The sequence below is a fragment of the Bartonella sp. SL317 genome, assembly GCF_059687655.1.
On sequence record NZ_CM185144.1, the window covers coordinates 894,043 to 1,009,385 of the forward strand.

Sequence of the window (115,343 nt, forward strand, 5' to 3'; positions counted from 1 at the left end):
GATGATACTGTTTGTGTCATAATCTTTATAGATATTAATACAATGAATTTTCTGTACACTCTTTATGAGTGTTATTACGAAATATGATGAAAATTACATTGATATGTAATAATATATCGATTTACAATAATATATTATTTTATATCTCATAAAGTATAATAAGAGTGCCAAAAAAGGCAGTAATATTTTCTCATTTCAGTGGCTCTTATCATGGAAATAATTAAAACTACACAAATAGAACTTATGTGAGGATAAAAACATTTAAGAAATAAAATTTATAAATTTTCTTCAGTACAAGAGCTTTCGTAAAATTGAAGGGTGGCAAATGAGCGTTCCAGCTTGTATTTTATAAGCTTGAGAGATAGTGGTGTAAAAGATTCTATTCTTTATGAAGGAGATTCTATTCTTTATGAAGGATAGGGTAAGATGTTTTTTAAAAAGAAACATCTCTCAACGTGCGTCACACCCATTTCACAACAGCGCCTGTGAATGGGATAAGGATAAAGCTTCTGTGAATACTATAAATTATAGGGCACTTTTTTACGCTTAGCAAAAGACTACGCGGGCACCATCATACACTTATTCTCAAATGTTGCGATAGTTTTTGAGACATTTCACTATAGGCTGTTTTAGTTTTTTCTTAAACGTTTTGTATTCATACAGTTGTGCTCGTTCATATCGTGAAAGAAAATGGTTTTGATTACTACAATATAGAAAGGATTTTAAATAAGAGAACCTTACGATATTTAGGATTCCCATTAAAGTTGAATAATTATAGATTACCATTATAAATTAATGTGTTAGCTAGTCTAATAAAGATTGATAGACATTTTCGTGTATTCAAAAGTTCAGTTCTTATTTTATGAAATGTTTTAGCGTTTTAAAATTTATTATTTGAAATGGGATTTCTTTTCTTCATGAAGAGTAAGCATCTGGGGGGCAAAAAATGATACAATCATGTTTGCTAACTTTTGTGCTATGTTATTTTTACTCATAAGAGGCCATTTTTCGACTTTTTCTTTACTTATGAGATAAATTTGATTTGTATCAGCACCCATGACACTTGTGCCATCTGGTTGAAGAGAAATATCATTAGCCAAAATAAAATCAGCACCTTTTTCGCTATATTTTTTTTGCGCATTCGTAATGATATCACAAGTTTCAGCAGCAAAACCAATGACCAATGGGGGGCGGTTTGGAGCATGCCCAATTGTTGCCAAAATATCAGGATTTTCGACCATATGAAGGGGTGGTGGTGTTTTATGAGCATTCTTTTTAATTTTTTGTGAAGATTGCGTCTGACTGCGCCAGTCACAAACAGCGGCAACAAAGATAGCACCATCCGCAGGCAATGCTTCTTGAACGGCTTGTAGCATCTGTTGTGCTGTTTCAACATGAATGGTTTTTACTTCTTGTGGATCTGCAAGATTAACAGGTCCACAGACAAGTGTTACTTTTGCCCCCAAATGCGCAAGAGCGGTTGCAATGGCATGACCTTGTTTACCGGAAGATCGATTAGCAATATAGCGCACGGGATCAATAGGTTCATGAGTAGGTCCAGAGGTAACGATGAAATGGCGGCCAGAGAGAGGTTTTTCATGCACATTCAAAAGAGCCTCTATGGCAGCGACAATGGTTAAGGGTTCACTCATTCGTCCATAGCCTGTCTCGTCACGTTCAGCCATATTTCCGCTTTCTGGTCCGATAATATGAACGCCATCTGCACGTAATTGTGCAACATTGCGAACAGTGGCTGGATGTGCCCACATGGCTGGATTCATAGCGGGAGCAATTAAGAGTGGACAGCGTGCTGCTAAAAGGATGCAATCGGTGAGATCATCTCCTATGCCATGGGCTATTTTCGCGATGCGATTGGCTGTAGCAGGGGCTAAAATAATGAGATCTGCATCACGGGCTAGTCGGATATGTCCGATATCATGTTCTTCTTCGCGTGAAAATAAATCAGTATATACCCTACCACTGTTGAGAGCTTCAGCGGCTAAAGGCGTAATAAATTTTTGTGCTGCTTTTGTCATGACGACGTTTAAGTGTGCTCCACGTTCTTTTAAACGACGAATGAGATCAAGCGCTTTATAGGCCGCAATACTACCCCCAATAATAAGAAGGAGTGATTTTGATTGCAATGATTGCAATTCAATGCCACTTGCTTGAGAAGAGAGTATCGTTGGAGTGATAGGATTGCTGAGAAGGCGGCGCGCTTCTTCTTCCATAGAAACACTATTTTGCGCGGCACGTATACGCAAAGCTTCCTTAACTTCAGGCGAGAGATTACGAATAGTAAGACTAGCCATAAAATACCTCTAAGAAATAAAATGATTGCAATGATTTCATTACTGATATTTTTAGCACATTAAGAAGATGAGAAAAGATAAAAAAAGTAAAAAGTGAAAAAAACGCAACAAAGCGCAATGATGAAAATGCTATAACGACTATAACGGTTTTGACGACTTTGTTCGATAGCTAGTTGTTTGAGGGTCGCAGGAGAAAGATTAACCCCTGTTTTTCTTATTTGATTACAATCTTCTTCTATACGTTGAAAATTTTGTATCAATTGTGGTGTTTTGCGTGCCAGAGCAAGAATAGCTTGCGCTCCTTCACTAAAGTCTTTTGCAATACCTATGGGGCCTAAATTTTTATTAATCCATTCTCTGACAACGGGTTCAGAAGCTTTCCACATATTAAAATTGGGGTCTAATGTACGGGAAACACCTTCCACAACAACCATTGTTTTTTGCAATAATAAAAGTTCAGGTCGTGTTTGCATGTCAAACAATTCTGTTACTTCAAACAACAAGGTGAGCAACTTAGCCATGGAAATACTCTGTGCTGATTGACCGTGAATTGGTTCACCAATTGCGCGATTGGCTTGCGCAAAGCTTTCAATATTATGGTGTGAAGGGACATAACCTGCTTCAAAGTGAGCGCGTGCTACCCGATGGTAATCGCGGGTAATAAAGCCGTAAAGAATTTCAGCAAGGAAATGCTTTTCTTTTTTTCCAAGCCTTCCGGTAATGCCTAGATCAACAGCAACAATACATCCATCTGAATCTACAAATAAATTACCAGGATGCATATCGGCATGAAAAAAACCATCACGCAATGTGTGACGTAGAAAAGATTGAATAAGTGTAATGGCAAGTGCCTGTAGATCAAATCCTGCTTCTTTGAGTTTGGAAATTTCGGATATTCTTATACCATCAATCCATTCCATGGTGAGAACATTACGTCCTGTTCTTTCCCAATCAATTTTTGGCACCCGAAAGCCTGTATCCTGTTGAATATTTTCAGCCATTTCAGATATAGCTGCTGCTTCTAAGCGTAGATCCATTTCAAGACGTGTTGTTTGTGCTAAAGTATCGACCACACGAACAGGGCGCAACCTTCGAGAGGCAGGGATGTAGCGTTCTTGTAAATGCGCAATGAGATAGAAACCTCTAAGATCTTTAGAAAAACGTGCTCTGATATTGGGACGAATGACTTTTACGGCACACTTTTTCTTATGACCGGTTTCATCACTATATTCAGCTGGATGAACTTGAGCGATAGAAGCAGCGGCAATGGGGGGATAAAAATTGACGAATAAATCATCAATAGAGCGACCAAGAGAACTTTCAATTTGAGCAATAGCAGCGGGGCAAGAAAATGTTTGGACGCGATCTTGTAGTTGGGATAAATCGTCTGCAACATCTCGTCCGACAATATCAGGTCTTGTGGCAAGAAATTGACCAAGTTTTATGTAAGAGGGTCCAAGCTTATTGATGGCATGCGAAATATTTTCAGATCGCTTTTTCTTTTTCGTTTTGCGTCGCGCTAATGCACCCGCTATACGATGACATAATGCAGGAAATCCTCGCAACTCATGATGGGGGAGAGCACTTAAAACACCTTCACGCGCTAAAACCCATCCTGCACGCATCAATTGAAAGTAGGGAGAAATTTGCACCATTTTTAAATTTTCCAACCTGAATGCAGCGCTGCAATTGCACCAGTGAGATTGCGGTACGATACGCGCGAAAATCCCGCCTGCTTGATCATATGGGCAAAATCATCTTGTTTGGGAAATTTGCGAATAGATTCAACCAAATAACGATAGGCATCGCCATCATTTGCAATAAATTGACCCAGCTTAGGGATAGCATGGAAAGACCAAAGATCATAAATTTTATCAAGCAAAGGCATCTCGACATTTGAAAATTCTAAACATAAAAAACGTCCACCGGGTTTTAAAACACGAAAAGCTTCTCTAAGGGCTTGATCAATATGAGGAACATTGCGAATTCCAAAAGCAATCGTGTAAGCGTCAAAGCTCTGATCTTCAAAGGGAAGATGCTCTGCATTGGCTTCAACAAAATCAATCAGAGGGGAAAGACCATTTTTTTGTGCACGCTTTTTTCCAATACTGAGCATTGAGCCATTAATATCAAGCACTGTCGCATGGGCTTTTTGGCGTGAAGCATTAAGGATACGGAAAGCGATATCACCTGTACCGCCAGCGACATCAAGAACTTTCCAATGAGAAAGCGCTGGTGGAGCAAGCCATGCAATCATGGAATTTTTCCACACACGGTGCAGCCCTAAGGATAAGATATCATTCATCTTGTCATAATTTTCAGCAACAGAATGAAACACACCATCAACCATGGATTGTTTTTGTGTTTCATCAACTTTTTTAAAACCAAAAGAGTGTTCCATGCCACCTTCGATTCCTACACGTTCTGTTTCAGCTGCCATGTATATGACCTTCCTTATTTTTCTTTTATCGTAAATGAAAGAGAGAGAGAATGTTCAAATACGAAAAAAACAACGTATAAAACTGCAACAGTTATAGAGCCAAAGTAGAAGAGTACCTTTAGATATCAAGATTGGCAACGCTTAAGGCATTGTCTTGAATAAAAATGCGTCTAGGTTCAACTTCATCCCCCATGAGACGAGAAAAGAGTGAATCTGCATCGGTTGCATCATTAATTTTTACTTGTAAAAGAGAACGCGCATTGGGATCAAGGGTTGTTTCCCAAAGCTGTTCAGCATTCATTTCTCCAAGACCTTTATAACGTTGAAGAGTAATACCCTTTTTACCGTTTGTAAAAATGCTCTCTAAGAGGCTCATAGGGCCAAAAATCTGCTCCGTTTTCTCTTTGCGGCGTAACAGAACAGGGGGATGATATATGTCGATAAAACTTTGGGAGATGCGATCAATTTGACGGGCATCTGTTGAGTTTATAAGTCCCACATCAAGTGTGATAACATCTTTAACGCCACGCAAAGTACGCTCAAAACACAAACTTCCATCTTCTGTATATTGTCCACTCCATCCTTGTTCCATATCATCAGCAATCAGATTAAGACGGTGCGCGACTGCATCTGCTATTTTTTGCGCTTTTTCTTGTGTTGCAAAGGCTTCAAGGTTAAAAGCGCCAACAATGGCAGCTTGTTCAACAATATTGCGATCATAACGAGTATGAAGACCATTTAAAAGTTGACGTAAAACACGAGCATCTTTAGCAAGTTGATACAAATCTGCCCCTGCACGAACTTCTCCCGTTGCAAGCTCAAGTGTTGTTTCTTCTAGTCCCGTATCGAGCAAGAATTCTTCAAAAGCTACTTCATTTTTAATATATTGAGAAGATTTTCCACGCGATACTTTATAAAGAGGTGGTTGAGCAATATAAAGATGTCCACGTTCAATCAATTCAGGCATTTGTCTAAAAAAGAAAGTGAGCAGCAGAGTGCGGATATGGGCTCCATCAACGTCCGCATCCGTCATGATAATAATCTTATGATATCGTAATTTATCGGGTGAAAATTCATCTTTACCAATAGACGTTCCAAGAGCAGTAATCAGTGTTCCGATCATATCAGATGAGAGCATACGGTCGAAGCGTGCTCGCTCAACATTGAGAATTTTACCGCGGAGAGGTAAAATTGCTTGATTTTGACGTGAGCGTCCACTTTTTGCTGAACCGCCCGCCGAATCTCCCTCAACAATAAAGATTTCTGATTTTGCAGGATCACGTTCTTGGCAATCGGCAAGCTTTCCTGGCAGAGAGGTGATATCAAGCGCTCCTTTTCGCCTTGTAAGCTCACGTGCTTTGCGTGCGGCTTCACGTGCTGTTGCAGCTTCCACCACTTTACTAATGAGCAGCTTTGCTTCATTAGGATGTTCTTCCAGCCATATTGAAAGACCTTCATTGACCAAATTTTCAACGACAGGGCGCACTTCAGAAGAAACCAATTTGTCTTTTGTTTGTGAAGAAAATTTGGGATCCGGAACCTTTACAGAAAGAATAGCTGTTAATCCTTCACGGCAGTCATCACCAGTTAAATTCACTTTTTCTTTTTTGGCAATTCCTGAAGATTCAGCATAACCATTAATTTGACGCGTAAGAGCGCTTCGAAAACCAATCAAATGTGTCCCACCATCACGCTGAGGAATATTATTGGTAAAACATAAAACTTTTTCATGGTAGGAATCATTCCACCATAGGGCAACATCAACGCTCATGCCATCTTTTTCACTTGCAATGTAGATAGGAGTATCAAGCAGCGGTTTTTTTGATTGATCAATATATTTGACAAATTCTATTAATCCACCTTCATAATGCAATGCAACGGATTGAATATCAGCATGACGCTCATCAACAAGAAGGATATGAACCCCAGAATTGAGAAAGGCCAATTCCCGTAAACGGCGTTCTAAAGTTTCAAAATCAAACTCAACCATCGTAAAGGTTTCAGAACTTGGTAAAAATCTGATTTCTGTTCCACTCTCTTGATCACAATCGCCAATAATTTTCAAGGGAGCATCAGCCACCCCATGGGTAAATGATATTTCATGAATTTTACCATTTCGCTTTATTTTCAATTTAAGCCAAACGGAGAGTGCATTTACAACAGAGACACCAACACCGTGCAATCCACCTGAAACTTTATAAGAATTTTGATCAAATTTTCCACCAGCATGAAGTTGTGTCATAATAACTTCAGCGGCAGAAATGCCTTCTGTTGGATGAATATCTGTTGGAATTCCACGTCCATTATCACGAACAGAACAAGAACCATCAGCATGGAGTGTAACATTTACAAGAGTAGCATGACCAGCTAAAGCTTCATCGATAGCATTGTCGACAACTTCATAGACCATATGGTGTAACCCCGATCCATCATCAGTATCACCGATATACATACCAGGACGTTTGCGTACAGCATCAAGACCTTTGAGAACTTTAATGGAAGCGGCACCATAGTCATTATTTTGTTCCGGTGAGGTTATTTCATCACTCATAAAGTTAGTCCATTTCTGTGTTCAATTTACAATATTCTATCTGCATTGTTTAAAGCACAATGTTCTGATTAGTTATTTATGGAATAACCACATTAAACATTTACCGTATATCAGCTCTAGATTCAATATCTGTCGATATACAATGGAGCGAATGATGAAATGATATACACTATTCTACAGTTCTTTCTTTAAAACATCGTCATTTAGGACGGTAATATAAGATCAGTAAGCGCCTCTTTGATATATTTAAGTATTTTTACAGTGCGTGGTGAATATTCAGAGTGGGGCTTGAGCGCCTTTCATGAAGTGAATCGCATGAATGGGAAAACTAAAGAAATTAAACACGTAATTTATCAAGATAACCGGACTGTTTATAAGCCAACGTTGTTACAAATCCTTTTCCTTTAAGATTTGGGGACGAGGTCAGTTAAGCGTTATATAAACTTTAAGTGCAAATTTTAAAATTGTGTCAAGAGTGATATTATTGCTCATTTTTGCACATGCGTAATATTTCAAAACGAATTGTGTATCTTTGTGTTATACGAACAAAGCTTTTACTTTTTTACCTATAAATCAATCTTCAGGCCTAATAGTTATATATTTAAAACAAAGATAACGCGTTTTCTAAGCCGCTCCTGTTTTTTGTATGTTAGATTAAGGCGAGAATATTGTGTATATTTGTTTGCATTATTCCTATCATGGAGTTTAGATTTCTCATTCAAAATAAAACGTTATCATATTGTTTATTCAAGCACTTTATTAATATATGCAGATTTATTTTGCGACGACATTTAAAGAGTATAAAGTCAAATACTTTGTGGATGTTATAAGGTTCATTTCTTTTAAATTATTTTTATAGACTTGTTTGGGATCATTTAAGACCAAAAGTCTAACTCTTAAAACGTATTTCAAAACAAGAAGATTGTGAAAATTTTTAACAGTTTTAGAAAATATCAAGAGTTTTATTTATTAAGCGGCAGATATTCTGGTGAAGTGCGTTAGGTAATAACTAAGCAGAATTGCATTTTAACTTTGAAAAATAGGGGGGAGAGATTTTGAAAATAAGAAAATCTATACATGTAAAACATCTTCAATGGCATTTGGGGGACTTTTTACGCAATAATCTATACACTATTTTTGTTCGTATTTTATTGGTAGCAGGGGGATTTCTATTTTCCTCTGAATTAGAAGCTGAAATAGTTGGAAGGTTGCCTTCTTTTTTTGATTCGCATGAACATTTGGTACAACCTGATACAACGGATATCACTCGTTTGCGTTTTGTTACAACTTTTGATTTTCCTCCTTTTAATTTTCTTGATAAAACGGGGCATCTTGCAGGTTATAATGTCGATTTATTGCGGGCTATTTGCTCAAAATTAAAGTTAGAGAAATTTTGTGAAGTAGAAGTGGTTCCTTGGAAAGAGCTTGTAGAGCATGTCAAAAATGGTGGTGCAGAAGTCATTATTGCAGGTTTAAAAGAAACAAGTAAAACCGAGAAAGATCTTATTTTTACAAAGTCATATTTGCGCTTTCCAGCGCGATTTGTTGCTTCTCGACTTTTAAATCTCGATGAACCAATAAGCGATCAATTGGTCCATTTAACCAGTGGTGTTTTATCGAAAAGTGTTCACGAAAAGCTCTTTAATGATTATTTTCCTAAAGCAAAATGGCAAGGATTTAAAGAGAGAGAAGAGCTCTATAAAGCTTTACAAGATCATAAAATTGATCTTATTTTTGATGATGGATTTGCTTTATCGTTTTGGTTCAAAAATCAAAAATTTATTGATTGCTGCCATTTTGTTGGGGGAGCTTATATGGCCCCACAGTTATTGGGGCAGGGAATGCAGCTTGCTGTTGCAAAAAAGAACGACAAATTGATTGATATCCTTAATTATGCACTAAAGTCTCTAGAAGAGGATGGTAAACTTACAGAGCTTTATTTGCGTTATTTTCCAATAAGTTTTTACGAATGAATAGGCTTTTAGTTAAGAGTTGTTAATCTTTCTGTACCGAGTCGATAGGAGATGGCTTCTGCGAGATGATGGCGTGAAAGATTATCGGATCCATCAAGATCAGCAATTGTGCGTGCAACTTTGAGAATGCGATGATAAGCACGTGCAGAAAGGTGCATTTTTTCACTAACATCTCGTAAGAGTATGGCGGCATTTTTATCAGGAATGGCAATTTGTTCTATAATTTTGGCTGGGCAATCGCCATTGGTTTGAATCTGGTCAAGCCCTAGTGTTGCAAAACGTTTGGCTTGAATGGTACGACACCGTGCGACGCGTTTTGCAACATCACAGCTTTTTTCTGATTGCTCTGGTTGCATAAGGTCCATCGCTGTCAAAGCAGGGACATCAATTCGTAAATCAATTCGATCGAGAAGCGGGCCAGAAATACGGGATTGATAGTCGATTTGACAGCGTATACCTTTAGCACAAACATGGCCTTTTTCACCTGCCATACCACAGCGGCAAGGATTCATTGCGGCAATGAGTTGGAAGCGGGCAGGATAGCTGATATGGTGATTAGCTCTAGCGATAACCGATTCTCCACTTTCTAAAGGTTGACGAAGAGAATCAAGAACTTGCGGAGAAAATTCAGGCAATTCATCAAGAAATAATACACCATTATGAGCAAGGGAGACTTCTCCTGGTCGTCCTTTAAGTCCTCCACCAATCATTGCAGCCATGGAAGCAGAATGATGTGGGGAACGAAAGGGGCAATGAAGTGAAATGGTATGATGAACTGCTTCTCCTGTAATAGAAGCAATCAGAGAGACATCTAAAAGCTCACGACTATCAAGAGGGGGTAAAATAGAAGGTAAGCGTTGTGCCAACATAGATTTTCCAGCACCAGGAGGCCCTACAAACAAAAGGTTGTGGCGTCCAGCAGCACAAACTTCTAAGGCTCGTTTAGCAGTTTTTTGTCCTTTGATTTCGCAAAGATCTGGAAATTCAGTTTCAATAGTATATTGACGCGGTTGTGGACGTTTTTGAATTTGGATTCCTTTAAAATGATTGACGATCGTAAGAAGAGTTTCTGGAGCAAGAATATTTATTTCTGCATTTGCCCATGCTGCTTCAGGTCCACATTGAAAGGGACAAATTAGTCCTTTATCAAGAGATACAGCTGTCATGGCTGCTGGTAAAACACCATTGACAGCGGTCAGTGAACCATCCAGTGATAATTCGCCTAAAATGATATAGTCTTGCGCTACTTCAGGAGGGAGGATACCCATAGCAACCATTAAACCTACAGCAATTGGCAAATCATAATGTGATCCCTCTTTAGGCAAATCAGCTGGTGCAAGATTAATCGTAATTCGTTTGGTCGGCATAGAAAGACCACAAGCGTGGAGAGCTGCTTGTACGCGTTCACGGCTTTCTGCAACTGCTTTATCGGCTAATCCAACAATAGCCATTCCTATTTTACCGGATGAAATCATAACCTGTACATCGACAGGAACTGCCTCTAGACCGCGAAAAGCAACAGTTGTAATACGTGCGATCATTTATCTCCCCCTTTAGATGTGGGAGAGACAATCATATCTATGCATAAAAATCAAGAAGCATTTCTATGGTTTTTTTAATGGAGCGATCTATATATATGCGCAGGTTTTTGTAGCGTTCTTATGGCAAGTTATTTGTACAAATTTAACCATGATAATATAGAGCGCAATAAAATATTTATAATAAGCTAAATGAATATGTTAAGAAAAACGAATGAGGCTGTTTATGTGATACAACAGAGCAGAATTTTGTGAAAATATGAAGGAGAGAGCGACGTTATGTATCGCGGAGTTTTATTTGATGTGATAAAACGTATAAGATATACGAAGTCATTATATTCAATTTCTTATATTATTTTAAAGTAAAGTGTAGTCAATGCAAAGTATATTAAAGGTATCTGATTTATGGTATACCAAGCAAAATTTTTGTTAAAATCAGAGACTGTGCGCTGTGTATTGATAGGCTTGTGTTTTTCTTTTTCTTTTCCACAGCCACTTGCTGCGTTTGATTTTTTCGGAATCTCTCTTTTTGGTAAAAAGAAAACAAATTCTTCTTTAAGTTCCGTCAAAAGTACAGAGAGATCTTATAAAGTTGATGTTGTTACACCGCCAGGGGCGCCATTAGAGGGTATAAAAATAGTTAAATCTGTCTCTTCTCTTGTTGCAGATAAAGAGAAAGCATCTGCCAGTTCTTCTGGTTTATTAGCCAAAGCACGTTCAGATTATCGGGCTATTCTTTCTGCTCTTTATGCTGATGGACGCTATGGTGGTGTTATTAGTATCAAAATTAATGGTTTAGAAGCTGCTGATTTAAGTCCGGTAACGCAACTTCCAGCGCAGTCTAATATCGTTATTACGGTTAATGCCGGTCCACAATATGTTTTTAGTATTGCCAATATTGATAAAGTAGCGCCTCTTGAAAAACGTAAAGTGCATAAAATGCCCACAATTGAAGAATTGGGCTATAAAGTTGGGGCTATTGCTAAATCTGAAACCATTTTAAAAGCAGAAAAATGGGCAGTAGAAAGATGGCGTCAACAAGGTTATGCTAAAGCTGAAATTATGAAGAGTGAGGTCGTGGCTGACCATGCTGCGTTACATGTTGAAGGACGGATTGTTGTCAATCCTGGACAAAAGGCCTATTATGGTCCTATAAGTGTTCGTAATATAAGTAAGAAACCACGTGTCGATTCAGCTTATATTGCATGGATGACTGGATTAAAGCCAGGTCAGAAATACGATTCCGATGAGTTAGCTAAGGCCAATGAACGTCTTGCGCGCCTTGGTATTTTTCGTGCTATCAATATACGTGAGGCTGATACCATTAACAAAGATGGCAGTTTACCGCTTATGCTTGTTGTACAAGAACGTAAACCGCGTCGTTTTGGTATAGGGGGGGGCTATTCAACATTAGATGGTGCTGGTTTAGAAGCTTATTGGATGCATAACAATCTTTTTGGTCATGCAGAGGTTCTTAAAATTGAGACAAAAATAAATGGTGTTGGCAAAAACAAAAAAAAATCATATAATTTTAAAAATTTTGATTATCTTTTCGGAGGCACTTTTATAAAGCCCGGTGTGCTCACACCTGATACAGATCTCAGATCAGAATTAAAAATACAACAAGATATACTAGAAAATTATACAACAAAAGCCATCAAAGGGAAGTTAGGCATTACACATATTTTCAATGGTAATCTATCCGGTCAGGCTGCTGTAGAAGTTTCGAATGGCTATTCTCGTGATATCTATTTTGGGAAACGTAATTTTACAACAATTGGTTTTCCTACTGGCTTGGTTTACGATAGCCGTAATAATAAGTTTAATGCGACAAAAGGTTTGTATGGTGAGGTAATTGTTGAACCTTTTTATGAAATGCGTTTTAGCAACTTTGTTGCAAAAGTAACGGCAGAGGGTCGTTCTTATTGGGCATTAGATGAAGGGGGGCGTTTTGTTTTGGCAACACGGGCAAAGCTTGGTACAATTCTTGGGAATGATACAGCACACGTTCCTGCAGATACGCTCTTTTTTGCTGGTGGTGGGGGCTCTGTTCGTGGCTATGCTTATCGTAATATTGGTATCAAAACAGAAAATGATGCAGTTGTTGGTGGACGGGCGCTTATTGAGGGATCGGCAGAATTGCGTTTTTCTCTCAATGATAAAATAGGATTTGTCAGTTTTCTTGATGGAGGTCTCGTAGGAAAAAAAGCGAATTTTGATTTTTCTCAGAAAATTAAATGGGGAGCCGGTATAGGAGGTCGCTATATGACGGGTCTTGGTCCTTTACGCGTTGATCTAGGCTTTCCTTTAAAGAGAGAGCAGGGTGATCCTCGTATTGGTTTTTATGTGGGTATAGGACAAGCATTTTAATGAAAAAAAGTGTATGTTTATCGGCTTTCTTCTTGGGATTTTTATTTTTTTTGGTGGGTGGTTTTGTTTTTGCACAAAGAGAAGGTATTCTTCCTTCTAGTGAAATGAAAACAGATGATCGTTCATGGGTTGTTTCTTTAATTGAACGCAAGCTTTCTACGCCTAATCGTCAAGTTCGTTTGCATAATATGCAAGGAGCACTGTCTTCTCAAACATCAATTGATGTTATTACTGTCAGTGATAAAAAGGGAGTTTGGCTTAAAATTACCAATGCTAAAATGGATTGGAATCGTCTAGCGTTGCTAAGAGGACGCATGGATATTAATCAGCTTTCGGCAGAACAAATTACGTTTTTACGCAAACCGCAAGGCAACTCTTCTCTTGTTTCTTCCTTTGAGAGGGGTAAGTTTTCTTTACCAAAACTGCCGCTTGCTCTTTCAATCAATACGCTTACAGCTCAACATGTGATGTTTGAACAGAATTTTTTTGGCTTTTCTGCTGATATGTCCTTAAAAGGCAATTTTACTTTGGCAAGTAGTGATTTTGATGTTGATATAGTGGCGCATCGCTTAGATGCACCAGGTTCTTTTTCTGTTCTTACCAAGATATCTGAGAGCAATCGTACAGCTCAAATTGATATTTCTTCTAATGAACCAGAAAATGGTATTTTAGCGAATGTTTTTAACATTGAAAGGCGTCCAGCGTTAAATTTCGCTATTAAAGGTGATGGTACTTTTGATGATTTGGTTGTCAAACTTTCTTTAGAAGCCGATCATCATACTATTTTAGATGGTCATGCTACTCTTGCAAGTGTTTCAGAAGGATACAGTTTTTCTACGAAATTAGAGGGGACACTGAGTCCTTTAATACCTTCTCAATATCGTCGTCTCTTTGAATCTAATATAACATTAAAAGCAGAGGCAAGAAGAACAAGAGAGGGAGTGACACACCTTGATCAGATAGTTCTTCAAAGCCAAGCAATGAATGTTATGGCTAATGCTGAAATAACTGCCGATGGATTTTTACGGCGGCTTTTTGTTGATGGTAAAATGGCCCTTGATAACGAACTGGATCATGAAAAGGATTCTGTTCATTTACCTCTATCAGAGTTGTCAAAACCTGCGAATAATATTGCTTTGAACATTGACTATGGTCGCGAAGGGCAGCAGTCTTGGAATGGTCGGCTTGTTGTTCATCATTTTAGCAATAAAAAAATTTATATTCATGATGCTGTTTTTGATATGGGGGGGGTAAGCGAAAATCTTGATAATGCGGCTTCTCGTCATGTTGGTGTTCAGGTTAATGGAACCCTTCAAGGGATTAAAAAGATTAAAGGAGAATTGGTAGAAGATTTAAGCCAAGCGGTTCATGTACATTTAGATACGGATATTGTTTCGAATAAACCAATTTTGATTCATGATTTTAGTGTTACGGCTCAGGGTTTTTCTTCTTGGTTAAAAGGGACAATGGAGCATTTTGTTTTCAAAGGCGATCTTGGTTTAAAAGCCCAAACATTAGCGCCTTTGGAACTATTCAGTAAACAACCACTCTCTGGTAATGCAGATATTAAAGCCAAAGGCACTATTGGTTTATTAAGTGGTGTTTTTGATCTGAGATTATCAGGAATGACTGACAATATGAAAACAGGTGTGCAGCCTTTTGATCGTTTATTCAAAGGAAATATTGTTCTTTCAGGGGGGATGGCTCGAAATACGAAGGGCTTCATTTTACGTCATTTAAATTTGAAAAATCAATATACAAACATAAAGGCTAATGGTTATTTTTCGGATAAAAGCGCTAAAATGGATTTATCTGCTCAAATATCTGATCTAGCTAAATTAGGTCCGAAGATAAGCGGCGCGCTTACAATTCAAGGGACAGCAAGAGGACGCAATGGCCATATAAAACTAAATACAAGTGCTCATATTGCTAAAGCATTAGTTGTGGGGAAAAAACTTCAAAACACAACATTTAACATAAAGGCACTTGTAGATAATACAGCACCCGTTACTTCTTTAACGGGGTCTATAAAAGGTGAAGGGATTTTTGCTAAAAAACCTTTGCATATATCTGCTTTTTTTAAAAATTCTCATAAAATTCGAAAACTTGAAAATATCGATATTAAAGGGGGTAATGCAAAAATAACGGGTGATCTTTCTCAACAACTTGGTGGTTTTTTAAAAGGATTTCTGCATATTGATGCCGATGATATTTCAGTACTTTCAGCGTTATTTTTGCAGGACGGTAGTGGAAAAATAAAAGGAGATTTTATTTTTGATGAACAAAATGGTAGACAAAAAGCCCATGTGAAGGCGCATGTTAACCATTTGAACTTTGCCAAGAATAAAATAAAAAAACTTGCAATAGATGCCGACATATTCGATCTTTTTGGTACGACACAGTTTGAAGGCGTTATCAATGCAGAGCATATCCAAACTCCTCTTATAATGGTCAATCGTTTAAATGCTCACGCCAATAGAAATAATGAACAAACGGTTTTTACTGTCCAAGCGATGTTGCATAATTCTCTTAATGCTCAGTTTTCTGGTCGTCTAAAGGGTATAGAACTTCCAAGAGGCATAAAACGCGAAATGCAAATCGAGGCCATAGATTTAAAACAACACCATTTTCATGCAACATTGCCGAAACCGTCGATAATTGTTTTTGATAAAGATGGAATAACAATCAATGAATTAGGAATTGCAATAAATGGCGGTAAAATTACTCTTGCAGGGAATATTCAAGATACTCTAAATTTGCACCTTAGCGTGGATGCCCTTCCTGCTGCTTTAGCCAATCTGTGGAAATCTGATCTTGGAGCAGCAGGAAGTGTGACAGGACAGGTTATGATTCGTGGTCATTTTAAAAAACCTGATATAACCTACGATATAAAAGGAGAAGGACTGACAACAGTTTCTCTTCAAGATAAACAAATTATGCCTTTTTCGCTTTCTGCTACGGGGAAAACCTCAGATAAAAACCTTACTTTGAATGCAAATTTCACAGGAGAAGGTATACAAGCCAAAGCTCAGGGGCTTGTCTCTCTAGAGAAAGACAAACTTGATCTTCATATTAATTTACAAAGTTTATCGGCACGTTTGGCGAATAGTTTTATTGCAGGACAAGCACTTGATGGGACGGTGATAGGTAAAGTTGATATTGGTGGAACAATGAAGGATCCTTCTGCTCATTTTGAGCTTTCTAGTCAAAGTTTAACCGCTATGACGCAGAAAGGACCGATGTCAATCAATATAAATACGCGTGGTTCTTATAAAAAGTCGATATTTCATATTGAAAATATGATAGCGACAGGAGATAAAGGATTAGATCTTTCCATCCACGGGCCGGTTGCTCTTAATGGTTCAGAGACAAAATTAAACGTTAAAGGAATAATGCCTCTTGATTTTGTTAATCTCTTATTAGCTAAGCGGGGTGCCCATATAACGGGTACAACAAGAATTGATACAGTTCTTAATGGTGCGTTATCAAAGCCACAATTTATTGGAAATATTTCTATCAGCGATGGTAGCTTTTTTGATTCAAAAACCAATGTAGGATTGAATAATATAACGCTTGAAGGCAAATTCAATGGCGATCATATCCTTATAGAGAAAGCTTCAGCTTTTTCATCTGAAGGAGGGAAAATTTCTGCTTCAGGTCGTATCTTTAATGATTTAGAGACTGATTTAACTTTTTATCTTGATAATGCCAATTATAATGATGGTTTTATGATTCTTGCAACATTGTCAGGTAAGATGACAATGAAAGGTCATTTTTTGAATAATCTTGCTATTGGCGGTGATATCATCGTCGAAAAAGCTGAAGTTTTGGTTCCTGATCATTTTAAAGGTGCTAAATTCCTTGATGTCAAAAATAAGAATTTAACCAAACCAATTCAAAGAACTCTTGAACGTGCTGATATAAAAAACACGAATAAAAGCCGTAATATTACAGAAGAATCTTCATCTGTTGTACTCTCAAATATGCGTGTGACAGCACATAATCAATTTTTTGTACGGGGAAAAGGGTTAGATGCTGAACTAGGAGGAAGCATCAATTTAGCAGGCCCATTGAATGATGTACATCCAGTGGGTGAATTTAGAATGATTCGTGGACGTTTTGATATTCTTTCCCAGCGTCTTAATTTTGATCAAGGGCAAGCAAGCTTTAGCGGTAATCTTAATCCTACCGTTTATTTTGTAACCAATAATAATAGTGGTGACATTCACGTTACTGTAACTGTAAGTGGAACGATTGATAACCTTGATATTAATTTTTCTTCACAACCAAATTTACCACAGGATGAGATTTTGGCGCGTTTGATTTTTAATCGTTCTCTGAGTGAACTATCACCATTTCAGATTGCTCAACTTGCGGCAGCAGCAGCGGATCTTGCGGGTGCTTCTAATACATCTTTGTTGAACACTTTACGAACTAAAATTGGGCTTGATGATCTTGATGTTATTGTTAATGAAAAGGGCAATACAGGTTTACGCATTGGACGCTATATACACAATAACGTTTATTTAGGCTTTGAAGCAGGGTCTGATGGAACGACAAAGGGGACAATTAATCTGGATATTTCGCGTCATCTCAAAGCGAAAGGTGCGATAGGGAATGAACAAAATTCGAGTATTGGTCTCTTTTATGAAAGAGATTATTAAAAATTAAACAAAATAATTTCTTTATTTTTTGTCTCTCATTTCTAAGCTTTTAGGAAGGAAGCTTCAACGAGGAATATACTCAAAGGGGGAGTGTGTTATTGCGGTGTGAAAAGAACGATCTAAAATATTTGATTTTTTATTTATGCTATACTCTAAAAAGACCTAATCTTTACGAAAAAGAGTATGTTATTGTGCTTATCTATACTTATTTTAGAAAAATATTTAAACCTTATTCTCAATCCCATTTCATACTGTTTTCTAAAGAGTCATAATATATGCAATATATTGATTTTACAAATATAATTTATCATTATTCAACTGAAACCATAACGTTGAATGCTGTAAGTTTCTCTCATTCATTGCAAACCTTTTTCATTGTAGTTTGACAGTAGGTTTTGTTCTTTAGTGGGATTAGATAAGAATACGTAATAATTTATTGTTTTTATGAGTTTTTTTTACCATTAAATGTGCGTTTTATCAAAATGGATTTTGACACTTAATATTGCAAAAAAGTGTAAAAAAGAGCAAAAATCGAAATTGGGGGATAAAAATAAAAAAAGGCTTTGAAGCTCCTTTGAACCCCCCCTTAAAAATCATTCGAAATAAAATAAATTGGTGCAAAATTTAAGTCAAAATATCCCAAAACTACTGACAAGCTAGATTCATGTTGAATGAATCAAAATCATTCGCTTACTGATTACAAGTGGGAAACTCTGCGTAGATAAAAAACGATTAAGAAATGACTAAAAATACCTCTTATGAACCACTGAGAGCCAAGGGCTTGCACTATATTGGGACAGAAAAATAGTGTGAATGGTGCCGGTTTGTTATTCTATAAACGGTAAAGATGGAAGCTCAATGGATTTATCGTTATACAATTCACGGGTGCTGTTGCGCAATGGATGTGACGAGCATTGAGAGATGTTTCTTTAAAACAAGACCGTAAATTTTCAATACAATGGTATTCTTTTCTCCGTGAGGGGCGTGATTCCATTAAAGAACGTAATAAAACAAAAGGATTCCGTAGGCATAAAATTTGTAGGGTACAGATTTTATTTTAAAAGAATTTAAAGCAATATTTTTTATCATAAAATTGTTTTTCGTTTATTGTGTTTTTTAATGAGATTTCTTTTTTACAACACTCCCAAATATCTCTCCAAAACAAGAACGCTCCAAAATAGAATACATTCATGTTGCATATTTATGTTTTTGTTTTAAAGAAATATTTCTCAGTGTGTACTTACAGTCTATTTTATTAAGACTGCTTGTGAAAGGGGTAACGCATCCCGTATGAATGGTATAAAATCCATAGGATCGTTATTAATAAAGGTATAAATATTTAATAAAGATATCAGTTGGTATTAACATGTTATTTTCAGCTTCTCATGTTGCCAACAGTCTTTGTACTCGAAAGCATATAGGTATTTTTATTACTTATCTTAAGCGTTTTTATGGACACGCCAATGTTTTTTATTATGTACAATAAGTGATTTTGATTGTTTCATCATAGATATAAAAAAGAAATACGCAAACAACATTGTATCTTTTATTTGAGATAAAACAATAAGTTAATATATAAAAAGATATTTTTTGTAAAAATATTAATCAGAACTATATCACATTTTTTATTTAAGCCGCTAGACAGAAGAGGAATGTTATTTTGCTTTTCATCTGTTCTTTTAGCCTAGTGAAGTCATAGTTTGATATCTGCAGTAACGTTGTGTAGGTATAAATTCTTCAAGAAGTTAAGATATGTGAGGAATATCATTTTAGTTTCTAAGGATGAGGACAAAAAAGTAAAGCTTGCTCTAAAGAAACCTACAACAGTAAAAAATTTTGGAATAAATCCTTTCTTATTTTTTCAGTCTGTTTTCTTACACTAAGTATCTCTATAATTTGCAGCACATTTTTTTATAATTGGCAGCTTGTTTTGTTGTGCCATAGAACACTGTCATTTGATGTGTGGTGATAGTAAGGCCGTGTAGATTCTTTGACCAAGTGTTTTGAAAGCATGTGATAAATATTTAGGGGTGGTCTTGTTCGTTTAGTCTTGTATAAGTGAACCACATAAGTCAGTATCGGATGGAACGAAAACAATAGGAATCTGTATTGTTTACCAATTAGATTGAGTAGGGATCTTTATCCTTTTAAGATGTGAAGAATAAAAAATTATCAGCTTAAGGATAAAGATGGCATCAATTTAGATTCTATTTCCTTCGTGAAAACTTTTTCAAAACTTGATAGTATCCCTACTTTTATGGTTCATAAAATTTACGAATGTTTCATTACTTTCTTAAAAAGAGAAGAGGTTTTTTGTTTTCAAGTTGCATGATTAAAAATCAAAGGCATTCAACAAAATAAAAGTCTTTCATCTAAATCCACGAAGTTTACTCTCAATAAACCATAAATTTTTTGCCAATTCTTAATTAAAATAATATTCTTCCTTAGTAATTCTGTTTTTACAAGTGGGGCGTTAGTTTCTGTTTATTTTTTTAATTTAAATTTTATATAAGGATTTAGAAATTAGGACGTATTTTTTTTGAACTGAATATTATGAAGTTTTTTATAAAATCCATGTTCTTTTGCGAGTAATTCTTTCTGAGTTCCTTGTTCAATCAGTTGTCCATTTTCTATGACCACAATTTTATGAGCACGAGCAATTGTTGAAAGGCGATGAGCAATAATGATCGTTGTGCGTCCTTTGGTAAGGTGATGAATAGCTTCATTAATTTGTGCTTCGGTGTGTGAATCGAGCGCGCTTGTTGCTTCATCAAGAATCAGAATCTCACTATCATGAATCATCGCTCTAGCAATAGCGAGTCGTTGTTTTTGTCCCCCTGAAAGGTTACAGCCATTATCACCTATTTGTGTATCATAACCATTTGGCAATCCCATAATAAAGTTATGCGCATTTGCAGCTTTTGCAGCTTCGATGATTTCGTCATCACATGCTCCTTCTTTTCCAAGCCCAATATTATATTTAACAGTTCCTTGGAAAAGAAAAGTATCTTGTCCCACATAGGCCATCAAGTTTCTTAGAGAGCGAAATGTTGTGTAGCGGATATCTTGATTATTAATCAATATACGTCCTTTTGTGGGGTCATAGAGGCGCATAATAAGATTGATAAGGGTTGACTTTCCTGAACCGGATGGCCCTACCAATGCTGTCATTTTTCCAGCTTCTATTTCTAAATTAATGTCTTTCAATACTATTTTGTTATCAGTATAGGCAAAAGAAACATGCTCGAAGCGAATAGCTCCTGACGTTTTATTCAGATCTTTCGCTTCTTTATGTTCTATAACTGTAAGGGGATGATCGAGTATTTCAAACATCGTACGAATATTGACCAAGCCAGATTCAATTTTGACACGGACATTTGCTAATCTTTTTGCGGGTTCATAAGCCAAAAGTAAAGCAACAATAAAGGACATAAATTCACCTTGAACACCTGCGCGTTGGGTTGCAAGGTAACCGGAAAAACAGATAATACCTGCAATGGCGACACCCGTGAGTGTTTCCATAATTGGATTGGTAATGGCTTCAAGTGTTGCAATATTATTGGTTTGTTTTTCAACGTCACAAATGGCTTTGTCCATCCGTTTTTTCATGATTTCTTCTAGTGAAAAAGCCTTGATGACTCGAATACCAACAGCCGTTTCCTGGACGATTTTTATAATTTCACCAAGTGAAAGGAGTTCTTTTTCCATCAGGCGGCGAACGCGCTTTAAAGCCATTCGAATACCTAAAAAAGCGAGTGGTCCTACGATTAAAGTAATGGAAATTAACACAAAGTTTTGAATGAACATAACAAGCAGCAGACCGCAAACGGAAAGCAAGTCACGTACAAAAGTTGTAATAATAGTATCAATGATATTACGCACAGCTGTCGCATTATGGGTTACGCGAACAAGAAGATCAGATGATGTATTATTATGATAAAAAGAAACACCTTGTTCCATAAGGCGCGCATAAATTTTGCGCTGTTGTTCAGCAATGATACTGTTGCCAGCTTTGCTTAAAAAGTAAGTTTGGGCAAAAGTTGCAATTCCTTTAAGAATAAAGATAAAAGCAATGAAGCTAGAAATCAAAACGATCATATGAAAATTTTGCGCATCAACAATCTGATTAACAACGTCACGCATAATCCATGCACTGGTTGCGGTTGTGCAGGAAATAATGATCATTGAGATAATAGCTGCACTATACCAACGCGCATGTTTACGAAAATTTTCTCGCAAAAGGCGAATAATAAGATGTTTATCAAAAGAAGAAATTTGTTTTATTGCCATGAAGTGCTTGTATATTTTCTCGTTGCTTTATGCAAGATTGAAGACTCTTAATGAAAATCTCTTAACTTTTTACAAAAAGAGCCTTCTTTATTTCACTGTGCGTTACACGTTTTCGTGCTACGGCGCTTTATATAACGCAAAATCCTTCATAAATGGTGTGTGCACCACTTCTTCACTGCTACAATATATAAGCAGGTATCATTATTCTATTGATACTTCCATATCACAAAAGCTCTTGGCACTTTACATAATGCCATATGAAGGAGAATTTAGAGAAAAAGCCTACAATATTCGCTTCTCTTATTCAAGGAGAAAAAATATAAATTATCATTATTAATTAATATGTTATTCCATTTCATATAAAATACCGTACAAGGAATTTTTCATGCTTTAAGCATTTATAAAATATATAATTTTCTTCTTATAACGTTGTGTCTTGATTTTATTCTATTATCTTTAGAAGGTTATGTTGAAGCCAATGGAATAAAAAATTTTAAAGACTTTGGTCGTGAACCAATAAAATGATCCATCTTGAAAATGGGTTATGGTTGAAGATGCTAACAATAGAGTTGGTGATGAGGGAGAGCTTGTAATAAAGAGATGATATCCTATTTGAAAAAACAGATCATGATCGTCTAGTGGTTTTTTTAATGCTGTTTGGTAAAATTTTGTTATTGTAAATAACAGACGAGGGTGATCATGTTAATAGGCACCGTTATTTTAACATTTATGCTATTTTCTTGACATTTATGAAAGTGAAAGTCAACGCTATCATTTTTTTACCTGTTGCCATATTTTGATAGCCTTTGGCATTTGAAGTGGTTTACGCTCATGTGTGCTCCTTCATAAGCGTAAAGATTAGGGACTCAATGAAATTTATCATTATAGATTCACGTGAAACATTGCGAAATCAATGTGACGAGCGTTGAGAAATGTTTCTTTAAAACAAGAATGCGAATACGCAATGTTATGGCGTTCTGTTTTGCGCAAGACTCGTAACTGCATGACAGAACAACCATATTACAGAACATTAGAAGTAACAACAAAAAGTGATGTGTAATCTCTATAGTTTAAAGGGTATTACTTTAATATCGCAATCCGTGAAGTTGAATAAAAAAATAATGGTAAAGATGAGAACTGCTTTCTGTCCTTAAAACTTTATCTTTTACCAAAATTAGGCTGTTTGTCTGTTTCAGACATTATACAAACAAAGATACGCTCCTCCTTGCTTACGTCTGGCATATAAAAGCTTAAACGGGTCGTACAGTACTGATATAACTTAATTTATCTAAAACACATGACCGTATAGGGATTGGATATTGATTTACAGTCAATAATGCACAATAACGAATTTTCTTATAAATCGAGAAAATATTATTCAATTCTTAAAAAGGATTTATACAGATTTATAAAAAAACCTAGAAGCACCACAAAAAACTTTATGTAGTGCTTCTAAATAATAGCCATCCGTTTATTTTGACGGTTTGCACACAAATATTATTCCAATAAGAAATTATTTAGGTGCTATCACCATCATCATTTGTCGGCCTTCAAGCTTTGGCTCTAATTCGATTTTGGCAATTTCACTTGTATCTTCTTTCACACGCTGAAGAAGCTTTAATCCAAGATCTTGGTGAGCCATCTCACGACCACGAAAACGCAAAGTAATCTTTACTTTGTCACCATGATCAATAAAGCGATGAACAGCCTTGAGTTTGACTCCATAATCATGGACATCAACATTTGGGCGCATCTTAATCTCTTTGATTTCAATGACTTTTTGCTTTTTACGTGTTTCAGCAGCTTTTTTTTGGGTTTGATATTTTAATTTGCCCAAATCCACGATTTTACACACGGGCGGCTCCGCATTTGGTACAATTTCAACCAAATCAAGCCCTGCGTCCGCGGCCATAGCAAGAGCTTCTTGTATAGCAACAACTCCCTGATGTTGTCCTTCATCATTGATAAGCTGAACATGAGGTACCCGAATATCCTGATTTGAACGTGGTCCGTCTTTTTGGGTAGGTGTCATTTTAAACGGTCTACGAATGGTTTACGCTCCTTAATTTTGATTCAACTACAGTTAGTCTAATATACAATTATGCACATAAAAACAACTATAATTCGTGCCTTTTTCATTATTTGATTTGTTACTTTTTTTAGTGATTTAGATTATAAAAGTTTTTTCTTAAATTTAAGAAAATTGTTTTATGGAGGATAAGAATCATGAATCAAAATATTCCTTGTCAGTTTTTTTCGTTTGAGGACACCGCTCTTGCAGTACGCTATCGCAAGGGATGCTCCTCTCCAGGTTTGGTTTGGCTTCATGGCTATCAATCCGATATGTTAGGAAGTAAGGCAACTTTGATTGATCAGTTTGCTCAAAAGAATGATTTATCTTGTTTACGTTTTGATTACTCTGGCCATGGAGAATCTGAAGGTGATTTTTTTCAAGGAACAATTTCACGTTGGGTAAGCGAAAGTTTAGCGATTTTTGAAACTTATTGTGAAGGACCACAAGTTTTAATTGGGTCCTCTATGGGCGGATGGATTGCTCTAAAGCTTGCTATGATGTTAGCGCAGAAAAGCAAGAAGCTTGCGGGTATGGTATTGATTGCTCCAGCACCCGATTTTACACAAACATTGGTAGAACCAGAATTAGGTCCAGAAGAATGGAAAATTTTAGAAGAAAAAGGCTATATTGAACGTCCTGCTGTTGGTGATGAAGAGCCAATGCCCTTTACAAAAAAATTGATTGAAGATGGACGCGAAAATTGTGTCATGAAAGGATGTATTGATATTGGTTGTCCGATCCATATACTGCAAGGGATGGAAGATAAAGATATCCCCTATCAACATACATTGACCTTACTTGATCATTTACCGCTCCATGACGTAACATTGACGCTTGTTCGTGATGCAGATCATCGTTTTTCTCGTCCGCAAGATTTAGATTTGCTTGAAACAGTCTTAAGATCTTTGATTAATCAGATTAATACAAAATAATGGGGATATTTATGATGATGAAGATAAATATATGAGCATTTCTGAAAAGCATTTCATTTTTTCTGATCGCGCTATCCCCTTGCGCGTGCGGGAAAATAAACAGGCGCGTCGTATTACATTACGTGTTGATGCTAGGTATCAGGAGATTTGTGTAACAACACCACCAGCAATAAATTTCTGTGTGATTGAAAATTTTATTGAAAAACATCGGACTTGGATTGAGGCACGTCTTGCTCGTGTACAAATCTCTCATGAAGATGCTTATCTCAAAGTGGGGTCAACAATTTCCTTATTGGGGGTTTCTCATACCATCAAGCATGAGCAAGGACGTGGGGTAACAAAAATTGTTACAGCGGATGCGGAGCAAGGACCTAAAATTATTGTTTACGGTCAATTAGAATATCTTCCAAGACGTATTGCTGACGTTTTAAAAAAACAAGCAGCACTTTTTATAACACCTTTAGTGGCACATTATGCTCATCAGGTAGAGCGTAAAGTCAAGTCCATTTGTTATAAAGATACGAGAAGTCGTTGGGGGTCTTGTTCCATCGATAAGCGTCTTTCTTTTTCTTGGCGCCTTATTATGGCTCCAAAGGAAGTTGTTGAATATGTTGTCGCTCATGAAGTTGCTCATCTTGTTGAAATGAATCACGGACCAAGATTTTGGGCTCTTTGTGAAGAACTATATCCTGATAGTAAAATGTATCGTGCTTGGTTGAAAGAAAATGCGCATAGACTACACGCCATTAACTTTGATTCCTATAAATTAGAGGCGTAAAAAACTTTCAAATAAAAGAAATATTTAACGGAACTTTTTGTTGAGTGTTTCGTTGTGTGTGTGCTTCGTTATGCATGATGAGGAAGCCATTGAAGCTCTCAGCACGATTGTCCTCCCCTACTTGGTCTGCTGAGTGTCTTCAATGTTTTTTCTTTATCTTTTTTGTTATTCAGCGTAATAACCTTAAGTCTAGATGATTTATGACAAATGGGAAGGGGTTTTTATGTCTGTTCTTACAGATCCACTTCAGCTATTACAGGCTCTTATTCGTTGTCCTTCTGTTACGCCTCATGAAGCAGGGGCTTTATCAACTTTGGAACAATTTTTGAAAAAAATGGGATTTCATGTCGAGCGCCCTATTTTTACGGATAAAAATACAGATAATGTTGAAAATCTTTATGCAAAAATGGGAAGCGAAGGCCCTCATCTTATGTTTGCAGGGCATACGGATGTTGTACCGACAGGGGCATTGGAAGATTGGACTTATCCACCTTTTGAAGCTGTTATAAATCAGGGGAAATTATATGGGCGGGGTGCTGTGGATATGAAAGGCGGTATCGCTTGTTTTATTGCAGCTCTAGCGCGCGTTCTTAAAAAACAATCCATTAAAGGAACGATAAGCCTTTTGATTACCGGTGATGAAGAGGGCCCTGCCATTAACGGTACGATAAAACTTCTCCAATGGGCAGAAAAAAAAGGAGAAAAATGGACTGCAGCTCTTGTGGGAGAACCAACAAGCGTAAAGACTGTTGGTGATGTTATAAAAATTGGACGCCGCGGATCGATTTCTGGGATCATTACTGTGAAAGGTCGCCAAGGTCATGTTGCTTTTCCAGAACGGGCTGCCAATCCTTTGCCTTTGGCAAGTAAACTTATTCAAGCATTGACACAAACGGCCTTAGATCAAGGGACAGAGAATTTTCAACCCAGTAATTTAGAACTAACAACTATCGATACTGGTAATGTGGCGGTTAATGTTATTCCAGCGCAGACAACAATTCGCTTTAATATACGCTATAACGATCTTTGGACAAAAGAAACGCTGATGGAAGAAATTGAAAAGCGTCTTGCTCTGGTGCAATCAAAAAATAACAGTGATCAATATCCCTCTTATCAACTCGAATGGATTCCAAGTTTGGGGGATGTTTTTTTAACCAAAAATGATAAACTTATTCAAATTTTATCCAATGCTATTAAAAGTGTAACAGGGCATATGCCAGAATGTTCCACGTCTGGTGGAACTTCAGATGCACGATTTATTAAGGATTATTGTCCCGTGGTTGAATTTGGTTTACCAGGGCAAACGATGCATATGATAGATGAATGTGTCGCCCTTGATGCAGTGGAAATGCTCACGGTTATTTATGAGCGTTTTATTGTTGATTTTTTTGCATAGAGAAATAATTGTTTGGTTCAACAATATCTTTATCTTGTTTTTCCATAAGACCCTTTTGTTGCCTCAAAACATTGCCATTTGAGATGTGGCAATATAAGGTGAGACTTACTGTATTAACGGATTTTAGCGTATGTGATGAGCATTCTAAAGCTGGAATTTTATTCATAAAGTCTTCAGTTTCGTGGAGCATATGAGTGGAAAACCAAGAGAAACTTGTTTTAAGAAATAGCGTCGTTTACAGATCTAATTGCGTTAAGAATAGTTGTTCTTAATTTGTTATAGCCAATGGTGCTTATGAAAATAGTGTAATAAAATCTATAGGATATCACTCTTTTTATGCTTTTTTATAGCTTTTATCCAAATATTTCCTCACTTTTAAGCAGTCAGTGAATGGTTGTAATTAATGTACTATGAACAGTTTTGAAATAAAAAAACCTTACGATATTTTGGTCTAATTTTTGCTGTTAAAAATAATAATTATGATTAAAATCAATATGTTGTTATAAAAAGCTTTAGTTTGCAAGTTGACTGATAATGTGATCAAGAACAATACGTCCTTTGGCTGTTGCTTTTAAGCGTTGGTTGTCCACCATTTCTACCAGTTCTTGGTGTTGTAAATCGATAAGTTTTTCCATTGGGATGCGTTTTGGGCTTAAGGTTTCATAGCGTGTAAGTTCTAAGCCTTCACAAAGTCGCAACCCCATAAGGAGCATTTCATTTGCCTGTTGCTCTATGGTTAATCGTTCTGTTTCAATACAGCCATGTCCTGTTTTTTCGACCAATTCAAGCCACTGTTCAGGATGCTTTTCATTGATTGTAACATAACGTTCATGGGTTTCAAGGTGTGATAAAGGTGTTTTTGAAAAAGCGGAAGAAGGGTTTGGTCCGTTCTCAATGAAACGCCCGTGTGCTCCTGGACCAAAGCCTGCATATTGATGATAGCGCCAATAAAGAAGGTTGTGTGCTGATTCAGCACCAGGCACGGCATGGTTTGAAATTTCATAGGCAGGAAGTCCATACAGAGCTGTTATTTCTTGGGTAAGGTGATACATATCTGCTGCGAGTTCCGATGGAGGAAGGCTAAGCCTCCCTGCGTCATGAAGTCGTTTAAAGGCGGTTCCTTCTTCGATCGTCAATTGATAAAGGGAAAGATGGTCTGCTGCCAAATCAATGGCTTGTACAAGTTCAGATTTCCATTGTTCAAGGGTTTGTTCGGGGCGAGCATAAATGAGATCAAAGGATAAACGTGGAAAAATTTTTCGTGCTAAAGCAATGGCACAAAGAGCTTGTTCCACATTATGGAGTCGGCCAAGTTTGCGTAATGCTTTATCATTGAGCGCTTGTATCCCTAAAGATAAGCGATTAACACCCGCAGCACGGTATCCATGAAAGCGCTCTGCTTCCACACTGGATGGATTAGCTTCTAATGTAATTTCAACTTTATCATCAAGTATCCATTTCCTTGCAAGTGCCTGCAAGAGGGCATCAACAGTTTGTGGCTCCATAAGAGAGGGGGTTCCCCCACCAATAAAAATACTGGTAATATGACGGGGGCCTATTTTATGGTATTGCGTTTCTATTTCGCGCTCAAAGGCGGTGACAAAACGTGGTTGATCAACACCATGGATGCGAACATGTGAATTAAAGTCACAATAGGGACATTTAGCCGCACAAAAGGGCCAATGAATGTAAATGCCAAAAGGTTCATTCATGAGAATGCCAGAAGGTTTTCTGCCAAAAGTTTAAAAGCTCGTGCGCGATGTGAAAGAGGGGGAATGTCATTGTTTTGCCAGCCGTGCTTTTGCTCTGTTGACATTTCTCCAAAGGTATTTTCATATCCATCTGGTAAAAAAATAGGATCAAAGCCAAAACCTTTGTCTCCTCGTGGAGGCCAAATGAATGTTCCTTCAACGCATCCACGGAAATAATCTGCATGTTTATCAGGCCATGCAATGCAAATGACGGATATAAAACGGCATTTTCGTTGATTTTTTCCTCTCGCTCCGACTTTTTGGAGTTCATCTTCTATTTTTTGCATTGCTTTTGGAAAATTACGTGTACCATCGGCTTGAATTGCCCAATCGGCTGTATAAACGCCTGGTGCCCCATCCAATGCATCCACCTCTAAGCCTGAATCATCAGAAAGAGCAGGCAGTCCTGTCTTTTTTGCTGCTGAAAAAGCTTTAATATAAGCATTTTCTTCAAATGTTGTTCCTGTTTCTTTTGGTTCTGGCAAGTCAAGCTCTTTTGCTGATTGTATTATTAAACCGAAAGGCGCAACCAAATTAGTGATTTCATGTAATTTACCAGCGTTATGTGTAGCAATGACAAGTTTTTTATCTTCTATGCTTCTCATATAGATTTCTCCAAAAGTGAAAAGGGAACTACTGTTATACTAAAAATCAGCTTAAAAATTCTTATGACATACATTCTTATCGATTTTACATGATGAGATTTTTTACATGCTTTATGATATTTTATTCAAATAAAATTTTACTTTGTGAAGACAACGATTGAAAAGACACGAGAGAGGCTCTTTTTTATGAAAACCTTTATTTTTATGAGAGCCTTTTTATGGGAGAAGTCCAATTTTCTATTCCCAGTAGTTTGTAAACAATTCAGATTCCCTTAGCAAGTCCTTAAAAAAGATCAATTCCTATCTTAAATACCCAATCACATATTCTAAAAAACACCTCGCGCACAATTTATATATTTATATGCCTTATATCAACATTCTAAAAGATGGTGTTTTACGGCTCAATAAAATAATATATTTTTATACTTATACTACTTTAGACTATTTGACCAAAGCTTGGCAAAAATTATATAAGAGAAGAGTGTTTTTAAAAGTAGTGAAACAATTGTGATGAAGCACAAACCTATTGATAATGAATTTAAATATCTTGATGAACGTTCGCGTGATATTTTTCGCCATATTGTTGAAGCCTATCTTAATGATGGTGAACCTGTAGGGTCACGCAATCTTTCGCGACTTTTGCAACAAACACTGTCCCCTGCAACGATTCGCAATGTGATGAGTGATCTTGAACATCTTGGTTTGATTTATGCACCGCATGTTTCTGCGGGGCGGATGCCTACACAATCGGGTTTACGCTTTTTTGTTGATGCATTTATGGAGGCGGGTGATTTGCCAAACGAGGAGCGGGAAAATATTGAAATGCAAGTCAAAGAGGCAGGTCATGCGCAATCGGTTGAACATTTTCTTGTTCAAGCAAGCCGAGTTCTTTCAGATCTCTCCCGTGGGGCAGGACTTGTGCTTGCAACAAAACAAGAAGGAACATTGAAACATATTGAATTTGTGCGCCTTGATAGGGAGCATGCTCTTGCTGTTTTAGTAACTCAACAAGGTGAAGTTGAAAATCGGATTGTTCATTTGCCAGAAGGAGTAACGCATGCACAATTGACAGAAGCAACGAATTTTCTCAATGCGCATATTCAAGGACGTACATTGAATGAAGCTAAAGGGGAAATTGCTCGTTTATGTGCAGAGACACAAGCTGCACTTGATGATTTATCGCATCATCTTGTTGAAACAGGATTAGCTCTTTGGGGAGGAGAAGGGGCGGATCATAAAATACACCTCATTGTTCGTGGACGCAGTAATTTACTTGAAGATATGAAAGCAGAAGAAGATTTAGAACGATTACGCCATTTATTCGATGATCTTGAAACACGTGAGAGTATGGCACAACTTCTCGATTTAACGGATGCGGGTTCAGGGGTACGAATTTTTATTGGTTCAGAAAATAAATTATTTTCACTTTCTGGTTCTTCTTTAGTCGTAGCACCTTATCGTGATTCACAACAAAGAGTCATTGGTGCTTTAGGCGTTATTGGTCCTACACGACTTAATTATGCAAGGATTGTTCCCATGGTTGATTATACAGCTCAGCTTGTGTCACAGTTATTACGTTAAAATGATGCAGTTTAAGTATTTGTACTATAAAAGCTCATTATATTAATATACATCAATACCCCTTGATTTTTGTCTGTAAAATTTCGATATCGAAAATAACAAATCTTATGAAGGAATAGAATTTTTATGTCTGATGAAAAAAACAAATTTACTGACGCTTCATTTGAAAATTGTGATTTAAAAAATCCAGCTGATCGTAATACACTTAAACAAGCAGCGGATGAGCTTTTAAAAACACATAAAACAGAAGCACATGAAGACGTTGAAGAAGAAAGTAATGAGATTGATCCTTTAGCATCTTTGCAGAATGAAAATAAAGAGCTGAAAGATCAGCTTTTACGTCTTGCAGCAGATATGGAAAATCTTCGACGTCGCACAGCGCGTGATGTAGCAGATGCGAGGGCTTATTCCATTGCTAATTTTGCACGGGATATGTTATCTGTTTCTGACAATCTCAATCGTGCTTTGGAAGCAATTCCAGAAGGTGCACGGGAAAGTGATGCTGGTTTGAAATCATTGGCAGAAGGTGTTGAAATGACTGAACGTGCCATGATGGCAGCCTTAGAACGTCATGGGGTACAGAAAATTCATCCAGATGGGCAAAAATTTGATCCTCACTTTCATCAAGCGATGTTTGAAATTCCTAATGCCGATGTCCCCGATAACACTGTTCAACAAGTGGTTCAGGCTGGTTATATTATAGGAGAAAGGGTTTTGCGTCCAGCTATAGTAGGTGTGGCCAAAGGAGGAACAAAAGAAGCTGCTGTTGAAACTGATTCGGCTTCACATCAATAATCAGACTCCAATGTAAAATGCAGCATTCTCCGCAATTTTGCATGTATGGGGTCTTTTTTCAAAGATAAAAGGGTGTTACAAACACCCTTTTATCTTTGAAGTGGCCAGTTTCCTTTTACAAGATACCTAGCATCGCTTGAAGGAGATGGCGATGAAAATAAAACAAAGTGATCGACCTCAAAAGGAGAAAATGATAAATTTTTTCGAAAGAGCAGATAAGGAACAAGGTCTTCAGGTTTGGTATCGCGCAGCCGCGCAAGGGTAATATGTGGAATAAATTGCCTTTCATCAGGCGTTAAACCTAAATGACTGCGAATACATTGCATCTTTTCGTGTAAAAGGTTGAGAGCCTCACAAGGTTTAATGCGAATAACAAGAGAGGGGGAAGCGTTTTCTGAACCAAAAATATCAAAACCTTCTATTTGTAACATAAAAAGAGGGAGCTTTATTGTGTCAAAGGCGTATATAAGGGCATCTGCTGTCGAACTTTCAACTTCACCGAAAAAAGACAAAGTGACGTGAAAATTTTGCGGATTAACCCACCGTGTATTTGGTAAGCCATTTTGCAACGCTATCAGTTGTTGTGTTGTTTGTTGAGGAACCTGAAGAGCACTAAATAGACGACCCATAATATTATCTCCTTATAATAACAAGATGCTATCCCAAGTGCAATGACGGATAAATTGAAAGTGAAGAATGCCACAGAAGATAAGGCAATAGTGTAAAAAAAGAATGTCTAAAAAATGCTTACCATTATTATGAACGCACAAAGCTCATTCTTTAAGAAGATGGTTGTGATATCGATAAGAATTGCATTTTCATGATATGCATCACAATGATGGGTAGTTGAAAATTATTTATGTATTGTGAAAAGCTATAAAGTTAATAGAAAATAAGAAAGTTGATTGATTTCTGATTTGTGAAATTATCTTGATATTTCTTTTATTTAAAAGCAAAAATAGTCAATACAAGTAAGAATCCTCGTTTTTGTAAAGATCTAAATCATACGCTTAAGTTGAGTAACAGTCGTAATACGCAAAAACAATCTAAATTGACTAAATAATGTTAGGAAAGAAAGCAAAAAATTCTGCATAATTTAATTATGATAAGCTGTTACATTCATAAAATTGCACCAATCTACAGTTGATATGAATATTAAAATAAAAATGGAAAAAGCAATTAAAATTCAAAATAATTATGGAAGGTTCTTATTCTCTAAGGATTATTATTTTTTTATGGTGAGAGGCACTAGTTTTCTTCTCCAAAATTGTTATTGATGAGCTTTTCAAGAGCATTAAGAGCATCTGTTGCTTCTGGTCCCCAAACACGAACGGTGAGGTTGCAACCGGACGAAGCTGCGAGCATCATAAGCCCCATAATGGATGAACCACCAACGATTTTTCCATCCTTTTCAACTTCAACAGTGACATTAAAATTGTCAACAGTTTGTACAAATTTTGCAGAAGCCCTTGCATGCAATCCACGTTTATTACAGATATTGAAATGACGGCTTATTTGAGAGGGTAGGGTATCTTTGGAAAGCATCAGTATTTATCATCCGCTATAAAGTCATACTTGGTACACTAATATATTTACGCCCTGCTTCTTGTGCTATTCTTAATGCGTCTGATAATGAGATATCAGGACATTTCCGAATCGAAATCAATTTAATAAGCATGGGCAAATTAACTCCTGCAATCATTTCAACACGTCCTTTTTCAATAGCAGGAATAGCTATATTTGATGGTGTTCCACCGAACACATCTGTTAATATAATGACGCCATGATCTGTATTTGTATCGGTTACTGCGGCTATAATATCACCTCGGCGTTGTTCTATATCGTCATCAGGATAAACGCATATTGTTGCGAACTTTTCTTGTGTTCCAACAACATGTTCCACGGCATGTAAAAATTCGACAGCCAGCTCACCGTGCGTTACAAGCACGAGTCCAATCATTTACGCAAACTCCTGTTAACTCATAAGATCCAACCATATTGGTGGGAAAGATATTGTACAAGGCTTTACCTTGCTGCCAAGAAAAATTTGCAAAAAAAAGGCAAAAACTGTGATTTTTTTATCTTTAGAAAAAAATTAGACAGTTTTGCGCCATATTTTTCTAAATAAAAATGCTTCAATAGCTTGACAAATGGCTGTACAATCGGCTTCACGAAGAGAGGGAAGTTTTAAAAGAGGAATGTGCAAATCTTCAAATTGAAAAGTTTTATTTGTGGAAAAACGTTCATATTCAGGACCGATAGAAGCAACACAATCGATGATTGTATTTCGTTGAAATTCTATCGTATAAAGACCAACACCACGAATCTCGATTCCGCCTTCTAAGTTATCAGGGGTGTGTCCGTGAAGTTTTCCATTTTCTGTGCGCAGTATTGTATAATCATCACTGATAAGTTTTGCGTCACGTTTTGACCATTCAGCGCGGTCGAGCAGAGAAAGAGTGATGGTTGATTTCCCTGATCCCGATGGACCTATAATTAACAGCCCCTTTCCTCCCAGTTGCAGGCAATTTGCGTGGAGTATTTTACATTTTGTTTTCATGTCTTTTACTTTAGATAAAAGATTTATTTCACAAGGGGAAGCATAATAATAAAACGTGCACCAGTTTTACATTTTCCAAGTTTTGGATCAATAATATTTTCGGCTGTAATTATTCCATTATGGGCCTCGATGATCTGCCGACTAATAGAAAGACCTAGTCCAGAATTTTGTCCAAAAGCATCTTCGTTTGGTCGATCAGTATAGAAACGTTCAAAAATGCGTTCAATATTTTCTGAACGAATGCCAGGGCCATTGTCTTCAATAGTTAAAATAAGAGTTGAAGCATGACTTTTCATAGTGATGCAAATTTCACCACGATTATGGGGAATAAAGGAACGAGCATTTTCAAGAAGATTTGAAATAACTTGTCCCAAACGGAGTTCATGTCCCAACACAAGATAAGCTTTTCCATAAGGACGTGGGATAATATTAAGGCTTACTTCAATGGTTTGCGTATTACGGTATACTTCTTGAACAGCATGCACAAGACTTTCCAAAAGAGGTGTCATATCAACGATCTCTGCGGTTTCTCGTGCAAGCTCTGCATCGAGCCGCGATGCATCAGAAATATCCGTAATCAACCGATCAAGACGGCGCACATCATGTTGAATAATTTCAAGCAATTTTTCTTGTGCTTCTTCACTTTTAGCGAGAGGGAGGGTTTCAACAGCACTGCGTAAAGAGGTGAGGGGATTTTTTAATTCGTGGCTTACATCAGCAGCAAAGCGTTCAATGGCTTCAATACGCATATAAAGGGCATTGGTCATGTCACGAATAGAGGTTGAGAGATGACCAATTTCATCTTCACGCATTGAAAAATCAGGAATTTCTATACGACGATTATTGCCATTACGTACTCGGTTAGCAGAAGCAGATAATTTGCTTAATGGATGGGCAATCGTATGGGCTAAAAAGAGCGAAAGAACTAAAAGTACGCTGCCTACAACGGCAAAAACTTTAAATATAACCAGTCTTTCCCCCTTTACAATGTTATCAATATCGGAGCCAGTGGTTGAAAGAAGAAGGGCGCCAACCACTGCACGATAGCGTTGAACAGGAACGGCAACAGACACAGTGAGTTGGCCTTGTCTGTTGCGTCTTTTTTCCGTAGCAATAGATCCGTTTAATGCTCGGTATACTTCTGGATAAGCAATGCCACTGGTTTTTGTTTGTTCTCTGTCAAGAGCAATATCTTTATCATAAAATGTCTTTGAATACCATGAAGTCAGGCGCTCCCACATGTTTTGTTCTGTTTTCAGTGGGGGTAAATCATAGCTAAAAACTTCTCCACTAGAATAAAGAACACGCGAATCAAGAAGTAAAGTAGCATCACGATCATAAATACGTGCTCTTGTCGTGTTAGGTGTGATGAGACGTCGTAAAAGAGGGGCAATTTGTTCAGAGTTAATGGGGAAATCCCAAGAGTCGGTTGATTGGGGGGTGGGTGTAATGCTTTCACCGGTTTGTAACTCTAAGAGTTTTTGGGGGTCAATAAGGATAGAATTTGTATCTACTGTTGCAGAAGCAGCAATAGCTCCCGCAATAATTTTTCCTTGGGTACATAAACTTTCAATTTTTGCTTCAATTAAACCATCGCGAAATTGGTTAAGGTATAAAATGCCTGTAACTAGAACGGCAAGGGCAGCAATGTTTAATATAACAATGCGGCGTGTAAGACTGGAAAAAAGCAATTGTCTAAAGAGACGCTGTATTTGAAGATACAAACGAGCACACATAAGAAATGGTATTGAGGGTATACCGTTTGTGGCTGTCTTTTTTAGAGTTTTCAGTCGAAAATTGTCTGTCATTGATTTGATTGCCGTTCAAACTTTTGCGACAAAGCAGCTTTACACCTCGTGAAAACGATAACCTACACCATAAAGTGTTTCAATCATTGCAAAATCATTATCCACTTGTTTGAATTTTTTACGCAGACGTTTAATGTGGCTATCAATGGTGCGATCATCCACGTAGACCTGATCACTATAAGCAGCATCCATTAAAGCATCACGACTTTTTACAACTCCTGGCCTTTGTGCTAAGGTTTGTAGAATCAAAAACTCCGTAACAGTTAAGATAACAGGCTTATCTTTCCATGTACAGGTGTGACGTTCTTGATCCATGACAAGATCTCCACGTTTGAGAGAAGAGGTGGAAGAAGTTCCTGTAGCAAGCGGTTGGTTACGTGCATTAGAACGACGCAAAATAGCTTTCACACGTTCAATGAGAAGACGTTGAGAGAAAGGTTTCGTAATAAAATCATCAGCTCCCATTTTGAGACCAAATAACTCATCAATTTCATCATCTTTAGAGGTGAGGAAAATAACTGGAAGATCAGATTTTTGACGCAAACGACGCAAAAGTTCCATCCCATCCATTCGGGGCATTTTAATATCAAAAATAGCTAAGTGTGGGGGATGAAGTGTGAGACCTTTGAGTGCAGATGCTCCATCTGTATAGCTTTCAACCCGATATCCTTCTGTCTCAAGCGCAAAAGATAGAGATGTCAAAATATTGCGATCATCATCAACAAGTACAATCGTTTGCGTGATTGTTGGTGTATCTTTCATGGTTTCTTAGACCTTTCTATTGCTGTGGTAGCACATTACCCACACCTACTTTATATGGGAGTTCACATTTTTTTTGCAAAACAAATATGATACAAATTGCAGTAAAGTAAAAACCCTTTTGGCATTCCTGTAAAATCTTGTTTTGCTTTCATAATTTATAATGTTTTTACGTCTATTAAGATCCCTTTGTTTGAGAGAAAATTTGCATAAAGGCTTTTTTTATCAAAATTTATTGCAAAGTTTATTATTATATTTGTCTCATAATTGAACAGGTTTAGTTTTGATGATTGAAGTTTAGAAAATCCGCCTATGTGTTTTAAGAGCAAAGACAAGAATGTGGCAATATATGCACAAAAATTTGTTTCTGCTACATGAAAGGAGGTAATAATGGGACTTTTTAATTTTATTAAAACTGTAGGGGAAAAATTAAGTATTGGAGACCGTGGACCAAAAGAAAAAGACTTGAAGGCTGCATTTGATCATTTTCAACTCGGTACAGAGAAAGTCAATATTCAAGTTGAAGACGGTAAAGCTATTTTAAGCGGTGAGGTTCCAGATAGTGAAACACTTGAAAAAGCACTTTTGGTTGTTGGCAATTCACAAGGTATTTCTTCTGTGGATGTTGAGCAATTAAAGGTTATCGATAGGACGCCTAAAAAAACGTCTCGTTTTTATGAGGTTAAATCTGGTGACAATCTTTGGAAAATTGCTGAAGAGATTTATGGAAAAGGGCAAGGTGATAAAAACACATTTATTTTTGAAGCCAATAAACCAATGTTAAAATCTCCTGATAAAATTTATCCTGGACAAGTTTTGCGTATTCCTGAAATTGAACATCTTTAAAGCATCAAAGAGAATAAATTTTTACTGATGGCATTAAACAAAATAAAGAAACGTAAAAAGTCTTACGCTTCTTTATTTTACAAAATGTGTGTTTATAATAAAAAGAGCTTAGTGAGTATGAGTGGTTTTAGAAGGTGATGTCGTTTTCATAGCGTTTACAGAGAAATCAACATTAATGGTTCCTGCTTTTTCAAATGTCAATTTTGCGCTAATTTTATCACCTCGCTTGAATGGTTTTGAAAGTCCCGTAAACATAATATGATTGCCGCCAGGCTTAAGCGTGATTTCGCCATTTCCAGGAATTTCAACGCCATTGTGCATCTTTTCCATTTTCATAATATCATTAACAACAGCCATAGAGTGGATCTCTGTTGTTTTTACGCCGTTTGTGGAAATAGCAACCAAACGGTCTGGGGTATCACTGTGATTAATAATGTAGAGATAACCGCTACCAACTTTCGCACCTCTAGGTGTTTCCCGTGTCCAAGGGTTGAGAATTTCTATATCGCCAAGTTTATATTGTTGAGCTTCCGCTGGCAGAGTTATAGCAGCAAAAAGAAGAGCACATAAGATATTTATGATAACCTTTTTACATGGACATTGTGCATGTATTGTATTTTTAAAACTGAGATTTTTTATTTTTTTAATAATAGATGTCATCATTATTCACCCTCCTTTATAAAATTCATACTTTTTTTATTTTAGCAGAGTTTTTATTTAAAATAAAAGAAAGAATTATGAAAATAAAATTGATTTTAATCTAAGAATATAAATCATAGAGTTATTGGATTTTGACGGAAGAAAATAAGGTTTATAACACAAAAAAGTCTTTCAATATTTCCGTTTTAATTTCAATCGTATTTGTCAACGGTATAGAATCTATGGTGCATCACTATTTTACTTAATAAAGATATAAGACAGAACAATCATACACTTGATCAACTCTTAAACATAATGGCAGCTTTTTGTATTTTTAAATTTCAGAATTATATAGTTAATAGGCAAGTTTTTTCGATGAGTTAGTTTAAAGTACAGTTTCAAATGGCAATGAATAATGAGGCTATTAGAAGGAAAATTGTTGAGAGAAGATCGATAGATAGTACCTTTACGAATACGAGCATTAAGAAAAGCACCGTTTAACACTATGAGAGAGTCTTAAAAAAATAGCTTCATAAGACATGACGGCGGCCTTAATCTATGAAAATTTATCATATTTTTGATATGAATTATACACCTTTAAGCAATATTTTAAAAAAGGTTTTACGTGAATATTCCTTATTAATTATGAGAGATCAAGCATGCGTGGGCGATTACTCTTTGTCATTTTTTATAGACAGATATATTCGTTGAGAATTGCACGAAAAAGATATTATAATGCCAACTCTTTCATAAATCATGGTATTTATGAGTCATTAGGGCGACTATTTTAAAAGAAATTTTTTATTTTGGAGATGTTTCTCTCATTGTTCTCTTGTAGCAATAAAAGCCTGTTCTTATATACGAGGCAGCAAGGCTTGTTGCGACTTGCGGTTTATGATTATTTTTTATGTTGCTTGAAGCAAGATACGGGCTTTAAGTTTTATGAGGAGCTATCTTAAAAGATGCTTTATGAAGGTTGAGGTAGCTTGCTGAATGGAGATTATAATATGGCAAAAGTAATTGGTATTGATTTGGGGACAACGAACTCTTGTGTGGCTGTTATGGATGGCAAAAACGCAAAGGTTATTGAAAACTCAGAAGGAGCGCGAACAACACCTTCCGTTGTTGCCTTTACTGATGGGGGAGAGCGACTTGTTGGACAGCCTGCTAAACGTCAGGCAGTAACAAATCCTGAAGGGACAGTTTTTGCAGTGAAACGCTTGATAGGGCGTCGTTTTGATGACCCTATGGTTGAAAAAGATAAAGCACTCGTGCCTTATAAAATCGTTAAAGGTGACAATGGCGATGCATGGGTCGAAGAAGCGGGTAAGAAATATTCTCCATCGCAAATTTCAGCGATGATTTTGCAAAAAATGAAGGAAACAGCTGAATCTTATCTTGGTGAAAAAGTTGAGCAAGCCGTTATTACGGTTCCTGCTTATTTTAATGATGCACAACGTCAAGCAACTAAAGATGCGGGTAAAATTGCTGGTCTTGAAGTTTTACGGATTATTAATGAGCCGACAGCTGCTGCATTAGCGTATGGTTTGGATAAAAAAGACGGAAAAACGATTGCTGTTTACGACCTTGGTGGTGGTACATTTGATATTTCAGTCCTTGAAATTGGAGATGGTGTCTTTGAAGTTAAATCAACCAATGGAGATACATTCTTAGGGGGTGAAGATTTCGACATGCGCCTCGTTGGGTATTTTACCGATGAATTTAAAAAAGATCAAGGAATTGATCTGAAGAATGATAAACTTGCTTTACAGCGCTTAAAAGAAGCGGCAGAAAAAGCAAAGATTGAGCTTTCTTCATCACAGCAAACAGAAATTAATTTACCATTTATCACGGCAGATCAATCAGGTCCCAAGCACTTAACAATGAAATTGACACGGGCAAAATTTGAATCTCTCGTTTATGATTTAGTGCAACGTACCATCGAGCCTTGTAAAGCTGCGTTGAAAGATGCTGGATTAAAGGCTGGTGAGATTGACGAGGTTGTTTTAGTGGGTGGTATGACACGGATGCCCAAGATTCAGCAAGTTGTGCAGAGCTTCTTTGGCAAGGATCCACACAAAGGCGTTAATCCTGATGAAGTGGTTGCAATGGGTGCTGCCATCCAAGGGGGCGTCTTACAAGGTGATGTCAAAGACGTGTTGCTGTTAGATGTGACACCGTTATCCTTGGGAATTGAAACATTGGGAGGCGTTTTCACACGTCTCATTGAGCGTAATACCACTATCCCGACGAAAAAATCGCAAGTTTTTTCAACAGCTGATGATAACCAGAGTGCTGTAACGATCCGTGTTTTCCAAGGTGAGCGGGAAATGGCGAGTGATAATAAGTTATTGGCTCAATTTGATCTTGTTGGGATTCCCCCAGCACCGCGTGGGATACCTCAAATTGAAGTTACTTTTGATATTGATGCGAATGGTATTGTTAATGTTTCGGCTAAAGACAAGGGAACGGGTAAAGAGCATCAAATTCGTATTCAGGCATCAGGTGGTTTAAGTGATGCTGATATTGAAAAAATGGTACAGGATGCAGAAGAGCATGCTGCTGAAGATAAAAAACGCCGCGAAGGTGTTGAAGCTAGAAATCAAGCGGAAACACTTATTCATTCAACTGAAAAGTCACTTAATGAATATGGTGATAAAGTATCAGCTGAAGAAAAGGGACAGATTGAAACAGCAATATCTGATTTGAAATCTGCGCTTGAAGGCAGTGATACGGAAGAAGTAACAACAAAAATGCAAAAATTAGCTGAAGTCAGTATGAAGCTTGGGCAGGCTATGTATGAAGCTTCACAAGCAGCGAGCGCTGAAACTGAAACAGAGACAAAGAATGATGATGTTGTCGATGCTGATTTTGAAGAAGTTAATGATAAGAAGAAATAGTATCAGTATATGTCTTGATTAATTTATAAACCCAGCCTTTGAAATATAAGGCTGGGCTTTATTATTTGAGAAAAGTTGCAACTTTGTTGCTAAAAATATAAATTAAAAGCAATGTGATCCATAAAGATGGATGACAGAAAAATTATCAGGAATACATGATGAAGGTTGACTATTATGAAGTTCTTGGCGTAACTCGCGAATGTGATGATAAAAAATTAAAGTCTGCTTTTCGTAAGTTGGCAATGCAATATCATCCTGATCGCAACGCTGGGGATAAAGAGGCAGAGCGAAAATTCAAAGAAATTGGTGAAGCCTATGAAGTTCTGAAAGATCCTCAAAAGCGTGCTGCTTATGATCGGTTTGGTCATGCGGCCTTTGAAAATGGCGGTGGTCAAGGGGGAGCCAATCCCTTTAGCGGTTTTGCTGCTGGTGGTGGATTTGCTGATATTTTTGAAGACTTTTTTGGTGAGATGATGGGAGGTGCACACCGTAAGCGTGGCGATGGTCGTGAACGTGGTGCAGATCTAAGTTATAATATGGAAGTGACCTTAGAAGAGGCATTTTCAGGAAAAACGGCAGAAATTAATATTCCCAGTTCCGTCACGTGCGATGTTTGTGAAGGCTCTGGATCGAGAAAAGGCTCTAGTCCGAAAGTTTGTGGAACATGTCATGGATCTGGTCGTGTACGTGCTGCACAAGGTTTCTTTTCTATTGAGCGAACATGTCCTTCATGTCATGGACGTGGGGAAACGATTACGGATCCATGCCCCAAATGTCAGGGGACACGACGCATAGAGAAAAAACGTTCATTGAGCGTCAATATTCCTGCTGGTATTGAAGATGGAACGCGTATTCGTCTTTCTGGTGAGGGGGATGCTGGTGTTCGTGGTGGTCCCAGTGGTGATCTTTATATTTTTCTTTCCGTTAAACCGCATGAATTTTTTCAGCGAGAAGGAGCAGATCTGCACTGTCGCGTTCCTATTTCAATGGTAACAGCGGCTTTAGGAGGAGAGTTTGAAGTTTCCGACCTTGATGGTGTTAAAGCACGTGTTAAGATTCCAGAAGGGACACAAAACGGACGCCAATTCCGCCTTAAGGGCAAAGGCATGCCCATGTTGCGTCGTCAGCAAGCAAGAGGTGACCTCTATATTCATATCACAATTGAGACACCGCAGAAACTTACGCAAGAGCAACGTGAATTGTTGCAAAAATTTGAAAAGCTCTCAAATCATGAGAATTCACCGCAGTCCCATGGTTTTTTTTCTCGTATGAAAGAATTTTTTGAAAATATTTCTGGTTAAAATATGTGAGTTGTTCCAAAAACGAACGATAAAACGCATTTGGAAGCTTATTTTTATTAAACTTTCTATTGTCTCATCATCTTTGAAAAAAATTCTTTTGGCTGGAAAAGAAAAGAGAGAAACGATTAATTTAGGGTAAGTTTCTAGCGCTGATCGTTTTTTTTACATTTTACAAGTTTTATGGATAAGTCTTATTTTTGAGTGTCTATGACATTTTAAAAAGGACTTATCCGTATAAGAATGCAATTGAGTAACTGATAATATTTCCACTGTTATAATAACTGTCTGATGCATGAAGAGTTTTTTTACGCAAAATTCCTTTTTAAAAGCCTTATAAAAAAGGCAGCTTCTGACCAAGCAATACAGCTGTTGGAAATCTATGATTTTCAAATAAGATAACCTCTTATGATCATTATGATCAATTTTATAGCTGATATTTTGTATAGTTTGAGTCAATGCTTTCCTTAAAATACAGGATGTTTTATTAGAATATCTTTGATATTTCTTATCGCAGCTCTTGATGGTTATCATTGCTTTTTAGATTGCGGATTTTGCTTTGTATTTTTGATGTCATAAAATATTTTTATCTAGATAATAAAAAATAACATAATCAAAGAGTTATTCTATTTTTAAAGAAATTATGAAATGAGATAATGCGTGTTGAACGCTAACGAAAATAAGAACAAAATATGTCTTGCGGTACTTGATGCCTCTCTTTTGGGGGCAACAGATTTGGTTGAATTCACCTCGTTGAATTTATTAGCACAATAAAAATAGCACGATATGCTGAAAAAACAGTATGATATATCGTTGAAGTTGATTAGTGATATGGAAAGAAAAGGAGACGAAGTGAAGCTTTACATAAAATAATATAACTAAAATACATATTAAAAATATTGCAAATTCTAAAAGCTATTCAATAAGTTAAGCATGTATTTCTATGCGGAAAAAACTTCAAGAATTAGATTATAAACATGAGAAATTGTATAAAACCTTACAAAAATATCAATCGAAATAATTCGCAATAAATTTACAAAATATGATAATATTCTCTTAACAAGATGTTATAGAATAAGATGTTATAGAGGCATTTTGCCTCTTTTATTGTTTCTTGTATGGATTAATGTTGTTAGATTAAGACAGTAATTGATAAACTATAAGGAGCGGATTTTACTTGTGTTGTAAAGTTTTAGTAAACTGCTTTAGAATCCTTTTTAAGAACTACTTATATAGATAGGCCATAGAGGCTTTTTTATTCGAATTTCTACATAATTTTAATGATTATGAAGACAGTTAACATAAAGTAATCATTGTATAATTTTATGGATTTTGTCTAGAAGATTGCTCTGATAAGGTGACAGTGCGAAGCTTTGCTCCTTCTTATTGTGGTGATAGGTTATTCATTTTTATCTTACAAAATCAATGGTTGTATATATTCTTATTCATTGTTAAGTATCCTTGAGGTTAAATTAATAAGTTGAATGTACGGCTTAGTTTTAAAATTGTGCTGTTTAATTTTATACATAAGATCATCAAATAAGAGCATTTTTTGTGCTTATTTTTTCTCCGTTAATTCTTTTTCATAAATTAAAAGAAAATTGACGATCTTCAGGGGGATGGATAGAGTAAAGCTTTGTTTTATTGTTTTCACTTTTCCTAAATTTCACTAAGAGATAATAAAGTAAAAAGTGATGAGGAGACTCTGTTAATGGATGATACTAAAAATGATGCTGTAGATGTTTTAGAAAAACAAGCAGCATTTTTATCGTCTGCTTTACCTTATATGCAAAAATATGAAAATGAAACAGTCGTTGTAAAGTATGGCGGTCATGCAATGGGTGATCTTGCCTTGGGGCGGGCCTTTGCACGTGATATTGCTCTATTAAAGCAATCGGGGATTAATCCTGTTGTTGTTCATGGGGGTGGGCCGCAGATTGCTGAAATTTTAATGAAAATGGGGATTGAATCACGATTTGAAAACGGTTTACGGGTAACCGATGAGCGGATCGTTGAAGTGGTTGAAATGGTTTTAGCCGGTTCCATCAATAAGGAAATTGTTGCTCTCATCAATGCGGAAGGTGAATGGGCAATCGGATTGTGTGGCAAGGATGGAAATATGGTTTTTGCTGAAAAGGCTTATAGAACTGTTATGGATCCTGATTCGCATATTGAACGTGTTTTAGATTTAGGATTTGTTGGTGAACCAGTTGAAGTTGATCGTACATTGTTGGATCTTTTAGCCAGTTCTGAAATGATACCAGTTCTTGCTCCTGTGGCTCCAGGACGCGATGGTAAAACCTATAATATTAATGCTGATATTTTTGCTGGGGCTATTGCTGGTGCATTAGAGGCCAAACGTCTTTTATTTCTCACGGATGTTCCTGGTGTTTTGGATAAACAGGGTAAACTTTTAAAAGAATTAACAGTTTCTGAAGCTGAGAAACTTATTAAAAATGGAACAATTTCAGGGGGCATGATTCCAAAAGTAGAGACTTGTGTAAAAGCCCTCCAAAATGGTGTGGAAGGTGTTGTCATTTTAAATGGAAAAACGCCTCATTCTGTTTTACTAGAATTATTTGCCGAGCAGGGAGTAGGAACGCTTATTGTTTCATAAATTGTGCGTAAAATTGGAGGAGAAGGTCTTTCATGACAAATATAAAACAGTTTAAATATCCTTTATTAAGCAAGCCAGAATTGGCCATATTTGCTGCGACAATATTATGGGGCATTACATTTTTAGTCATTCACATTGCGGTACGCTATAGCGGTCCTCTGTTTTTTGTTGGATTTCGTTTTATTGTTGCATCTCTGATATGTGGGGCAATTTTTTGGCGCTCTATAAAAGGTGTAACTGTTTATGAAGTTTTTGCTGGAATGGCAATTGGTTTAGCTATGTTTTTTGGTTATGCTCTTCAAGCGGCTGGTCTTCAAACGATTATTAGTAGTCAATCAGCTTTTATTACAGCACTTTATGTTCCGATGGTTCCAATCTTGCAATGGATTGTTTTTAAAAAACCTCCCCGTTTTGCTTGTTGGGCTGGTATTGTTTTTTCTTTTATTGGGCTTGTACTTGTTTCAGGCCAGAAGCCGGGAAGTTTTGATTTTTCAAAAGGAGAAATTTTGACTTTGTTAGGGGCTTTAGCAATTGCTGGAGAAGTCATACTTATCGGTATTTTTGCCAACAAGGTTGATAGTCGACGTGTAACGATTATCCAGTTATTTTTTAGTGGTTTTTTTTCATTTGCTTGCATGCCTTTAATGGGTGAAAGTATTCCTGAATTTTCTTGGATATGGTTTAGTATTGGTATCGGATTGGCATTAATGAGTGCCATCATTCAATTGGCTATGAACTGGGCACAAAAATCTATTTCCCCTACGCGTGCAACGCTTATTTATGCAGGTGAACCGGTATGGGCTGGTATCGTTGGGCGTTTAGCTGGAGAGCGTTTATCCCCCCTAGCTTTATTGGGTGGCCTACTTATTCTGATTGGGATCATTGTTGCTGAATTACAACCTTCACAATGGCGTAAAAAAAATAAAGCAATTGAAAAAATTGATTAGCTATACCTCTTTTCTATTATCATTTTATTGCATAGAATTTTTGCTTATAGAGCTTTCATTTTTGAGTCTTTTTAAAATACAGAGATGATTCAAGAGTTCTATAAGCTGTTTTTTCTTTTGGTATACCGAATAGGAGCAAGAGTGTTTATTGGTTTGCCTAATCTCTAAAATAGGAAATCAGTCTTCATTGAACCAAAGCATGAAGAGGTAAAAACAAAAAGCAGTCCTCATCTTTACTGTTATTTTTAAGTTGATCTTTACAACATTCAAAAATACCCAAGGTAGGTATCTTTAAATAATGAAACCTACGCACTATTGTACATTATACCTTTTATCCTTGTAATGGGATTATACTTTGCACGTAAATGTTTTAAAGAAATCTTTTATAACATTATATATTGCTGCACTTTTTTATAAAAAATACATTTCTCAATCTGTGTCATATTCATCGACGATTTCCGCAAATTATATGATGATCTCTGCAAGCTATATAATGTAAAAGCTTTTGTGAACTATACAAAAATCACGGAGTATCTTAAATAAAAGGCAGCATCATTTTCTTTATCAGTTGCCAACATTACAACAGCCCTTGGCACCTGAAAAAGGATGAAGCGTTTGATGTATTTCTTAAACGATTTTATCTGCCCATTAGTTCTAATTGTTCATGGGAAAGTAAAAAAATTGATTGATTATAAAAAGATTTAAGATGAAAGAGGCTCATAATATTCAGAGTTTTTCATTTAAATTACCAAACAATAAATACTTATTATAAATTAATGTCTTATCCAATGAATTGAGGACCAGCAATATTTTTTAGCTTTAATGGAACAAGGAAGGGATTGTATAAAAATTAAAACGATCACTCAATAGAATCTATTTCTAAAGCTTTAAATGGTGGAGAACAAAACTATCCCTTCCGATATGCGTTTGTTTTATATAAAATTGCTAAAAAACAGATTATTGCGTACAAATAAAAAAGCACTTCTTGCGAAAGTTATCAAAAATTTAAGGGATAATACGTTCACCTTATATTCATACAACATATTAATTTATAATGATAATATAGCGTTATTGACATTAAATGAGAACTCTAAATACCATAAGACGCTCTCATTGCAAATTTCTCTTATATTAAATCAATCCAAATCACTTGCTTGCACGTCATAAGTAGGGTGAGCCATGTGATTAAAACTGTACAAAGAAAGCATGCTTCCTATAAATTCTTTCAAGTTTCAAGGATCGTCACAACATTGGGGGTATGCCCAAGTGTGTGATGGTGCGGGGTTATCAAACCTGTGAGTGATCAAACAAGATATTAAAAGATCATTTTAGTTTTCTTGGTATTTAATTTAGTAAACAAAAGCCTTATTTTAAGAAGCTTTTTTGGTTGATATTCTTTTGAAAGGTTCTCGATAAGACATAATTGGTCTTTGCGTTTTGTATTATTCTTTGCTAAATCGCCTTATATGACAATAGATCGTAATTATATTCGTAATTTTTCCATCGTGGCGCATATTGATCACGGCAAATCCACTTTAGCTGATCGTTTGATTCAAATGACAGGGGGGCTTGATACACGTGAGATGAAGGAACAAGTGCTTGATTCTATGGATATTGAGCGTGAACGTGGAATTACTATTAAAGCACAAACAGTGCGTTTACACTATAAAGCAAAGGATGGAGAGACCTATATTTTAAATCTTATGGATACACCTGGTCATGTGGATTTTTCTTATGAGGTTTCGCGTTCATTAGCCGCGTGTGAAGGCTCTCTTTTGGTGGTGGATGCAAGCCAAGGTGTAGAGGCACAGACATTGGCAAATGTTTATCAAGCCATTGATAATTCTCATGAATTAGTTGTTGTGCTCAATAAAGTAGATCTTCCAGCAGCAGAACCTGAGCGTGTAAAAGAACAAATTGAAGATGTAATAGGCATTGATACATCTGGGGCTGTGGAAATATCAGCAAAAACAGGTTTGGGTATTCCTGATGTTTTGGAGGCAATTGTAACACAATTGCCGCCTCCGCGTACAGGCGATGTTGCAAATCCCTTAAAGGCAATGTTGGTTGATAGCTGGTATGATGCCTATCTTGGCGTCATTGTGTTGGTACGGGTGATTGATGGTGTATTAAAAAAAGGTCAAATCATTCGTATGATGGGTACAGGGGCAAAATATCCTGTTGAGCGTGTTGGGGTATTTACACCTAAAATGATACAAGTTGATGAATTAGGTCCAGGCGAGATTGGTTTTATCACTGCTTCTATCAAAGAGGTTGCCGATACCCGTGTTGGGGATACCATTACAGAAGAGCGTCGTCCTTGTGAAAATGCTTTACCTGGTTTTAAGCCTGCGCAACCAGTTGTCTTTTGTGGACTTTTTCCAATTGATGCTGCCGATTTTGATGATTTGCGTGCAGCCATGGGCAAATTACGCTTAAATGATGCGAGTTTTTCTTTTGAAATGGAAACATCAGCGGCCTTGGGGTTTGGTTTTCGGTGTGGTTTTTTAGGACTTCTGCATCTTGAAATTATTCAAGAGCGGTTAGAGCGTGAGTTTAATTTAGATTTAATCGCGACAGCACCCTCGGTTGTTTATCGCATGAATATGAACGATGGTTCTATCAAGGAACTCCATAATCCAGCAGATATGCCTGATGTGGTTAAAATTTCTTCTATCGAGGAACCGTGGATCCAAGCGACAATCATGACTCCTGATAATTATCTTGGATCAATCTTAGAGCTGTGCCAAGAGCGGCGTGGGATACAGGTTGGTTTATCCTATGTTGGAACACGTGCTATGGTGACGTATGATTTACCACTCAATGAAGTTGTTTTTGATTTTTATGATCGCTTAAAATCGATCTCAAAAGGGTATGCTTCTTTTGATTATCAGATGAAAGATTATGCAGAGGGGGATTTAGTTAAAATGTCTATTTTGGTGAATGGAGAGCCTATTGACGCATTGTCAATGCTTGTGCACCGCACGATTGCGGAAAAGCGTGGGCGTTCAATGTGCGAAAAATTGAAAGATCTTATTCCTCAACATATGTTTCAGATTCCAATTCAAGCAGCTATTGGTGGTAAAGTTATCGCGCGCGAAACAATTCGTGCTTTGCGTAAAGATGTAACAGCAAAATGTTACGGGGGCGATGTAACACGTAAGCGCAAACTTTTGGAAAAGCAAAAAGAAGGCAAAAAGCGAATGCGCCAATTTGGAAAGGTAGAAATTCCTCAGTCGGCGTTTATTCAAGCGCTCAAAATGAATAAGTAATAAAGAAATGCGTCCACTGATGTCGCTTTTTGCATTTATCTTTTTGGCTTAGGTTTTTAAAGGGTTCTTTTTAATGGAAATTGCGCAGTACTCGTATTTTGGTTATCGTTTTTTTCATTGTATCTCGTTGCTTACGTAAAACAGAATATTTTAAAAATACATTTGCGTTATATATTAGCGCATTTATTTTAAAGAAATATCTCTCAATGCACCTGATCTCATTTTACAGTAGGACCATGAAGATATAACGGTAAAGACCTCCGTGAACGACCTAAAACCACTTGTGGCATTATCATCTTTACCTGTCATAAAGTTCATAGTGCTGTCATCATACTTTTTACACGTTCAAAATGTTATGAGTGCTCTTAGTGTTTGAGAGAGTGTATTGAAGACATTTTACTTTTTTATTAAGAGGTATCTTACCCAAAAACTCCTTACGCTTGTGATGCGCAAGGAGATGAAAACGATTGATTGAATATAAAAGGATTTGAAGTGAGAAAATCCTTGTATTTTAGGATGTTTTTTAAGTCTAAAACAATTGAATTATTATAAAACAATATGGTATTTAATCACGTAAAAGATCATTAATGGATGTTTTCTCTCTTGTTTTTTGATCAACGCGTTTTACGATAACAGCACAGTAAAGATTGGGGCCTGCCTCACCATTTGGGAGTGGTTTTCCAGGAAGAGATCCCGCTACAACAACTGAATAAGCTGGTACTTCACCGATAAAAATTTCTCCTGTTGTTCGATCAATAATTTTTGTAGATTTTCCAATAAAGACTCCCATTCCTAAAACAGCACCTTCACGAATAATACAGCCTTCAACAACTTCAGAGCGAGCGCCGATAAAGCAATGATCTTCAATGATTGTTGGATTTGCTTGCAGGGGTTCCAAAACGCCTCCAATACCAACACCACCAGAAAGATGAACATGTTTACCAATTTGTGCACAAGAACCAACAGTGGCCCATGTATCAACCATTGTCCCCTCATCGACAAAAGCACCAAGATTTACAAAGGAAGGCATGAGTATAACGTTGGGTGCAATATAGGCAGAATGGCGTACAATAGCTCCTGGGACAGAACGGAAAGCAGCGTTTTTAAAATCTTTCTCTTGCCAACCAGAAAATTTCGAAGGAACTTTATCCCACCAATGTGTTCCATTGATTCCACCAGCAATAATTTGCATTGGGTTTAGCCGAAAAGAAAGCAAAACAGCTTTTTTCAACCATTGATGAACATGCCATTGTCCATTTTTTTGCCGTTCTGCAACACGAATTTCACCTTTATCAAGGAGGTTTAATGTGTGTTCGACACTCTCACGGATTTCACCTTTTGTGATAGTATCGATAGAATCGCGATCATCAAATGCTTTTTCGATAATGAGTTCAAGTTGTGTGAGATGGGTCATGATGAGAGTTCCGTTAAATAAGTTGAAAGCTTCAATATTTATTCTCTATGAATTAGGCAAAGAAATGTTTTCAGTCAATAAAATGGTAAGAAAGTAGGACATGTGTATGAAAAAAGGCTGTAAGGAAAAAAGAAAAGAAGAACAAGAAGATTGGACACCACTTCTTCATACGAAGGAAGCGCTACAACAGACCCATAAAGGCTCTAATTCAGCACAAATGCGTTCATCGACTTATCGTTTAGCTTATATCGATCAAGATTTTATGATGCGTCCAGAGCTGCGTTCACAACGTATTGGTCTTGAATTTTTAAAGCCGGAAATAACCCTTAAAGAATATAATATTCAATCAACCGTTGTTTTATTTGGTGGTGCACGTATTCCCGAACCTGGGCAAGCAGCGTGGGCTGCAAAAAATGAAACACAGAAGAAAAACTTGCGTGCTATGTCACATTATTACGATGAAGCAAGAGAATTTGCGCGTTTGTGTTCTCTATATTCGGAAAAAACAGAATATCGTGAATTTGTCGTTGTTACGGGGGGTGGACCAGGGATCATGGAGGCAGGAAATCGTGGTGCCTGTGATGTTGGGGCCCCAACGATTGGTTTAAATATTATTTTACCACATGAGCAAGCACCTAATTCTTATGTGTCTCCGCATTTGTGTTTTAATTTTCACTATTTGGGGATGCGTAAAATGCATTTTTTAGTACGAGCAAAGGCATTAGCAATTTTTCCTGGAGGATTTGGAACTCTGGATGAGTTGTTTGAGACGTTAACTTTAATACAAACAAGACGTATGAAACAGGTACCCATTTTATTGTTTGGCAAAGAGTTTTGGAGCAATGTTATCAATTTTGAATATTTAGCTTCGCAAGGTACAATTTCTCCTACGGATGTTAATTTGGTAAAATTTGTCGATACAGCAACAGAAGCTTTCAAAGAAATTTGTTCTTTTTATAAAATTTCTTAATGGCTTTTTGAAAAAGTTATTTTTGTGAGACAGTTAATACTCTACCTTAGTCAAATAAAGCCCTGAAGGAGGAGCAACAACACCACAACGTTTACGATCTTTAGCATGAAGAGCTGCTTCAAGATCTTGAGCTGTCCAACGTCCAATACCCACTTCCATGAGGCTTCCTGCAAAGGAACGGATTTGATGATGAAGAAAAGAGCGGGCCTGCGCATAAAGGAAAATTTCTTCTCCTTCTCTTTTTACATCGAGGCGTTCAAGAGTGCGAATAGGGCTTTTGGCTTGGCAATGTGCTGAACGGAAAGTTGTAAAATCATGGTGTCCGACAAGTTTTTGAGCTGCTTCATGCATGCTTTCAGCATTAAGGGGTTTTGGCAACCACCACACACGTTTGGCATTTAAGGCTGGTGGAGAGCGACGATTGAGAATTTTAAAAAGATAATGGCGTTTGATAGCGGAAAATCGTGCATCAAAATCATCAGGGACATTTTCTACATTTAAGATTGAAATCGCTTCCCCCTGTTGACGTAAAAGAGCATTGAGTGCATCCCGTACAGTATGGGGAGGCCAGTTTTTTATGAAATCAACATGGGCCACTTGTCCCGTAGCATGCACTCCTGCATCTGTTCGACCTGCTGTTGTTATGGTTAATTGTTGTCCACTAAAGCGAAAGATAGCCTGTTCAAGAGTCCCTTGTATGGTTGGAAGGCTTGCTTGACGCTGCCAGCCAGCGTAATTTGATCCATCATATTCAAGAGTAAGTTTAAACCGTGGCATATCAAAAAACAGCAGAAATATGAGCGCCTCGCAAAAAAGTTGCGCTCTCAAGGACTTTACCCCCAGATCTTTGTAGATGGGTTATTTCAAGACGCCCTTGTCCACAATGGACAATCAAAGAACCTGGTTCTATTCGACCAATTTCAAGAGAAGGACCTGTGATTAGACGACTTCCAAGAATTTTTACCCGTTCTTCTTGTCCAGTGATATTCATGTTACACCAGCAACCAGGAAAGGGAGAGAGTGCGCGAATATATCGATGAACAAATTCAGCAGATTTTGTCCAATCAATGCGGGTTTCTTCCTTTTTGATTTTGGCAGCATAGGAGATGCCTTCTTCTGGTTGGGGGATAAGTTTAAGTTGTCCTTTTTCCAGAGTTGATAGAGTTTCTATCATAAGTTTTGCAGCAATATGTGAAAGTTGTTTTGAAAGTTCAGCAGTGGTGGTGTGATCAGTAATAGGGAGTGAGCGTGAGAGGGCAATAGGCCCTGTATCAAGCCCTTCATCCATTTTCATAATCATCATCCCCGTTTCTTTATCCCCAGCCATAATGGCACGCTGAATAGGCGCAGCACCACGCCACCGTGGTAAAAGCGAAGCATGGGCATTAAAACAACCAAAACGGGGTGTTTCGAGAATAGCTTTAGGCAACAGGAGTCCATAGGCAACGACAACAGCAGCATCAACACAAAGTGCTGCAAATTGAGCTTGCTGTTCAGCTGTTTTGAGTGTTTGAGGTGTGAATACGGGAATAGATCTTTCTTCTGCTGCATTTTGAACAGGTGAGGGGATGAGTTTAAGACCGCGACGTCCTGCTGGACGAGGGGGTTGACTATAAACGGCGACAACATCATGCCCAGCATCTAACAAAGCATGTAAAATGGGAACAGAAAAATCCGGTGTTCCCATAAAACTTAATCGTAATGCCATTACAAAACTGTTTCCTGCGTATTTTTTTCTTTTGCGCGTTTTTTAAATTTTCGGATGACCATATCACGTTTGATTTTTGAAATATAATCAATAAAAAGGCGTCCATTTAAATGATCAATTTCATGTTGCAAGCAAGTGGCTAAGAGATCATCTGCTTCAATTTCTGTTTGTTTTCCTTCACGGTTTTGATAGCGAACACAAAGGCGTTTAGGGCGTTCAACTTCTGCAAAATAGTTAGGAATAGAAAGACACCCCTCCTTATGAACATTACGTTCCTCTGAAAGCCATAAAATTTCAGGATTGATAATGACAAGCGGATTTTTTGGCGCATCATTTGGAGAGACATCTATAACCAGCATGCGCAGGGGTATGCCAATTTGAATAGCAGCAAGACCAACGCCGTTGGAATGATACATAGTCTCTAGCATGTCATCAGCAAGCTTTTGGAGAGCTGTATCAACCTGCTCGACAGGTTTTGACACTTCTCGTAAAATCGGATCTGGTAAAATAACTAAAGATCTCATTGACATGAAGAATAGATTAATCAATGCGTGTGTATTGGTCAATATTGAATAACGGATTCTGGCGCTTTTTTAAGATAAGCGCGTTATATTAATGTTTATGTTTGATTCGTTTTTTTCCATATTCGCAGATGAGTCTTTTTCTAAACTAATGCTTTTGCTTTTATTGATACTCGTCTGTTTGGCATTTTTTATGCTGATATATTCTCATCGAAAAAAAGCGCTTTTGGAAAATGAGATTGCTGAACGCGCACGTGAAGCACAAATGCAGATGGCTACTTTGCTGAAAACACAAGCTGAAATGCAAGGCCGAATGCAAACGATGGCAGAAATTTTTGGTCAAAGACAGGCTGAATTGAATAAATCACTCAGTGAGCAACTCAATGGCATGACAACAAGCTTGGGGCAGACACTTCAGGTACAGACAAAATCCACTTATGAAAATTTGAATCGTTTGCAAGAGCGTTTAGCCGTCATTGATGCAGCGCAAAATAATATTCAGTCTCTGACCGGACAGGTTGTGCAGCTGCAATCCATTTTAAGCAATAAGCAGACCCGTGGTACTTTTGGTCAAGGGCGGATGGAAGCCATTATTGCTGATGCTTTACCAGCAAATGCTTATGCTTTTCAAGCTGTTCTTTCCAACGGAAAGCGTCCAGATTGTCTCATTCATATGCCCAATAAATCCCCTTCTCTTGTTATTGATGCTAAATTCCCTCTAGAAGCTTGGAATGCGCTGCGTAAAGCAGTATCAGAGCAAGAACGTCAAGAGGCAGAACGTCAGTTTCGCACCGATATGGATGTTCATATCCGTGATATTGCGCAAAAATATCTCATTCCTGGAGAAACCCATGATACCGCTTTTCTTTTTGTACCGTCGGAATCGATTTTTGCAACAATTTATGAAGATTTTGAGCCATTGGTACAAAAAGCCAATAGAGCTCATGTGATTATTGTTTCTCCGTCTTTGTTAATGCTTTCTGTCCAAGTTGTGCAAACCATTATGAAAGATGCGCGGATGCGTGAACAAGCACATTTGATACAGTCAGAAGTGGCAAAATTAATGGAAGATTTTGGACGAATGGATACACGTGTTCGCGCACTACAGAAGCATTTTCACAAAGCAGGGGAAGATATAGAAGGAATTTTAATATCATCCTCCAAAATTATGAAACGGGCAAATCGTATTGAAACTTTTGAATTAAAAGAAAATTACTCCGAACCAACAAAAATGACAACATCGGCTCAATCGGTTCAGTCGCAAACATTGCGTTTTGTTGACGAGGAATAAAGTAAAGCAAGCCTCTTCAAGATAAGAAGTTAAGATCATATTCTTTATTGATTAGTAATAATTTTTTACTATCTCTAGTTTATTTTATTTCTTAAATTGAGAGGAATAGGAAATATGCGACACCTTTTGTTTTTAGGGGCATTGGTGTTTTTTCTAGGGGGCTGTGCGACAACCACTCCGATCCATACAAACAATGCTTGTGCTATTTTAGCACAAAAAAATGGTTTTTTTGATAATTGGGGTAAGGCATCTAAAAAAGCAGAAATGCGCTATGGTATTCCTATGCCGATTATTCTTGCAACCATTAATATAGAATCAGGATTTCGTCATAATGCACGTCCTCCACGCAAAAAACTACTTGGTTTTATTCCATGGAAACGCCGGTCGACAGCTTATGGTTATTCTCAAGCGCTTGACAGTACATGGGCACTGTATCTTCGCTCTACAGGAAAGTCTTTTGCACGGCGTACAAATTTTGCAGATGCTGCTGACTTTATTGCTTGGTATCATCGCCAAAGTGTTCAACGCAATAGGGTGAGGTTTGATGATGCTTATAACCTTTATTTAAATTATCATATGGGGCATGGCGCTTATGCGCGGAGTGGTGGGCATGTTACTGCTACGCTTTCACAGGCTGCACAGCGCATGGTAAGGATATCAAGGCTCTATGAACAACAATTAAAGAGATGTGGATGGCGTTAGAGAAGATTTTTAAAAATCTTAATCAAGGAATTAATAAGATACCATTATCTGAAAGTAAAATTTCTTATGGTGTAATTAAGACAATATCGTTTTTCTGGTTACTGAAGCAAATAAATTGTTATTAAATAAAATAAATGCAAATGACAAAAAAGCTTTTGCAATACGCAATGTATCGCAAGATACTCTTGGTATTTTTTCCTTTTGTTCAAAGAAGTTATATTGATGCAAAATATTTACAATAGAAACGATCTTCTATTTAATATTATCATTGAGTACTGGGTTAAATACCAGAGATTGTTTAATAAAAATTTTGATAATATTATTTTATTCGGATTAAATTGAAGAGTCTCAAATGCCGTAGAGTTTTGTCATTTCATATTTCTTGATATTAAATCAATAAGAACCATTCGCTTGCACATAACAAGCGCAATTGGCATGTGAGAAAAATTGTGAAAGAAAGGATTCCCAATATTTCTTATGAGTTATCTCAAATCTTAAGAGCTATCCCATAAGTGGTCGCCAATATAATGGTGGGCCTGTCCTAGATCTCAATTTCGCTTGTGATGGGCCAGAAAACATATTGAAGGGACTCAATGATGTAAGGGCTTATGATGAGAGGAATTCACTCTATTTCTGAGTTTTTATTGAATATATAGATAATGTAATCATGAAAAATCAATATGTTATTTCGTCGTTAACATATCTCATAAATGAGCAGGTAACCTCTATTTAAAGGAGGCACTTTTAAAATTGATTGCACCTATTACCTGCTATAATTTTTTTGATAGAAAAGCTGGTCCTTTTGGTGGAGCTAAGCGGGATCGAACCGCTGACCTCTTGCATGCCATGCAAGCGCTCTCCCAGCTGAGCTATAGCCCCTATAAAAATCTTCCCCAAAAAGACAGTACACAACTTCGGCTCTTGTAAAACGAGAAAAATTGAAGATCAAGAAGAATTTTTATTCCAGAGAAAAGATGCTTTCTTTTACTTCTCTTAAGAGTCGTCATCATTAGAAACACCGCCTCCGAGAATATCGGTAACGTCATCACCCTCATCGTCATCATCGTGAGATAAAAATGTATCATCATCATCATCACCCAGATCGACATCACTGTCTTCTAAATCAGGAAGATCATCATCTTTAGAATCGTCATCATCTTCTTCAAGAAGCATAAAAGCAGACTTTTCAAGTGCTGTATCAAGCTCTTCAGTATCCACTTCTTCTTCATTGTTTGCTTCAGCTGCTGCAACCTCAAAGTAAGAGCGCGGATAAGAAATCCCTGTATAAGGCGACACAATAGGGTCGCGATTTAGATCGTAAAATTTTTTTCCTGTTTCTGGATCAACACGTTTCGTTCCAAGTTCTTGTTTTGCCATAAACCGTGCCTCTTTGATTAACTCTATTCCATTAAAAGATAAATTTCATGGTGCTTAATCGAAAAATAATGCCTTTGTCAAAGATAAATATACTGTTCCACAGTGATTTTCTCATGACGCTCTTTAAAGCATGTGCTAAAGGATGCATAATTTCATAAAAGTTAGATAGAATTAAATAGAATTTTCATGCAAAAAGCAATCCCTATAACTGCCTATAAATCGAGTCGTCTCTCTGGAAAGATTCAAATACCAGGAGATAAATCAATCTCTCATCGCTCTCTTATACTGGGAGGATTAGCAAGTGGTGAAACATATATCCACGGATTACTTGAAAGTGCTGATGTACTCAATACAGCTGCTGCTATGCAAGCTATGGGCGCCTATATAATTAAGAAAGATGACTTCTGGATCATACGAGGAACAGGAAATGGTTGCCTCTTATCCGCCCAAAAACCTTTAGACTTTGGAAACGCTGGAACAGGTGCTCGCCTGATTATGGGAATGGTTGGTCCCTATCATATGAAAACAACTTTTATTGGTGATGCTTCTCTCTCTAAGCGTCCTATGGGACGTATCCTCGACCCACTGCGTCTCATGGGGGTTGAAATTGAGGCAACTGACGGCAATCATCTTCCTTTAACACTTTATGGTCCCAAAATGGCTCATCCGATTCGCTACCGTGTTCCAATGGCTTCCTCCCAAGTTAAATCGGCCGTTCTACTTGCTGGGCTCAATACTGCCGGCATTACAACAGTTATTGAACCGGTTCTCACACGCGATCATACGGAAAAAATGTTAAAAGCATTCGGTGCTAAACTTGAAATAGAAAGAGATAAAGAAGGTTCGCGTTTGATTCATCTTCATGGTCAACCCCATCTTACTGGACAAACGATCCATATTCCGGGTGATCCTTCTTCTGCTGCTTTTCCAATTATCGCAGCTCTTCTTGTAGAAGATTCTGATATCACCATTGAAAATGTTTTGATAAACAATTCTCGAATAGGACTTATCGAAACATTGTGGGAAATGGGTGCTCAAATTGAATTTTTGAATCAACGTCAAACAGGTGGAGAGGATGTTGCTGATCTACGGATAAAATCATCGATCCTTAAAGGTGTTAGAGTGCCTAAAGAACGTGCTCCATCGATGATTGATGAATATCCTGCTTTGGCAGTTGCGGCTGCTTTTGCAGAAGGCAAAACAGTAATGCTAGGAATTGAAGAATTGCGCGTTAAAGAATCAGATCGACTGTCTGCTGTCGCTCAAGGATTAAAAATTAATGGTGTAGACTGTGAAGAAGGTCAAGATTTTCTTGTTGTTTATGGAAAAGGTTCTGCCAAAAATTTGGGGGGAGGAAAGGTTTCCACACATCTTGATCATCGAATTGCTATGTGCTTTCTCACCTTTGGGCTTGCATCAGAAAAACCTGTTACCATTGATGATAAACGAATGATTGCGACGAGTTTTCCAGAATTTATTCCTTTTATAAAACAACTTGGGGGAAAAATTTCTTGAAGCCTTTTGTTATTGCCATTGATGGACCTGCTGCTTCAGGCAAGGGGACCTTAGCACGAAAAATTGCTGCTCATTATCATCTTCATCATCTCGATACAGGGCTGACATATCGTGGTGTTGCGCATGCGCTTTTACAACAAAATTTAGCGCTTAATGATGAAAAAAATGCCATTATTTATGCTAAAGAACTTAATTTTAATACCTTAAATTCTGCTCTTCTCTCTTCTCATGAACTTGGTGAAGCGGCTTCAAAGATAGCGATTAACCCCGCTATACGTAAAATTCTTATCGAAAAACAACGTAATTTTGCCAAAACTTTACCTGGAAGTGTGCTGGATGGGCGGGATATTGGCACGGTCGTTTGTCCTGATGCCGATATAAAATTTTATGTTCTAGCGAATGTTCAAACACGTGCCAAACGTCGCTACCAAGAAATTTTAAAAAAAGGAGAGCAAGCAAATTATCATGAAATTCTTAGCGATCTTGAACAACGAGACCGTCGGGATATAACGCGCAAACAAAACCCGCTAACACCAGCAAAAAACGCCCACTTGCTTGATACGTCAGAATTGAGTATAGAAGCAACATTTGCAATTGCATGTAGTTTTATTGATCCAATCATAAAAAGGCATATAATTGGATAAATTCGTTAAGGTAACTTCCGGCCTAGCGCTAACTTTTTCCTTTATTCAAGGGAAAAGGCTGAGAAGCTGCTTATGTTAACACTAACCTAGCGCTCATACCTTCATAATACAAGGTATATATTAGGAGTTCTTATGTCACAATACAATCCCACAACAGCGGATTTTGAAGCTCTTTTAACAGAATCTTTTCAAACCAATGATCTCAATGAAGGATCTGTTGTTAAAGGTCGTGTTATTGCAATCGAAAAAGACATGGCCATTATTGATGCTGGACTTAAAGTCGAAGGTCGTATTCCTCTCAAAGAATTTGGAGCTAAAGCAAAAGATGGTTCTTTGCAAGTTGGCGATGAAGTTGAAGTTTACATTGAACGCATTGAAAATGCGATGGGTGAAGCTGTTTTATCGCGTGAGAAAGCACGGCGTGAAGAAAGTTGGGTCCGTCTAGAGGAAAAATTCAATGCTGGTGCACGCGTTGAGGGCGTTATCTTTAGCCAAGTAAAGGGTGGTTTTACGGTTGATCTTGATGGGGCTGTTGCTTTCTTGCCGCGCAGCCAAGTTGATATTCGTCCTATTCGTGATGTTTCACCTCTCATGCATAATGCACAGTCCTTTGAAATTTTGAAGATGGATCGTCGTCGTGGCAATATTGTTGTCTCACGCCGTACTGTTTTAGAAGAAAGTCGTGCCGAGCAACGTTCAGAAATCGTACAAAATCTTGAAGAAAACCAAATTGTTGAAGGTGTGGTAAAAAATATTACAGATTATGGTGCCTTTGTTGATCTTGGTGGGATTGATGGTCTCTTACACGTTACAGATATGGCATGGCGGCGTGTTAATCACCCATCTGAAGTGCTTACAATTGGTCAAACGATTAAAGTTCAGATTATTCGCATCAATCAAGATACGCACCGTATTTCTCTTGGAATGAAACAGCTTGAAAGTGATCCTTGGGAAAGCATCAGTGTTCGGTATCCGATTGGTAAAAAAATCAAGGGTGCTGTTACCAACATTACGGATTACGGTGGGTTTGTTGAAATTGAACCAGGAATCGAAGGATTGATCCATGTTTCTGAAATGAGTTGGACAAAGAAAAATGTTCACCCTGGAAAGATTCTTTCCACATCACAAGAAGTAGAAGTGGTCGTTCTTGAGATTGATCCTTCTAAACGGCGTATTTCTCTTGGCTTAAAGCAAACATTTGAAAATCCATGGGAAGCTTTTGCCAATAAATTTCCTGTCAATTCACAAATTGAAGGAGAGGTTAAAAATAAAACAGAATTTGGTCTGTTTATTGGGCTTGAAGGTGATGTTGATGGTATGGTCCATCTGTCTGATCTGGATTGGAACCGTCCTGGCGAACAAGTTATTGATACTTACAACAAAGGTGATATCGTTAAAGCGGTGGTCCTTGATGTTGACATTGAAAAAGAGCGTATCTCTCTTGGAATTAAGCAGCTTTCTAGCGATAAAGTTGGAGAGGCAGCCGCTTCTGGTGAACTGCGAAAAGGTGCTGTTGTAACGTGTGAAGTGATTGCTGTTAACGACAATGACATTGATGTGAAGTTGATTGATCATAACCTTGAAACAACCATTCGTCGTGCGGATCTCGCGCGTGATCGTGATGAACAACGTCCTGAGCGTTTCGCAATTGGACAAAAGGTTGATGCGCGCATCACAGCATTTGATAAAAAAACACGTAAAATTTCAGTATCAATCAAAGCGTTAGAAATTGCAGAGGAAAAAGAAGCTGTTGCACAATATGGTTCTACAGATTCAGGTGCTTCTCTTGGCGATATTCTAGGGGCAGCTTTGAAAAAACAAGAACAAGATTAATCATCAATCATTAAAGTTATTGGTGTTATTAAGGTCACTCCTAAAAGGAGTGACCTTTTTATTTTCTAAAAAAATTATCTACTTAATATTTCATCAAAAATTATAAATGATTGCAAATAAAAACAAAAAATTTATTTTTTTGTTTATCAACGGTTCACTATTCAGATAAAATGCTTACAATTAAAATAAAAAACATAAATAAAAAAACAATATAACTGAATAAAAATGGGACATTATGGCGTGCACAATACCTTTCATAAAGTATTTTTTTTCTCAAAAAAAAGAAAAAGATCATTTTATTAATACAGATTTTCCTCTTCGTGCAATTTATAAAGTACAGGAGGATCTTTATAATTTAGGGAATGATATAGCTTCTGGTAAAGAAATTTTACTTCCTGAATATGAAGGAGTCGAAGATTTTCGCAAGAGATTGAATGAAAATTCTAAACTGATACTTCATGCTTTTCATACCAGTGATTTGGCTGCTCGAAACGATGAAACGATAGCACCCTCTGCTCAATGGCTTATTGATAATCATTACACTATTGATAAAACAATACAACTGTTACGCCGTAATCTCCCCAAGTCCTTTATAAAGCAACTTCCTCTTTCTACAGAAAAAGCAGGAATACCACGCATTTTTGCTTTAACTTGGCTTTATATTGCACATACCGATAGTCATTTCTCACAAGAAACACTCACGGCTGTGATTAATGGATTTCAAGAAGTTTCCCCGCTTACAATTGGTGAACTTTGGGCACTTCCTTCTGTCATAAAAATGCTGCTCATTGAAAATGTGCGTCGTCTCTCCGTGCGTATCGAAAAAGCGCGGCATATGCGCCATCTTGCTAGCCAAGTAGCGGATAAAATTTCTCTTGTAGACAATGAAACAAGTCTAAACTCTCTTTTTACGCGGTATAAATCCTTCATTGCTGATCCAACTTTTTCAGCGCATTTATTCTATCGCCTGCGTAGTGCATCTGTTGATTCAACTGTAGCCTTAACTTGGCTTGAAAAACAATTGGAAAGCCAAGGCAGTAACTTAGAAAGTGCAACGGCTGATGAACATACCCGACAAGCAGCAGATGGCGTAACCATGGGCAATATTATCCGTGCTCTTAAAGCGATAGATGATGTTGATTGGACAGTATGGTTTGAAACAGTAAGTTGTGTTGATGCTATTTTGCGTAAAAATAGTGATTTTTCTGAAATTGACTTTCATTCACGCAGTATCTATCGACAAGTTATTGAAAAAATTGCACGTTTTTCGCCTCTTAACGAGCTAGAAATTGCTCATAAAGTCGTAGAAATGGCAAGCTCCACTTCTGAAGATACATCTCATTGTTCCTATGTGGGTTGGTATCTTGTCGATGATGGTCGAGATGCCTTTGAAAGAGCTTGTGGATATAATCCACCTTTTTTCATAAAATGGGCACGTGCTTCTTATTGCTTAAAACTGAGAGTCATCGCCGTTCCTGTCTCTTTTCTGACACTTGCTCTTTTGCTTGCAATTTACACCCTTTTACAAATATCTGGTATGACCCGATGGGGATCGTTTTTCTTTACTGTATTAGCGCTTTTTCCTGCTATGGATGCAGCTTTTTCCTTCTTTAATACGGTTGTTTCATGGTTTGTTCCATCAAGACAACTTATTGGTTATGAATATAAAAAAGGTATTCCAAAATATGCACGGACAATGGTTGTTGTCCCTACTTTGATAACATCACGCGATGATATTGATGAGCAAGTGCGCAATCTTGAAGTGCACTATCTTTCCAATCCTAAAGGCGCTATTCATTTTGCACTCATTACAGATTGGGTGGACTCTTCCTTGAGAGAAACACAAGATGATCTTGATTTATTGCATTATGCGCGAAGAAGCATTGATAAACTCAATAGTCGTTATCATCGTAATGAACTTCCTCTTTTTTTCCTTTTACATCGCCAGCGCCTTTATAATGAAAGTGAAAAATGTTGGATGGGATGGGAACGAAAGCGGGGAAAACTTCATGAACTCAATCGGCTGTTAAGAGGTGATAAAAATACAAGCTTTTATCCTCCTGATCCACATCTTCCTATGGATTGCCGTTTTGTTATGACACTGGATTGTGACACACGTCTTACCCCTCAGAGTGTCACAAAACTTGTTGGAAAGCTTAATCATCCACTCAATCATCCTATTTTTGACCCGCAAAGTGGAAAGGTTGTAAAAGGGTATAGTGTTTTGCAACCACGTATTATTCCCTCTCTGACAACTGGGAAAAAAACATCAATTTTCCAACGGGTTTTTTCTACAAACCGTGGCATTGATCCTTATGTTTTTACTGTTTCTGATACTTATCAAGATCTTTTAGGAGAAGGCAGCTTTATTGGTAAAGGTCTTTATAATATTGATGCATTTGAACAAGCACTTGATGGTAAAATTAAAGAAAATACGGTTCTCAGTCATGATCTTTTAGAAGGCGGTTATGCCCGTACGGCTCTTGTAAGTAGCATAGAAGTTATTGAAGATTATCCAACAGCTTATCATATTGATGTTATGCGTTATCATCGTTGGATTCGCGGTGATTGGCAGCTTTTGCCTTATCTTTTTTTTCCTCGTCAAATAAGCTCTGTGACGCGTTGGAAAATGCAGGATAATTTGCGTCGTTCTCTCACGCCATTGATGTGGTTAACCGCAGCATTTGCAGGATGGACTTTTTTGCCATTAAAGAGTGCAATCGTCTGGCAAATATTCTTGTTGCTTAGCGCCTTCATTGCACCCATTTTATGTGTATTAAAAATGTTTGTCTCATCCAATATAGATTATTCTTTGCGCGGAAATTTTCAATTAATTTGGAACAAAACTACTCTTACAAGCGCTGATATATTTCTTAAAACAACATTTTTGGCTCATTCGGCATATTTTATGACCGATGCGATTATTCGTACACTCTACCGTATGATGATTTCAAAACAGCACCTTCTTGAATGGAAGACCTCTGCTGCAACAAAATCAGTCCCTAATCGTTTAAGTTTTTATATCCTTATAATGGCGCCAGCATCGCTTATTGGTGCTCTTGCCATAGCGCTCCCTCTTTTTTCTGATAGTTTTGCAAGCTTTATTGCTTTACCTTTTGGGATAGCATGGTTTTTTTCACCCTTCATTGCTTGGGCCGTGAGTCAACCTTTAACATTTCAAGATAGTCTTGATCTTTCTTCAAAAGATGAAAAAAAACTCCGTTCTATTGCACGGCGGACATGGCTTTATTATGAAATCTTTGTCAATGAACAAAACAACTATTTGCCTCCCGATAATTTTCAAGAAGATCCTGAACCTCTTGTTGCGCAACGTACGTCTCCTACCAATATTGGGCTTTATCTCCTTTCTGTTATTGCTGCGCGTGATTTTGGCTGGATTGGTTTTGAAGAGACTATCACCCGTATTGAATGTACATTACGCTCTCTTGCAAAAATGGAAAAGTTCCGTGGCCATCTTTATAATTGGTATGAAACGAATACACTGAGACCTCTTTTGCCGACTTATGTCTCAACTGTTGATTCAGGAAATCTTGCTGGTCATTTGGTAACACTCTCTTCTGCTTTAAGTGAATGGACTGAAAAACCGGCTCTTCTTTTTAAAAGTGACCGAGAAGGCTTAGCGGATGTCCATGCTATTCTTGAAGAAACTTTCCAAGAGATTGCAAATGATCGACCCGATTTACACCCTTTACGCCAAAGAATCGAAGAAAATATCACTCGCTTTCATCATTCTGTTCGTACTTTTATAGAACAAGAAAATACTTCCTCTTCTTATATCACGGATCTTTTACGTGCAGCCCATGATATTATGCACTTAGTTGATGAACTTGATCAAAAAATTCAAACAATAGAATCTACACGTGCACTTTCTTGGGCTAAATGCCTTATCGATACCTGCAATGCTCATTATCGTGATGCGACTACTCATTATGATACTGAAAAATTATGCAAAAAGCTAAACAGATTGGCTATAGCGGCACGAAAAATAGCCTTTGATATGAAATTTGATTTCTTAGAACAGCCTAAACGGCACCTTTTATCTATTGGATATCGTGTGCAAGAAAACAAACTCGATGAAAATTGTTATGATCTACTTGCTTCAGAGGCACGTCTTGCAAGCTTTTTTGCCATTGCAAAAGGAGATATAAAACTTAAACATTGGTTTCATCTTGGTCGACTCCTCGTCCCCATAGGTTGGAAAGGTGCGCTCCTATCATGGTCTGGTTCCATGTTTGAGTATCTTATGCCATCGCTTGTGATGCATGAACCTTTAGGATCTCTTCTAGATCAAACCAATCGATTGATTATTCGTTGTCAAATACAATATGCCCATACACGGGAATTGCCATGGGGTATTTCAGAGGCTGCATTTAACACGCGTGATCATTTAATGAATTACCAATACGCTCATTTTGGTGTTCCAAGCCTCGGACTCCAACGTGGTCTCTCACGCAATGCTGTCATTGCTCCTTATGCAAGTTTTCTAGCGGCACAATATGCACCTGCTTGCGCTGTAAACAATTTAAAACGACTTCGTAATCTTGGAGCTTTAGGAACTTATGGTTATTATGACTCTGTTGATTTTACTCCTTCACGCTTGAAGACAGGGGAAAAATACGCTGTTGTACGCAATTATTATGCGCATCATCATGGCATGTCTATCCTTGCTCTTAACAATGTTATTTTTCAAGGGCGAATGCGAGATCGTTTTCACCGTGATCCTGTTGTTGAAGCAACGCAATTGCTCTTACAGGAAAGAGCACCTCATCTTATTCCTATGATCCACACCAAAGCGATTAATCGCATGCGTAATAAGTATCAAACATTGGATGACGCCCCTTTGCGCATTATTACAAATCCGTTGCTCAAACCACGGGCAACGTTACTTTTGTCTCATGGCTTTTATTCTACCATGTTGACCGCAAATGGCTCTGGTTACAGCCGTTGGCATGATTATGCGATTACGCGTTTTATGCCTGATGCAACAGAAGATCAACAAGGCACTTTATTCTTCCTACGCAATATACATAGTGGACGGTGGTGGTCTGTGACCAGTGAACCAACACGCGTTATTGAAGAAGAGGCTGTCAGCATTTTTACGGATGAAAAAGCTGAATATAGGAAAATAGTTGATGGTATCAAATCAACACTTGAATGTCTTATTACATCTGAAGGGAGTGGTGAAGGGAGACGTATTCAACTGATGAATACAACAAATAAAGACTGTCTTATTGAAATTACTTCGTATGGTGAATTAGCACTTGCAACAATGGATATGGATAGTGCGCATCCTGTTTTTTCACGGATGTTTATAGAGACGGAAATTGCTGATGAAGGAAAAACAATTTTTGCCAAAAGGCGCAAGCGCTCACCGAATGACCCTGAAATCTATGTTGCTCATTTTGTCTCCAGTACAACAGATATTCTCCAAGAGACAGAAGCTGAAACGGATCGCTCGTTATTTATTGGGCGCGGGCGCTCCATTCGTCGGCCTGCTGCATTTGATAAAAATGCTCGGTTCAGTAACAGTCAGGGTTGCGTTCTTGATCCTATTATGTCATTGCGATGCCGTGTAAAAATCCCAGCTCATGGAAAAGCTGAACTTGTTTTTTGGACTTTTGCGGCTCATGCAAAAGAAACACTTCATAATCATATGAAACATTATCGGCAATCTGATATATTTCAAAAAGAACTTTCAATGGCATGGACACGCTCACAAGTCGCACTATACCAAAGCGGAACTCAGCTTAAAGAAGCCATTGTCTATCAAAAATATGCAACGCCGCTTATCTATCTTGATCGAACATGGCGTCTTCCTTCTGAAATATTAGCAAAAACGCTTGGAAAACAGTCTGATCTTTGGCCTATGTCCATTTCAGGAGACAATCCAATCTGTCTTCTTAGATTAAATAACGAGGGAAATATAACGGTATTGCGTGAGCTCCTTAAAGCACATGAATATTGGCGTATGCGGGGACTCATCGTTGATTTGGTCATTCTCAATGAACAAACATTTTCTTACATACAAAATACGCAACGTGTTCTTGAGTGGGTCTGTGAATCTTATCGACATCATATGCAAGAAACAGATGAACGCCAACATATTTTCACGCTTCGACGTGATCACATCAGTGAGCAGAGCTTTAGAACGCTTCTTGCAGCAGCGCGCATCGTTCTTGATGCACAAAATGGCTCTTTGTCTGAACAGCTTAAACGACTTGATGAGAGTGATTTTGATTTCACAATCCGTAAAAATTACCAAGAATCGTATGATCAATTAGACTCGCCAAAATATAACGAAGAAAGGCGGGTTACAACACAAACTGAACAAAATCTTTTTGCTTCTATTGGTCTTGTTAGCCACCAAAAACCATCCTCTTTCCACACAAATGGAGAAGATCTAAAATATTGGAATGGTTACGGTGGTTTTAATCAACATAATCATTATGTCATACGTCTTCATGGACGTACCACCACACCCCATCCGTGGATTAATGTTATTGCTAACAAAAGCTTTGGTTTTCATGTCTCTGCTGAAGGTGCACTTTTTACTTGGGCTCACAATAGCCGCGATTATCAATTAACGCCTTGGGCCAATGATCCGACGTCTAACCGGCCAGGTGAAGCACTTTATCTGGTTGATCGCCAGTCTTTAGAACGTTTCTCACCCATTTCTGCTGTAGAATGTGATGAAAATGTGATCTATGAGGCTTGTCATGGTTTTGGATTTTCAACTTTTAAATCGACACATTCAAAACTCGCATTAGAACTAACACATACACTTGACCTAGAGAAACCTATTCGCTTTTCACGTCTTATCCTTAAAAATGAAGGAGAAAAACCACGTAGTTTACGCCTTTATAATTATGTTGAATGGGTTTTGGGAAATATCCGTACAAAATATGCCCCCTTTATTGTTTCCTCTTATGAAGCCAGATGGGGTGCACATTTTATTCAAAATCCCTATCACATTGATAAGTCTCAACAAGTTACATTTTTATCCGCATCCGAAATGCCTACAAGTACCACAACCAATCGCGCTGAATTTATTGGTACAACGGGAACCGTAACCCATCCAAATGCGATCTGTAAAGCTGGTGCTCTTTCGAATATGGTTGAATCAGGATGTGATCCTTGTTCCGCATTCGCCTATGATATTGATCTTCAACCAGGGCAAACAAAAGAAATTATCTTCTATCTTGGCAGCGCTGAAAATAGGCAAGAAGCTGAAAAATTGCTCAATCAAGTACGTGTAAAAGATTTTGAAACTTTGCTTACACAACAAGAACAATATTGGAGTCATTTTGTTTCCCCACTCCAAGTAAAAACACCTGATCCCTCCTTTGATATCATGGTCAATCATTGGCTTCCTTATCAAGTCTATGCATGCCGAATCATGGCACGTGCAGGATTTTATCAAGCCAGTGGTGCATTTGGCTTTCGCGATCAGTTACAAGATAGTTTGTCTTTACTATTGCTGGAACCACAATTGACACGTGAACAATTGTTAAATGCCTCTGCACATCAATTTCTTGAAGGTGATGTACAACATTGGTGGTTGCCTGATACGCAGGCTGGCATTCGCACACGCATTTCTGACGATATCGTTTGGTTGGCATATGCAACAGCTCTTTATGTCAATACTACAGGCGATGATGCCTTTCTTGATACACTCATTCCTTTTATTGAAGGAGATATTCTCAAAAGTGGACAACAGGATGCTTATTTTCAACCCACTCAATCTTCAAAGGTTGCAACAATCTATGAACATTGTGCTTTAGCTTTAGATCTTGCCATTAAACGCTGCGGTCCCCATGGACTTCCGCTTATTTTAGGTGGTGATTGGAATGATGGCATGAATTTGGTAGGGAGCCAAGGAAAAGGAGAAAGCACGTGGTTGGGATGGTTTCTTGGGAGCACACTACAAGAATTCATTCCTTTAGCTCAAAAACGGAGTGATAATACCCGTGTTGAAATATGGAGTGCCTACTTTGAACGTTTGAAAAAATCTCTAGAAAAAAATGCTTGGGATGGCGCTTGGTATCGACGTGGTTATTTTGATGATGGGACGCCTCTAGGCTCTCAAACCAATGATGAATGCCAAATTGATACTATTGCTCAATCTTGGGCTGTCATTTCAAAAATGGCACCACTGGAGCGTCAAAAACAGGCTATGACCTCAATGTTTGAACATCTATATGATGAAAAAGGGAAACTTCTCCGTCTTTTTTGGCCTCCTTTTGATAAAACAATGCTCGAACCTGGTTATATAAAAGGTTATCCTCCAGGCATTCGAGAAAATGGTGGGCAATACACCCATGGTGCTATTTGGAGCATTTTAGCGCTTGCTGGAATGGGTGAAAGCGATAAAGCGTATGCTTTATTTTCTATGATTAACCCCATTATCCATGGGCAAAATCCTGAAACCTATCGTGTTGAACCTTATGTGATGGCTGCAGATATTTATGCCGTTGAACCACACCGTGGTCAAGGCGGTTGGACATGGTATACAGGCTCAGCAGGGTGGTTTTATCGTGCGGCAACACAAGCTATTCTCGGCATACAGCGTCAGGGAGATCTATTGTTTTTACAGCCAAATTTACCCTCTCTTTGGCCAAAATATGAAGCAGAAATGAAGTTTTATGATGCCGTTTATTCCATTAAAGTCAAATGGGGATCTGAAAATATGCTTCACGTTAATGGCAAAAAATATACCGAAGTTCATACAGGGATAAAGTTACAAAAAACAGGTCAGCATGAAATTATATGTATTGTTAAATCTTAAAGATGAAAAAAGAGAGTATATTTTGTATTATTGACCAAAACTGTAGAGTTGTTATAAGCCTTGCACCGCCTATATTGACTGTGTTGGTGCATAATATTTTAGATTTTATGAAACTGAAAGAAAACGATTATGAATCATCCGGATATTGCTAAACGTGTTTACGATCATACTTGGAAACTTGATCCCATTATTCGTTCACTTCTTGATACGGATTTTTATAAGCTTCTTATGGTACAGATGATTTGGGGGCTTTATCCCACGGTCAACGTTACTTTTTCTCTTATAAATCGCTCTAAAACAATACGTCTTGCCGATGATATTGATGAGGGTGAATTGCGTGCTCAACTTGACCATGCCCTTAGTTTACGTTTTACAAAAAAAGAAATGATCTGGCTTGCTGGTAATACATTTTATGGACGCAAACAAATTTTTGAACCAGATTTTCTTCAGTGGCTTGAGAACTTTCAACTTCCAGAATATGAACTAACCCGTAAAGATGGCCAATATATTCTTCATTTTCATGGTCCGTGGGCTTATAGCTCTATGTGGGAAATTCCAGCTCTTGCTATTATCAGTGAGTTACGTTCACGTGCTGCTATGAAAAAATTAGATCGTTTTGCTCTTGATGTACTTTATGCGCGGGCTAAAGCAAAAATGTGGAGTAAAGTTGAACGCCTTAAAAAATTGCCTGATATTAAAATATCTGACTTTGGTACAAGACGCCGCCATTCTTTTTTATGGCAGCGCTGGTGTGTGGAAGCATTAAAAGAAGGTATTGGCCATTCTTTTACGGGAACTTCGAATGTCCTTCTTGCCATGGATACAGATTTAGAAGCTCTTGGAACCAATGCCCACGAATTACCTATGGTTATTGCTGCTCTTAGTAACAACGATGATGAATTACGCAGAGCTCCGTATCAAGTTTTGCAAGACTGGAACCGTTATTATGGTGGAAATCTTCTGATTGTTTTACCTGATGCTTTTGGTACGGAAACATTTTTATGTGATGCTCCAGATTGGGTCGCAGATTGGACGGGCTTTAGACCAGATAGTGCACCTCCTATTGAAGGTGGAGAACGTATTATTCAGTGGTGGAAAGAAAAAGGGAAAGATCCACGCGAAAAACTCTTAATTTTTTCTGATGCACTTGATGTCGATACAATTGAAAAAACTTATCATCATTTTCATGGGAAAGTGCGCATGAGTTTTGGATGGGGTACTGATCTTACCAATGACTTTACAGGCTGTGCTCCTCAAGAAATCGCAACCCTTGATGCTCTTTCTCTTGTTTGTAAGGTGACCCATGCCAATGGTCGGCCAGCTGTAAAACTTTCAGATAATCCTGAAAAAACGATCGGTGATTCAAAAGAATTACAACGTTATCTTAATTTTTTTGGTAATAAAAAGCGCGTTGCTAGACCTATAAAGATGTAGTTTCCGGTTCTGTAAACCGATAATTAACGCGTCATATTGTTTTATAAGGTTAAACTTTTTTCTATCCTAAAGACGAGGATTCTTAACCCTTGAAGGTCTCGTCAATAGTTTGACTTCAGTAGATTTTTCTTAGCTTCCCATACATGCCGTTTACTTAAAACTAAGGCTCGATAAGAAAAACTTAAAAATACGGCACGATGCACTTAAAAGATTTCACGTGCTGAGGAGGTTTAACGAAAGAAGCTTACATGCTTTATATCATTGTTATAGATAAAAGTATTTTACGGTATAACAGGATACTATTATTTTTCATATTGAGTGAGGATTACCGTCAATTTTATCTCATTTTTAATCTATTTTTAGATCAAGCACAATCATCTCTTTGCATGCTACGACAAGTGGAATAGTTCGTGTGGATAAAAACTATAAAACAGCTCTTATTAATGCTCTAAAAGGCTATTGCAATATTCGCAATGGGTAAGGCAACCTTTGAGCATGACAAATAGCATAGTGAAAATCGGATCGCATCTGACAAAGGAAGGGTAGTGGTGATCAAATAGATTTTACAGGACATTTAATATTATACTCTAGAGCCCTCACGAAATGAGCATAAAGCATTAAGAAATGTTTTGTGTAAAATAAGCGTGTAAATAACACGATAGGCATTAGTTTTTTTTATTTTATGTGAAAGACACGATTCATAAAAGCAGAGAATGTGATCATATTTTCTTTTGAATAAGTTTTATGCGAAGTCAAAAAATTCATTTATGCGCATATCAGTGCAAGAATACGTGAATATATAAAGCTATTTGAACGCAATTCTGTTGTTTCTCATGGCTTATCCTTAAACTAAAAGTTAGGAGAACATGGATCTACTATAACAGATTGGCTTCTTAAGCGTATAAGTATAAAACGATAAGGTTAATAAGCTTTATATGATGTTCTCATCAAGAGATATGAAAACAAACGAAATGTCTTGTTAAAAAACGTAATGATTTTTCCATAGAAATGTCTATAGAGATTTGTATGAGCATGCTTTACAAAAAAATAAAGCTCCTTCGTGAAGGTGAAGAAGCTTTTTATGAATTTTAAGGGGTTTGTGCATAATTTGCTTTGCTCATAAAAATTATTGCACAAACATACAATTAATCAATTTCTCTTAAAAAGCTTGTTATTTCATATGCGTTTTGGATGTCGAAAGGTTATATCTAAAACTTCAAGGAAAAATAGTTTTCACAAATAAGTTAAAGCTAAAAAGAGCATCTCATAAAGCCTTTTTTCTCATTATGAAGATGGACGCGTTACAATATAAAGAGCAATTAACAGTAATATAACGGCAATGAGTAAAGAAATCCACAAAGGAGGATATACCATTACGAAAAAGGATAAAAAACCTCCCGTCATACTTATCACTGCAAAAACTTTAATAAATGGGGAGATAGCTCTTTTTCTTCCCATCGTTTAAGCGGAGGACCAAAAATACGATGATTATTCAACCACTGATGAAAACGTGGGGAAGAACGCGTAAAACACCATGAGGCGACCAATAGAAAAGGTACAGTCGGCATAATAGGGAGTATCACACCGATAATACCTAATATAACCATTATCCAACCTGCTATAGAATAGCAGATGCGCAAAGGATGTGATATTTTGAAATATTTCTTCATTCTCTTGTATTATTTTCTTCCACGCAAAACATCACACAAGAATGTTGCATCTATTTTTTTTGCTGTTCATATGTTTGAGCGCACAAACATTCTCTCCATCTTCATGGGTAAGCATCTTTGCTGTTATAAGTTCCTTAAGGATATTAAATAGCTTCGCAATATGATAATTATTTTATGACTGCAAGAAATAAAAAGAGCTTCTAGAAAAGAAAAAAATAAAAAGGCTGCAGAATAAATCAATGCAGCCTCTTAATTAAGAATGCAGTGTTGGGGGGGAGAATATGCACTGCATTCACCTGCTAGACATTAGGAGGAAAAATAACCTAGCACCTCGAAACTTAATTAAAATAAGCATGAGAAACAATATATAAAAATGCATGGCTGATATGCATTAATTTAAATCTTCAAGTTCCTTGAGCTGTGTTTTGACGAAAGAGAATTGCCATGAAAATTGCCATGAAAATTAACGTTAAGATCAACACAATTGTGGAAGCAGAATCAGAACCGATAAATAAGCTGAGATAAATTCCTAAAAAACCAGAAACAGCTGCAACAAATATAGCGATCATCAACATGAAAGAAAATCGTTTTGTGATAAGATAAGCAATTGCTCCTGGAGCTATTAATAAAGAAATAACGAGAACAATACCAACCGCTTTCAAAGCGGCAACAATTGTCAGAGAAATCATAGTTAAAAGAGTATAGTGGAGCAATGATATTCGCAGTCCCATGGCACGGCCTTGAACGGAATCAAAAATATACAGCATAAAATCGCGCCATTTTGCTCCTAGAATAAAAGTAACAATGGCAGAAATGATCGCCGTCTGCGTAATATCAAGCCAGTTAACACCCAATAGGTTACCGAATAGAATATGATTTAAATCTAAGCTGCTATAGATAGATGTTGCTAAAACAAGCCCTAAACCAAACATCGATGAAAAAACAACGCCCATCACTGTATCTTGTTTGATACGACTATTGCTGCCCAAAAAACCTGTTGTCAGTGCACAAACCATACCGGCAACAAAAGCACCGCAAGTAATCAAAGTCATTGTAATATTCTCTGGACGTATATGTTGGAACCAAGCAAAGGGTAAAGAAGTTAAAAATGCTATCACCCATGGTGTTGTCATATAACCAACAACAACACCTGGAAAAACAGCATGGGAAATGGCATCGCCTAACAGTGCCCATCCTTTCAAAATAAGAAAACAGGAAAGCATTGCCATTGGAATAGAAAGGATTGTAACAATAAGCATGCCTTTCAGCATAAAAGAAAACTGAAAAGGAAGTAGTAATTGATCAATCATGATAACATCACACCTTTTTTGGCTGCATTTATCCGTAAACGCGCAGCAATATATCCGTGTTTAGGAGCAAAAATAAAAGCTAATATAAATAGAAATGCTTGAAAAAGCACAACAACACCACCTGTTTGCGCATTTAAAAAATAACTCACATAAACACCTAATACGCTTGTGAATGTTCCAATTATAACTGCAATAATCAAAATATTTACGAAACGATCACTTAAAAGATAAGCTGTTGCTCCAGGTGTCACAACCAAACAAATGACCAAAAATGCTCCGACTGTTTGCATAGCAGCAACAGTACAAGCAGCAAGCAATGTGAAAAAGAGAATCTTTAAAAACTTTACATTCAACCCAATGGCACGGGCATGTGTTTCGTCAAATAAAGAAACGAGAAGATCTTTCCATTTCAAAAGCAGTATAAATAAAGACAAAAAACCAATAAAAGCTAATTGTATAATATCTGATGAACTAACCGCTAAAATATTTCCTAAAACAATCGTATCAATATTAACAGCCATCGGTTTTAATGATTTAAGAAATAATCCAAAAGCAAAAAAGGAAGAAAAAATGAGACCAATAATGGTATCTTCTTTCAGTTTTGTCCGATGATTAAAAAAAAGCATTGCTGCTGCTGCAAGACCACCAGAAAAAAAAGCACCAAGTGAAAAAGGTAATCCTAAAAGATAAGCTCCTGCGACACCAGGAACAATTGAATGGGAAAGCGCATCACCAATCAATGACCAACCTTTTAACATCAAAAAAGCCGAAAGAAAGGCACAAACACACCCAACTAATCCAGAAACCCACATTGCATTCACCATATATTGATAGCTCAGTGGCTCAAGCAACCAAGAAATCATGCAACGTGCTCCACTCTTTCAACATTCTCACGAACTGTAGACTGCTTTCTCCCCATGAAAGCATCATTTTTTTTGGTGCCTTGAAGATTAAAAAGATGGTGGTGCAAAGCCCCTCCAAAAGTTTTCTCCAGATTTTCCTTTGTAAAGATTTTTTCTGTTAACCCAGAAGCTAATACGGTTCCTTTTATTAAAACTGTATGATCACAAAACTCTGGAACAGAGCCTAAATTGTGGGTAGAGACCAAGATGACTGCTCCTTCTTTACGAAGCTCTTGTAACAAAGCAATAATTTTATCTTCTGTTGTAACATCAACCCCTGTAAACGGTTCGTCTAATAAAATAGCTTTTGCTTTCTGTGCCAGAGCACGTGCTAGAAAGACACGTTTTTTCTGGCCACCAGAAAGTTCTCCAATTTGGCGCTTGGCAAAAGACAACATATCAACCCGTTCCAAGGCAACACGAACGGCTTCATAATCTTGTGTACGGGCATAGCGAAAGAAATTCATATGACCGTATCGTCCCATCAAGACAACATCTTCAACCAGAACAGGAAAATTCCAATCAACATCTTCACTTTGAGGAACATAAGCAATAAGGTTTTTTTTCAAAGCCATATCAACGGGCAAATCAAACATGCGAATTTTTCCCTTGGAGGGACGTACAAAACCCATAATAGCTTTAAATAACGTTGATTTACCGGATCCATTCACACCAACCAATGCCGTAATAGACCCTGTTGGGCTTTCAAAATTTACTTCGCGTAAAGCTGTATGTCCATTACGATAAGTTACTGTTACTCCTTCGGCAAATATTCCAGATTTTGTCATTGGCTTTTTACTCCCTCTAATAAGGCTTTGCTAATACGTCCACTCGTGACACGTAATAAATCAATATAAGTGGGGACCTCACCATTTTTCTCACTGAGAGAATCAACATAGAGAACACCTCCGTATTTGGCTCCTGTTTCTCTTGCGACTTGTTTTGCAGGTGCTGGAGAAATTGTGCTTTCAGAAAAAATAACGTGAATATTATGTTTGCGAACCATATCAATAACATGCTTAACCTGCTGTGGTGTTCCTTGCTGGTCAGCATTAATGGGCCATAAATAGAGTTCTTTCAGATCAAAATCATGTGCTAAATAGCTGAAGGCACCTTCACTGGTCACAAGCCAACGCTTCTCTTGAGGCACGGCTTGCAATTCCGACCTAATTGGATCAATCGTTGCACGAATCTTCTTTTTATAAATTTCAGCATTTTCTTTATAAATAGCAGCATGCTCAGGATCATATTTTACAAAAGCATCACGTATATTATCAACATAAATTAAAGCAGCAGTTGGTGACATCCATGCATGAGGATTTGGCTTACCGCTAAATGGGCCTTCACCAATTGTAATGGGTACAACGCCTTTTGAAACAACAACACTTGGAACATCCTTGATGTTTTGAAAAAACTTTTCAAACCAAAGCTCTAACTCTAATCCATTCCACAACACAAGGTTAGCGCCTTGCGCACGCATAAGATCACGAGGGGTAGGTTGATATTCGTGAATCTCAGCTCCTGGTTTTGTAATCGATTCAACATCAGCAGCATCACCTGCTACATTTCGTGCCATATCAGCAATGATGGTGAATGTTGTAACAGCTTTAAATTTACCAGCACATACCGCTAAATTGGGAGTGAAAAAAATAAAACTACCCAGAATTAGAGTAAAAATCTTTTTTATATTCATTAATTTTCTCTTCATATTGCGAATGATTTGCATTATCACTCAGCAATAACAGTTATCTTTTGCATTTGCAATGAAGGATTTTTACAAAAATTAACTTTTCAAGCCTTTTAAAAACAATTCTTTCTCGCTTTAAAAATTCACTTTGAAAAAATGAATGATTTTAAAGAGAAGGCTGTTTTGCACAGCATTATATAAAAAGCTGAGATATCTTTCTCACTCGTTTCTGAAAAACTTATATTTTATGGTACTTTTATGTCTCATAAAACCTATGTTTTTTTATTGCTGATTAATCAACATCTCATTCCAATGATAACACATTAATTTATAAGAAAATTTGTCTTTTTATTGAGTTAATACTCTGAATATCGTAGGATTTTTTTATTTTAAATCCTCTTATTATAAATCAATGGAATGTCGTAAAATTCTCTTTTAAAAGAATTCGATAGACTTCAAGATTAAAAAAAATAAAGGGCATTTTGCAATGCTCCTGTCTTTATTAAAATTCATTCCGAAAAGACTCAACGACGAAGATAAGCGCTTGTTATTTTAGTGACATTTTCTATCACTTTTGCAGCAATTTCTTCTAGGTCTTTATCTGTCAAGGTGCGTTCAATCGGTTGAATAACAATCTCAATAGCAACAGATTTCTTATTTTCACCAAGGCTTTGATCTTCAAAAAGATCAAAAATTTGTACGGAATGAATAAGTTTTTTATCGGCTCCTTGAGCAGCACGAACAATAAGCGAAGAGGCAATTGTTTTATCAACGATAAATGCAAAATCACGCCGCACCATTTGAAATGGCGATAATTTCAAAGGAGGACGGCTTTTCGTTATTTTTTTCTTTGGCTCTGGAGTGTGATCTAGAAAAATTTCAAAGCCGCATAGAGGACCACTAACATCTAATTTTTCTAAGGTTGCTGGATGAAGAACACCAAAAAAACCAAGAATAATTTTTGAACCAAGTTTTATGACTCCTGAACGGCCTGGATGATACCAATCAGGGGCTCCAACTTCAATCTGTACTTTTCCAATATCTATATTGCATGCTTCTAAAACGGCTAAAGCATCTGCTTTGGCATCAAAAATATCAACAGCTGTTGCATTTCCATTCCAAAAACGCCCAGCCCCTTCAAATTTCTCTGTGCCACGACGAATCCCACTCACAACACGTCGTTGTTTATCAGGGGTATCACCTTCATAAATGCTAGAAACTTCAAACAAAGCAAGATCAGAAAAACCACGATCAGCATTTTTCTGGGCAGCTATGAGCAATCCAGGTAAAAGAGAAGGACGCATCACGGACATATCAGCGGCAATAGGGTTGACTAATTTAAGCTCGGCTTGACCTCCTCCAAAAGCAAGAGCCTGATTTTCAGGGATAAAAGACCACGTCACCGCTTCTTTCATACCGCGATGGGCTAAAGTCAAACGCGCAACTCGTGAACGAATTTGCACGCTTGTTAAAACTTGATCTTTTCCTTCTGCGAAGTTTTCCAAAGGAATAGGTTTAATTTTATCTAACCCATAAATCCTCATGACTTCTTCAACCAAATCGGCTTTACCCATAATATCAGGGCGCCATGATGGTACTTTTACTGTAACGACATCTCCCTTTCCCTCAACGCAAAATCCAAGCTTTGTTAAAATAGAGATGACTTTTGCAGGCTCTATTTCCAAATGTGTCAAACGTTTAATTTCAGAAAAAGGAAAAGCGATCTGTTTGATTTCTTGTTTCTGATAGCCAACAATTTTTTCCTTGGATACTTCACCGCCACAAAGACGTAAGACAAATTCTGTTGCAAGCTCAAGTCCTGTTTCCATAAAAACTGGATCAACGCCCCGTTCAAACCGATAACGTGCATCACTGATAAGCCCTAATGTTCTCCCTGTATGTGCGATACTTTTTGCATCCCAAAGCGCCGATTCAATGATAACGCGACGTGTTGTTTCATCACAGCTTGTCCTTTCACCGCCAATGATACCGGCAATCGAAACAACGCCCTCTTCATCGGCAATCACACAATCGTGAACGCTCAAATGATAGGTTTTTCCGTTCAATGCTTGAAGTTGTTCCCCTTCACGAGCACAACGAACAGACAAATTTCCTTTAATTTTATCGGCATCAAAAACATGGAGCGGACGACCAAGGTCAAAACAGATGTAATTGGTCATATCAACCAGTGCATTAATCGGTCTTAAACCAATTGCATTCAAACGCTGCTGTATCCACTGTGGTGATGGGCCATTTTGAACATTACGTACCTCATGCCAAGCAAAGCCTAAACATAACGATGAATCTTGCGCAAAATCGAATGAAACATCGAGAGGAGTGTCAAAGGAAGCTTCAAATTTTGGTAAAGACAATTCTTTTAATTGTCCGATTCCAGCGGCTGCAAGATCACGTGCAATACCACGAACACCTGTGCAATCAGAGCGATTGGGGGTTAAACCAATATCAATGATTGGATCATCTAAACCGGCATAAGTTGCAAATGAACCCCCAATAAGTGCATCTTCTGGAAGTTCAATAATGCCATCGTGTTCACCTGATAATTCAAGCTCTGCTTGTGAGCACATCATTCCAAAACTTTCAACACCGCGGATTTTTCCTACAGATAATGTCACATCGAGTCCTGGAACATAAGTGCCTGGTAATGCAAGAACACCAATAAGACCAGCACGCGCGTTTGGTGCTCCACAGACAATTTGTAGAGGTTTAGCAGTTCCTGTATCGACTGATAGAATCTGGAGTTTATCTGCATCAGGATGTTTTATTGCCGTTAAAACTTTTGCAATCACAAATCCTTTTAAAGAAGAGCGATCATCAACGTGCTCAACCTCAAGACCGATAGCTGTTAGTTTCTCACAAATTTCATCCAAAGATGCGTTTGTCTCTAGGTGATCTTTTAACCACGACAATGTAAATTTCATTTTAAAACCTCACATGAAAGCGATGACTAAAATCACACATTTTTATTAGGAAAAAAAGCAGGCATATCAAAGCAACGAAAGCCATAGTGGTCTAACCAACGCAGATCAGCATCAAAAAAAGCGCGTAAATCAGGCATACCGTATTTTAACATAGCAATACGATCAATGCCCATTCCCCATGCAAAACCTTGATATTCATCGGGATCTAACCCAACATTTTTTAATACATGAGGATGTACCATTCCGCATCCTAAAATTTCCAACCAATCCTGTCCTTCTCCAAACTTTACTTCTGAACCAGAACGATCACATTGAATATCCACTTCCATAGAGGGTTCGGTAAAAGGGAAAAAAGAGGGACGAAAACGCATATTTACAGAAGCGACTTCAAAAAATTCTTTACAAAAGGTTTCATGCAGCCACATCATATGCGCAATAGTGGAGGTTTTATCAATGACAAGACCTTCGACTTGATGAAACATGGGGGAATGCGTTGCATCTGAATCCATGCGGTAAGTTTTTCCAGGAATAATAATGCGTATCGGTGCTTTTTGTTTTTCCAGTGTACGAATTTGTACAGGTGATGTATGGGTGCGCAATAATTTGCGTTCTCCCATTTTATCAACATCAAAAAAGAAGGTATCATGCATTTCACGTGCTGGATGCCCTTCAGGAAAATTCAATGCCGTAAAATTATAATAATCTGTTTCAATATCAGGTCCCTCTGCGAGAGAAAAACCCAACTTCGTGTAAATGGTGATAATTTCCTCAATCACTTGTGAAATAGGATGGATACGTCCCCGTTCCATAGGAGAAGAGCGAACAGGCAAGGTAATATCAACCATTTCACGAGAAAGACGAGCATCCATTTCTTGTCTTTTTAGAAGATCACGCTTTTGTGCCCATAATTCTAAAATGCGATTTTTTAATCCATTAAGAACGGGACCAACTTTTTGACGCTGGCTCGCCTCCATTTTTCCTAATTCTTTTAATTTTTCAGAGATGCTGCCTTTTTTACCTAATGCTGCAATACGCACTGTTTCAAGTGCCTGTTCATCCCCCGCAGCTTCTAAAGCTAAACAAATTTCTTGTTCCAGACGCTCAATATCGTTCATATTTTTGCCTATTTTTTTAATAAAAGAAAACCCGCACTCGCAACAGCCAGCACGGGACCTCGGATAAATAAATGCTTTAAGAGAACACGACTGGCTTACTTGACAGCGCTTTCAAATGCATTAGGTGTTGTATCTTTTAAATATTCTAAAGCTTTTTTTGCCGAAGCGACTAAAGCAGAAAATGCTTCTGCCTCGTGGATTGCTATATCTGAAAGAACCTTACGATCAACTTCAATACCGGCTTTTGATAAGCCATCAATAAAGCGTCCATAAGTAAGACCTTCTGCACGAACAGCTGCATTAATTCTTTGAATCCACAAAGCACGGAAAGTACGTTTTCTATTTTTGCGATCACGATAAGCATACTGCTTTGAACGATCAACGGCTGCCTTAGCTGCACGAATGGTATTTTTACGACGACCGTAAAAACCTTCAGCTTGTTTTAAAACTTTTTTGTGCTTAGCGTGTGCTGTCACACCTCTTTTCACACGTGCCATATTATAATCTCCTCAAAATCAAAAGCGTAAGGTTTACATACCATTCGGCAAATAATGCTGAATGACTTTTTTAGCATCTTGTTCACACAAAACCATTGTTCCACGTGCATCGCGAATAAATTTATTCGAACGCTTAATCATACCGTGGCGCTTACCTGCAGCTGCTACTTTAACTTTTCCTGACGCTGTGATTTTAAACCGCTTTTTAGCGGATGATTTGGTCTTCATCTTGGGCATTTTGCTACTCCATACATCAATTGATTCAATCAAAAAATTATTTGCTCAAACGGACCAACGCTTGAACAAGCATTTCAAACAGCCACGGCATGCCCTGCCGGGCGGCTCTTCAAAGAAGCTTTGATAAGCTAGTATACACAAAATAGCAAGACCGTATTACAAAAAAATGGGTGCTCCATTGCCTTGAATTTCAATCAAAGGGGCCGGAATAGCATTTGTTTTGCTTGCGGCTTTACATAAATCAGCAATAATGCATTGTGTACATTGTGCTTTACGCGCTTGACAAATATAGCGTCCATGTAAAATCAGCCAATGATGTGCATGACGAAGATAACGGGTTGGTATAATCTTTAATAATTTTTTTTCGACAATTTCTGGTGTTTTGCCAGGCGCTAAACCAAGGCGATTACTTAAGCGAAAAATATGTGTATCAACCGCTAATGTAGGCTGACCAAAAGCAACATTCAAAACAACATTAGCAGTTTTGCGTCCCACGCCTGGAAGGGCCATCAGTGCTTCACGTGTATTAGGAACTTGACCACCATATTTGTCAATTAAACAGTTGCAAAGCGCGTAAATATTGCGTGCTTTTGCACGCCAGAGACCAATTGAACGGATATGATAGGCTATTTCTTCTTCTCCCAATGCAACCATTTTTTCCGGTTGATCAGCAAGATAAAATAATTTTTTTGTTGCTTTATTAACGCTTACATCTGTTGCTTGAGCTGAAAGGACAACGGCAACCAAAAGCGTAAAATTATTTGTATAGATAAGATCACTCTTAGGTGTAGGACGTTGTACAGAAAAACGATGAAATATTTCTGTAATTTCATCTTCATTATATAATATACCAGATAAATTTCGCATTTTTGATAATTTTATGGTATTTTGAGATGTTTTTATGTTACTTTGAGGCATTGAATTCTCTTAATCTTCTCTCTTGAAGTTATCATTCACGCTCGCCATATGAGAGGAATGCAGCGAACACTTTAATATAGAGTTTTGTCAAGTAAAGCCGCTTTAAAGAGGATACTCATGAATGACACATGTGACACCTTTCTCCAATCCTTTTCTTTTAGGATTTGAAACCGTAGAAAAAATATTACAACGTATCGGTAAAGCTGATGAGGCTTACCCAGCCTATAATATTGAACGTTTACACAAAAACGATGATGCAAATCATATCCGGATAACTTTAGCTGTTGCTGGATTTAAGATTAATCATCTTAATATTTTGCTCGATGATAATCAATTGGTTATTCATGGTAAACAAACAGACAACCAAAATCACCAATATTTATATCGCGGTATAGCTGCACGACAATTCCAGCGGACCTTTGTTCTTGCGGAAGGAATGAATGTCACAAATGCCGAGTTGAAAAATGGTCTTTTATCAATTAATCTATATCAACAAAAATTAAAAAAAGAAATAAAACAGATTCCAATTAAAGTCAGTTGTAGTGAGTCATAAAAGTTAAGGCGTAAAGGAGCAGTGAAATGGGAGAACATAAACAAAGCTTATCGTTTCAGAACACGTCCTACTCTGATGCGGGACAGATTGCTTATTTAAAAAAGGTTTGTACAGATGATCTGGCTAAAAACTTTCCAGATCTTCCGCCCATGACTCCAGGCATTACCATATGGGCACTTTTTGGTGAAACAGGTTATCCTATTATTTTATCTGATGAGCGTTCTATTGCTCTTGCTGGAGCCAATGAGCATGAACTCCAAATTGTAACGCTACACTAATTGCCTTATGAGAGAAAAACGGGTCTTTTGTCAATTTTATCCGTTTTTTCTCAATTAAAGGGTATTGAGACGTTTAGCGGTATTATTGGTTTTGGCCTTCTTTTGTTGATAAGGGCACGCGGTATTTTGGTATTGTGTGTGTTTCTTAAAAAGGATTGGTCGTCTGCGATAATATGGCGTTCTCACTCAAATAAAATATTGATGACTATTCATAATTGATTTTTTGCAACTGGAATAAGAGTCTCAAAAATCGTAAAGTTCTCTCGTATGGATCAATTAAAATTCTTGTTTGTCATAAGCAGAGTGAGCGTGCAGGTGAAAAGTACCTGAAGACAGGCAGTAAAAATGCCTTTTATGAATTATCTTAATGGCCAAGGATTTTCGCAACATTGGGGATGAGTGATATGTATGAGGCTGTCTATTTGTTTCTTTATAAGTGTTAAGTGTAAAGATGGTATACTCTATAGATTTTTTTATTTATAGGGTCATATCATTGACGGGTTTGGTGATGAAATGGACTAGAGCATATTAAGAAGTGCTTCTTTAAAATGAGTACGTGTTTAAAATAGGTGCGTGAATTGATAGAACAAGTAAGGGTATTTTGTTTTTCGTGAGGGGCGTTATTTCATCGAAAAATGTAAGAAACAAAAGCATGAGACAAGGTGTCATCATTATTTAGGATATTGCTATGGGTGCTTTTGAAAGGCATAAAGCTAAAAGTGTGAAGAGATAGTAAGTTTTTTGACAATTAGGCTTTCATATTCCTCACCAATTAGACTATACTCTTGTTCCAGAAGTTACGCAAACAGATCGATGCAATATAATAATATACCCACTAAATTTGGCATATAAAAATCTGGAACAGTTCGTGTTGCACTGAATCATTTTGATATTTGTCTCAAATATGCAATTGTGCTGGGATGAGATGTTGATTAACAGGTAAAAATAAAAGCTTTATGATTTTATAAAAAAATTTATGCAGAACTTTTAAATTTGTGTTTCAACTGCTTCAGTAGAGAGGTATTTTTCTCTTTTGAAGATTAAAGTTCTTGTTTTAAGAGTGAAGTTACAGCACAACAAGCAAAATGGAATTATTTGAGGGGAAAAAAATAATGCCTTCTTACCGTTCAAGAATATCGACGCACGGGCGTAATATGGCAGGAGCTCGCGGTCTTTGGCGTGCAACAGGGATGAAAGATACGGATTTTGGTAAACCCATTATTGCGATTGCGAATTCTTTTACACAATTTGTACCAGGGCATGTCCATTTAAAAGATCTCGGACAATTGGTTGCGCAACAAATAGCTATTGCCGGTGGTGTTGCAAAAGAGTTTAACACCATTGCTGTCGATGATGGAATTGCAATGGGGCACGATGGAATGCTTTATTCTCTGCCTTCACGTGAAATTATTGCTGATTCTGTAGAGTATATGGTCAATGCCCATTGCGCGGATGCTCTTGTCTGTATTTCTAATTGTGACAAAATTACACCTGGAATGTTAATGGCTGCTTTACGATTGAATATTCCAACAATCTTTGTTTCAGGTGGTCCCATGGAAGCCGGTAAGATTAAATGGAAAGATCAAGAGTTAAGGGTTGATTTGGTTGATGCCATGGTTGCTGCCGCTTCAGAACAAAACTCAGAAGAAGAAGTTGCTGAAATGGAGCGCGCTGCTTGTCCTACATGTGGCTCTTGTTCAGGAATGTTTACGGCCAATTCCATGAATTGCTTAACGGAAGCCTTGGGGCTTTCGCTTCCAGGAAATGGATCAGTGTTAGCAACCCATGCAGATCGACAGATGCTTTTTGAAGAAGCTGGAAAGCAGATTGTTGCATTGGTTAAGCGTTATTATGAAAAAGATGATGAAACAGTTTTGCCACGCTCTATTGCTTCACGCAAGGCTTTTGAAAATGCCATGACCGTTGATATTGCCATGGGGGGATCAACCAATACAGTTCTGCACCTTTTAGCTGCGGCGCAAGAGGGTGAGGTGGATTTTACCATGACAGATATTGATCAACTTTCACGTCGTGTTCCTGTTTTATGCAAGGTTGCTCCGGCTGTTGCGAATATTCATATGGAAGATGTTCATCGTGCAGGTGGGATTATGGGTCTTTTAGGTGAATTGGAGGCGGCGGGACTTATTGATACATCAACCTATACGGTTCATGAAAAAACGATGAAAGAAGCTCTTGATCGTTGGGATGTAAAACGAACCAATGAACCAGCGGTCCATGCATTTTATCGTGCTGCTCCAGGTGGTATTCCAACACAGACAGCTTTTAGCCAATCTTGTCGCTATGAGACTCTAGATCTTGATCGTGAAAAAGGTGTGATTCGTGATAGGGACCATGCCTACTCACAAGATGGAGGATTGGCAGTTCTTTATGGGAATCTTGCCGAAGAGGGCTGTATTGTAAAAACAGCAGGTGTTGATTCATCAATTTTGACCTTTAAAGGTCCGGCAAGAATTTTTGAAAGCCAAGATTCAGCTGTTTCAGCAATCTTAAATAATAAAATTAAAACAGGTGATATTGTTTTAATCCGTTATGAAGGTCCACGTGGAGGACCTGGAATGCAAGAAATGCTGTATCCAACGAGTTATCTCAAATCTAAAGGATTGGGTAAAGTTTGTGCACTTGTGACAGATGGACGTTTTTCAGGGGGAAGCTCAGGGCTCTCAATAGGACATATTTCACCAGAAGCGGCTGAAGGAGGAGAAATTGCGTTGGTTGAAGAAGGAGATATCATAGAAATTGATATTCCAAACCGTAGCATTCATATATTGGTTGATGACGGTGAGATGCAGCGGCGTCGCGCTAAGATGGAAGAGAAAGGAAAAGATGCGTGGCAACCGGTTGAAAAACGTCAGCGCAAAGTTTCAAAGGCTCTCAAAGCCTATGCTGCGATGACGACCTCTGCCGCAAAAGGTGCGGTTCGTAATATTTAATGAGATAATGGATGTATCTTATAAAGAAAGCACTCTGTTTTTTGGGGTATCTTTTACGTGATATTCTACACAGATTATTCTATTTGAATGAGAATTGTGAATATCGTAAGATTTTTTCATTTCCGACCTGTGTATGCTGAATCAATTAAAATCATTCTCTTGCGTGTTATAAGCGCAGAGAGCCCTGTGGAAAAAAACATTCAAGAAAAGAGTAAAAATGCCTTTTATGATTTGTTTCAAGCATAAAGGATTCATCGTAACATGAGGGATGGACAAATAGAATGATGATGCCGGTTTGCAAGATACATCAAAAAAGAGCACATGAGTTCCTATTAGGAAAGTTTTTGAATAAAAAAGAACATCTATTTTTTATAGAGGCTTATTCTTTTCAAGCTGTTTGAGATGATAAATTGCTTCTAAAGCTTGCTTAGGAGAAAGTTCATCGGGATGAATATTTTTTAAAGCTTCGTGCAGAACATCATGTTTGTTATTTTCTTCGTTGAGGGGAGAGGTCGCTTTAAGAGAAAAGAGCGGTAAATCGTCAATGAGTTTATGTCCTTTTCCAGCCATTTCACCTTGTTCTAATTGATGGAGGACATCTGTCGCTCGTGTAATAACAGCGCTAGGAAGTCCAGCAAGCTTTGCAACTTGTACGCCATAGGACCGATCTGCGGCTCCTGGTGTGACCTCATGAAGAAAAACCACATCGCCATTCCAATTTTTGACCTTTATGGTTACATTATGCAGTCTGTCAAGTTTTTCGGTTAGTGCTGTCATTTCATGAAAATGGGTAGCGAGAATAGCACGACAATGGTTAACTTCATGGAGATATTCAACGGCAGCCCAAGCAATAGAAAGTCCATCAAAAGTTGATGTACCACGCCCTATTTCATCGAGAATAACAAGAGAATGGTGGCTAGCATGATTAAGAATCGTTGCTGTTTCAACCATTTCCATCATAAAGGTTGAGCGTCCTCGCGCAAGATCATCGGAAGCTCCGACACGACTAAATAGGCGATCAACGACGCCAATATGTGCCGAAGTGGCGGGAACAAACGATCCCATTTGTGCCATAATAGCAATGAGCGCATTTTGCCGCAAAAAAGTTGATTTCCCTCCCATATTAGGCCCTGTTAAAAGCCAGATTGCGGCATATTGCTGATTTTCTTGCACAGAGAGATCACAATTATTGGCAACAAAGGGTTCTGCTGCTTGTTTACGGAGCGCTTGTTCAACAACAGGATGGCGTCCTGCGGTGATATGAAAGGTCAGCGAATGATCAATTTTAGGGCGGCAATAGCCTTGTTCTTCAGCAAGATATGCTAAAGCGACAGAAACATCTAAAATAGCAAGTGCTTCAGCGGCTTTACGAATAAAGTCAATTTGTTCAATAATTTCCTGAACGAGCGTATCAAAGATCTCCAGTTCAAGTGTCAAGGCGTGGTTTGCAGCATGCGCAATACGACTTTCAAGGTCAGCAAGTTCTGTTGTCGTAAAACGCATAGCATTTGCCATTGTTTGCCGATGAATAAAGCGTGCTTTCGCTTGTGGATCATTTGTAAGGGCAGATGCTTGTGTACTGGTGACTTCAATGAAGTAGCCTAGAATATTATTATGCTTTATTTTAAGCGTTTTAATATCTGTTTCTCGGGCATATTGCGCTTGAAGTTCAGCAATGACACGGCGTGATTCATCCCGTAAAGAACGCATTTCATCAAGCTCTTTATGATATTGAGAGCGAATAAAACCACCATCACGTTTCAGCAGGGGAAGATCATCAGCCAGTGCTTGTTCTAAATGGTGATGTAAAGCAACGGGTAGGTTCGAAAAGACCTGTTGTACATCACTTATTTCTTGAGGTAGGAGCTCATTACTAAGAAGCTGATGAATTTCACGAATGATTTCAAAGCCGCGCTGAATCGTTGCCATATCACGAGGACCTCCTCGTCCAAGAGCTAAACGTGAAACGGCGCGGGGCATGTCTGGTCCCCCTTTTAAAGTGAGCTTTATCGCCTCTGCAAGAGAAGGACTACGGAGAAAAAAATCGATAGAATCCAAACGCGTATCAATCGCTGAAGGAGTGGTAAGAGGAGCAATAAGGCGATCGATGAGAAGGCGAGATCCTCCTCCTGTTACAGTGCGATCAATAGCTTTTAGTAAACTTCCATCCCGTTGGCCTGATGTCGTTCGAATAAGTTCTAGGCTTAGTCTGGTTGCGGCATCAATAAAGAGGGTAGCACTTTCATTTTGGCGCTCAGGTTGCATGAGGGGAGGACGATGTGTGATTTGTGTTTTTTCGATATAACGAATAGCCGCTACAATTGCAGAGAGTTCGCAGCGTGAATAATCCGCAATACCTTCAAGAGTTGCCAATTTAAAATAAGTACAAATATCGCGTTCAGCGGTGAGGGTATCAAAAAGAGAAGTTGGTTGAGGTGAAACGATACGATCAAGAACACTAAAGAGTGATTTGTGAGATTTATCATGAAAAAAGGAATCAGCAACAATGATTTCCTGTGGATCCACACGCATAATATCTGCTAAAAGTCTCTCTTGGCGGCTTTCTGTTACACGAAATATGCCTGTTGAGATATCAATCCAAGAAAGAGCAAATTCTTCTCCGTCACTGGTTTTTATGCGGGCAAGTGTCATCAAATAATTTGCGCGTGTTGGATCAAGGAGTTTTTCTTCTGTTATCGTTCCAGGGGTTACAAGACGAACAACATCACGCCGCACAACAGATTTTGAGCCTCGTTTTTTTGCTTCAGCAGGATCTTCTGTTTGTTCACAAACAGCAACGCGATAACCACAAGCAATCAGTTTTTGTAAATAATCATCAGCAGTGTGAACGGGAACACCGCACATAGGAATATCTTGTCCTAAATGTTTTCCGCGTGCTGTAAGTGTGATTCCTAAGGCTTGAGCAGCTTCAATGGCATCATTAAAAAATAATTCGTAAAAATCCCCCATTCGGTAAAAAAGAAGAGAATCATGATGGACGGCTTTAATTTCTACGTATTGCTCCATCATAGGTGTAAGACGTTCTTGAGAGGAAGCAGAGAGGGAAGTAGGCTGCGGAATTAAATTATTTTTATGGTTGTTTTTTTTATCCATTTTTACGTGGCCTGTTTCCTTGCAGTAAAGCTTTTACTCTTTTTTGTTTACTTCAATATTTATTTATCTCTAAATTGAAACGCATTATCAGATTTGCTAAGGCAAAGAATAGCGATTTCTAATATATGAATCAAATTTAAAAATTGAGCGATTGTACGTATTATCAAGCAAAATTTACACCGTTTTTGGAGAAAATAATGTGAGATGAAAAAGAGCGAGCAGGATCAGAACATGTCTCAAACCATTTACAGTGCGAGCGAACGAGAAGCACTTGATTTTCATAGTCGTGGTCGACCAGGAAAGCTTGAGATTGTTGCAACCAAGTCTATGGCAACACAGCATGATTTAGCTTTGGCTTATTCACCAGGTGTTGCGGTTCCAGTTAAGGCAATTGCTCAAAACCCTGCGCTCGCTTATGATTATACAGCAAAAGGCAATCTTGTTGCTGTTATTTCAAATGGTACAGCTATCTTGGGGTTAGGAAATTTAGGTGCTCTTGCTTCCAAGCCAGTCATGGAAGGCAAAGCAGTACTGTTTAAGCGTTTTGCGGACATTGATTCGATTGATTTAGAAATCGACATAGACGATACGGAAAGTTTTATCAATTTGGTGCGTCATCTAGAACCTTCTTTTGGTGGAATCAATCTTGAAGACATTAAGGCGCCTGAATGTTTTATGATTGAAAGTCGCCTGCGGGAGGTGATGAATATTCCTGTTTTTCACGACGATCAACACGGTACAGCAATTATTGTGGCCGCTGGTGTTCTCAATGCTTTGACTTTAACAGGACGCGATATGCAAAATACGCGGTTAGTCTGTAATGGTGCTGGTTCTGCAGGGATTGCTTGTATTGAATTGATTAAAGCGATGGGCTTTCGTTCTGAAAATATCATACTTTGTGATACAAAAGGTGTGGTTTATGAAGGTCGTAAAGAGGGAATGAATCAGTGGAAGTCTGCGCATGCTGTTCGGACGGATAAACGTACGCTTATGGAAGCAATGGAAGGGGCAGATATATTTTTCGGGGTTTCTGCTAAAGGGGCATTGACTCCTGAAATGGTAAAATCCATGGCACCGCAGCCAATTATTTTTGCTATGGCCAACCCTGATCCAGAAATTACGCCGGAAGAGGTTATGCAAGTGCGTCAGGATGCCATTGTCGCAACAGGTCGTTCTGATTACCCCAATCAGATTAATAATGTTCTCTGTTTTCCTTATATATTTCGTGGTGCACTTGATGTGTGTGCAACGGTTATTAATGAAGACATGAAAATCGCTGCGGCAAGGGCTATTGCCAATTTAGCACATGAGGAAGTTCCTGACAGCGTTGCAGAAGCCTATCGGGGAAAGCGATTAAAGTTTGGTCCTGATTATATCATCCCTGTGCCATTTGATCCGCGTTTATTTACGGTTGTTTCAATGGCGGTAGCAAAAGCCGCAATGGAAAGCGGTGTTGCGCAAAAGCACATAGATGATTTAGATGCCTATGAGCGCGATTTGAATGCGAGACGTGATCCTATTTCTTCGGTGATGCGAGGGGTTTATAACCATGTTCGTCAAGCACCAAAACAAATTGTCTTTGCAGAAGGTGAAGAAGAGCAGGTCATGCGGGCTGCTGTTTCCTATGTTCATCAAAAATTAGGACAAGCGATTTTGGTTGGTCGTGAGGAGCAAGTAAGAGAAACGGCTGTTTTTGCTGGAATTGATCTGGAGCGTGAAGGTATTTCTATCATCAATGCTAAGCTTTCCTCTCGTACAGATGCTTATGCGAATTATCTTTATAAAAAGATGCAGCGTCAAGGCTGGCTGTTGCGTGATTGTCATCGTCGTATCAATAATGATCGAAATTATTTTGCTGCGTGTATGGTGGCACTAGGGGATGCGGATGCAATGGTTACAGGGGTAACACGCAATTATGAAACAGCGCTTGTTGATATACGTCGGGCAATTGATGAAAAACCAAAAGAACGATTGATTGGTATTTCAGTAGCTATTTGCCGTGGCCGAACTGTGTTTATTGCGGATACTGCTGTTTATGAAAATCCTAATTCGGAAGAACTTGCCGATATAGCAGAACAAACGGCTTCATTTGTGCGTGGATTTGGGTATAAGCCAAGGGTTGCATTTTTGGCATTTTCTACATTTGGTTATATGAAAGGGAAGGTTACACAGCAAATTCAGGAGGCAATTAATATTTTGCATGAACGCAAAGTTGATTTTGAGTTTGATGGAGAAATGAGTGCTGATGTCGCGCTTAATACCAAATTGATGCAGCAATATCCATTTATGGGATTAACGGAGACCGCTAATATTTTGGTTATGCCTGGATATCACGCCTCTTCTATCGCAAGCAAAATGTTACAAGAACTTGGGGACGCAACTATCATTGGTCCTATTTTAATTGGATTGGAAAAATCTGTCCAAATTGTACCGTTTAGTGGAAACGATACTGATGTTGTCAACATTGCAATGCTTGCAGCTTATCATGCGGCAAAAGTCATCTAAAAAAAGCCCCATAATATAACAATAATATATTATGGGGCTTTATGATAGTAAAAGAATAAATTTTTAGGATGGCTGTGTCTGATTGTCTTTTTGTTCTTCAGCAAGACGCTTTTGGAAGAGGGCTGCAAAATCAATGGGATCAATCCATAAAGGCGGAAAACCACCATTTTGAGTAGCATTCGATATAATTTGGCGAGCAAATGGAAATAAAAGACGAGGACATTCAATAAAGACCAGTGGCATAACATGTTCTTGTGGAATGTTTTTAAGGTGGAAAACGCCACCATAAATCAGCTCTACATGAAATAAGGTTTCAGTGTCATCATTGGCTTTGACGGAGAGAGACAAAACGACATCATAATTATCATCCCCAATGGGGTTAGCATTGACATTAATATTGATATCAATTTGTGGGGATTTTTCACGTGCACGCAATGAATGAGGAGCACCTGGGTTCTCGAATGAGAAATCTTTTAAATATTGAGTTAATACAGCAAAAACCGGCTCTACACTATTGTTGTTCATTTCACCTTCAGCCATACGACGAACCTCTCTCATTATAGTATATATGTTTTTATTTTAGCTCTAAAGATCGGATTGGTTATCACGCCTTGCAAGAGGTTGCAAGGAATGCGCTCTTTTTATCTTGAAGATTTTTTAATTCATTACAAATTTTGGAGCATTTTAATGGTTATCATCATTTTTGCGCCATGGGGATTCTTTTGTATCATAAACTTTGTAATCTTCAGCATTAAGATCAATTATTTTTTCAGAATCATGTGTTCTTTTCGTGTTGGGATTCATTTTGTTTTTTAATGATGAAAAAAAATGCCAAATAACAGAGCGAATTGGTTTAATAAGAAGCAATATTCCCAAAAGATCACTTACAAAGCCAGGAAGAATGAGCAAAAGCGCACTAAACATGATGAAAGCATCATGAATAATATTATTTTCTAATGCACGTCCTTGGATAAGTTCATTTTGTATGTTTTTTAAAAGGCTAATCCCTTGAATTCGCAATAAAACAACCCCAACTATGGTTGTGAAAATAACCAAACTCAAAGTTGCTAAAATACCAATTGCTTGACCAACAAAGATAAAACCAGCGATCTCAATTAAAAGAAAACAAAGAAAAATAACGACAAAAAAACGAGGTTTTATAGAATAAAGTTTTATCACATGAAAATTTCCTTCTGGATGAGGTGGGGAGAAATCCTTCATATAAAATCTATAAAAATATTTGAATGGTAGGATTCCTTATTTTACATATTTATTGATAAATGGTATTGACTGCAATGTTTATTACAGACTTAAAGCTTGGAGATTGACAGCGCCCATGGAATTTGACGTTATACTTGTCATCGCTCTTGTTGTTATGGTTGTTATTTTTGTGCAACTCCGTAGTGTATTAGGGAAACGAATTGGGTTTGAGAAACCCCCCTTTGATCCTTATTCATGTCGTTCTAAGAAACAAGCTGAGACAGAAACGGCTGATAATATTGTTTCGTTCCCTCATCAAAAAAATTCACAAAAAGGTGATTTTAGTGAAATTGATAAAATTGCACCGGAGGGGAGTGTTTTGAATGAAGATTTGCGCGCACTGTGTAAAATTGATCCTCATTTTTCTCCTCAATCTTTTATAAAGGGTGCGCAAATTGCTTATGAGATGATTGTAACGGCTTTTGCTAAAGGTGATCGTGGTCAACTTAAAAGCTTGCTTTGTCAGGATGTTTTTGAGAACTTTTGTACTGCTATTGAGCAACGAGAAAAAAACAAAGAAAGAGTAGAGTTTACTTTTGTTGGAATTAATAAAATTGAGTTTGTTGCGGCGGCAATACAAGAAAAGGACGAACTTTTAACGGTACGTATTGTCAGTGAGATGATTTCTGTTACTTATAATGAACAGGGAGAGCGTATAGATGGTGATCCCGATACTATTGTAGAAATTAGGGACATTTGGACGTTTGTTCGCAATAGCCTATCGCCGGATCCAAACTGGAAGCTTTTTGCCACAGAAGATGAAAATTAAAGTATTTTTTTTCTTCCATAAGTACGCAATGATTTATGAGAAATTAAAATGTCCTCAAGTGAGTGGAGACAAAAAAGAGATTTATTAACTTCAAAAGACCGTCTTTTATGGGAGAGGGTGTGTCGTACGACAAAACCTCTTCATGATAAGATACCTCCTTTTATTTTAGAAGATATTGCAAATATTAATGATAAAAAACAGCGTACAACTCAAAACCCTTTAACTTCTCAGGAAAATCAACAAGGCTCAACAATTATTAAAAAAGAAAAGAGAGCAGTTACACAAACACATAAAATTCATTTTTTTGATCATGTTGCACACCGTAAAATTTCCCAAGGTCGTTATCCTCTTGAAGCGCGTCTTGATCTTCACGGTTATATGCAGGAAGAAGCTTATTTTTTCTTAAAAAATTTTTTACAATCCTCTCAGCAGAGTGGATTGCGTTATGTTCTAGTGATTACAGGAAAGGGCCGATCTGTTGGGAGCGATGGGGCTTTGTATAGATTTGTTCCATATTGGTTATCAACACCAGCTTTTCGATATTATGTTCATGCATTTGAGCAAGCCGCGCGTCATCATGGTGGTGAAGGTGCACTGTATATTTGGTTGCGTCGTTTCTTGTCGGGAAAAGGAAAGTGATGTTATTGTTGTCGTTTTAGATTTAATATTTATTTCAAAAGATTTTGTCTATTATAGATCATAGAAGAGATAAGATAAGCTATTGATTTATAATGATACAGTCATTATTTTCGTCTATTGTATAAGACGCTTTTAATGCAATATCTTCTTATTTTTAATTTTTTATAAAGACTATCGTCTTATACTCTGTGTATTGGGCTCATTTTTTTCGTTTTTTATAGTTTAATAAGATTTCGTCACCTATAAAAACAGAAAGTTTTAAGTAGAGCACTTTTGAAAGAGAGTGGAGTTATTTAATTACTTTCATGGCTTTTTATGATAAAGGCCCGCAAAGTTTTCTTATAGTATCACGGCACTTTTCCATATTTTAAAGGTAGGGGGTGTTCATATATTTCTATCAACCCGATCTTTATGAATATGACGTATAGGGACTTTGTACGAATTCTTGTAAGAATAGGTAAATGTAAAGTCTGATGTGTCATGTTGGTATGTCGCAAAAATTTTTATAAAAAGCTGCCAAGTTTTCCGGATTCATTATTGGTCAATTTTACGTTTTATGGGGTTGTTTCTTTAAGAGAGTTTTTACTTTTGTCGTTTCTGATAAATCAAGGTTCAAACCTCATGCAGCCGTATGTTTGAGATAAATATTAAGGTGATTCATTGCTCTTACGAGCTGTATCAGATTTTGTATGTCAAATAGGATGAGCGTATCTTTTGTGGGGTAATTTCTGAAATAGGAAAATAGCCTAATGTGAAGAAGGATATAAAGCTTTAAAGGTGTTCCCCAGTTTAGTCATTTCCTTTTAATTTGGCTTTACGGTTTTCAAAAGTATCTAAAGCAATATCTTTTAAATAATAAAGATTACGTTGCTTTACGCTTTTGTTTATTGCGTGTTTTTTGGGGCCACGACTCTCATGTAAGTAAAATGCCATTGGTTTTGCTAATTCACGAGCTTGTTAAAAAACATTTCTCAATGCTCGTCACATCTGTTTTGAGACGGCTCTCATGAAGGATATAACGATAAATCTATTCAGGACCTTGATATTTAAGTTTAAAGCGCAAGTTGGCACTATCACATATTTTACCCTCAATGTTGGGATAACTCTTAAAGTTTTTGGCACTTAAAAAGAGCTATAAGAGGCATTTTTAGTCCCTATCTTTACATGGTTCACTCGCTTGTGGTGTGTAAGCAAATGGTTTTGATTGATTCAAAATAAACAGATTTGAAATGAGAAAATCTTACGATATTCTGAGTTATAATTTAATATGAATGACGCTAGAGTATCTTTATAAACCAATAAATTGTTACATCTAGCTATGCAACAGCACCAAAAGATATAATTTTATGAAGAGATATCCTCATTGACTAAAAGCTTCTAAAGTTTCTTATTTTATAATAATTTAATCATTGAAATTTAATAATGAAGCATAGAAAATACAGAATATGAGATTAATCGTGGGGTTTACACTCTTATTCGTCGTCTTTCGGATATTGGTTGAAATGCTAGCTTAGCATGAAAAGCACAATAGGGGCTATTTTCATCAGAATCAGCACCACAAAAATGAAAATCTGCTGATAATGGATCCCCAACCGGCCATCTACATGTATTTTCACTCAATTGTAGAAGATTAAGTTGACGTGATATAGGCACAACGACATTAGATTTTGTAGACATATCAACTTCTTTTACAGTTTCTGCTACAAACTCTGTCTTTAAAGTTTTTTCTTCAACATCAGCAGGTGGTGTGTTTATTGGTGATGCGGTGGATGTGTTGCGACGCACACGTGGAGATGATGGGCTGTTTCCTGCGGGAGTTTTTTGCGCACGCACGCTTCCTGGTGCTGTTTTACCACGCCCTGGCAATTTTAATCGATGCACTTTACCGATAACTGCATTTCTGCTGACTCCACCTAATTGAGCAGCAATTTGACTTGCGCTTAACCCTTCACTCCAAAGCTTTTTAAGAAGCTCAACGCGTTCACATGTCCAACCCATACCAGCACTCCATTCCGATTATATCACTGAGATGCTTCCCCTTCACATCTTCAAATGTTTCAATAACATTTCCAATGCGCTGAATGAAAGAATTTTATACTCTAAGGAGTATAAAAAAATCATCCAACTTGTGGACCTTACAAATTAAAACACATCATCTTGCTTAACTATAATATAAATTACAATATGCACTCACCCTATGACAAGAGCCTTTGCCTCTTAAAGAGTTTATTTAAAAGATTTTCCCCAATTTGCAAATTAATCATAGGTTAAACGTTCACTTTATATTTAAGGCTTTTCCTCAAAATGCTTATGCTTACTTGTAGAACTTTCGTTGACTTTTTTCAATTGGTGGAATGATCTAATTCGTAAATATAATCATTCATCCTCATGAAACGTTGAAAATACTGTAACGAAATGTATCATGTTGTCTTATTTGTAGTGTTGCTTTGTATATATTAAAAAGGTTAAAATATAAAGGAAATAATGATGGATGCCATCTCTATTCAACCACTTTACGAATGTTTTGCACGACGGAATTTGCATTTTGAACAGGGGCATGATGTATGGCTTATTTCCGATAAAGGAGAACATTATCTTGATTTCACATCTGGTGTTGCTGTTAATGCATTAGGGCATGCCCATCCTAAATTGGTTGATACGCTTAAAAGGCAAGCTGAAAAACTTTGGCATGTTTCTAATCTTTTTCAGTCTCCTGAACAAACTGCTCTTGCCACGCGGCTTTGTGCAAATAGTTTTGCAGATAAGGTTTTTTTCTGCAATTCAGGCACTGAAGCATTGGAATGCGCTTTCAAAACGGCACGTCATTATTACTATGCCGCGGGTTATCCAGAACGCATTGAAATCATTACTTTTGAAGGGGCATTTCATGGGCGGACACTTGCAGCGCTTGCTGCGACGGGGCATAAAAAATATCTGGAAGGCTTTGGGCCTAAAGCTGGTGGATTTATTCAAGTCCCTTTTTGTGATGAAAGCGCTTTGCGTAATGCTATTCATAAAAATACCGCTGCTATTCTTATTGAACCCATTCAAGGAGAAGGAGGGATACGAACGGTTTCTCATGAATATTTAAGATTTTTGCGCAAAATATGCGATGATAATGGTCTATTGTTGATTTTTGATGAAGTTCAAACGGGTATGGGGCGAACAGGAAAGCTTTTTGCTTATGAATGGAGTGATGTTACACCTGATATTTTGACCCTCGCAAAAGGACTAGGGGGTGGATTTCCATTAGGGGCTTGCCTTGCAACGGATAAAGTTGCAAAAAGCATGACACTTGGGACCCATGGTTCAACCTTTGGAGGAAATCTTCTTGGAATGGCTGTAGGAAATACTGTTCTCGATACCCTGTTAGAGCCAAGTTTTCTTAGCCATGTGCAAAACATGGGGGATAAACTGAAAAGTGGACTTTTGCATATTGTCAATATCTATCCTGATATTATCTGTGCAGTTCAGGGGATGGGGCTTATGGTGGGCATTCAGTGTGTTGTTCCTTCAAATCTTGTCGTCGATGCTTTGGAAAAAGAATATCTCCTAAGTGTTGCAGCCAACAACAATGTCGTGCGCTTATTGCCTCCTCTTATCATTAGGGAAAAAGAGATTGATGAAAGTTTGCATCGTATTGAAAAAGCAATTGCTTATCTTTCGCACGTAAACAAAAAAAGATAAATATTACATATGACAAAAGTTCTTCATTATTTTATGGACTTATCCATTTTAATACTAGGAGTAACATATGCACTAATCGATTATGCAAAAACCCTTAAAGCATCTTTTGAGATATAAGTATTGATTTATAATGATAATTTATCATTATTCAACTTGAATAAGAATCCCGAATATCGTAGGATTCTCTCATTTCAAATCTGTTTATCTTGAATCAATCAAAACCATTCTCTTGCACACTACAAGCAGGTGGGTCGTGTGGGTAAAAACTATACAATAAAAATGCCTCTAATGAACCACCTAAAGTACTAAAGGTTGTCGCAACATTCTAGGGCTGATGACAAATGTGTAATGATATCAGTTTGCTTCTTCATAAGTGTAAAGATGAGGGTCTCAATGGCTTTATCGTTATACCCTTCATGAGGGCCGTCACAAAATGGGAAAGGCTTAAAGCTTTTGAATTTTAACAAAATATTATAAGTAAAAATACAATAAATTGAATAGGTTGAATCAAGCTATTTTATATGACGCCACTTAAAAATTCCCCCCCTTTACACGTAATTTAAGTGACCGTTTCTATATAAGACTGACATCTATTACAATAACATTGAAAATAACAGAAAAAACAAATCACAAATAAATTTAAAAAACAATTTTAAACCGTCCTTCAAGTGTTGTAAATTTTTTTATCATAAAAACTTTGGCATTATATCCACATTTTCCAAAACACTCAAGCATGTTCATTTCACTTATCCCACGAAATTTTTCACTTACTCGAAATTCTCCACTTAAAAGTTTAGACAATTGCGGTTAAGTCATTTTTAAAAATTGGCTAGCTTGCTTTTGCATTAAGTTTTTTCTTTAAGAGTTTGACTGATTTTATGCGTAAGTTGCGCTTTGGTTAGCTTCTCTCTAGAATCTGAAAAACCAAGATCCATATAAACATTAGAACTCCTGTGAAAACCATTGATTATTTTAATTCTTTTCTAATAGTTCTGCAAGCTTGAGACGTTCTTTAATCAAGTTGATATCTGGTTTTGGTGTTGCAATGCCATGAGTCTATTTTTTTGGAAACGATGAGAAAATCTTACGTTATTCGAGGTTTTAATTCAAGGCGAATAGCGCTAAATTATTCATTATAAATCAGTACCTTGTCTATAGATAAAACACCTACGATAATTTTTGAAAAACCATATGCATGCCCCTATATTTCATGTGATATCAGTGTGCGTCAGCTTGGGGAGAAGTTCCATCATGCTTACCGGTTTGAAAATGCAGCTTGGTTATATTAACAATATAGCTGACATACGCATTTTATCACATTTTGGGGATATCGTGATATTGCAAGCAACAAAACATCAATGCATACTCAAATGAGTGCAATATGCACAAATTTCAGTCATAAATGCCCTGACAAGTGATCTTACCAAATTCTAGCAGATACTTTAACCTATGAGGAACATCGTGGGCCAATTACGGACAAAATATTTGTGTGGATGGAGGATGGAAATAAAGTGCTCCATTCCTTTATTAAAGCTGTGGCTCTTTTTGATTTTCATTTTCATATTACCACTCCAGAGGAGAGTGAACTTCAAGAACAATTTATAGATTGGGCAGTCAAATGGGGAACGCATCTTACGCTACTCCATAATCCTCCAAAGTAGCTAAAAATGCTGATTGTATTACGACCGAGTCTCGACGGGATAAGAATTTCATACTTGCAGTTATTGTATTTTTCAGCCTTATCACGTCAATGAAGTTTTCATGACATTAGCAAAACTTGATACTTTTTTATGCATTGCCTACTTGCTCATCGTAGGGGAGAAGTTACCAAGACTGTGATTGGTGGACTACATTCAGTTATTTTCGATGAGGTTGAAAATCGTTTTCATGCTCAAAAAGCGTTTCTGTCTTGGTATTTACAAGATGCATTTTTCTCTCCACAATAGTCTTCTTATAAAAAATTATAATAATAAGGTAAAGCCATGAATGAATCCGCTAAAGATGAAGTCTCTTTCAACCATATCTCTTTGCATGAAGATGATTGTGTTATTCCTTTTCAAGTTGAAGAACTTGATATCCGTGGACGTGCCGTACAACTTGGGGAAACTTTAAATTCTATTCTTAACAGACATCAATATCCTGAATCGGTTTCATCTCTTCTGGCAGAGGCTTTACTTTTAACTGTTCTACTTGGAACCTCTCTCAAGCTTACGGGAAAATTTATTTTACAAACCCATTCCGATGGGCCGGTTAATATGTTAGTGTGTGATTTTTCTCCTCCTTCTAGTTTACGTGGATACGCTCGTTTTGATAAAGAACAGCTTAAAGAAGCCATGGACCATGATCAAACATCTTCAAAAACACTTTTAGGAAAAGGCACTTTAGCTTTCACGATTGATCAAGGACCCCACATGCAACCCTATCAAGGGATAGTGGCATTAGATGGATCAAATTTACAGGAAGCTGCTCGTACTTACTTTGATCAGTCAGAGCAAATTCCAACCGATATCCGTTTGGCTGTTGCTATATTAATCAACCGTGATCAACAAGGAAAGCCGCAAAAAAGCTGGCGAGCTGGAGGTATTTTGACTCAACTTTTGCCTCAAGCATCGTCCCATCATAAAATAGCTGCTCCTCATCAAAAGCGAGAAGAAACAAAAACCCAATTGGATAACCAATGGCAAGAAGCTAAAATACTTATGGCAACGATTGAAAGTTCAGAATTAACAGATCCTCAAGTTGGGAGTAAACAGCTCTTGTTCCGTCTTTTTCATGAACGAGGTGTGAGAGTTTTTAATCCTTTATCTCTTGTTGATCAGTGTTCTTGTTCACGCGAAAAAATTAAAGGAATCTTAGAAGGGTTTCCGATTGATGAACGCAATAAAATGGTTAAAGATACATATATTTCAGTCACATGTGAATTTTGCTCGAAAACCTATCGTTTTACACCACAAGAACTTTTGGAAGAAAAAATATAATCAATTTCATAGAAAAATGATGATTGCAATAAAAGCCCATTTTAGTTTGTGCTCTAAAAACGTAAAGCATAAGCTTATATGAACCTCTAGAATATTTCTTTCTTTAGCTTTTTTAGGCGTATGCGAATGATCTTTCTGTTGAAATCATTATTCAGGTTATATAATTTTGTGAAAAAGGGCTCTTTGTAAAAGATACTTTTTTCTCTTGAAAGGGATTCTTTTTTACTTTTTAGTTTATTGCTTACAATGAATCCTTTTATAAAACTCATGAATATATTGATAAACTTTATTTATAAATCAATATGTTAATATTTTATTTTTCTTCTGTCATAATTGCTTGTTCAATTTTTGGGAGAATTTTTTTCTGATAAATTTGCCATGTTAAAGGACCAACATGTTTAGCGATAATGATACTCTCTTTATTTAAGAGAAAGGTTTCTGGTGGTCCATATACCCCCCAATTAATGGCTGTATAGCCTGAAACATCAAAGCCAATCAATTTAAAAGGATTCCCGAAGTTATTTAAAAAGCGCAGGGCATTTACTTTGTTATCCTTATAATTAATACCAATCAGATCAAAACGTTTATCTTGTGCAATTTTCATAAGAAGAGGATGCTCTTGGCGACAGGGTAAACACCAAGAACCCCAAAAATTGACCAATGTTACACGTCCTTTAAATTGTTTTGAATTGAGATAATTTTCTTTATCAAGAAGAGGAAGGTACGTATTGGGGGCAGGCTTTTCAGCCAATGCATTTGGAAGAAGAGAAGGATCTTGAGAGTATTCCTTATCCATAAAATTGAAAAAAAGCGCGATGAGAAGAAGAAACAGTACAAATGGTCCAAAAAGAACAAATACAACAGGTGAAGATATATTTTTTTTAAGTTTTGAAGGGGTGTTCTTCATTGTATTTTTCTTTTGGCGACAGTTCTTTTTTGTTTAGCTGTTGGAGAATTTTTTTTTGGTATAAAGCTTTGCAAAACATATAGCCAAGGAGGGATAAGAGGGATATTGCAGAAAGTACATAGCTTAAAACAACAATTTGCTCGTGTTTTAGGGTTCCAAGGAAAAAGTCAATTTTTTGCGATAAGTTTCCTAAAAGCCCGCTGTGAATGCCATTTAGGTCTAGCATGATGAAGAGTCCTGTTGTTGTATACGACGGGATTTTTGGGTCTGAAGTATTTGGATATAACGATGATTAATTTCATTTCGCATCGCCATTAAATAGAGCGTAATACACATAAAGATGAAACAAAATAGCATTGTTATAAGGGGCCATAACATAGCATTGTCGATTGTTGGTCCTCCAGCACGTAACAGGGAGGCTGGTTGATGCAATGTATTCCACCAATTAACGGAAAATTTAATAATAGGAATATTAACAAATCCAACAAGGGTAAGAATTGCAGTAGCACGAGCAGCTTTTGCTTGGTTATCAAAAGCACGTCCAAGCAGAATAATGGAAAGATAGATAAAAAGCAGAATTAAAACCGATGTTAATCGTGCATCCCAAACCCACCACGTTCCCCATGTTGGTCTCCCCCACAGCGCTCCTGTCATGAGAGCCAAGGCGGTAAAAATTGCTCCAATATTTGCACCACATTTGAGAACCACATCAGCAAGATGATATTGCCAAATCAAAGTTCCTAATGCTGCTACACTTATTAATACATAACAGAATGTAGATAACCACGCGAAAGGTACATGAAGGTACATAATCCTAACAGTGATACCCTGTTGATAGTCGTCTGGGGAATGCATCACTAGAATAAGCCCTAAGATAAGAAGACAAACCGTTATGCTGGCGAGCCAAGGCAAAACGATACTGCTTATTTTCATGAAACGGGTAAAACTTGCAGGCCATGACCTTATTTTATGTGTATGAGATAGTTCATTCATGAAATTCATAATAGGCAGAGTTTCGCTATACGGCAATCATCTTTTATTATTCTGATAAAAGCTTGAGTGTTAAGGCAGAAACAAAAGAACTAAAAAGACTCAAAAGAAGTGAAAAAGCGCTAAGAAGCGCTAAGGATGCGAGAAAAGAGGCATTTGGATTTGTTGGGGCAGTTGCAGCTGAAACGCCAAAAATCATAATGGGAATAATCCACGGTAAGATAATGATGAAAATAAGAAGAGTGCTGTGTAACAATGAGGCTGCAAGTGCCGCTCCTATAGCGCCAATAAAAACGATAGCTGGTGTTCCGCATAAAAGGGTAAGGATTGTTGTAAAAGTTATCGTGACATCTAAGTGGAGCATGAGGGCTAAAATAGGTGTTACAAAAATGAGCGGAAGCATTGTTCCTATCCAATGAGCGATGCATTTGGTAAAAACAATCAGTGTAAAACTTTGTTGTTGTCCTGAAAGGATAAATTGATCGAGATTGCCATCATCGCGATCGATTTGAAAAAGTTTATTCAGATTGAGAAGTCCTGCGAAAAGGGCTCCAAACCACAATATTCCTGGTCCTATTTGAGCAAGAGTTTTGGGATCTGGTCCAATGGCAAAAGGGGTTATAATAACAACAGCAATGAAAAACAATAGTCCTGTGAGTGAAGAAGTTTGTGGTGCTAATAATAGTTTAAGATCACGCCAGAATAGTGCTTTCATTTTATTCTCTCCTAGAGAGGTAAAAATTTTTCCAGAGCAACGGTATGGTTTTCTGGAATACCTAGGGAATTATGGGTTGCGGCGATAATCATACCGCCTTGATTGAGATGACGCTGGAAAATATGAGAAAGGCGTTTTTGAGCATGGCTATCAAGCCCAGATATTGGTTCGTCTAAAATCCAAATAGGACGATAAGAGAGCAAAAGTCGGGCAATAGCGACACGTCTTTGTTGTCCAGTGGACAGAGCGTTAAAGGGTAAATATTCAAGATCAGAAAGACCAATATCGGCAAGGGCCTCATAGGGGGAGTATAGAGGTTGACCATAAAACTCTGTCCAAAATTGCAAATTGTCTATGACAGATAAGAAAGGTTTCATGGCATTTTGAGACCCGAGATAATGACACGCAGTTGCAACAGGATATCTTTGATCATGGTCTTTAAGGACGATTTGACCTTCATCAACTTTAAGAAGACCAACAATGATTCGCAGTAATGTAGATTTTCCGATACCATTGGGACCGGTAATGGTCATCAGTTGCTGTGGAAATAAACAAAAAGAAAGGTTTTTGAATAGAGTTTCCCCGTTTCTATAAGCTGCCAATTTTTTTCCTGATAACATCATTGGATTGCCTGTTTTGCTTTAATTTCCCTATTTTTTATTGCATTAGAGCATAAAAAACACGTTTTTTATGCAATTGTCCCTAGAATAGTTCTAGAAATAGTTCTATAAGAGATGTGTTACATCAATATCTGGTGTAAAATGGTTTTCGGCGCTGATTTCCGCATTTACCTATCAAAGGTGGAGGGGGAAATGGATAGCGGAGGTGGTTGCGTCTGCGCTCAAGCTGCGACCTTGACTCGTAGTTTGTGTTGTTCATTCCTGGAAATTGGGTAGTTTTTAGTATGAGGGTGGACACAGTCATGACTCACATTGATAGTTTTAATTGTCGCAGAACGTTAAATGTTGGTGGCAAAGAATATACTTATTATAGCTTGATCGAAGCGGAGAAAAATGGACTTGAAGGTATTTCTCGTTTACCATTTTCGATGAAAGTTATTCTTGAAAATTTATTGCGATTTGAAGATGATCGCACAGTTAAAAAAGAAGATATCCTTAATGTTGCTAAGTGGTTAAGCGACAAAGGAAGTGCGGAGGCAGAAATTGCCTACCGTCCTGCACGTGTTCTTATGCAAGATTTTACGGGTGTTCCTGCTGTTGTTGATCTTTCTGCAATGCGTGATGCTATGGTTAAACTTGGCGGTAACGCTGAAAAAATTAATCCTCTCATCCCCGTTGATCTCATCATTGACCATTCAGTCATTGTTGATGATTTTGGCACTCCCATGGCTTTTAAGGAAAATGTTGAGCATGAATATGAGCGCAATGGTGAGCGCTATCGTTTCCTTAAATGGGGACAGCAAGCCTTTCAAAATTTTCGGGTTGTTCCTCCAGGAACAGGGATCTGTCATCAGGTAAATCTTGAATATTTAGCGCAATGCGTATGGATGAAGAATGAAGAGGGGGCTGAGACGCTTTATCCAGACACTTGTGTGGGAACTGATTCGCATACAACGATGGTCAATGGTTTGGGTGTTTTAGGTTGGGGAGTTGGTGGTATTGAGGCTGAAGCGGCAATGTTAGGCCAACCTGTTTCTATGTTGTTACCTGAAGTGATTGGTTTTCATCTAACAGGGAAACTTAAAGAAGGTGTAACAGCCACTGATCTCGTGTTGACGGTAACTCAAATGCTCCGCCAGAAAGGTGTTGTTGGTAAATTTGTTGAGTTTTTTGGTCCTGGTTTGGAACATATGACGCTTGCTGATCGGGCAACGATTGGGAATATGGCTCCTGAATATGGGGCAACCTGTGGTTTTTTCCCAATTGATAATGAGACAGTGCGTTATCTCAATATGACAGGGCGTGATGAAAATCGGATTGCTTTGGTCGAGGCTTATTCCAAAGCACAAGGGATGTGGCATGATGAAATGGTGGCTAGTCCCATTTTTAGTGATACAATTGAATTAGATATGGGAACCGTTGTTCCTTCTATGGCTGGTCCTAAACGTCCTGAAGGACGTATTGCATTGGAAAATGTTGGGCAAGGTTTTGAGAAGGCGTTGGTCGAAGATTATAAGAAGACTGGACAAGATGAGCGTTATCCGGTTGAGGGTGAAGAATATACGCTTGGTCACGGTGATGTGGTGATCGCTGCGATTACATCATGTACGAATACATCAAATCCAAGTGTTCTTATTGCCGCAGGTCTTTTGGCACGAAATGCTGTGGCAAAAGGGCTCAAGAGCAAACCGTGGGTAAAAACCTCTCTTGCACCTGGTTCACAGGTCGTTGAAGCTTACCTTAAAAGTTCAGGTCTACAAAAAGATTTAGATGCATTAGGATTTAACTTAGTAGGGTTTGGGTGCACGACATGTATTGGAAATTCTGGTCCTCTGCATCCAGCTATTTCTAAAACGATTAATGACAATGGTGTCATTGCAGCTGCAGTTCTTTCAGGAAATCGTAACTTTGAAGGGCGTGTTTCCCCTGATGTACAAGCCAATTATTTAGCTTCCCCTCCATTAGTTGTCGCACATGCGCTTGTTGGGACGGTGTGCAAAGATTTAACCAAGGAACCTCTTGGTGAAGATTCAGATGGTCAACCGGTTTACTTAAGAGATATTTGGCCAACTTCTCAAGAAATACAGGCGTTTATCGAAAAAAATGTTACGCGTAAGGTTTTTGCCGAAAAATATGCCGATGTCTTTAAGGGAGATGAAAATTGGCAAAAAGTTCAAATCCCTACAGGTTCTACCTATTCTTGGGATGAGCAATCTACCTATGTCCGTAATCCCCCTTATTTCGATGATATGAAGAAAACGCCGGATGTCTTATCAGATATCAAGGATGCACGGATTTTAGGTTTGTTTGGTGATAAAATCACGACAGACCATATTTCTCCTGCTGGTTCTATTAAGGCTGCTTCTCCTGCGGGCAAATATTTAATGGATCATGGTGTTAAAGTGGCTGATTTTAATCAGTATGGAACGCGTCGTGGGAATCATGAAGTTATGATGCGTGGGACCTTTGCTAATATTCGCATTCGTAATTTCATGTTAGGAGAAAATGGTCGAGAAGGAGGTTATACGATTCATTATCCCTCAGCGGTAGAACAAGCCATTTATGATGCAGCAATGGCGTATAAACAAGAAGCTGTTCCGCTTGTTGTTTTTGCAGGTATTGAATATGGCAATGGATCATCACGCGATTGGGCAGCCAAGGGGACCAATCTTCTTGGTATAAAAGCGGTGATTGTGCAATCTTTTGAAAGAATTCATCGCTCTAATCTTGTTGGTATGGGTATTGTTCCTTTTGTTTTTGAAGAGGGGCTAAGTTGGAAATCTTTAGGCTTAAAGGGAGATGAAAAGGTAACAATTGAAGGGATTCATAACTTGAAACCTCGTCAAAAGACTGTAGCAACAATTACTTTTTCTGATGGTACGGTAAAGACTGTTCCATTATTATGCCGTGTTGATACTGAAGATGAATTAGATTATTTGCATCATGGTGGGATTTTGCAATACGTCTTGCGTAAGCTAGCCGTTTAAATGCCTTTGTTTTTTGAGGAATGTCTTTAAACGATTAAGCTATAAAGTTGCGCATCAAAGAATTTGACTTCGTTTTTTATGTCTGTCGTTGAAAATTCAATTGACGTTGGCTTTGACATTGCGCTATAAGTCGCACGAATTATAAGCAGCTTTATAGGTTTGCTTGGGTTAGGTTTGTTTATATTGGTAGAGTTATTCTGTAGACTTATTTTACCAAACTGTTGAAAGAGAGATTATATTTATGGCGAATACACCTTCTGCTCGAAAAGCAGTGCGCAAGGTTGCAGCGCGCACACAGGTTAATAGGGCCCGCCGTTCACGTGTTCGTACTTTTATACGTAAGTTTGATGATGCTTTAGCTGGGGGTGATAAGGCGGCTGCGGAAATTGCATTTAAGAATTTTGAGCCTGAGATTATGCGTGCGGTTTCTAAAGGGGTTTTTCACAAAAATGCTGCTGCGAGGAAAGTATCGCGTTTAGCGAAGCGTTTGAAAGCTCTTAGCGCTTAAGTTTTTATTTATTGAGAATAAAGCCAGCATCCATCAAGGATGCTGGCTTTTTATTTATTGCTTTAAAAAATTTCTGTTTAAAATAGGAATCGGCAATGATTCTCCTCTTGAAAAAGGAGAAAAAATTTATAGGGAGAGCATGGTTATCCACAAGCTTTGTGGATTTTTACAGAGTCTTTTTTGTCAAGCATTTTATTTTTTTTTTAAAATCTGAAGAGATTCTTTAATTATTGGTAAATTTAGAGAAAAAAAATGAATTGAATCAATAATTTTTTCATTCTTTATTGATATAAGCATTTTTGGGGGGATCTTTTGATTTTATTTTGACCTCTTGCATTTTACCTCTGCTGTTTTGTATGCTCCTTGTGAAGACTGAAAAGCATGAAGGGGTTACATCAGCGTGTTATTCTGTATTTTATTGAATACAAGATGCTTTGGTTTAGACTTTATAAAGCTTTTGTGTTGGAGAGGTTTTCTAGCGTTTTTTTAGTTTTCTTAATTGGTATGTTTACCATTTTAGAAGGTTGGGTCATATCATGAATACATGAGTACAAGTAAATCTTATTGGTCATCTTTATTAGTAGGGTTGTGATGAGGCTATCCTAGGGGAGGGTAAGTAATCTTATTGGGGATAGGGCGTTTTGCTTCCACTAGGTTTATTTAGGTGTTTGGCAGGACAAATTTTATTTTTATCAGGATGGAAGATGGTGGATAAATTGAACTCTAAAGCTAGTTCCTTTAAAAGGGTTTCGGTAGATGTCTTGTCGACAGAGAATATAATAAAGGATAGGATGACAGAGAATGATGGGGCCGTTTGTAGAAGTTCTTCTGTAGGATATTCTATTGTTTCAGAGGAAGAAAGTGCAGCGGCTTTTATACGTGTGATGGCACAATTAAAGGCCCAAGTTGGTGTTGAGGCTTATACCAGTTGGTTTGGTCGTGTGAAGCTTGCTGAGTATAGTCATACGCTTGTAAAGCTTTCTGTTCCTACAGCTTTTTTACGTTCATGGATTAATAATCACTATGGTTCTCTTTTAACAAATTTATGGAAACAGGAGAATTCATCGATTCTTCGTGTTGAAGTTATTGTTCGCGGTATGGAACGCGTTTCAAGAGATGTTGTTTGTAAAGCAAGTGCACCTTCTGTTGTGTTGGAGGCGCAGGCGACTTCATCTTTTGTTGAGAATTGTCCAGAGCATTCAATCAAGAGTTCTCAGACGGGTGTTTTTGGGTCTCCGCTTGATTCTCGCTATAGTTTTGAAACTTTTGTTGAGGGGGCTTCTAACCGTGTTGCTTTAGCGGCTGCACGTTCAATTGCGGAGGGGCATAAAAGTGCTTTGCGTTTTAATCCTCTTTTTATTCATGCCTCTGTTGGTTTAGGAAAAACACATTTGCTTCAAGCAATTGCCGCTTCTGCCTTGAAGCGTTTAACGTCTGCGCGTGTTATTTATTTAACTGCTGAATATTTTATGTGGCGTTTTGCAACCGCTATTCGTGATAATGATGCTCTTTCTTTTAAAGAACAGCTTCGCGATATCGACCTTTTGATTATTGATGATATGCAGTTTTTGCAGGGTAAGTCGATACAACATGAATTTTGTCATTTGCTTAATATGTTGCTTGATAGTGCAAAACAGGTTGTTGTTGCTGCAGATCGTCCACCAGCAGAATTAGAATCGCTTGATTTGCGCGTTCGTTCTCGTCTTCAAGGAGGGGTCGCTCTTGAAATTGAAGCACCAGATTATGAAATGCGTTTGCAAATGTTACGTCAGCGGTTGAAGGTTGCACAACAAGATGATGGCATGATATCAATTTCTGATGATATCTTAGAATATATTGCGAAAACGGTTTTAGGGTCTGGGCGTGATATTGAAGGAGCATTTAATCAGCTCTTATTTCGTCAATCTTTTGAGTCTGATTTATCTTTGGAGCGGATTGATGAGTTATTAGGTCATTTGACACGTCCCGGTGAACCTAGACGCATTCGGATTGAAGAAATTCAGCGTACGGTAGCACGTCATTATAATGTTTCTAAACAGGATCTGTTATCTAATCGTCGAACACGGACGGTTGTGAAGCCACGGCAAGTTGCAATGTATTTAGCAAAAGTATTAACGCCACGCTCACTGCCAGAAATTGGACGTCGTTTTGGTGGACGTGATCATACAACAGTTTTACACGCTGTGCGTAAAATTGAAGATTTGGTTTGTGGCGATCAGACCTTGGCTAAGGAACTTGAATTGCTTAAGCGGTTGATTGGAGAACAGGCTGTATAGCGTTTATCATTTCTTTCTTTGGAGAAACTTTAAAAGATTTAATGGAAAGATTTATTTTTTCTTATTCAGGGGTGACTTGCCATTTTAAGAGAGCTTTAATAAAATCCGGTAGGTGATTCTTTTAAGAGGGTCTATTATTTTAATTCTGAGGAATTTTTATCGTTTTTTAGTAAATTATACAGGATTTTTATGCGTATTACAGTTGATCGCAGTCAATTTCTCAAGTCTCTTGGTCGTGTTCACCGTGTGGTAGAGCGCCGTAATACTGTTCCTATTTTATCGAATGTATTAATTGATGCCGAAAATGGCCGCGTTCAGTTAAAAGCAACAGATCTTGATTTAGAGGTTACAGAATCTTTTACAGTTAATGTTGAACAAGCTGGCGCAACGACTGTTCCGGCATATTTGCTCTATGATATTATTCGAAAACTTCCTGATGGCAATGAGGTTGTATTATCTGTCGATGAGAATCAAGCAAGTGCGATGTCGATTGTTTCGGGTCGTGCGCATTTTCAGCTTCAATGTCTTCCGAAGGCAGATTTTCCAGAATCGCTTCCTGGGCAGTTTAGCTATCGCTTTTCTCTATCGGCGTCAGGGTTAAAGCGTTTACTTGATTGTACGCAATTTGCTATTTCTACTGAAGAAACCCGTTATTATCTTAATGGTATTTACTTCCATATTATTAACGATGATGTCTTGAAATTGCGTTTGGTTGCAACAGATGGTCATCGTTTGGCACAAGTTGAAATGGAAGCTCCTTCAGGCGTTGAGGGAATGCCCGGTGTTATTATTCCCCGTAAAGCTGTAGGAGAGTTACAGAAACTTCTTTCAGAAGAAAATGATAGCGATGTATGTATAGAGCTTTCAGAGACAAAGATTCGTTTTTCTGTGGGTTCTGTGATTTTTACTTCGAAGTTAATTGATGGAACATTTCCAGACTATCAACGTGTTATTCCCCTTGGGAATGATAAAGAATTAATTGTGAATAGGCAGGACTTTTCTTCTGCAGTTGATCGCGTTTCAACAATTTCAAGTGATCGGGGGCGCGCGGTTAAGTTAATGATTGAGCATGGACAGTTGAGACTTGTGGTTAACAGCCCTGATTCTGGCAGCGCAGAAGATCAGTTAGCTGTAACTTATACATATGATCCACTTGAAATAGGGTTTAATTCACGTTATCTTTTAGACATTGCTGGGCAACTTTCAAGTGATGAGATGGTTTTTATGCTGTCGGATGCTGTAGCACCTGCTCTCATTCGTGATAATAATGATGCGGATGTGCTTTATGTACTGATGCCTATTCGTGTTTAGGGGCAGTTGTTTTGCAATGCATGGCTGGTCATGTGCACAAAGTGGCAGTGAGACAGCTGAGGCTTTTGCGTTATCGTAATTATGCTTCTTTGGAGATTGATTTTTCAGGTCAGCATGTGGTTTTTACTGGCCACAATGGTGCTGGTAAGACAAATCTTTTAGAGGCGTTATCTTTTCTTTCTCCGGGGCGTGGTTTAAGGCGAGCCTCTTATTCTGATATTAGTTTTTCAGATGGTAGAGGTGAAGGATTTGTTGTTTTTGCACGCCTTGAATGTGCTCTTTATGGTGAAGTAAAGATTGGTACAGCTTTAGAGATTAGCGATAACAGTCGAAAGGTTCATATTAATGGTGTGAATGAGCCAAGTGATTGTTTAACAGATTACTGTCATATAAGTATCTTGACGCCTTCTATGGATGGTCTTTTTATGGGGCCTTCGCTTGAGCGCCGACGTTTTTTAGATCGTATGGTTTTGGCGATAGATCCTTTACATAGTCGCCGCATAGCTGATTATGATAGAGCTATGCGCGCACGTAATCGCTTGTTTTTGGATGGAAATGAAGATTATGCTTGGTTTGACGCTTTAGAAAAACAGATGACAGAACTAGCGGTAGCTATTTCTGCAGCGCGTATTGATGTTATTCGGCTTTTAAACGACATGTTTACACAAATGCCATCTCAGATACCCTTTCCACGGGCTTTTTTGCAAATTGATGGTTTTTTGGAAACGGCTCTCAGTAGATTATCAGCGACTGAAGTTGAAGAGCAATTTTGTGATCGGTTGCAGCATAATCGAGCAATAGATCGTGCTGCTGGGCGAACATTAGAAGGACCACATCGCGCAGATTTGCAGGTTTTTTATGCGGATAAAAATAGAGCAGCAACATCTTGTTCAACGGGCGAACAAAAAGCGCTGTTAACAGGTTTGGTTTTGTGTCATGCACGCCTAACAGGTATGATGTCGGAAAGGGCTCCTATTCTTCTCCTTGATGAAATGGCTGCTCATCTTGATTCGCACCGTCGTGCTGCCTTATTTGACATTCTGGATGATTTGGCTGTGCAAACATTTATGACAGGCACAGATCGTCTTTTATTTGATGACTTAAAAGGACGTGCAGAATTTTTTGAGATTAAGGATGGCTCTTTATTGCTGTAAAAAACATGCTAAATATTTTGTAATAAGTGATGATCGAGAAGAAAAGGCTTGCTATGTCTGGGATGATAACGATTTTAAATGGTCCTAATTTAAATTTTCTGGGTCAACGTGAGCCAGAAATTTATGGAACTGAAACTCTAGAAGATATTGAAAAAAATTGCAGAGAATGGGCAAAAAGAGCCAAATTTATCATAAATTTTTATCAAAGTAACTGTGAAGGTCAATTAGTAGAATGGATACAAGAAGCAATAGGGCTAAGTTCTGGATTGATCATCAACCCAGCGGCTTACAGTCATACATCTGTTGCTCTTCTTGATGCCCTAAAAATGTTTTCAGGGCCAAAAGTAGAAGTTCATTTATCTAATATTTATCAACGTGAAGCTTTCCGTCACCATTCTTATACATCTGCAGGTGTAGATGCTATCATAACTGGATGTGGAAGTGATGGGTATCGGTTTGCACTTGAATATATTGCGAAACAATTACATTATAATCAGTAAAAAGCAAGTGTTGGATCATTGGATTAAGAGTGGTATAGGCATTGAATTCACTTGATAATTATTTTCAAATCTGTACAATATGAGGTATTATATTTATGACAATTTTTAGTGCGTGTGACGGGGGTAAATAAAGATGAAAAGCTTTGTTAGACAATTGGAAATGCTTGTTATTTTAGGGGGAATAGCACTACTTTTGTCTGGTTGTAAAGTTGATGTTTTACAACCATCAGGTTATGTTGCACGTCAACAGCTCATTTTGATTGCTATTTGTGTGCTTGTTATGCTTTGCGTTGTCATTCCAGTTATGGTGAGTGTGGTATTTTTAGCGATAAAATATCGTGCGTCGAATACGAAAGCGGAATATGCTCCTGACTGGGCGCATTCAAATAAAATTGAAGCAGTGATGTGGGGTATTCCAATTTTGATCGTAATGGTTTTAGGTGCATTAACAGCTTATTATACCTATAAGCTTGAGCCTGAAAATCCTCTTCCAGTAGAAGTTGTGGGTGAAGGAGAGCCGTTGCAGATTGATGCTGTCGCTCTTGATTGGAAATGGGTTTTTATTTACCCTCAATATGGTGTTGCATCGATCAATGAAATTTACGCACCTAAAGGACGTCAAGTTTTATTGCAATTGACGTCAGAAAATTCTGTCAATGCTTTTTGGGTTCCTAAACTGGGTACGGTTCTTTACGCTATGCCGCAGATGAACGCTAAGTTGCATTTAATCGCTGAAGAAGAGGGAGTATTCAAAGGGTCCTCAGCAAATTACAGTGGTGATGGTTTTTCAGGGATGCGGTTTAAGTGGCATTCTGTGTCTTCGCAAAATTTTGATGATTGGATTATAAAAGCTCGGGCTAATGGTCGAGTGCTTGATCGTAAGTTTTATCGTCAACTTTCTATTGCGCCTCGTATGGGTGATATTGCTGCGAAAGAAAAAGATGCTGAAGTTCGTTATTTTGCACCTGTTGAGAAGCGGCTTTATTATCGCATTGTTAATCGATGTGTTGATGAGAATACAGTATGTAATGAAGATTTAATGAAACGTGCTGCTGCTCAGACGCTATGGGGTGCACTGTGTTCGGTATTTGATCCTGAGGTTATTTAAATAATCAATAAAGAAAGAGCCCTTTTAACATAAGGTTTCTTTAAAACTTGAATTTCATTTGAAATGGGTTAAGAAATGTTTGGAAGACTTACAGATCCTACGGCAGGTGCTTTTCATGCGCTTGCACATGAACCGATCGTTTTATATACGTGTATTGCGATTGTTTTGGTTGGTTTAATTGCTGTTGTTGCTTTAACAGTGCTTGGGTGGTGGGGGATTTTATGGCGAAATTGGATTACTACTGTTGACCATAAACGCATCGGTATTATGTACATCATTCTTGGAATTATTATGCTTGTTCGCGGTTTTGCGGATGCGATTATGATGCGAACGCATCAAGCTTTAGC

78 protein-coding genes, 1 tRNA gene and 1 pseudogene (1 of these 80 running past the window's edge) are annotated in these 115,343 nt (G+C 37.7%); 39 read left to right on the forward strand and 41 right to left on the reverse strand.

From position 1 onward, the window contains the following. Positions 1-890 precede the first annotated feature (890 nt). The 4 genes from coaBC to gyrB all read right to left on the reverse strand — a co-directional run bounded on the left by coaBC (position 891) and on the right by gyrB (position 7,303). On the reverse strand, positions 891-2,312 hold the full coding sequence (coaBC, locus tag AC6ER9_RS04185; RefSeq protein WP_497075122.1) for a bifunctional phosphopantothenoylcysteine decarboxylase/phosphopantothenate--cysteine ligase CoaBC: 1,422 nt from the start codon (positions 2,310-2,312) through the stop codon (positions 891-893). A gap of 59 nt (positions 2,313-2,371) precedes the next feature. Next, positions 2,372-3,967, reverse strand: a complete 1,596-nt coding sequence (gene ubiB, locus AC6ER9_RS04190) for a 2-polyprenylphenol 6-hydroxylase (RefSeq protein ID WP_497075123.1) — start codon at positions 3,965-3,967, stop codon at positions 2,372-2,374. Positions 3,968-3,969: 2 nt separating this feature from the next. Beyond that, on the reverse strand, positions 3,970-4,752 hold the full coding sequence (gene ubiE, locus AC6ER9_RS04195) for a bifunctional demethylmenaquinone methyltransferase/2-methoxy-6-polyprenyl-1,4-benzoquinol methylase UbiE (protein WP_497075124.1): 783 nt from the start codon (positions 4,750-4,752) through the stop codon (positions 3,970-3,972). Positions 4,753-4,870: 118 nt separating this feature from the next. After that, entirely contained in the window at positions 4,871-7,303 is a 2,433-nt protein-coding gene (gene gyrB / locus AC6ER9_RS04200) for a DNA topoisomerase (ATP-hydrolyzing) subunit B (protein ID WP_497075125.1), read from the reverse strand. Positions 7,304-8,403: 1,100 nt separating this feature from the next. On the opposite strand from gyrB, the gene AC6ER9_RS04205 reads away from it, so the two are divergent. Beyond that, positions 8,404-9,276: an ABC transporter substrate-binding protein gene (locus AC6ER9_RS04205; RefSeq protein ID WP_497075272.1), complete on the forward strand. Its 873-nt coding sequence runs from the start codon at positions 8,404-8,406 to the stop codon at positions 9,274-9,276. Positions 9,277-9,284: 8 nt separating this feature from the next. On the opposite strand, the gene AC6ER9_RS04210 is transcribed toward AC6ER9_RS04205, so the two are convergent. Further along, the gene (locus AC6ER9_RS04210; protein ID WP_497075126.1) at positions 9,285-10,817 is read right to left on the reverse strand and encodes a YifB family Mg chelatase-like AAA ATPase; all 1,533 of its coding nucleotides are present in this window, start codon (positions 10,815-10,817) and stop codon (positions 9,285-9,287) included. A gap of 402 nt (positions 10,818-11,219) precedes the next feature. Here AC6ER9_RS04210 and AC6ER9_RS04215 point away from each other — a divergent pair, with 402 nt between their 5' ends. Both AC6ER9_RS04215 and AC6ER9_RS04220 read left to right on the forward strand, forming a co-directional pair. Next, the gene (locus AC6ER9_RS04215) at positions 11,220-13,184 is read left to right on the forward strand and encodes an autotransporter assembly complex protein TamA (RefSeq protein ID WP_497075127.1); all 1,965 of its coding nucleotides are present in this window, start codon (positions 11,220-11,222) and stop codon (positions 13,182-13,184) included. Beyond that, positions 13,184-17,848 carry a translocation/assembly module TamB domain-containing protein gene (locus tag AC6ER9_RS04220; RefSeq protein WP_497075128.1) on the forward strand — a complete coding sequence of 1,555 codons (4,665 nt, stop codon included), beginning with the start codon at positions 13,184-13,186 and terminating at the stop codon, positions 17,846-17,848. The genes AC6ER9_RS04215 and AC6ER9_RS04220 overlap by 1 nt, the downstream gene beginning before the upstream one ends. A gap of 2,523 nt (positions 17,849-20,371) precedes the next feature. Here the strand turns inward: AC6ER9_RS04220 and AC6ER9_RS04225 are convergent. Together AC6ER9_RS04225 and infC are read right to left on the reverse strand one after the other, a co-directional pair. Continuing rightward, positions 20,372-22,138 (reverse strand): ABC transporter ATP-binding protein, encoded by a 1,767-nt coding sequence (locus AC6ER9_RS04225; protein WP_497075129.1) that lies wholly within the window; start codon positions 22,136-22,138, stop codon positions 20,372-20,374. 1,513 nt (positions 22,139-23,651) lie between these two features. Next, a complete protein-coding gene (gene infC, locus AC6ER9_RS04230) occupies positions 23,652-24,170 on the reverse strand; it encodes a translation initiation factor IF-3 (RefSeq protein ID WP_497075130.1) in 519 nt (172 codons plus the stop codon). A 194-nt stretch (positions 24,171-24,364) separates the two neighbouring features. Here infC and AC6ER9_RS04235 point away from each other — a divergent pair, with 194 nt between their 5' ends. The 3 genes from AC6ER9_RS04235 (at position 24,365) to dapE (ending at position 27,318) form a co-directional block, all read left to right on the forward strand. Next, a complete protein-coding gene (locus AC6ER9_RS04235; RefSeq protein WP_497075131.1) occupies positions 24,365-25,144 on the forward strand; it encodes an alpha/beta hydrolase in 780 nt (259 codons plus the stop codon). 31 nt (positions 25,145-25,175) lie between these two features. Next, complete coding sequence (locus AC6ER9_RS04240; protein WP_497075132.1) at positions 25,176-25,922, forward strand: M48 family metallopeptidase; 747 nt, start codon at positions 25,176-25,178, stop codon at positions 25,920-25,922. A 223-nt stretch (positions 25,923-26,145) separates the two neighbouring features. After that, positions 26,146-27,318 carry a succinyl-diaminopimelate desuccinylase gene (dapE, locus tag AC6ER9_RS04245; protein WP_497075133.1) on the forward strand — a complete coding sequence of 391 codons (1,173 nt, stop codon included), beginning with the start codon at positions 26,146-26,148 and terminating at the stop codon, positions 27,316-27,318. Positions 27,319-27,830: 512 nt separating this feature from the next. Here dapE and hemW read toward each other — a convergent pair. Together hemW and rdgB are read right to left on the reverse strand one after the other, a co-directional pair. Continuing rightward, positions 27,831-29,030 (reverse strand): radical SAM family heme chaperone HemW, encoded by a 1,200-nt coding sequence (hemW, locus tag AC6ER9_RS04250; RefSeq protein ID WP_497075134.1) that lies wholly within the window; start codon positions 29,028-29,030, stop codon positions 27,831-27,833. After that, positions 29,027-29,674: an RdgB/HAM1 family non-canonical purine NTP pyrophosphatase gene (rdgB, locus tag AC6ER9_RS04255; RefSeq protein WP_497075135.1), complete on the reverse strand. Its 648-nt coding sequence runs from the start codon at positions 29,672-29,674 to the stop codon at positions 29,027-29,029. Before rdgB ends, hemW begins: the two co-directional genes overlap by 4 nt. Positions 29,675-30,184: 510 nt before the next feature. On the opposite strand from rdgB, the gene hrcA reads away from it, so the two are divergent. Beyond that, positions 30,185-31,255, forward strand: coding sequence for a heat-inducible transcriptional repressor HrcA (gene hrcA / locus AC6ER9_RS04260; RefSeq protein WP_497075136.1), 1,071 nt, complete (start codon positions 30,185-30,187; stop codon positions 31,253-31,255). Between the two features lie 126 nt (positions 31,256-31,381). Beyond that, a complete protein-coding gene (gene grpE / locus AC6ER9_RS04265; protein ID WP_497075137.1) occupies positions 31,382-32,050 on the forward strand; it encodes a nucleotide exchange factor GrpE in 669 nt (222 codons plus the stop codon). An 89-nt stretch (positions 32,051-32,139) separates the two neighbouring features. On the opposite strand, the gene thpR is transcribed toward grpE, so the two are convergent. The 6 genes from thpR to AC6ER9_RS04295 all read right to left on the reverse strand — a co-directional run bounded on the left by thpR (position 32,140) and on the right by AC6ER9_RS04295 (position 37,180). Then, positions 32,140-32,679, reverse strand: a complete 540-nt coding sequence (gene thpR, locus AC6ER9_RS04270) for an RNA 2',3'-cyclic phosphodiesterase (RefSeq protein WP_497075138.1) — start codon at positions 32,677-32,679, stop codon at positions 32,140-32,142. Positions 32,680-33,298: 619 nt separating this feature from the next. Beyond that, on the reverse strand, positions 33,299-33,595 hold the full coding sequence (locus AC6ER9_RS04275; protein WP_497075139.1) for an HPr family phosphocarrier protein: 297 nt from the start codon (positions 33,593-33,595) through the stop codon (positions 33,299-33,301). 16 nt (positions 33,596-33,611) lie between these two features. Continuing rightward, complete coding sequence (locus AC6ER9_RS04280; RefSeq protein ID WP_497075140.1) at positions 33,612-34,010, reverse strand: PTS sugar transporter subunit IIA; 399 nt, start codon at positions 34,008-34,010, stop codon at positions 33,612-33,614. 135 nt (positions 34,011-34,145) lie between these two features. Further along, on the reverse strand, positions 34,146-34,610 hold the full coding sequence (locus tag AC6ER9_RS04285) for an HPr kinase/phosphatase C-terminal domain-containing protein (protein WP_497075141.1): 465 nt from the start codon (positions 34,608-34,610) through the stop codon (positions 34,146-34,148). A gap of 23 nt (positions 34,611-34,633) precedes the next feature. Next, positions 34,634-36,418 carry a sensor histidine kinase gene (locus tag AC6ER9_RS04290; protein ID WP_497075142.1) on the reverse strand — a complete coding sequence of 595 codons (1,785 nt, stop codon included), beginning with the start codon at positions 36,416-36,418 and terminating at the stop codon, positions 34,634-34,636. A 39-nt stretch (positions 36,419-36,457) separates the two neighbouring features. Beyond that, positions 36,458-37,180, reverse strand: a complete 723-nt coding sequence (locus AC6ER9_RS04295; RefSeq protein WP_497075143.1) for a response regulator transcription factor — start codon at positions 37,178-37,180, stop codon at positions 36,458-36,460. Positions 37,181-37,567: 387 nt separating this feature from the next. On the opposite strand from AC6ER9_RS04295, the gene lysM reads away from it, so the two are divergent. Then, positions 37,568-38,023 (forward strand): peptidoglycan-binding protein LysM, encoded by a 456-nt coding sequence (gene lysM / locus AC6ER9_RS04300; RefSeq protein ID WP_497075144.1) that lies wholly within the window; start codon positions 37,568-37,570, stop codon positions 38,021-38,023. Positions 38,024-38,131: 108 nt separating this feature from the next. Here the strand turns inward: lysM and AC6ER9_RS04305 are convergent, their stop codons facing one another. Continuing rightward, the gene (locus AC6ER9_RS04305) at positions 38,132-38,686 is read right to left on the reverse strand and encodes a copper chaperone PCu(A)C (RefSeq protein WP_497075145.1); all 555 of its coding nucleotides are present in this window, start codon (positions 38,684-38,686) and stop codon (positions 38,132-38,134) included. 983 nt (positions 38,687-39,669) lie between these two features. On the opposite strand from AC6ER9_RS04305, the gene dnaK reads away from it, so the two are divergent. From dnaK to lepA, 5 genes are all read left to right on the forward strand, one after another. After that, positions 39,670-41,562 (forward strand): molecular chaperone DnaK, encoded by a 1,893-nt coding sequence (dnaK, locus tag AC6ER9_RS04310; RefSeq protein ID WP_497075146.1) that lies wholly within the window; start codon positions 39,670-39,672, stop codon positions 41,560-41,562. 158 nt (positions 41,563-41,720) lie between these two features. Further along, positions 41,721-42,863, forward strand: coding sequence for a molecular chaperone DnaJ (gene dnaJ, locus AC6ER9_RS04315; protein WP_497075273.1), 1,143 nt, complete (start codon positions 41,721-41,723; stop codon positions 42,861-42,863). Positions 42,864-44,571: 1,708 nt separating this feature from the next. Beyond that, the gene (gene argB / locus AC6ER9_RS04320; RefSeq protein WP_497075147.1) at positions 44,572-45,477 is read left to right on the forward strand and encodes an acetylglutamate kinase; all 906 of its coding nucleotides are present in this window, start codon (positions 44,572-44,574) and stop codon (positions 45,475-45,477) included. A 32-nt stretch (positions 45,478-45,509) separates the two neighbouring features. Continuing rightward, a complete protein-coding gene (locus AC6ER9_RS04325; RefSeq protein ID WP_497075148.1) occupies positions 45,510-46,424 on the forward strand; it encodes a DMT family transporter in 915 nt (304 codons plus the stop codon). Positions 46,425-47,890: 1,466 nt separating this feature from the next. Then, positions 47,891-49,696, forward strand: a complete 1,806-nt coding sequence (gene lepA, locus AC6ER9_RS04330) for a translation elongation factor 4 (RefSeq protein ID WP_497075149.1) — start codon at positions 47,891-47,893, stop codon at positions 49,694-49,696. A gap of 565 nt (positions 49,697-50,261) precedes the next feature. Here lepA and dapD read toward each other — a convergent pair. Beyond that, positions 50,262-51,110: a 2,3,4,5-tetrahydropyridine-2,6-dicarboxylate N-succinyltransferase gene (gene dapD, locus AC6ER9_RS04335; protein WP_497075150.1), complete on the reverse strand. Its 849-nt coding sequence runs from the start codon at positions 51,108-51,110 to the stop codon at positions 50,262-50,264. Between the two features lie 106 nt (positions 51,111-51,216). On the opposite strand from dapD, the gene AC6ER9_RS04340 reads away from it, so the two are divergent. Next, positions 51,217-52,080, forward strand: coding sequence for an LOG family protein (locus AC6ER9_RS04340; RefSeq protein ID WP_497075151.1), 864 nt, complete (start codon positions 51,217-51,219; stop codon positions 52,078-52,080). Positions 52,081-52,113: 33 nt separating this feature from the next. Here the strand turns inward: AC6ER9_RS04340 and truA are convergent, their stop codons facing one another. From truA to def, 3 genes are read right to left on the reverse strand one after another with little or no spacing between them, the layout of a single operon-like run. Next, positions 52,114-52,857: a tRNA pseudouridine(38-40) synthase TruA gene (gene truA / locus AC6ER9_RS04345; protein ID WP_497075152.1), complete on the reverse strand. Its 744-nt coding sequence runs from the start codon at positions 52,855-52,857 to the stop codon at positions 52,114-52,116. 1 nt (position 52,858) lies between these two features. Then, entirely contained in the window at positions 52,859-53,788 is a 930-nt protein-coding gene (gene fmt, locus AC6ER9_RS04350; protein WP_497075153.1) for a methionyl-tRNA formyltransferase, read from the reverse strand. Beyond that, positions 53,788-54,318, reverse strand: a complete 531-nt coding sequence (gene def, locus AC6ER9_RS04355; RefSeq protein WP_497075154.1) for a peptide deformylase — start codon at positions 54,316-54,318, stop codon at positions 53,788-53,790. Before def ends, fmt begins: the two co-directional genes overlap by 1 nt. 91 nt (positions 54,319-54,409) lie before the next feature. On the opposite strand from def, the gene AC6ER9_RS04360 reads away from it, so the two are divergent. Both AC6ER9_RS04360 and AC6ER9_RS04365 read left to right on the forward strand, forming a co-directional pair. After that, positions 54,410-55,600, forward strand: coding sequence for a DNA recombination protein RmuC (locus AC6ER9_RS04360; RefSeq protein WP_497075274.1), 1,191 nt, complete (start codon positions 54,410-54,412; stop codon positions 55,598-55,600). Positions 55,601-55,714: 114 nt separating this feature from the next. Further along, positions 55,715-56,302, forward strand: a complete 588-nt coding sequence (locus tag AC6ER9_RS04365) for a transglycosylase SLT domain-containing protein (protein ID WP_497075155.1) — start codon at positions 55,715-55,717, stop codon at positions 56,300-56,302. An 803-nt stretch (positions 56,303-57,105) separates the two neighbouring features. Here the strand turns inward: AC6ER9_RS04365 and AC6ER9_RS04370 are convergent. Next, positions 57,106-57,181: transfer RNA gene (locus AC6ER9_RS04370), tRNA-Ala, on the reverse strand. Between the two features lie 114 nt (positions 57,182-57,295). Then, on the reverse strand, positions 57,296-57,679 hold the full coding sequence (locus AC6ER9_RS04375) for a TIGR02300 family protein (RefSeq protein WP_497075156.1): 384 nt from the start codon (positions 57,677-57,679) through the stop codon (positions 57,296-57,298). Between the two features lie 186 nt (positions 57,680-57,865). Here AC6ER9_RS04375 and aroA point away from each other — a divergent pair, with 186 nt between their 5' ends. The 5 genes from aroA to pncB all read left to right on the forward strand — a co-directional run bounded on the left by aroA (position 57,866) and on the right by pncB (position 71,911). After that, positions 57,866-59,194, forward strand: a complete 1,329-nt coding sequence (gene aroA, locus AC6ER9_RS04380; RefSeq protein ID WP_497075157.1) for a 3-phosphoshikimate 1-carboxyvinyltransferase — start codon at positions 57,866-57,868, stop codon at positions 59,192-59,194. Beyond that, a complete protein-coding gene (gene cmk, locus AC6ER9_RS04385) occupies positions 59,191-59,838 on the forward strand; it encodes a (d)CMP kinase (protein ID WP_497075158.1) in 648 nt (215 codons plus the stop codon). Before aroA ends, cmk begins: the two co-directional genes overlap by 4 nt. Before the next feature lie 132 nt (positions 59,839-59,970). Then, positions 59,971-61,671, forward strand: a complete 1,701-nt coding sequence (gene rpsA / locus AC6ER9_RS04390) for a 30S ribosomal protein S1 (protein WP_497075159.1) — start codon at positions 59,971-59,973, stop codon at positions 61,669-61,671. 235 nt (positions 61,672-61,906) lie between these two features. Next, positions 61,907-70,477, forward strand: coding sequence for a glycoside hydrolase family 94 protein (locus AC6ER9_RS04395; protein WP_497075160.1), 8,571 nt, complete (start codon positions 61,907-61,909; stop codon positions 70,475-70,477). 129 nt (positions 70,478-70,606) lie between these two features. Beyond that, positions 70,607-71,911, forward strand: coding sequence for a nicotinate phosphoribosyltransferase (pncB, locus tag AC6ER9_RS04400; protein ID WP_497075161.1), 1,305 nt, complete (start codon positions 70,607-70,609; stop codon positions 71,909-71,911). 1,284 nt (positions 71,912-73,195) lie between these two features. On the opposite strand, the pseudogene AC6ER9_RS04405 reads toward pncB, so the two are convergent. The 10 genes and pseudogenes from AC6ER9_RS04405 to nth form a co-directional block, all read right to left on the reverse strand. Beyond that, positions 73,196-73,581, reverse strand: a pseudogene (locus AC6ER9_RS04405) (YbaN family protein). A gap of 404 nt (positions 73,582-73,985) precedes the next feature. Then, the gene (locus tag AC6ER9_RS04410) at positions 73,986-74,891 is read right to left on the reverse strand and encodes a metal ABC transporter permease (protein ID WP_497075162.1); all 906 of its coding nucleotides are present in this window, start codon (positions 74,889-74,891) and stop codon (positions 73,986-73,988) included. Then, positions 74,888-75,754 carry a metal ABC transporter permease gene (locus tag AC6ER9_RS04415; RefSeq protein WP_497075163.1) on the reverse strand — a complete coding sequence of 289 codons (867 nt, stop codon included), beginning with the start codon at positions 75,752-75,754 and terminating at the stop codon, positions 74,888-74,890. Before AC6ER9_RS04415 ends, AC6ER9_RS04410 begins: the two co-directional genes overlap by 4 nt. Then, positions 75,751-76,581, reverse strand: coding sequence for a manganese/iron ABC transporter ATP-binding protein (locus AC6ER9_RS04420; protein WP_497075164.1), 831 nt, complete (start codon positions 76,579-76,581; stop codon positions 75,751-75,753). Before AC6ER9_RS04420 ends, AC6ER9_RS04415 begins: the two co-directional genes overlap by 4 nt. After that, on the reverse strand, positions 76,578-77,486 hold the full coding sequence (locus AC6ER9_RS04425; RefSeq protein ID WP_497075165.1) for a metal ABC transporter substrate-binding protein: 909 nt from the start codon (positions 77,484-77,486) through the stop codon (positions 76,578-76,580). The genes AC6ER9_RS04420 and AC6ER9_RS04425 overlap by 4 nt, the downstream gene beginning before the upstream one ends. Positions 77,487-78,004: 518 nt before the next feature. Then, the gene (pheT, locus tag AC6ER9_RS04430) at positions 78,005-80,419 is read right to left on the reverse strand and encodes a phenylalanine--tRNA ligase subunit beta (protein ID WP_497075166.1); all 2,415 of its coding nucleotides are present in this window, start codon (positions 80,417-80,419) and stop codon (positions 78,005-78,007) included. 32 nt (positions 80,420-80,451) lie between these two features. After that, positions 80,452-81,534 carry a phenylalanine--tRNA ligase subunit alpha gene (gene pheS, locus AC6ER9_RS04435; RefSeq protein WP_497075167.1) on the reverse strand — a complete coding sequence of 361 codons (1,083 nt, stop codon included), beginning with the start codon at positions 81,532-81,534 and terminating at the stop codon, positions 80,452-80,454. Positions 81,535-81,629: 95 nt separating this feature from the next. Then, positions 81,630-82,031: a 50S ribosomal protein L20 gene (rplT, locus tag AC6ER9_RS04440; protein WP_497075168.1), complete on the reverse strand. Its 402-nt coding sequence runs from the start codon at positions 82,029-82,031 to the stop codon at positions 81,630-81,632. A gap of 33 nt (positions 82,032-82,064) precedes the next feature. Continuing rightward, positions 82,065-82,268 carry a 50S ribosomal protein L35 gene (gene rpmI, locus AC6ER9_RS04445; RefSeq protein ID WP_142416223.1) on the reverse strand — a complete coding sequence of 68 codons (204 nt, stop codon included), beginning with the start codon at positions 82,266-82,268 and terminating at the stop codon, positions 82,065-82,067. Between the two features lie 156 nt (positions 82,269-82,424). Further along, positions 82,425-83,186, reverse strand: coding sequence for an endonuclease III (gene nth, locus AC6ER9_RS04450; protein ID WP_497075169.1), 762 nt, complete (start codon positions 83,184-83,186; stop codon positions 82,425-82,427). 121 nt (positions 83,187-83,307) lie between these two features. Here nth and AC6ER9_RS04455 point away from each other — a divergent pair, with 121 nt between their 5' ends. From AC6ER9_RS04455 to ilvD, 3 genes are all read left to right on the forward strand, one after another. Beyond that, a complete protein-coding gene (locus tag AC6ER9_RS04455) occupies positions 83,308-83,739 on the forward strand; it encodes an Hsp20 family protein (RefSeq protein ID WP_497075170.1) in 432 nt (143 codons plus the stop codon). A gap of 26 nt (positions 83,740-83,765) precedes the next feature. Next, a complete protein-coding gene (locus AC6ER9_RS04460; RefSeq protein ID WP_005774433.1) occupies positions 83,766-84,017 on the forward strand; it encodes a BQ00720 family protein in 252 nt (83 codons plus the stop codon). Positions 84,018-85,129: 1,112 nt separating this feature from the next. Then, entirely contained in the window at positions 85,130-86,968 is a 1,839-nt protein-coding gene (ilvD, locus tag AC6ER9_RS04465) for a dihydroxy-acid dehydratase (RefSeq protein ID WP_497075171.1), read from the forward strand. Between the two features lie 369 nt (positions 86,969-87,337). Here ilvD and mutS read toward each other — a convergent pair whose 3' ends face one another. Continuing rightward, positions 87,338-90,082: a DNA mismatch repair protein MutS gene (gene mutS, locus AC6ER9_RS04470; protein WP_497075172.1), complete on the reverse strand. Its 2,745-nt coding sequence runs from the start codon at positions 90,080-90,082 to the stop codon at positions 87,338-87,340. 204 nt (positions 90,083-90,286) lie between these two features. Here mutS and AC6ER9_RS04475 point away from each other — a divergent pair, with 204 nt between their 5' ends. Then, on the forward strand, positions 90,287-92,587 hold the full coding sequence (locus tag AC6ER9_RS04475; RefSeq protein WP_497075173.1) for an NADP-dependent malic enzyme: 2,301 nt from the start codon (positions 90,287-90,289) through the stop codon (positions 92,585-92,587). A gap of 63 nt (positions 92,588-92,650) precedes the next feature. Here AC6ER9_RS04475 and secB read toward each other — a convergent pair whose 3' ends face one another. Both secB and AC6ER9_RS04485 read right to left on the reverse strand, forming a co-directional pair. Next, the gene (secB, locus tag AC6ER9_RS04480) at positions 92,651-93,127 is read right to left on the reverse strand and encodes a protein-export chaperone SecB (RefSeq protein WP_497075174.1); all 477 of its coding nucleotides are present in this window, start codon (positions 93,125-93,127) and stop codon (positions 92,651-92,653) included. A gap of 144 nt (positions 93,128-93,271) precedes the next feature. Continuing rightward, complete coding sequence (locus AC6ER9_RS04485; protein WP_497075175.1) at positions 93,272-93,766, reverse strand: FxsA family protein; 495 nt, start codon at positions 93,764-93,766, stop codon at positions 93,272-93,274. Between the two features lie 157 nt (positions 93,767-93,923). Here AC6ER9_RS04485 and AC6ER9_RS04490 point away from each other — a divergent pair, with 157 nt between their 5' ends. Together AC6ER9_RS04490 and AC6ER9_RS04495 are read left to right on the forward strand one after the other, a co-directional pair. Further along, entirely contained in the window at positions 93,924-94,616 is a 693-nt protein-coding gene (locus AC6ER9_RS04490) for a Tim44/TimA family putative adaptor protein (RefSeq protein ID WP_497075176.1), read from the forward strand. A 48-nt stretch (positions 94,617-94,664) separates the two neighbouring features. Continuing rightward, complete coding sequence (locus AC6ER9_RS04495; RefSeq protein ID WP_497075177.1) at positions 94,665-95,255, forward strand: Smr/MutS family protein; 591 nt, start codon at positions 94,665-94,667, stop codon at positions 95,253-95,255. Positions 95,256-96,719: 1,464 nt separating this feature from the next. Here AC6ER9_RS04495 and AC6ER9_RS04500 read toward each other — a convergent pair. Further along, entirely contained in the window at positions 96,720-97,253 is a 534-nt protein-coding gene (locus tag AC6ER9_RS04500) for a GcrA family cell cycle regulator (RefSeq protein WP_497075178.1), read from the reverse strand. A gap of 489 nt (positions 97,254-97,742) precedes the next feature. Here AC6ER9_RS04500 and AC6ER9_RS04505 point away from each other — a divergent pair, with 489 nt between their 5' ends. From AC6ER9_RS04505 to AC6ER9_RS04515, 3 genes are all read left to right on the forward strand, one after another. Further along, positions 97,743-98,942, forward strand: a complete 1,200-nt coding sequence (locus tag AC6ER9_RS04505; protein WP_497075275.1) for an aspartate aminotransferase family protein — start codon at positions 97,743-97,745, stop codon at positions 98,940-98,942. 1,790 nt (positions 98,943-100,732) lie between these two features. Then, positions 100,733-100,888: an ornithine carbamoyltransferase gene (locus AC6ER9_RS04510; RefSeq protein ID WP_497075179.1), complete on the forward strand. Its 156-nt coding sequence runs from the start codon at positions 100,733-100,735 to the stop codon at positions 100,886-100,888. 36 nt (positions 100,889-100,924) lie between these two features. After that, the gene (locus AC6ER9_RS04515) at positions 100,925-101,920 is read left to right on the forward strand and encodes an Hsp33 family molecular chaperone (RefSeq protein ID WP_497075180.1); all 996 of its coding nucleotides are present in this window, start codon (positions 100,925-100,927) and stop codon (positions 101,918-101,920) included. Positions 101,921-102,233: 313 nt separating this feature from the next. On the opposite strand, the gene AC6ER9_RS04520 is transcribed toward AC6ER9_RS04515, so the two are convergent. Genes AC6ER9_RS04520 through ccmA form a run of 5 tightly spaced genes read right to left on the reverse strand, consistent with a single transcriptional unit; the run spans position 102,234 to position 105,155 of the window. Beyond that, a complete protein-coding gene (locus AC6ER9_RS04520; RefSeq protein ID WP_497075181.1) occupies positions 102,234-102,827 on the reverse strand; it encodes a DsbE family thiol:disulfide interchange protein in 594 nt (197 codons plus the stop codon). Then, complete coding sequence (locus tag AC6ER9_RS04525) at positions 102,802-103,053, reverse strand: hypothetical protein (protein WP_497075182.1); 252 nt, start codon at positions 103,051-103,053, stop codon at positions 102,802-102,804. Before AC6ER9_RS04525 ends, AC6ER9_RS04520 begins: the two co-directional genes overlap by 26 nt. Then, the gene (locus tag AC6ER9_RS04530; RefSeq protein ID WP_497075183.1) at positions 103,047-103,820 is read right to left on the reverse strand and encodes a heme ABC transporter permease; all 774 of its coding nucleotides are present in this window, start codon (positions 103,818-103,820) and stop codon (positions 103,047-103,049) included. Before AC6ER9_RS04530 ends, AC6ER9_RS04525 begins: the two co-directional genes overlap by 7 nt. A gap of 46 nt (positions 103,821-103,866) precedes the next feature. Beyond that, entirely contained in the window at positions 103,867-104,532 is a 666-nt protein-coding gene (gene ccmB, locus AC6ER9_RS04535; RefSeq protein WP_497075184.1) for a heme exporter protein CcmB, read from the reverse strand. Positions 104,533-104,543: 11 nt separating this feature from the next. Continuing rightward, entirely contained in the window at positions 104,544-105,155 is a 612-nt protein-coding gene (gene ccmA, locus AC6ER9_RS04540; RefSeq protein ID WP_497075185.1) for a heme ABC exporter ATP-binding protein CcmA, read from the reverse strand. Between the two features lie 299 nt (positions 105,156-105,454). On the opposite strand from ccmA, the gene acnA reads away from it, so the two are divergent. The 8 genes from acnA to cyoB form a co-directional block, all read left to right on the forward strand. Next, positions 105,455-108,139: an aconitate hydratase AcnA gene (gene acnA, locus AC6ER9_RS04545; RefSeq protein WP_497075186.1), complete on the forward strand. Its 2,685-nt coding sequence runs from the start codon at positions 105,455-105,457 to the stop codon at positions 108,137-108,139. 241 nt (positions 108,140-108,380) lie between these two features. Beyond that, on the forward strand, positions 108,381-108,647 hold the full coding sequence (gene rpsT / locus AC6ER9_RS04550; RefSeq protein WP_497075187.1) for a 30S ribosomal protein S20: 267 nt from the start codon (positions 108,381-108,383) through the stop codon (positions 108,645-108,647). A 704-nt stretch (positions 108,648-109,351) separates the two neighbouring features. Beyond that, positions 109,352-110,923: a chromosomal replication initiator protein DnaA gene (gene dnaA / locus AC6ER9_RS04555; protein WP_497075188.1), complete on the forward strand. Its 1,572-nt coding sequence runs from the start codon at positions 109,352-109,354 to the stop codon at positions 110,921-110,923. A gap of 189 nt (positions 110,924-111,112) precedes the next feature. Continuing rightward, positions 111,113-112,234: a DNA polymerase III subunit beta gene (dnaN, locus tag AC6ER9_RS04560; RefSeq protein WP_497075189.1), complete on the forward strand. Its 1,122-nt coding sequence runs from the start codon at positions 111,113-111,115 to the stop codon at positions 112,232-112,234. Between the two features lie 20 nt (positions 112,235-112,254). Continuing rightward, on the forward strand, positions 112,255-113,388 hold the full coding sequence (gene recF, locus AC6ER9_RS04565; protein WP_497075276.1) for a DNA replication/repair protein RecF: 1,134 nt from the start codon (positions 112,255-112,257) through the stop codon (positions 113,386-113,388). A gap of 53 nt (positions 113,389-113,441) precedes the next feature. Further along, positions 113,442-113,888 (forward strand): type II 3-dehydroquinate dehydratase, encoded by a 447-nt coding sequence (aroQ, locus tag AC6ER9_RS04570; protein WP_497075277.1) that lies wholly within the window; start codon positions 113,442-113,444, stop codon positions 113,886-113,888. A 133-nt stretch (positions 113,889-114,021) separates the two neighbouring features. Then, entirely contained in the window at positions 114,022-114,996 is a 975-nt protein-coding gene (cyoA, locus tag AC6ER9_RS04575; RefSeq protein ID WP_497075190.1) for a ubiquinol oxidase subunit II, read from the forward strand. 75 nt (positions 114,997-115,071) lie between these two features. After that, positions 115,072-115,343: the 5' end (the start) of a cytochrome o ubiquinol oxidase subunit I gene (gene cyoB / locus AC6ER9_RS04580; RefSeq protein ID WP_497075191.1), read on the forward strand. Its footprint extends 1,747 nt past the window's final position; only the first 272 of its 2,019 coding nucleotides appear in the window; the start codon lies at positions 115,072-115,074; its stop codon lies beyond the right edge, outside the window.

Coding starts and splice junctions, on each gene's coding strand:
- ubiE (WP_497075124.1), bottom strand. CDS start 4,752: ATGGCAGCTGAAACAGAACGTGTAGGAATCGAAGGTGGCATGGAACAC.
- secB (WP_497075174.1), bottom strand. CDS start 93,127: ATGGCTGAAGGTGAAATGAACAACAATAGTGTAGAGCCGGTTTTTGCT.
- ilvD (WP_497075171.1), top strand. CDS start 85,130: ATGCCTTCTTACCGTTCAAGAATATCGACGCACGGGCGTAATATGGCA.
- rdgB (WP_497075135.1), bottom strand. CDS start 29,674: ATGAGAAGCATAGAAGATAAAAAACTTGTCATTGCTACACATAACGCT.
- coaBC (WP_497075122.1), bottom strand. CDS start 2,312: ATGGCTAGTCTTACTATTCGTAATCTCTCGCCTGAAGTTAAGGAAGCT.
- AC6ER9_RS04325 (WP_497075148.1), top strand. CDS start 45,510: ATGACAAATATAAAACAGTTTAAATATCCTTTATTAAGCAAGCCAGAA.
- AC6ER9_RS04210 (WP_497075126.1), bottom strand. CDS start 10,817: ATGATCGCACGTATTACAACTGTTGCTTTTCGCGGTCTAGAGGCAGTT.
- def (WP_497075154.1), bottom strand. CDS start 54,318: ATGTCAATGAGATCTTTAGTTATTTTACCAGATCCGATTTTACGAGAA.
- dnaN (WP_497075189.1), top strand. CDS start 111,113: ATGCGTATTACAGTTGATCGCAGTCAATTTCTCAAGTCTCTTGGTCGT.
- AC6ER9_RS04515 (WP_497075180.1), top strand. CDS start 100,925: ATGAATGAATCCGCTAAAGATGAAGTCTCTTTCAACCATATCTCTTTG.
- hrcA (WP_497075136.1), top strand. CDS start 30,185: ATGAAGCACAAACCTATTGATAATGAATTTAAATATCTTGATGAACGT.
- recF (WP_497075276.1), top strand. CDS start 112,255: ATGGCTGGTCATGTGCACAAAGTGGCAGTGAGACAGCTGAGGCTTTTG.
- infC (WP_497075130.1), bottom strand. CDS start 24,170: ATGACACCTACCCAAAAAGACGGACCACGTTCAAATCAGGATATTCGG.
- AC6ER9_RS04240 (WP_497075132.1), top strand. CDS start 25,176: ATGAGCATTTCTGAAAAGCATTTCATTTTTTCTGATCGCGCTATCCCC.
- truA (WP_497075152.1), bottom strand. CDS start 52,857: ATGCCACGGTTTAAACTTACTCTTGAATATGATGGATCAAATTACGCT.
- AC6ER9_RS04530 (WP_497075183.1), bottom strand. CDS start 103,820: ATGAATGAACTATCTCATACACATAAAATAAGGTCATGGCCTGCAAGT.
- cyoA (WP_497075190.1), top strand. CDS start 114,022: ATGAAAAGCTTTGTTAGACAATTGGAAATGCTTGTTATTTTAGGGGGA.
- AC6ER9_RS04360 (WP_497075274.1), top strand. CDS start 54,410: ATGTTTGATTCGTTTTTTTCCATATTCGCAGATGAGTCTTTTTCTAAA.
- pncB (WP_497075161.1), top strand. CDS start 70,607: ATGAATCATCCGGATATTGCTAAACGTGTTTACGATCATACTTGGAAA.
- fmt (WP_497075153.1), bottom strand. CDS start 53,788: ATGGCATTACGATTAAGTTTTATGGGAACACCGGATTTTTCTGTTCCC.
- lysM (WP_497075144.1), top strand. CDS start 37,568: ATGGGACTTTTTAATTTTATTAAAACTGTAGGGGAAAAATTAAGTATT.
- aroQ (WP_497075277.1), top strand. CDS start 113,442: ATGTCTGGGATGATAACGATTTTAAATGGTCCTAATTTAAATTTTCTG.
- dapD (WP_497075150.1), bottom strand. CDS start 51,110: ATGACCCATCTCACACAACTTGAACTCATTATCGAAAAAGCATTTGAT.
- rplT (WP_497075168.1), bottom strand. CDS start 82,031: ATGGCACGTGTGAAAAGAGGTGTGACAGCACACGCTAAGCACAAAAAA.
- hemW (WP_497075134.1), bottom strand. CDS start 29,030: ATGAATGAACCTTTTGGCATTTACATTCATTGGCCCTTTTGTGCGGCT.
- nth (WP_497075169.1), bottom strand. CDS start 83,186: ATGCCTCAAAGTAACATAAAAACATCTCAAAATACCATAAAATTATCA.
- AC6ER9_RS04365 (WP_497075155.1), top strand. CDS start 55,715: ATGCGACACCTTTTGTTTTTAGGGGCATTGGTGTTTTTTCTAGGGGGC.
- AC6ER9_RS04285 (WP_497075141.1), bottom strand. CDS start 34,610: ATGAAAACAAAATGTAAAATACTCCACGCAAATTGCCTGCAACTGGGA.
- AC6ER9_RS04275 (WP_497075139.1), bottom strand. CDS start 33,595: ATGCTTTCCAAAGATACCCTACCCTCTCAAATAAGCCGTCATTTCAAT.
- AC6ER9_RS04500 (WP_497075178.1), bottom strand. CDS start 97,253: ATGGGTTGGACATGTGAACGCGTTGAGCTTCTTAAAAAGCTTTGGAGT.
- dnaK (WP_497075146.1), top strand. CDS start 39,670: ATGGCAAAAGTAATTGGTATTGATTTGGGGACAACGAACTCTTGTGTG.
- aroA (WP_497075157.1), top strand. CDS start 57,866: ATGCAAAAAGCAATCCCTATAACTGCCTATAAATCGAGTCGTCTCTCT.
- AC6ER9_RS04220 (WP_497075128.1), top strand. CDS start 13,184: ATGAAAAAAAGTGTATGTTTATCGGCTTTCTTCTTGGGATTTTTATTT.
- rpmI (WP_142416223.1), bottom strand. CDS start 82,268: ATGCCCAAGATGAAGACCAAATCATCCGCTAAAAAGCGGTTTAAAATC.
- AC6ER9_RS04395 (WP_497075160.1), top strand. CDS start 61,907: ATGGCGTGCACAATACCTTTCATAAAGTATTTTTTTTCTCAAAAAAAA.
- dnaJ (WP_497075273.1), top strand. CDS start 41,721: ATGAAGGTTGACTATTATGAAGTTCTTGGCGTAACTCGCGAATGTGAT.
- AC6ER9_RS04305 (WP_497075145.1), bottom strand. CDS start 38,686: ATGATGACATCTATTATTAAAAAAATAAAAAATCTCAGTTTTAAAAAT.
- AC6ER9_RS04495 (WP_497075177.1), top strand. CDS start 94,665: ATGTCCTCAAGTGAGTGGAGACAAAAAAGAGATTTATTAACTTCAAAA.
- grpE (WP_497075137.1), top strand. CDS start 31,382: ATGTCTGATGAAAAAAACAAATTTACTGACGCTTCATTTGAAAATTGT.
- thpR (WP_497075138.1), bottom strand. CDS start 32,679: ATGGGTCGTCTATTTAGTGCTCTTCAGGTTCCTCAACAAACAACACAA.
- argB (WP_497075147.1), top strand. CDS start 44,572: ATGGATGATACTAAAAATGATGCTGTAGATGTTTTAGAAAAACAAGCA.
- AC6ER9_RS04215 (WP_497075127.1), top strand. CDS start 11,220: ATGGTATACCAAGCAAAATTTTTGTTAAAATCAGAGACTGTGCGCTGT.
- AC6ER9_RS04455 (WP_497075170.1), top strand. CDS start 83,308: ATGACACATGTGACACCTTTCTCCAATCCTTTTCTTTTAGGATTTGAA.
- lepA (WP_497075149.1), top strand. CDS start 47,891: ATGACAATAGATCGTAATTATATTCGTAATTTTTCCATCGTGGCGCAT.
- rpsA (WP_497075159.1), top strand. CDS start 59,971: ATGTCACAATACAATCCCACAACAGCGGATTTTGAAGCTCTTTTAACA.
- AC6ER9_RS04290 (WP_497075142.1), bottom strand. CDS start 36,418: ATGACAGACAATTTTCGACTGAAAACTCTAAAAAAGACAGCCACAAAC.
- pheS (WP_497075167.1), bottom strand. CDS start 81,534: ATGAACGATATTGAGCGTCTGGAACAAGAAATTTGTTTAGCTTTAGAA.
- AC6ER9_RS04420 (WP_497075164.1), bottom strand. CDS start 76,581: ATGACAAAATCTGGAATATTTGCCGAAGGAGTAACAGTAACTTATCGT.
- AC6ER9_RS04410 (WP_497075162.1), bottom strand. CDS start 74,891: ATGATTGATCAATTACTACTTCCTTTTCAGTTTTCTTTTATGCTGAAA.
- ccmB (WP_497075184.1), bottom strand. CDS start 104,532: ATGAAAGCACTATTCTGGCGTGATCTTAAACTATTATTAGCACCACAA.
- AC6ER9_RS04225 (WP_497075129.1), bottom strand. CDS start 22,138: ATGGCAATAAAACAAATTTCTTCTTTTGATAAACATCTTATTATTCGC.
- AC6ER9_RS04295 (WP_497075143.1), bottom strand. CDS start 37,180: ATGAAAGATACACCAACAATCACGCAAACGATTGTACTTGTTGATGAT.
- ubiB (WP_497075123.1), bottom strand. CDS start 3,967: ATGGTGCAAATTTCTCCCTACTTTCAATTGATGCGTGCAGGATGGGTT.
- pheT (WP_497075166.1), bottom strand. CDS start 80,419: ATGAAATTTACATTGTCGTGGTTAAAAGATCACCTAGAGACAAACGCA.
- AC6ER9_RS04510 (WP_497075179.1), top strand. CDS start 100,733: ATGCATTGCCTACTTGCTCATCGTAGGGGAGAAGTTACCAAGACTGTG.
- AC6ER9_RS04340 (WP_497075151.1), top strand. CDS start 51,217: ATGAAAAAAGGCTGTAAGGAAAAAAGAAAAGAAGAACAAGAAGATTGG.
- AC6ER9_RS04415 (WP_497075163.1), bottom strand. CDS start 75,754: ATGATTTCTTGGTTGCTTGAGCCACTGAGCTATCAATATATGGTGAAT.
- AC6ER9_RS04425 (WP_497075165.1), bottom strand. CDS start 77,486: ATGAATATAAAAAAGATTTTTACTCTAATTCTGGGTAGTTTTATTTTT.
- acnA (WP_497075186.1), top strand. CDS start 105,455: ATGACTCACATTGATAGTTTTAATTGTCGCAGAACGTTAAATGTTGGT.
- AC6ER9_RS04460 (WP_005774433.1), top strand. CDS start 83,766: ATGGGAGAACATAAACAAAGCTTATCGTTTCAGAACACGTCCTACTCT.
- gyrB (WP_497075125.1), bottom strand. CDS start 7,303: ATGAGTGATGAAATAACCTCACCGGAACAAAATAATGACTATGGTGCC.
- AC6ER9_RS04375 (WP_497075156.1), bottom strand. CDS start 57,679: ATGGCAAAACAAGAACTTGGAACGAAACGTGTTGATCCAGAAACAGGA.
- ccmA (WP_497075185.1), bottom strand. CDS start 105,155: ATGATGTTATCAGGAAAAAAATTGGCAGCTTATAGAAACGGGGAAACT.
- AC6ER9_RS04490 (WP_497075176.1), top strand. CDS start 93,924: ATGGAATTTGACGTTATACTTGTCATCGCTCTTGTTGTTATGGTTGTT.
- AC6ER9_RS04525 (WP_497075182.1), bottom strand. CDS start 103,053: ATGCTAGACCTAAATGGCATTCACAGCGGGCTTTTAGGAAACTTATCG.
- AC6ER9_RS04235 (WP_497075131.1), top strand. CDS start 24,365: ATGAATCAAAATATTCCTTGTCAGTTTTTTTCGTTTGAGGACACCGCT.
- AC6ER9_RS04505 (WP_497075275.1), top strand. CDS start 97,743: ATGGATGCCATCTCTATTCAACCACTTTACGAATGTTTTGCACGACGG.
- AC6ER9_RS04475 (WP_497075173.1), top strand. CDS start 90,287: ATGAAAAAGAGCGAGCAGGATCAGAACATGTCTCAAACCATTTACAGT.
- AC6ER9_RS04280 (WP_497075140.1), bottom strand. CDS start 34,010: ATGATTGGACTCGTGCTTGTAACGCACGGTGAGCTGGCTGTCGAATTT.
- AC6ER9_RS04520 (WP_497075181.1), bottom strand. CDS start 102,827: ATGAAGAACACCCCTTCAAAACTTAAAAAAAATATATCTTCACCTGTT.
- dnaA (WP_497075188.1), top strand. CDS start 109,352: ATGGTGGATAAATTGAACTCTAAAGCTAGTTCCTTTAAAAGGGTTTCG.
- rpsT (WP_497075187.1), top strand. CDS start 108,381: ATGGCGAATACACCTTCTGCTCGAAAAGCAGTGCGCAAGGTTGCAGCG.
- mutS (WP_497075172.1), bottom strand. CDS start 90,082: ATGGATAAAAAAAACAACCATAAAAATAATTTAATTCCGCAGCCTACT.
- dapE (WP_497075133.1), top strand. CDS start 26,146: ATGTCTGTTCTTACAGATCCACTTCAGCTATTACAGGCTCTTATTCGT.